Source organism: Streptomyces filipinensis, from assembly GCF_014649495.1.
GTDB classification, from domain to species: Bacteria; Actinomycetota; Actinomycetes; order Streptomycetales; family Streptomycetaceae; genus Streptomyces; species Streptomyces filipinensis.
The window spans coordinates 568,622-679,785 of record NZ_BMTD01000002.1; the positions used below are offsets into that span (position 1 = coordinate 568,622).

114 protein-coding genes, 1 pseudogene and 1 riboswitch (2 of these 116 running past the window's edge) are annotated in these 111,164 nt (G+C 71.1%); of the genes and pseudogenes, 28 read left to right on the plus strand and 87 right to left on the minus strand.

The window, feature by feature from the left end:
- Together IE244_RS07585 and IE244_RS07590 are read right to left on the minus strand one after the other, a co-directional pair.
- A protein-coding gene (locus tag IE244_RS07585; RefSeq protein WP_229853994.1) for a DUF5682 family protein crosses the window boundary here: on the minus strand, positions 1-813 show its beginning. Its footprint begins 1,953 nt before the window's first position; only the first 813 of its 2,766 coding nucleotides appear in the window; the start codon lies at positions 811-813; its stop codon lies off the left edge, out of view.
- Positions 810-1,961: an ATP-binding protein gene (locus IE244_RS07590; protein ID WP_373305718.1), complete on the minus strand. Its 1,152-nt coding sequence runs from the start codon at positions 1,959-1,961 to the stop codon at positions 810-812. The genes IE244_RS07585 and IE244_RS07590 overlap by 4 nt, the downstream gene beginning before the upstream one ends.
- Before the next feature lie 141 nt (positions 1,962-2,102).
- Here IE244_RS07590 and IE244_RS07595 point away from each other — a divergent pair, with 141 nt between their 5' ends.
- Both IE244_RS07595 and IE244_RS07600 read left to right on the plus strand, forming a co-directional pair.
- Positions 2,103-3,458, plus strand: a complete 1,356-nt coding sequence (locus IE244_RS07595; RefSeq protein ID WP_191871837.1) for an SWIM zinc finger family protein — start codon at positions 2,103-2,105, stop codon at positions 3,456-3,458.
- A gap of 118 nt (positions 3,459-3,576) precedes the next feature.
- Entirely contained in the window at positions 3,577-5,352 is a 1,776-nt protein-coding gene (locus IE244_RS07600; protein WP_229853995.1) for a DUF5691 domain-containing protein, read from the plus strand.
- On the opposite strand, the gene icmB is transcribed toward IE244_RS07600, so the two are convergent.
- Entirely contained in the window at positions 5,328-5,750 is a 423-nt protein-coding gene (gene icmB, locus IE244_RS07605; RefSeq protein ID WP_191871838.1) for a coenzyme B12-dependent isobutyryl CoA mutase small subunit, read from the minus strand. The two genes, IE244_RS07600 and icmB, sit on opposite strands and share 25 nt — an antisense overlap.
- A gap of 224 nt (positions 5,751-5,974) precedes the next feature.
- On the opposite strand from icmB, the gene IE244_RS07610 reads away from it, so the two are divergent.
- Together IE244_RS07610 and IE244_RS07615 are read left to right on the plus strand one after the other, a co-directional pair.
- The gene (locus tag IE244_RS07610; protein WP_191871839.1) at positions 5,975-6,826 is read left to right on the plus strand and encodes an esterase/lipase family protein; all 852 of its coding nucleotides are present in this window, start codon (positions 5,975-5,977) and stop codon (positions 6,824-6,826) included.
- Positions 6,827-7,028: 202 nt separating this feature from the next.
- Entirely contained in the window at positions 7,029-8,528 is a 1,500-nt protein-coding gene (locus tag IE244_RS07615; protein ID WP_191871840.1) for a M23 family metallopeptidase, read from the plus strand.
- 72 nt (positions 8,529-8,600) lie between these two features.
- Here IE244_RS07615 and pcrA read toward each other — a convergent pair whose 3' ends face one another.
- Positions 8,601-11,087, minus strand: a complete 2,487-nt coding sequence (pcrA, locus tag IE244_RS07620; protein WP_191871841.1) for a DNA helicase PcrA — start codon at positions 11,085-11,087, stop codon at positions 8,601-8,603.
- A 237-nt stretch (positions 11,088-11,324) separates the two neighbouring features.
- Positions 11,325-11,480: riboswitch (cyclic di-AMP (ydaO/yuaA leader) on the plus strand.
- 7 nt (positions 11,481-11,487) lie between these two features.
- On the opposite strand from pcrA, the gene IE244_RS07625 reads away from it, so the two are divergent.
- Positions 11,488-12,687: a C40 family peptidase gene (locus tag IE244_RS07625; protein WP_191871842.1), complete on the plus strand. Its 1,200-nt coding sequence runs from the start codon at positions 11,488-11,490 to the stop codon at positions 12,685-12,687.
- A gap of 103 nt (positions 12,688-12,790) precedes the next feature.
- Positions 12,791-13,756, plus strand: a complete 966-nt coding sequence (locus IE244_RS07630; protein ID WP_191871843.1) for a tellurite resistance/C4-dicarboxylate transporter family protein — start codon at positions 12,791-12,793, stop codon at positions 13,754-13,756.
- 3 nt (positions 13,757-13,759) lie between these two features.
- Here IE244_RS07630 and IE244_RS07635 read toward each other — a convergent pair whose 3' ends face one another.
- Positions 13,760-14,113 carry a hypothetical protein gene (locus IE244_RS07635; protein WP_191871844.1) on the minus strand — a complete coding sequence of 118 codons (354 nt, stop codon included), beginning with the start codon at positions 14,111-14,113 and terminating at the stop codon, positions 13,760-13,762.
- Positions 14,114-14,377: 264 nt separating this feature from the next.
- On the opposite strand from IE244_RS07635, the pseudogene IE244_RS07640 reads away from it, so the two are divergent.
- Positions 14,378-14,713 (plus strand): annotated as a pseudogene (locus tag IE244_RS07640) (IS110 family transposase); the annotation flags it as partial.
- Between the two features lie 9 nt (positions 14,714-14,722).
- On the opposite strand, the gene IE244_RS07645 reads toward IE244_RS07640, so the two are convergent.
- A complete protein-coding gene (locus tag IE244_RS07645) occupies positions 14,723-14,950 on the minus strand; it encodes a hypothetical protein (RefSeq protein ID WP_229853996.1) in 228 nt (75 codons plus the stop codon).
- A gap of 536 nt (positions 14,951-15,486) precedes the next feature.
- On the opposite strand from IE244_RS07645, the gene IE244_RS07650 reads away from it, so the two are divergent.
- Positions 15,487-16,548, plus strand: coding sequence for a C40 family peptidase (locus tag IE244_RS07650; RefSeq protein ID WP_191871845.1), 1,062 nt, complete (start codon positions 15,487-15,489; stop codon positions 16,546-16,548).
- Positions 16,549-16,565: 17 nt separating this feature from the next.
- Here IE244_RS07650 and IE244_RS07655 read toward each other — a convergent pair whose 3' ends face one another.
- Together IE244_RS07655 and IE244_RS07660 are read right to left on the minus strand one after the other, a co-directional pair.
- Positions 16,566-17,306: a LuxR C-terminal-related transcriptional regulator gene (locus IE244_RS07655; RefSeq protein WP_031171737.1), complete on the minus strand. Its 741-nt coding sequence runs from the start codon at positions 17,304-17,306 to the stop codon at positions 16,566-16,568.
- Positions 17,303-18,628, minus strand: coding sequence for an ATP-binding protein (locus IE244_RS07660; RefSeq protein ID WP_191871846.1), 1,326 nt, complete (start codon positions 18,626-18,628; stop codon positions 17,303-17,305). Before IE244_RS07660 ends, IE244_RS07655 begins: the two co-directional genes overlap by 4 nt.
- Positions 18,629-18,803: 175 nt before the next feature.
- Here IE244_RS07660 and IE244_RS07665 point away from each other — a divergent pair, with 175 nt between their 5' ends.
- Together IE244_RS07665 and IE244_RS07670 are read left to right on the plus strand one after the other, a co-directional pair.
- On the plus strand, positions 18,804-20,255 hold the full coding sequence (locus tag IE244_RS07665; protein WP_191871847.1) for a PspC domain-containing protein: 1,452 nt from the start codon (positions 18,804-18,806) through the stop codon (positions 20,253-20,255).
- Positions 20,242-20,451, plus strand: coding sequence for a hypothetical protein (locus tag IE244_RS07670; protein ID WP_191871848.1), 210 nt, complete (start codon positions 20,242-20,244; stop codon positions 20,449-20,451). Before IE244_RS07665 ends, IE244_RS07670 begins: the two co-directional genes overlap by 14 nt.
- 215 nt (positions 20,452-20,666) lie before the next feature.
- On the opposite strand, the gene IE244_RS07675 is transcribed toward IE244_RS07670, so the two are convergent.
- Together IE244_RS07675 and IE244_RS07680 are read right to left on the minus strand one after the other, a co-directional pair.
- Positions 20,667-21,197 carry a DoxX family protein gene (locus IE244_RS07675; protein WP_191871849.1) on the minus strand — a complete coding sequence of 177 codons (531 nt, stop codon included), beginning with the start codon at positions 21,195-21,197 and terminating at the stop codon, positions 20,667-20,669.
- Between the two features lie 138 nt (positions 21,198-21,335).
- Positions 21,336-22,616, minus strand: coding sequence for a hypothetical protein (locus IE244_RS07680; protein ID WP_191871850.1), 1,281 nt, complete (start codon positions 22,614-22,616; stop codon positions 21,336-21,338).
- A 189-nt stretch (positions 22,617-22,805) separates the two neighbouring features.
- Between IE244_RS07680 and IE244_RS07685 the strand changes: the two genes are divergently transcribed.
- Positions 22,806-23,702, plus strand: a complete 897-nt coding sequence (locus IE244_RS07685) for a DUF4429 domain-containing protein (protein WP_191871851.1) — start codon at positions 22,806-22,808, stop codon at positions 23,700-23,702.
- A 63-nt stretch (positions 23,703-23,765) separates the two neighbouring features.
- Here the strand turns inward: IE244_RS07685 and IE244_RS07690 are convergent, their stop codons facing one another.
- A complete protein-coding gene (locus tag IE244_RS07690) occupies positions 23,766-24,560 on the minus strand; it encodes a class II aldolase/adducin family protein (protein ID WP_191871852.1) in 795 nt (264 codons plus the stop codon).
- Between the two features lie 140 nt (positions 24,561-24,700).
- Between IE244_RS07690 and IE244_RS07695 the strand changes: the two genes are divergently transcribed.
- Positions 24,701-25,168 (plus strand): pyridoxamine 5'-phosphate oxidase family protein, encoded by a 468-nt coding sequence (locus IE244_RS07695; RefSeq protein ID WP_191871853.1) that lies wholly within the window; start codon positions 24,701-24,703, stop codon positions 25,166-25,168.
- 15 nt (positions 25,169-25,183) lie between these two features.
- Here IE244_RS07695 and guaA read toward each other — a convergent pair whose 3' ends face one another.
- Positions 25,184-26,764, minus strand: a complete 1,581-nt coding sequence (gene guaA / locus IE244_RS07700; RefSeq protein ID WP_191871854.1) for a glutamine-hydrolyzing GMP synthase — start codon at positions 26,762-26,764, stop codon at positions 25,184-25,186.
- A 284-nt stretch (positions 26,765-27,048) separates the two neighbouring features.
- Here guaA and IE244_RS07705 point away from each other — a divergent pair, with 284 nt between their 5' ends.
- On the plus strand, positions 27,049-27,324 hold the full coding sequence (locus IE244_RS07705) for a chorismate mutase (RefSeq protein WP_191871855.1): 276 nt from the start codon (positions 27,049-27,051) through the stop codon (positions 27,322-27,324).
- A gap of 595 nt (positions 27,325-27,919) precedes the next feature.
- On the opposite strand, the gene IE244_RS07710 is transcribed toward IE244_RS07705, so the two are convergent.
- From IE244_RS07710 to IE244_RS07725, 4 genes are all read right to left on the minus strand, one after another.
- On the minus strand, positions 27,920-29,725 hold the full coding sequence (locus tag IE244_RS07710; protein WP_191871856.1) for a GMC family oxidoreductase N-terminal domain-containing protein: 1,806 nt from the start codon (positions 29,723-29,725) through the stop codon (positions 27,920-27,922).
- Between the two features lie 28 nt (positions 29,726-29,753).
- On the minus strand, positions 29,754-31,367 hold the full coding sequence (locus tag IE244_RS07715) for a succinic semialdehyde dehydrogenase (RefSeq protein WP_191871857.1): 1,614 nt from the start codon (positions 31,365-31,367) through the stop codon (positions 29,754-29,756).
- 136 nt (positions 31,368-31,503) lie between these two features.
- Positions 31,504-32,367, minus strand: a complete 864-nt coding sequence (locus IE244_RS07720) for a serine/threonine-protein kinase (protein WP_191871858.1) — start codon at positions 32,365-32,367, stop codon at positions 31,504-31,506.
- Between the two features lie 44 nt (positions 32,368-32,411).
- A complete protein-coding gene (locus IE244_RS07725) occupies positions 32,412-33,314 on the minus strand; it encodes an MBL fold metallo-hydrolase (RefSeq protein ID WP_191871859.1) in 903 nt (300 codons plus the stop codon).
- A gap of 71 nt (positions 33,315-33,385) precedes the next feature.
- Between IE244_RS07725 and IE244_RS07730 the strand changes: the two genes are divergently transcribed.
- Positions 33,386-34,312 carry an AraC family transcriptional regulator gene (locus IE244_RS07730; RefSeq protein WP_191871860.1) on the plus strand — a complete coding sequence of 309 codons (927 nt, stop codon included), beginning with the start codon at positions 33,386-33,388 and terminating at the stop codon, positions 34,310-34,312.
- Here IE244_RS07730 and IE244_RS07735 read toward each other — a convergent pair.
- The 6 genes from IE244_RS07735 to IE244_RS07760 form a co-directional block, all read right to left on the minus strand.
- A complete protein-coding gene (locus tag IE244_RS07735) occupies positions 34,299-35,924 on the minus strand; it encodes a serine/threonine-protein kinase (protein ID WP_191871861.1) in 1,626 nt (541 codons plus the stop codon). The genes IE244_RS07730 and IE244_RS07735 overlap by 14 nt on opposite strands.
- A 79-nt stretch (positions 35,925-36,003) precedes the next feature.
- On the minus strand, positions 36,004-37,737 hold the full coding sequence (locus IE244_RS07740) for a serine/threonine-protein kinase (protein ID WP_191871863.1): 1,734 nt from the start codon (positions 37,735-37,737) through the stop codon (positions 36,004-36,006).
- Between the two features lie 96 nt (positions 37,738-37,833).
- Entirely contained in the window at positions 37,834-39,576 is a 1,743-nt protein-coding gene (locus tag IE244_RS07745) for a serine/threonine-protein kinase (protein ID WP_191871865.1), read from the minus strand.
- A gap of 127 nt (positions 39,577-39,703) precedes the next feature.
- Complete coding sequence (locus IE244_RS07750) at positions 39,704-42,757, minus strand: serine/threonine kinase C-terminal domain-containing protein (RefSeq protein WP_191871867.1); 3,054 nt, start codon at positions 42,755-42,757, stop codon at positions 39,704-39,706.
- Positions 42,758-42,920: 163 nt separating this feature from the next.
- Positions 42,921-44,972, minus strand: coding sequence for a serine/threonine-protein kinase (locus IE244_RS07755; protein WP_191871869.1), 2,052 nt, complete (start codon positions 44,970-44,972; stop codon positions 42,921-42,923).
- Between the two features lie 263 nt (positions 44,973-45,235).
- The gene (locus IE244_RS07760; RefSeq protein WP_191871871.1) at positions 45,236-46,945 is read right to left on the minus strand and encodes a glycerol-3-phosphate dehydrogenase/oxidase; all 1,710 of its coding nucleotides are present in this window, start codon (positions 46,943-46,945) and stop codon (positions 45,236-45,238) included.
- 279 nt (positions 46,946-47,224) lie between these two features.
- Between IE244_RS07760 and IE244_RS07765 the strand changes: the two genes are divergently transcribed.
- Together IE244_RS07765 and IE244_RS07770 are read left to right on the plus strand one after the other, a co-directional pair.
- Positions 47,225-48,433, plus strand: a complete 1,209-nt coding sequence (locus IE244_RS07765) for a nucleotide sugar dehydrogenase (RefSeq protein ID WP_191871881.1) — start codon at positions 47,225-47,227, stop codon at positions 48,431-48,433.
- A gap of 138 nt (positions 48,434-48,571) precedes the next feature.
- Positions 48,572-49,126, plus strand: a complete 555-nt coding sequence (locus IE244_RS07770) for a hypothetical protein (protein WP_191871883.1) — start codon at positions 48,572-48,574, stop codon at positions 49,124-49,126.
- A gap of 67 nt (positions 49,127-49,193) precedes the next feature.
- Here the strand turns inward: IE244_RS07770 and IE244_RS07775 are convergent, their stop codons facing one another.
- From IE244_RS07775 to IE244_RS07790, 4 genes are all read right to left on the minus strand, one after another.
- The gene (locus IE244_RS07775) at positions 49,194-50,318 is read right to left on the minus strand and encodes a GuaB3 family IMP dehydrogenase-related protein (RefSeq protein ID WP_191871885.1); all 1,125 of its coding nucleotides are present in this window, start codon (positions 50,316-50,318) and stop codon (positions 49,194-49,196) included.
- Positions 50,319-50,455: 137 nt separating this feature from the next.
- Positions 50,456-51,964, minus strand: coding sequence for an IMP dehydrogenase (gene guaB, locus IE244_RS07780; RefSeq protein ID WP_191871887.1), 1,509 nt, complete (start codon positions 51,962-51,964; stop codon positions 50,456-50,458).
- Between the two features lie 173 nt (positions 51,965-52,137).
- A complete protein-coding gene (locus IE244_RS07785; protein WP_030641278.1) occupies positions 52,138-52,725 on the minus strand; it encodes a sigma-70 family RNA polymerase sigma factor in 588 nt (195 codons plus the stop codon).
- Positions 52,726-54,150: 1,425 nt separating this feature from the next.
- Positions 54,151-54,762: a response regulator transcription factor gene (locus tag IE244_RS07790; RefSeq protein WP_003948568.1), complete on the minus strand. Its 612-nt coding sequence runs from the start codon at positions 54,760-54,762 to the stop codon at positions 54,151-54,153.
- Positions 54,763-55,142: 380 nt separating this feature from the next.
- Here IE244_RS07790 and IE244_RS07795 point away from each other — a divergent pair, with 380 nt between their 5' ends.
- The gene (locus IE244_RS07795) at positions 55,143-55,472 is read left to right on the plus strand and encodes a WhiB family transcriptional regulator (RefSeq protein WP_191871889.1); all 330 of its coding nucleotides are present in this window, start codon (positions 55,143-55,145) and stop codon (positions 55,470-55,472) included.
- A gap of 104 nt (positions 55,473-55,576) precedes the next feature.
- Here IE244_RS07795 and IE244_RS07800 read toward each other — a convergent pair whose 3' ends face one another.
- Positions 55,577-56,476, minus strand: a complete 900-nt coding sequence (locus tag IE244_RS07800) for a LysR family transcriptional regulator (protein WP_191871892.1) — start codon at positions 56,474-56,476, stop codon at positions 55,577-55,579.
- 80 nt (positions 56,477-56,556) lie between these two features.
- Here IE244_RS07800 and IE244_RS07805 point away from each other — a divergent pair, with 80 nt between their 5' ends.
- The 3 genes from IE244_RS07805 to IE244_RS07815 all read left to right on the plus strand — a co-directional run bounded on the left by IE244_RS07805 (position 56,557) and on the right by IE244_RS07815 (position 58,859).
- The gene (locus IE244_RS07805) at positions 56,557-57,225 is read left to right on the plus strand and encodes an MOSC domain-containing protein (protein ID WP_191871894.1); all 669 of its coding nucleotides are present in this window, start codon (positions 56,557-56,559) and stop codon (positions 57,223-57,225) included.
- A 75-nt stretch (positions 57,226-57,300) separates the two neighbouring features.
- Entirely contained in the window at positions 57,301-58,074 is a 774-nt protein-coding gene (locus IE244_RS07810; RefSeq protein ID WP_191871896.1) for an SDR family NAD(P)-dependent oxidoreductase, read from the plus strand.
- A gap of 77 nt (positions 58,075-58,151) precedes the next feature.
- Positions 58,152-58,859, plus strand: a complete 708-nt coding sequence (locus IE244_RS07815; RefSeq protein WP_191871898.1) for an ester cyclase — start codon at positions 58,152-58,154, stop codon at positions 58,857-58,859.
- 57 nt (positions 58,860-58,916) lie between these two features.
- Here IE244_RS07815 and groL read toward each other — a convergent pair whose 3' ends face one another.
- From groL to IE244_RS07835, 4 genes are all read right to left on the minus strand, one after another.
- Positions 58,917-60,542 carry a chaperonin GroEL gene (groL, locus tag IE244_RS07820; protein WP_191871900.1) on the minus strand — a complete coding sequence of 542 codons (1,626 nt, stop codon included), beginning with the start codon at positions 60,540-60,542 and terminating at the stop codon, positions 58,917-58,919.
- Positions 60,543-60,664: 122 nt separating this feature from the next.
- Positions 60,665-60,973, minus strand: a complete 309-nt coding sequence (gene groES / locus IE244_RS07825; protein WP_020132158.1) for a co-chaperone GroES — start codon at positions 60,971-60,973, stop codon at positions 60,665-60,667.
- 241 nt (positions 60,974-61,214) lie between these two features.
- Positions 61,215-62,036, minus strand: a complete 822-nt coding sequence (locus tag IE244_RS07830) for a polysaccharide deacetylase family protein (protein ID WP_191871903.1) — start codon at positions 62,034-62,036, stop codon at positions 61,215-61,217.
- A gap of 197 nt (positions 62,037-62,233) precedes the next feature.
- Positions 62,234-63,145 (minus strand): polysaccharide deacetylase family protein, encoded by a 912-nt coding sequence (locus tag IE244_RS07835; protein ID WP_191871905.1) that lies wholly within the window; start codon positions 63,143-63,145, stop codon positions 62,234-62,236.
- A 90-nt stretch (positions 63,146-63,235) separates the two neighbouring features.
- Between IE244_RS07835 and IE244_RS07840 the strand changes: the two genes are divergently transcribed.
- The gene (locus IE244_RS07840; protein WP_191871907.1) at positions 63,236-64,399 is read left to right on the plus strand and encodes a class I SAM-dependent methyltransferase; all 1,164 of its coding nucleotides are present in this window, start codon (positions 63,236-63,238) and stop codon (positions 64,397-64,399) included.
- A gap of 16 nt (positions 64,400-64,415) precedes the next feature.
- On the opposite strand, the gene IE244_RS07845 is transcribed toward IE244_RS07840, so the two are convergent.
- The 3 genes from IE244_RS07845 to IE244_RS07855 form a co-directional block, all read right to left on the minus strand.
- Complete coding sequence (locus IE244_RS07845) at positions 64,416-65,756, minus strand: RNA polymerase sigma factor (RefSeq protein ID WP_191871909.1); 1,341 nt, start codon at positions 65,754-65,756, stop codon at positions 64,416-64,418.
- A complete protein-coding gene (locus IE244_RS07850; RefSeq protein WP_191871911.1) occupies positions 65,756-66,112 on the minus strand; it encodes a YciI family protein in 357 nt (118 codons plus the stop codon). Before IE244_RS07850 ends, IE244_RS07845 begins: the two co-directional genes overlap by 1 nt.
- Before the next feature lie 178 nt (positions 66,113-66,290).
- Positions 66,291-67,346: an LCP family protein gene (locus tag IE244_RS07855; RefSeq protein ID WP_191872162.1), complete on the minus strand. Its 1,056-nt coding sequence runs from the start codon at positions 67,344-67,346 to the stop codon at positions 66,291-66,293.
- Positions 67,347-67,627: 281 nt separating this feature from the next.
- On the opposite strand from IE244_RS07855, the gene IE244_RS07860 reads away from it, so the two are divergent.
- Complete coding sequence (locus tag IE244_RS07860) at positions 67,628-68,512, plus strand: COG4705 family protein (RefSeq protein WP_229853999.1); 885 nt, start codon at positions 67,628-67,630, stop codon at positions 68,510-68,512.
- A gap of 217 nt (positions 68,513-68,729) precedes the next feature.
- On the opposite strand, the gene IE244_RS07865 is transcribed toward IE244_RS07860, so the two are convergent.
- From IE244_RS07865 to tsaB, 4 genes are read right to left on the minus strand one after another with little or no spacing between them, the layout of a single operon-like run.
- Positions 68,730-68,987 (minus strand): hypothetical protein, encoded by a 258-nt coding sequence (locus tag IE244_RS07865; protein WP_191871913.1) that lies wholly within the window; start codon positions 68,985-68,987, stop codon positions 68,730-68,732.
- Complete coding sequence (gene tsaD / locus IE244_RS07870) at positions 68,984-70,075, minus strand: tRNA (adenosine(37)-N6)-threonylcarbamoyltransferase complex transferase subunit TsaD (protein ID WP_031171652.1); 1,092 nt, start codon at positions 70,073-70,075, stop codon at positions 68,984-68,986. The genes IE244_RS07865 and tsaD overlap by 4 nt, the downstream gene beginning before the upstream one ends.
- Complete coding sequence (gene rimI / locus IE244_RS07875; protein WP_191872163.1) at positions 70,068-70,574, minus strand: ribosomal protein S18-alanine N-acetyltransferase; 507 nt, start codon at positions 70,572-70,574, stop codon at positions 70,068-70,070. Before rimI ends, tsaD begins: the two co-directional genes overlap by 8 nt.
- A gap of 17 nt (positions 70,575-70,591) precedes the next feature.
- On the minus strand, positions 70,592-71,248 hold the full coding sequence (gene tsaB / locus IE244_RS07880; protein WP_031171648.1) for a tRNA (adenosine(37)-N6)-threonylcarbamoyltransferase complex dimerization subunit type 1 TsaB: 657 nt from the start codon (positions 71,246-71,248) through the stop codon (positions 70,592-70,594).
- A 114-nt stretch (positions 71,249-71,362) separates the two neighbouring features.
- On the opposite strand from tsaB, the gene IE244_RS07885 reads away from it, so the two are divergent.
- Positions 71,363-71,926 (plus strand): hypothetical protein, encoded by a 564-nt coding sequence (locus tag IE244_RS07885; protein ID WP_191871914.1) that lies wholly within the window; start codon positions 71,363-71,365, stop codon positions 71,924-71,926.
- Here IE244_RS07885 and IE244_RS07890 read toward each other — a convergent pair.
- The 6 genes from IE244_RS07890 to IE244_RS07915 all read right to left on the minus strand — a co-directional run bounded on the left by IE244_RS07890 (position 71,923) and on the right by IE244_RS07915 (position 77,648).
- Positions 71,923-72,144 (minus strand): hypothetical protein, encoded by a 222-nt coding sequence (locus tag IE244_RS07890; RefSeq protein WP_191872171.1) that lies wholly within the window; start codon positions 72,142-72,144, stop codon positions 71,923-71,925. The genes IE244_RS07885 and IE244_RS07890 overlap by 4 nt on opposite strands.
- Positions 72,145-72,270: 126 nt before the next feature.
- Positions 72,271-72,783 carry a tRNA (adenosine(37)-N6)-threonylcarbamoyltransferase complex ATPase subunit type 1 TsaE gene (gene tsaE / locus IE244_RS07895; RefSeq protein WP_191871916.1) on the minus strand — a complete coding sequence of 171 codons (513 nt, stop codon included), beginning with the start codon at positions 72,781-72,783 and terminating at the stop codon, positions 72,271-72,273.
- Positions 72,749-74,008, minus strand: coding sequence for an alpha/beta fold hydrolase (locus IE244_RS07900; RefSeq protein ID WP_191871918.1), 1,260 nt, complete (start codon positions 74,006-74,008; stop codon positions 72,749-72,751). The genes tsaE and IE244_RS07900 overlap by 35 nt, the downstream gene beginning before the upstream one ends.
- 120 nt (positions 74,009-74,128) lie before the next feature.
- Positions 74,129-75,295 (minus strand): alanine racemase, encoded by a 1,167-nt coding sequence (alr, locus tag IE244_RS07905; RefSeq protein WP_191871920.1) that lies wholly within the window; start codon positions 75,293-75,295, stop codon positions 74,129-74,131.
- 505 nt (positions 75,296-75,800) lie between these two features.
- Entirely contained in the window at positions 75,801-77,231 is a 1,431-nt protein-coding gene (locus tag IE244_RS07910; protein WP_191871922.1) for an NAD(P)H-hydrate dehydratase, read from the minus strand.
- A 45-nt stretch (positions 77,232-77,276) separates the two neighbouring features.
- Positions 77,277-77,648 carry a holo-ACP synthase gene (locus IE244_RS07915; RefSeq protein WP_191871924.1) on the minus strand — a complete coding sequence of 124 codons (372 nt, stop codon included), beginning with the start codon at positions 77,646-77,648 and terminating at the stop codon, positions 77,277-77,279.
- Positions 77,649-77,739: 91 nt separating this feature from the next.
- Here IE244_RS07915 and IE244_RS07920 point away from each other — a divergent pair, with 91 nt between their 5' ends.
- On the plus strand, positions 77,740-78,519 hold the full coding sequence (locus IE244_RS07920) for an SDR family NAD(P)-dependent oxidoreductase (RefSeq protein WP_191871926.1): 780 nt from the start codon (positions 77,740-77,742) through the stop codon (positions 78,517-78,519).
- Between the two features lie 58 nt (positions 78,520-78,577).
- Here IE244_RS07920 and glmS read toward each other — a convergent pair whose 3' ends face one another.
- Positions 78,578-80,425 (minus strand): glutamine--fructose-6-phosphate transaminase (isomerizing), encoded by a 1,848-nt coding sequence (gene glmS / locus IE244_RS07925; RefSeq protein WP_191871928.1) that lies wholly within the window; start codon positions 80,423-80,425, stop codon positions 78,578-78,580.
- A 163-nt stretch (positions 80,426-80,588) separates the two neighbouring features.
- On the opposite strand from glmS, the gene coaA reads away from it, so the two are divergent.
- On the plus strand, positions 80,589-81,557 hold the full coding sequence (gene coaA, locus IE244_RS07930) for a type I pantothenate kinase (protein WP_191872165.1): 969 nt from the start codon (positions 80,589-80,591) through the stop codon (positions 81,555-81,557).
- Positions 81,558-81,647: 90 nt separating this feature from the next.
- On the opposite strand, the gene IE244_RS07935 is transcribed toward coaA, so the two are convergent.
- The 4 genes from IE244_RS07935 to rplM all read right to left on the minus strand — a co-directional run bounded on the left by IE244_RS07935 (position 81,648) and on the right by rplM (position 84,825).
- On the minus strand, positions 81,648-82,178 hold the full coding sequence (locus IE244_RS07935; RefSeq protein WP_191871930.1) for a hypothetical protein: 531 nt from the start codon (positions 82,176-82,178) through the stop codon (positions 81,648-81,650).
- Between the two features lie 110 nt (positions 82,179-82,288).
- The gene (gene glmM / locus IE244_RS07940) at positions 82,289-83,647 is read right to left on the minus strand and encodes a phosphoglucosamine mutase (protein ID WP_191871931.1); all 1,359 of its coding nucleotides are present in this window, start codon (positions 83,645-83,647) and stop codon (positions 82,289-82,291) included.
- A 179-nt stretch (positions 83,648-83,826) separates the two neighbouring features.
- Entirely contained in the window at positions 83,827-84,339 is a 513-nt protein-coding gene (gene rpsI, locus IE244_RS07945) for a 30S ribosomal protein S9 (RefSeq protein WP_004927169.1), read from the minus strand.
- 42 nt (positions 84,340-84,381) lie between these two features.
- On the minus strand, positions 84,382-84,825 hold the full coding sequence (gene rplM, locus IE244_RS07950; protein WP_030345455.1) for a 50S ribosomal protein L13: 444 nt from the start codon (positions 84,823-84,825) through the stop codon (positions 84,382-84,384).
- A 298-nt stretch (positions 84,826-85,123) separates the two neighbouring features.
- Here rplM and IE244_RS07955 point away from each other — a divergent pair, with 298 nt between their 5' ends.
- Positions 85,124-85,999, plus strand: coding sequence for a hypothetical protein (locus tag IE244_RS07955; RefSeq protein WP_191871933.1), 876 nt, complete (start codon positions 85,124-85,126; stop codon positions 85,997-85,999).
- Between the two features lies 1 nt (position 86,000).
- On the opposite strand, the gene truA is transcribed toward IE244_RS07955, so the two are convergent.
- The 34 genes from truA to IE244_RS08125 all read right to left on the minus strand — a co-directional run bounded on the left by truA (position 86,001) and on the right by IE244_RS08125 (position 105,206).
- Positions 86,001-86,855 carry a tRNA pseudouridine(38-40) synthase TruA gene (gene truA, locus IE244_RS07960; RefSeq protein WP_191871935.1) on the minus strand — a complete coding sequence of 285 codons (855 nt, stop codon included), beginning with the start codon at positions 86,853-86,855 and terminating at the stop codon, positions 86,001-86,003.
- A 74-nt stretch (positions 86,856-86,929) separates the two neighbouring features.
- Positions 86,930-87,424, minus strand: a complete 495-nt coding sequence (gene rplQ / locus IE244_RS07965) for a 50S ribosomal protein L17 (RefSeq protein ID WP_031171613.1) — start codon at positions 87,422-87,424, stop codon at positions 86,930-86,932.
- A gap of 132 nt (positions 87,425-87,556) precedes the next feature.
- Complete coding sequence (locus IE244_RS07970) at positions 87,557-88,579, minus strand: DNA-directed RNA polymerase subunit alpha (RefSeq protein WP_003966937.1); 1,023 nt, start codon at positions 88,577-88,579, stop codon at positions 87,557-87,559.
- Positions 88,580-88,729: 150 nt separating this feature from the next.
- Positions 88,730-89,134, minus strand: coding sequence for a 30S ribosomal protein S11 (gene rpsK / locus IE244_RS07975; protein ID WP_003956432.1), 405 nt, complete (start codon positions 89,132-89,134; stop codon positions 88,730-88,732).
- Positions 89,135-89,200: 66 nt separating this feature from the next.
- A complete protein-coding gene (gene rpsM / locus IE244_RS07980; protein WP_031167100.1) occupies positions 89,201-89,581 on the minus strand; it encodes a 30S ribosomal protein S13 in 381 nt (126 codons plus the stop codon).
- A gap of 196 nt (positions 89,582-89,777) precedes the next feature.
- A complete protein-coding gene (gene rpmJ / locus IE244_RS07985; RefSeq protein WP_003998809.1) occupies positions 89,778-89,891 on the minus strand; it encodes a 50S ribosomal protein L36 in 114 nt (37 codons plus the stop codon).
- Between the two features lie 60 nt (positions 89,892-89,951).
- Entirely contained in the window at positions 89,952-90,173 is a 222-nt protein-coding gene (infA, locus tag IE244_RS07990; protein ID WP_003948620.1) for a translation initiation factor IF-1, read from the minus strand.
- Between the two features lie 153 nt (positions 90,174-90,326).
- Positions 90,327-91,163, minus strand: a complete 837-nt coding sequence (gene map, locus IE244_RS07995; protein WP_031167099.1) for a type I methionyl aminopeptidase — start codon at positions 91,161-91,163, stop codon at positions 90,327-90,329.
- A gap of 124 nt (positions 91,164-91,287) precedes the next feature.
- A complete protein-coding gene (locus tag IE244_RS08000) occupies positions 91,288-91,953 on the minus strand; it encodes an adenylate kinase (RefSeq protein ID WP_191871937.1) in 666 nt (221 codons plus the stop codon).
- Positions 91,953-93,266, minus strand: coding sequence for a preprotein translocase subunit SecY (gene secY / locus IE244_RS08005; protein ID WP_191871940.1), 1,314 nt, complete (start codon positions 93,264-93,266; stop codon positions 91,953-91,955). The genes IE244_RS08000 and secY overlap by 1 nt, the downstream gene beginning before the upstream one ends.
- A gap of 244 nt (positions 93,267-93,510) precedes the next feature.
- Positions 93,511-93,966: a 50S ribosomal protein L15 gene (gene rplO, locus IE244_RS08010; RefSeq protein ID WP_023547373.1), complete on the minus strand. Its 456-nt coding sequence runs from the start codon at positions 93,964-93,966 to the stop codon at positions 93,511-93,513.
- A 2-nt stretch (positions 93,967-93,968) separates the two neighbouring features.
- Positions 93,969-94,151, minus strand: coding sequence for a 50S ribosomal protein L30 (rpmD, locus tag IE244_RS08015; RefSeq protein WP_003974250.1), 183 nt, complete (start codon positions 94,149-94,151; stop codon positions 93,969-93,971).
- Between the two features lie 2 nt (positions 94,152-94,153).
- On the minus strand, positions 94,154-94,759 hold the full coding sequence (rpsE, locus tag IE244_RS08020; protein ID WP_009190144.1) for a 30S ribosomal protein S5: 606 nt from the start codon (positions 94,757-94,759) through the stop codon (positions 94,154-94,156).
- Positions 94,760-94,796: 37 nt separating this feature from the next.
- A complete protein-coding gene (rplR, locus tag IE244_RS08025; RefSeq protein WP_191871942.1) occupies positions 94,797-95,180 on the minus strand; it encodes a 50S ribosomal protein L18 in 384 nt (127 codons plus the stop codon).
- 3 nt (positions 95,181-95,183) lie between these two features.
- Positions 95,184-95,723, minus strand: coding sequence for a 50S ribosomal protein L6 (gene rplF, locus IE244_RS08030; protein ID WP_191871944.1), 540 nt, complete (start codon positions 95,721-95,723; stop codon positions 95,184-95,186).
- A 24-nt stretch (positions 95,724-95,747) separates the two neighbouring features.
- On the minus strand, positions 95,748-96,146 hold the full coding sequence (gene rpsH, locus IE244_RS08035; RefSeq protein ID WP_030046382.1) for a 30S ribosomal protein S8: 399 nt from the start codon (positions 96,144-96,146) through the stop codon (positions 95,748-95,750).
- Positions 96,147-96,361: 215 nt separating this feature from the next.
- Positions 96,362-96,547, minus strand: a complete 186-nt coding sequence (locus tag IE244_RS08040; RefSeq protein ID WP_003948630.1) for a type Z 30S ribosomal protein S14 — start codon at positions 96,545-96,547, stop codon at positions 96,362-96,364.
- Positions 96,548-96,552: 5 nt separating this feature from the next.
- On the minus strand, positions 96,553-97,110 hold the full coding sequence (rplE, locus tag IE244_RS08045; protein ID WP_015658460.1) for a 50S ribosomal protein L5: 558 nt from the start codon (positions 97,108-97,110) through the stop codon (positions 96,553-96,555).
- Entirely contained in the window at positions 97,110-97,433 is a 324-nt protein-coding gene (gene rplX / locus IE244_RS08050; protein ID WP_003998822.1) for a 50S ribosomal protein L24, read from the minus strand. Before rplX ends, rplE begins: the two co-directional genes overlap by 1 nt.
- Before the next feature lie 2 nt (positions 97,434-97,435).
- The gene (rplN, locus tag IE244_RS08055; protein WP_003998823.1) at positions 97,436-97,804 is read right to left on the minus strand and encodes a 50S ribosomal protein L14; all 369 of its coding nucleotides are present in this window, start codon (positions 97,802-97,804) and stop codon (positions 97,436-97,438) included.
- Between the two features lie 103 nt (positions 97,805-97,907).
- A complete protein-coding gene (rpsQ, locus tag IE244_RS08060) occupies positions 97,908-98,192 on the minus strand; it encodes a 30S ribosomal protein S17 (RefSeq protein ID WP_153539280.1) in 285 nt (94 codons plus the stop codon).
- The gene (gene rpmC / locus IE244_RS08065; protein ID WP_007494763.1) at positions 98,192-98,416 is read right to left on the minus strand and encodes a 50S ribosomal protein L29; all 225 of its coding nucleotides are present in this window, start codon (positions 98,414-98,416) and stop codon (positions 98,192-98,194) included. The genes rpsQ and rpmC overlap by 1 nt, the downstream gene beginning before the upstream one ends.
- Positions 98,416-98,835 (minus strand): 50S ribosomal protein L16, encoded by a 420-nt coding sequence (rplP, locus tag IE244_RS08070; protein WP_009190136.1) that lies wholly within the window; start codon positions 98,833-98,835, stop codon positions 98,416-98,418. The genes rpmC and rplP overlap by 1 nt, the downstream gene beginning before the upstream one ends.
- 5 nt (positions 98,836-98,840) lie before the next feature.
- Entirely contained in the window at positions 98,841-99,662 is an 822-nt protein-coding gene (gene rpsC / locus IE244_RS08075; protein ID WP_003998826.1) for a 30S ribosomal protein S3, read from the minus strand.
- Positions 99,662-100,009, minus strand: coding sequence for a 50S ribosomal protein L22 (rplV, locus tag IE244_RS08080; protein WP_019329637.1), 348 nt, complete (start codon positions 100,007-100,009; stop codon positions 99,662-99,664). Before rplV ends, rpsC begins: the two co-directional genes overlap by 1 nt.
- A gap of 43 nt (positions 100,010-100,052) precedes the next feature.
- Positions 100,053-100,334, minus strand: coding sequence for a 30S ribosomal protein S19 (gene rpsS / locus IE244_RS08085; protein WP_073753479.1), 282 nt, complete (start codon positions 100,332-100,334; stop codon positions 100,053-100,055).
- Positions 100,335-100,346: 12 nt separating this feature from the next.
- Positions 100,347-101,183: a 50S ribosomal protein L2 gene (gene rplB / locus IE244_RS08090; RefSeq protein ID WP_031167077.1), complete on the minus strand. Its 837-nt coding sequence runs from the start codon at positions 101,181-101,183 to the stop codon at positions 100,347-100,349.
- 40 nt (positions 101,184-101,223) lie between these two features.
- Complete coding sequence (rplW, locus tag IE244_RS08095) at positions 101,224-101,643, minus strand: 50S ribosomal protein L23 (RefSeq protein ID WP_031167074.1); 420 nt, start codon at positions 101,641-101,643, stop codon at positions 101,224-101,226.
- Entirely contained in the window at positions 101,643-102,299 is a 657-nt protein-coding gene (rplD, locus tag IE244_RS08100; protein ID WP_031167072.1) for a 50S ribosomal protein L4, read from the minus strand. The genes rplW and rplD overlap by 1 nt, the downstream gene beginning before the upstream one ends.
- Before the next feature lie 8 nt (positions 102,300-102,307).
- A complete protein-coding gene (gene rplC / locus IE244_RS08105; protein ID WP_020135811.1) occupies positions 102,308-102,952 on the minus strand; it encodes a 50S ribosomal protein L3 in 645 nt (214 codons plus the stop codon).
- Positions 102,953-102,969: 17 nt separating this feature from the next.
- Complete coding sequence (gene rpsJ, locus IE244_RS08110) at positions 102,970-103,278, minus strand: 30S ribosomal protein S10 (RefSeq protein ID WP_003948644.1); 309 nt, start codon at positions 103,276-103,278, stop codon at positions 102,970-102,972.
- Positions 103,279-103,810: 532 nt separating this feature from the next.
- A complete protein-coding gene (locus IE244_RS08115) occupies positions 103,811-104,080 on the minus strand; it encodes an SH3 domain-containing protein (RefSeq protein ID WP_191871946.1) in 270 nt (89 codons plus the stop codon).
- 80 nt (positions 104,081-104,160) lie between these two features.
- Entirely contained in the window at positions 104,161-104,364 is a 204-nt protein-coding gene (locus IE244_RS08120; protein ID WP_191871948.1) for a DUF397 domain-containing protein, read from the minus strand.
- Complete coding sequence (locus IE244_RS08125) at positions 104,361-105,206, minus strand: helix-turn-helix domain-containing protein (RefSeq protein WP_191871950.1); 846 nt, start codon at positions 105,204-105,206, stop codon at positions 104,361-104,363. The genes IE244_RS08120 and IE244_RS08125 overlap by 4 nt, the downstream gene beginning before the upstream one ends.
- 149 nt (positions 105,207-105,355) lie before the next feature.
- On the opposite strand from IE244_RS08125, the gene IE244_RS08130 reads away from it, so the two are divergent.
- Together IE244_RS08130 and IE244_RS08135 are read left to right on the plus strand one after the other, a co-directional pair.
- Entirely contained in the window at positions 105,356-105,802 is a 447-nt protein-coding gene (locus IE244_RS08130) for an ATP-binding protein (protein ID WP_229854000.1), read from the plus strand.
- Positions 105,799-106,812 (plus strand): hypothetical protein, encoded by a 1,014-nt coding sequence (locus IE244_RS08135; RefSeq protein ID WP_191871953.1) that lies wholly within the window; start codon positions 105,799-105,801, stop codon positions 106,810-106,812. Before IE244_RS08130 ends, IE244_RS08135 begins: the two co-directional genes overlap by 4 nt.
- A gap of 102 nt (positions 106,813-106,914) precedes the next feature.
- Here IE244_RS08135 and tuf read toward each other — a convergent pair whose 3' ends face one another.
- The 4 genes from tuf to rpsL all read right to left on the minus strand — a co-directional run.
- Positions 106,915-108,108, minus strand: coding sequence for an elongation factor Tu (gene tuf, locus IE244_RS08140; RefSeq protein ID WP_031167057.1), 1,194 nt, complete (start codon positions 108,106-108,108; stop codon positions 106,915-106,917).
- 156 nt (positions 108,109-108,264) lie between these two features.
- A complete protein-coding gene (fusA, locus tag IE244_RS08145) occupies positions 108,265-110,391 on the minus strand; it encodes an elongation factor G (RefSeq protein WP_191871955.1) in 2,127 nt (708 codons plus the stop codon).
- A gap of 39 nt (positions 110,392-110,430) precedes the next feature.
- Entirely contained in the window at positions 110,431-110,901 is a 471-nt protein-coding gene (gene rpsG, locus IE244_RS08150) for a 30S ribosomal protein S7 (RefSeq protein WP_003992340.1), read from the minus strand.
- Positions 110,902-110,903: 2 nt separating this feature from the next.
- Positions 110,904-111,164: the 3' portion of a 30S ribosomal protein S12 gene (gene rpsL / locus IE244_RS08155; RefSeq protein ID WP_003948652.1), read on the minus strand. It continues 111 nt past the right edge of the window; 261 of the gene's 372 nt are visible here — the last part of the coding sequence; its start codon lies beyond the right edge, outside the window; the stop codon is at positions 110,904-110,906.

The following is a 111,164-nucleotide window of genomic DNA, read 5'->3' on the forward strand; positions in this document are numbered from 1 at the left end:
GGCCCCGCACACCACGGCCGTCCCGTCCCCGAACTCCTTGCGCGCCGCGCGCAGCCGGAGCCGCATGTGTGCCTCGCGGACGAGGTCCCGGGAGTGCCCGCCGGCGCCGTACCGCTCGCGGAGTGCACCCATGGCGTCCTCCAGCGCGCGGAACGGGGCGAAGGGGTCCCGCTCCCCCGGGCCCCGGTGCTCGACGACGTCCTCCCACCAGCGTTCGGGATCGTCGTATCCGGCGGCCTCGGCGAGCACGGCGAGCGGATCGACACGGACCTGCTCGTCGTCGGCACGGGAGCCCTGCCCCTCCCCCGCCTCTGCCTTCTCTCCCCCTTCTCCCCGCTGCTGCTCGCTCTCCCCCCGCTTCTGCTCCCTTCTCTCCCCCCGAGGCTCCCTGTCCTCCCCCTGAGACTCCCCGTTCTCCTCCCGCGGCTCCCCCTTCTCCTCCCCCGGCTCCTCCTTCTCCTCCCACGCGAGCGTGTGTGTGGCCGGGAGGTCGATGAAGTGGGCGGGGACGTCGTGTTCGACGGCCCAGCGGATCGCCACCCATTCGGGACTGAACTCGGCGAACGGCCAGAACGCCGAGCGGCCTGGCTCGTCCACGGCATGGGCGAGCAGGGCGACCGGAGGCCGCAGGTCCGGGTCGGCGGCCAGCTGGATCAGCGCGTCGGCCTCGGGCGGCCCCTCGATCAGAACGGCGGTGGGCCGGGCGGCGTCCAGGGCGGTGCGCACCGCGCGGGCGGAGCCGGGGCCGTGGTGCCGCACACCCAGCAGGAGCGGCCCGGAGGTGTGGGCCTTGGGCCAGCGCGTGTCGTTCACGCGCTCACCTCCCGGCACGCGCGGTAGAAGTCCGTCCAGCCCGCGCGCTCGCGGACGACGGTCTCCAGGTACTCCTGCCAGATGACCTTGTCTGCCGCGGGGTCGCGCACCACGGCTCCGAGGATGCCGGCGGCGACATCGCCCGGGCGCAGCACACCGTCGCCGAAGTGGGTGGACAGGGCCAGGCCGTTGGTGACGACGGAGATCGCCTCGGCCGTGGACAGCGTGCCGCTGGGCGACTTCACCTTGGTGCGGCCGTCGGCGGTGATGCCGTCGCGCAGCTCCCGGAAGACGGTCACCACCCGGCGGATCTCCTCGATGCCGTCGGGCGCGGCCGGCAGGTCGAGGGAGCGGCCGATCTGCTCGACCCGGCGGGTGACGATGTCGACCTCGGCGTCGGCGCTCTCCGGCAGCGGCAGGACCACGGTGTTGAAGCGGCGGCGCAGCGCGCTGGAGAGGTCGTTGACGCCTCTGTCCCGGTCGTTGGCGGTGGCGATGAGGTTGAACCCGCGGACCGCCTGGACCTCCTGGCCCAACTCCGGGACGGGCAGCGTCTTCTCGGACAGGATCGTGATCAGCGTGTCCTGCACATCGGCCGGGATGCGGGTCAGTTCCTCCACGCGGGCCGTCATGCCCTCGGCCATGGCACGCATCACGGGGCTGGGAACGAGGGCGTCGCGGCTGGGGCCGTGCGCGAGCAGCTGCGCGTAGTTCCAGCCGTAGCGGATCGCCTCCTCCGGCGTGCCGGCCGTGCCCTGCACCAGCAGGGTGGAGTCGCCGCTGACCGCCGCCGCCAGGTGCTCCGACACCCAGGTCTTCGCGGTGCCGGGCACACCGAGCAGCAGCAGGGCGCGATCGGTGGCGAGCGTGGTGACGGCGACCTCGATGATCCGGCGCGGGCCGACGTACTTGGGGGTGATCACCGTGCCGTCCGGCAGGGTGCCGCCGAGCAGATACGTCGCCACCGCCCACGGCGACAGCTTCCAGCGGGCCGGGCGGGGGCGGTCGTCCTGCGCGGCGAGCGCGGAGAGTTCGGCGGCGAAGGCGTTCTCGGCGTGCGGGCGCAGCACCTCGGCGCTCGTGTCGTGGCTCGGTGGTGCGGTGGTCGGTCGCACGGACGTAGGCGCAGACGTGGCAGAAGCAGACATGGCGGACATGGCTGAGGCCCCCTCCAGCTCGGCCGGTTCGGTTCTGGCATCCACCGTGCACCACGCCACTGACAATCGCTCTGACCTGCACAGACTCCAGCGACGGAGCGATTGTCAGTGGCGGGACCTACCGTCGGTGGCATGACTGAGCAGGGGGTGCGCTGGACCGCGGAGCAGGTGCTGGCACTGGCGCCTGACGCCGCGTCACGCACAGCGGGCGGAAAGCTCGGCACGGCCGGTCCGTGGTCCGAGGCGGGAAGCGGAGAGGGGACGGTGTGGGGGCTGTGCAAGGGCAGCGGCAGCAGGCCCTATCAGACGGTGGTCGATCTCGCCGACGCGGCTGGTCCGGCATACAAGTGCAGTTGTCCGAGCCGTAAGTTCCCGTGCAAGCACGCGCTCGGGCTGCTCCTGCTGTGGTCCGGCGACGACGGCTCGGTGGCGCCGTCCGCCGAGCCGCCGGACTGGGCCGATCAGTGGCTCGCGGGCAGACGCAGGCGGGCCGAGAGCAAGCAGGACCGGAGTGAAGGGGGGTCCGCGAGCGGATCCGCCGATCCCGAGGCGGCGCGGCGGCGGGCCGAGCGCCGGGCCGAGCGGGTCACCGCGGGCGCGACGGAGCTGGAGCAGCGGCTCGCGGATCTGCTGCGCGGCGGCCTGGCCGCGGCCGAGCAGGCGGGGTACGGCCTGTGGGACGAGACGGCGGCCCGCATGGTCGACGCGCAGGCGCCGGGACTGGCGGCGCGCGTACGGGAGTTGGGGGCGATCCCGGCGTCCGGGGCGGGCTGGCCGGCCCGGCTGCTGGAGGAGTGCGCGCTGCTGCACCTGCTCGATCAGGGCTGGTTGGGCCGCGACCGGCTGCCGGACGCCCTCGCGGCCACGATCCGCGCCCGGCTGGGCCTGCCCGCCACGGCGGAGGGTGCGCCGGTCCGCGACCGCTGGCTGGTCCTCGCCCAGTACGACACGGTGGACCCCAAACTGACGACCCGCCGGATATGGCTGCACGGCGCCGCTTCGGGCCACACCCGGCTGCTGTTGTCCTACGGCGCGGCCGGCCGGGCTCCGGAGCTGTCGCTGCCGGTCGGCCTGGCCCTGGACGCGGAGCTGTCCGCCTATCCCGGCGCCGGCCAGCCGCGGTCGGCCCTGGGCGAGCGGCACACCCCGCCCGCACCGGCCGCGTTCCGCCCGCCGGGCACGACCACGGCCGAGGCGGCGGCCAGTTACGGCGAGGCGCTGCGGGACGACCCCTGGCTGGAGTCGGTCCCGGTGACGCTGACCCGGGTGATACCGGTCCCGGACGGTGACCTGTGGCAGCTGGCCGACGCCGACGCGGACTCCGCTCTGCCGCTGACCCGGGCCGCCCGCTCCCGTCCCGGACTGTGGCGGCTGGTCGCCCTGTCCGGCGGCGGTCCGGTCACGGTCTTCGGCGAGTGCGGCCATCGCGGTTTCACGCCGCTCACGGCCTGGCCGGAGGGCACGGACGAGGCGGTGCCCCTGTGCTGACCGTCCGCCGGGAAGACGCCCGCGCCGGTGGGACGCGGACGGCGGGGACACCTCTCGGGCACACCCGGACCTGCACCCCGCACCAGCAGCCCACAGCCACACGCAGGGAAGGGACGCGATGAACGGGACGACTTCGACCGACGGCGCCACCGCGGCCGCCGCGAGCTCCTGGGAAGACCTGGTCACCACCGCTCTCCTCGGCACCGACCGGCGCCCGCCGGCGGACCGCGGGTCCGGCCGCCAGGCCCCCTTGGCGCTGCTGGACGAGGCCGCCATGGCGACCGTACGGCGGCGGGCCGGGCTGCGGCCCGCCCGGGTGACCCGCCGGCCGGAACGGGCGCCCGAGGATCCCCGCCCGGTGCTGCCCGCCGCGGCGGCCCGCCGGCTCGCCACGCTGCTGGCCGACCGTTCCGGCGGCGGGACCGGTGGCCGCCGGGGCAGTTCCCCGGACCTCATGGAACTGCTCCCCCAGTGGCTCGCGGCGGCCAACGCACACGGGTACGCGGCACCTCCGCAGGCGCTTCCCGCCCTGCTCGACGCGGCCCGGGGCCGTACGGACCTGCGCCCGGCGGCGCTGGAGTTCGCGGGCCCGCGGGCGCTGTGGCTGGCCCGGCTGAACGCGGACTGGCGCTTCGCCCTGCGCGCCACCCCCGGCCGCGGTGCCGCGCTGCCCGACCCCAAGGACGCCGAGGCGGTGCTACGGCTGTGGCAGGAAGGGCTGTTCGCCGAGCGGGTGGCCCTGCTGGGCGTGCTGCGCGCCGGTACGCCCGAGCTCGCGCGCGAGCTGCTGGCCTCGACCTGGGCCACGGAGCGGGCGGAGGACCGGCTGATGTTCCTCGACTCGCTGCGCACGGGCCTGTCCGCCGCGGACGAGGCGTTCCTGGAGCAGGCGTTGGCCGACCGCAGCCGTAATGTGCGGACGACGGCCGCGGAGCTTCTGTCGGCGCTGCCCGCTTCGGCGCTCGCCGCGCGCATGGCCGTACGGGCCGCGGCCTGCGTGGCCCTCGACCGCACGGGCAACGCCCCGGCGATCGCGGTGGAGGCGCCGTTCGAGTGCGACTCCGGTATGGAGCGTGACGGTGTGGCCGCCACACCTCCCGCAGGCAGAGGGGAACGCTCATGGTGGTTGGGGCAGTTGGTGGAGGCGGCTCCGCTCGGCGTCTGGCGGGAGCGGCTCGGCGGGCGGACGGCACGGGAGATCGTGGCGCTGCCGGTGACGGACGGCTGGCAGGGCGAACTGCACGCGGCCTGGTGCCGGGCCGCGGTGCGGCAGCGGGACGCCGAGTGGTCGAGGGCGCTGCTCGGCTCGCCGTCGGCGCCGGAGGCCGGAGGTCCGGGCGCGGTGTCCCTGGCCGAGCGTGCGAAGCTGCTGGCCGCCCTGGAGCCGGCGGAACGGGCCGGATGGGTGGCGGGGTTCATCGCGACACACGGTCTGTCGGAGGCGTTCCAGCTGCTCGGGGTGTGCGCCGTGCCCTGGGCGGCGCCGCTGGGCCGGGCGGTCGTGGACGCGCTGAACATCGCGCGGGACGCGGGCAGTTACCCGTGGAGCTTCAGTGGCGTGATGGGCCTGACGGAACGCTGCCTGGAACCCGCGGAGGCCGGCCGTCTGGAGGCGCTGCTGGCGATACCCGACGAACGGGAGGACGCCGCGCCCGGGGCCGGGGGGTACTGGGCGGAGGCGTTCCAGCGGCTGGTGACCACGCTGCGGCTGCGGGCGGAGATGGCCCGCGAGTTGGCCCCCGTGAGCCCCGTCAGCCCGTCCGGCGGTGCCGCCTGTGGTGGTGTTCGGGAGCACGGCGGCCAGGCCTGCCGGGCGTCTGGGGGCGGTGTCCCCGAGGACACCGGACCCCGCTCACCGCAACCGCCGGCTCAGCCCCCCGAAGCGGCCGGCTGACCGGCATTCTCCCGCACCCACTCCACGATGGACACGGTCGTCGCCCCCGGCGTGAAGATCTCCGCGACGCCCTTCTCCTTCAGCGGCGGGATGTCCTCTTCGGGGATGATGCCGCCGCCGAAGACGAGGATGTCCTCGGCGTCGCGCTCCCTGAGCAGGTCGATGACCGCGGCGAACAGCGTGTTGTGCGCGCCGGAGAGGATGGACAGGCCGATCGCGTCGGCGTCCTCCTGGATGGCGGTGTCCACGATCTGTTCCGGCGTCTGGTGGAGCCCGGTGTAGATGACCTCCATACCGGCGTCGCGCAGGGCACGCGCGATGACCTTGGCCCCGCGATCGTGGCCGTCGAGCCCCGGCTTGGCCACCACCACGCGGATCGGACCGGCTGCCACACCCATCACTGCCTCCATCAAACGACCCCGGAAGCGATCGCTTCCGTCCGTAACGACAAGTACCGCACTTTTGGCGCGTTCCGCCACCCGTCGCGAAGTGAACGAACGTTATCTCCAGCATCCCGCAACCGGCAGTTTTACGGTGCGCAGCGAGGGGGAAATCACATGGTGGGACATGAGGGCACACGGGGGATCGAGCCGTCCTCCGGCGTGCCGACAGGAGGTCGGCCATGAAGGTCACCGGGGTACTGCCGCTCTTCCTCCCGTTCTGCCGCCGCCTGTGGCCCGGCAGACTGGCCGGACTCTCGGTGGCGCTGCTGAAGGCGACCGCCCTGGAGGCCGCGATCCTGACCGGCCATCTCCTGCTGTACCCCACCGGCCTCACCCAGGAACGCCACTGGCCCGCTCCGCCCACCCAGGACGGCACCGCCCAGCTCCCGGTCCGGTCCGGCCCACCGGTGGTGCTGCTGCACGGCTTCATCGACAACCGTTCGGTGTTCGTGCTGCTGCGCCGCAACCTCGCCCAGCACGGCAGCCAGCGCGTCCTCTCCCTCAACTACTCCCCGCTGACCTGTGACATCCGTGCGGCCGCCGAGCTGCTCGGCCGGCACGTCGAGGAGATCTGCGAGCGCACCGGCAGCGACCGGGTCGACATCGTGGGGCACAGCCTCGGCGGGCTCATCGCCCGCTACTACGTGCAGTGCCTCGGCGGCGACCTGCGGGTGCGCACGCTCGTCACGCTGGGTACGCCGCATGCGGGGACCAGCGCGGCGCCGCTGGCCGACGCCCATCCGATCGTGCGGCAGATGCGGCCCGGTTCGGGGGTCATCGAGGAGCTGGCCCGGCCGGCGCCCGGATGCCGCACCCGGTTCGTCAGCTTCTGGAGCGACCTGGACTCCGTGATGGTCCCGCTGGAGACGGCCTGCATCGAGCACCCCGACCTCGACGCGGAGAACATCCGCGTGACCGGCATCGGGCATCTCGCCCTGCCCGTACACCCCGCCGTCGCGGCCGGGATACGCGCGGCGCTCGACACCCCGCACCAGGGGGACCGGGTCGACGACGGTCTGACGGTGGCGTGACGTACAGGTGACGAACAGTCACCTCACATCGAACACCAATCGAACTCTCGGCCAAACTCGTATCCGGCACCCCCCGAAACACCGCCGAATGCCCGTTTCCCCTGCACGCGAACCCAGCTGAAGATTGTCGCGCCCAGGTACCGGCGGGTACAGTCGCCGCACTGCTCTGGCAGCCCCTGTTGTCGAGGCGAAAGAGAAGTTGGTGAACGACCGTCACCCGTCGGGGACCATGACCACCCCGGCCCCGGCTTCCGACGCCTCCGCCGCGCACTACGCGCCGTACGGCACACACGAAGCCCCCTACGGCGACCTCACCACGTACGGCGACTACGGCGCCACCGGTTTTCCGGACGGCACCGGCTCCTTCTCCACCGACCCGCTCTTCGGCAGCCTGCCCGGCCAGCAGACCAGCAGCGCGTACGAGACCACGCAGTGGCAGACCGGGCAGCACCTGAACCACGACCCGTACGCGGCCCAGCACCACACCGCCTACGACTCCGGTGCCTACGACACCACCGCCTGGACGGTCCCCGCGCAGGCGACCGGCAACGACATCAGCGGCCAGTGGGACGCGAGCGCCTGGCTGCAGCCCGACCAGTCCGACGGCGCCGGCCCGACGCAGCAGTGGGAGTGGGGCACCCAGACCTTCGAGACGGGCACGTACGACGCCACCCAGTGGAACTCCGGCGGCCACGTACCGGCGGAGCCGGGGGCCGGAGAACCGTTCGGCCAGCAGACCACCGCCCTCTTCGAGCAGGTCGGCGACCCGCAGGCGACCGAGGCCTTCGCGCAGACGCCGTACCAGCACGAGGCGCCGTACGCGGACACCGGCTTCGCCGAACAGGTTCCCGGGGCCGACGAGCCGGGCGGCACGGGCGAACTGCCCGCCGTGACCGGGCTGCTGGACGACCAGGAAGAGGTCACTCCGGCACCGGCGACCCGCGCCGGCGCGCGCAGCGCCGCGCGCTCCCGCCGCCGTACCCCCGCCAAGCGCTCCGCACTGCTGACCGTCGCCGTGCCCTCGGCGTGTGTGATGGGGGTCGCCGGGATCGCCGCCGCCTCGGTCGGCGCCCTGGCCCACGGTGGCGGCAAGGACACCACGGCCTCCGCCTCGGACGCGCACGCGGTCAAGCCGTCGATCGCCAACAGCAAGCTGGACTCCCAGCTGAAGACCCTGTCCGCCGGCGCCGACGACTTCGCCGACCGGGCGAGCCGGACGCAGGAGCGGATCGACCTCAAGAACCAGCAGGAGCAGGAGAAGAAGAAGGCCGCCGCGGAGGCCGCCCTCAAGGAGCGGCTGCGCCCGAAGTTCGTGCTGCCGGTCACGCAGAGGGGGCTCAGCGCCTACTTCGGCCAGGCGGGCGTGAACTGGATGTCCGTGCACACGGGCATCGACTTCCCCGTCTCCTATGGCACCACGGTGATGGCCGCCACCGACGGCACCGTCACGACCAAGTGGAACAGCGCCTACGGCAACATGCTGATCTTGACGGCGAAGGACGGCACGGAGACCTGGTACTGCCACCTGTCCAGCTACCGCGTCCCCTCCGGGACGGTCGTCAAGGCCGGCGAGCCGATCGCCTTTTCCGGCAATTCCGGCAACTCAACCGGTCCGCACCTGCACTTCGAGGTACGTCCCGCGGGCGGGGCGGCCATAGACCCGCTGCCGTGGCTGCGGAGCCACGGGCTCGACCCCACATAGGGACCAGGGGCTTGCACCCATGGTGCACCCGTAGGAACGGAGGGAACGGGAGGCTTACGCCCCCCGGACCTCCTACAGCTTCTCCACCGGCGCGTACCGCAGCAGCAGCCGCTTCGGCTTGGCGTCGCCGAAGTCGATCGTCGCCTCCGCGTTCCCGCCCGTGCCCTTCACGGCCACGACCGTGCCGAGCCCGAACTGGTCGTGGGTGACCCGGTCTCCGACGGCCAGCGCGACCACCGGCTTCTCCGCCGTACGCCGTGTGGCGAAGCCGGACGCGCCCGACGCCGAGGAACGCGAGCGGGACGAGGACAGCGAGGCCGCGATCCCGGAGGCCGGGCCGGAGGACACCGGTGCCGTCGCTCCCGTTCGCTTCCAGTCCACATGGGTGGGCGGGATCTCCTCCAGGAAACGGGAGGGCGGGTTGTACGACGGCTGGCCCCAGGCGCTGCGCATCGCCGACCGCGTGAGGTAGAGCCGCTCCCGCGCGCGTGTGATGCCGACGTACGCCAGGCGCCGCTCCTCCTCCAGTTCCTTGGTCTGGCCGAGGGCGCGCATGTGCGGGAAAACGCCGTCCTCCATGCCGGTCAGGAAGACGACCGGGAACTCCAGGCCCTTGGCGGTGTGCAGGGTCATCAGCGTGATGACGCCGTCACCGTCCTCCTCGTCGGGGATCTGGTCGGAGTCGGCGACCAGGGCGACCTGCTCCAGGAAGTCGGCAAGCCCCACCGACTCGCCCTCACCGCGTTCCTGCTCGAACTCCAGGGCCACGGCCGCGAGTTCCTGGAGGTTCTCGATACGGGTCTCGTCCTGCGGATCGGTGGAGGCCTGCAGCTCGGCGAGGTAGCCGGTGCGTTCGAGCACCGCCTCCAGGACGGTCGCCGGTCCGGCTCCGGACTCGACGATCGTGCGCAGGTCCTCCATCAGCGCGTTGAACCGCTTGACCGCGTTGGTGGAGCGCGCGGCCATGCCGTACGCCTCGTCCACACGCTTCAGCGCCTGCGGGAAGCTGATCTTCTCGCGCTGGCCGAGAGCGTCGATCATCGCCTCCGCCCGCTCGCCGATGCCCCGCTTGGGCACGTTGAGGATGCGGCGCAGCGGCACCGAGTCCTCGGGGTTGGCGAGAACGCGCAGGTAGGCCAGGACGTCCCGGACCTCCTTGCGTTCGTAGAAGCGGACCCCGCCGACGACCTTGTAGGGCAGGCCGACGCGAATGAAGATCTCTTCGAAGACACGGGACTGGGCGTTGGTCCGGTAGAACACGGCGACGTCGCCGGCCTTGGCATCGCCCGCGTCGACCAGGCGGTCTATCTCGTCGGCGACGAACTGCGCCTCGTCGTGCTCGGTGTCGGCGACGTAACCGGTGATCCGCGCGCCCTGGCCGGCGTTGGTCCACAGGTTCTTCGGGCGGCGGGACTCGTTGCGCTCGATGACCGCGTTGGCGGCGGACAGGATCGTCTGCGTGGAGCGGTAGTTCTGCTCCAGCAGGATCGTCGTCGCGTTCGGGTAGTCCTCTTCGAACTGCAGGATGTTGCGGATCGTCGCGCCCCGGAAGGCGTAGATCGACTGGTCCGCGTCACCCACGACGCACAGCTCGGCGGGCGCGAGGTCGTACTCGCCGGGCGGGGTGTCGGCCTCGTCGGCGCGCTCACCCGTGCCGACCAGCTCGCGGACCAGGGCGTACTGGGCGTGGTTGGTGTCCTGGTACTCGTCGACCAGGACGTGCCGGAAGCGGCGGCGGTAGTGCTCGGCGACGTCCGGGAAGGCGCGCAGCAGGTTGACCGTCGTCATGATCAGGTCGTCGAAGTCGAGGGCGTTCGCCTCGCGCAGCCGCGACTGATAGAGCGCGTACGCCTGGGCGAGGGTCTTCTCGAAGCCGTCGGTGGCCTGGGCGGCGAAGTCCTCCTCGTCGATCAGTTCGTTCTTCAGATTGCTGATCTTGGCGCTGAACGACTTCGGCGGGAAGCGCTTGGGGTCGAGTTCCAGATCGCGGCAGACCAGGGCCATCAGACGTTTGGAGTCCGCGGCGTCGTAGATCGAGAACGACGACGTGAAACCGAGCTTCTTGCTCTCCCGGCGCAGGATGCGCACGCACGCGCTGTGGAAGGTCATCACCCACATCGCGTTCGCGCGCGGGCCGACGAGCTGCTCGACGCGCTCCTTCATCTCGCCCGCGGCCTTGTTGGTGAAGGTGATCGCGAGGATCTGGCCCGGATGCACGCTCCGCTCGGCGAGGAGGTGGGCGATGCGGTGGGTGAGCACACGGGTCTTGCCGGAGCCGGCACCGGCGACGATGAGCAGCGGGGAGCCGGCGTGCACGACCGCGGCGCGCTGGTTGTCGTTCAGCCCCTCCAGGAGGGCTGCCGCGTCGAGCGCGGGGCGGGGGGCGCCGTCGCGGTAGTAGGCGTCCCGGTCCGGCGGCACGTCGAACCTGCCGCCGAACAGGTCGTCCGGAAGCGGCTCCGGAGCGTGATCGTCCTCGGGTGGCGGCGGGGGCTCCTCCTCGCGCCCGCGAGGGGGCTGGAGGTCCGCCAGGAAGCTGTCGTCAAAGAGGCTGCTCATCGCTCTACGAGTCTAGGGCGCCCCACCGACAACCGGTCGCCGTCCCGCGAAGACGGCCCCACGGGCGAAAGCGGCGAACACCTTCCGCACGGCCCTCACGCTGGGGAATCGTCCGATGACGAGAACGTGATCCTGAGCCCAGATCACGAAAATGTATCGGACATATCACGCACCAACCTTCACACTAGTCACACCAGTTGGCTAGGTTGCCGTCAGGCCGCGTGCGCGGCCTCCGCCGAGTCCGGCGCGCCCACTTGGCGCCCGGAGCCGGGGACCCACCGATCCTGGGGTGAATCGGCCGACTCCCGCCCGGGACGACGCCGTAGGGCAACCCTTCCGAACCACCGCCCGAACCCGACAGCTAACCCGGTAGGCGGAGCATTGGAAGGAGTCGCCTCCCTTGGCGTCGCACCGCAAGCCGCGCCCCGGCGGGACCACCGGAGCGGGCATCCGCACCCCCGCCCTCGCCACCGCCGCCCTCACCTCCATGGCCATGCTCTCGCAGACCGCCGAGGCCGCCCCGAGAACCGATCACGCCAAGCCGAGCCTGGAGGAGGTCGAGAAGAAGGTCGACGACCTGTACCGCCAGGCGGAGTCGGCGACCGAGAAGTACAACGCGAACAAGGAGCGGACCGGGAAGCAGCGGAGTCGCGTCGACGCCCTGCGCGAGGAGGTGGCCCGGCGCACCGACCGCCTCAACAAGGCCCGCGAGGAACTGGGCACCTTCGCCGCCGCCCAGTACCGCACCGGCGCCGCCGCTCCCGACACGGCCACCTTCCTGCTCGCGGACAGCCCGCAGGACTACTTCGACCAGAGCCAGCTGATGAACCGGCTGACCTCCCGGGAGAAGCGCGCGGTCGACGACTACATCGGCGAGCAGGCCGCGACCATGAAGAAGCGGCGGGAGGCCGCGGAGAGCCTGCGGACGCTGACCGACTCACAGCACGACCTGCAGACCGCCAAGACGACCGTCCAGCAGAAGCTCGCCTCCGCGCGCGAGCTGCTGTCGCGGCTGACGGCCCAGGAGAAGGCGCGGCTGGCCGCCATCGAGCGGGAGAAGCAGCAGGAGGCGGCGCGCAAGGCCGCCGAGCTGGCGAAGCGGCAGGCCCAGCAGCAGTCCGACTCGTCGTCCTCGTCGTCGTCCTCGTCGTCGTCCTCGTCGTCCTCGTCGTCCTCATCCTCGTCATCCTCGTCGTCGTCCGGGTCCGGGTCGGCCGGTTCCACGGCGTCCGGCGCGTACGACACCAAGGCCGAGAAGGCGATCGCCTTCGCCCGCGCGCAGATCGGCAAGCCGTATGTGTGGGGCGCCACCGGGCCGGACTCCTACGACTGCTCGGGCCTCACCCAGGCCGCCTGGAAGGCCGCCGGCGTCTCCCTCCCGCGCACCACGTACGACCAGGTCGACGCGGGCACCACGGTGTCACTGGCGAACGCGCGGCCGGGCGATCTGATCTTCTTCTACGACGACATCAGCCACGTCGGCGTCTACATAGGCAACGGCATGATGATCCACGCCCCCAAGCCGGGCGCGTACGTCCGTGAGGAGTCGGTGTACTACGGCGGAGAGTCGATCATCCACAGCGTGGTCCGGCCGGGCTGACCGAGCCGGTTCCCTCCGCTCCACGCACGCGTACCGGGGTTTTCGCCCTCCACCCACGCGTGCCCTTCCGGGCCGGGACCGCGCGGCTCCCTAGCATCGGCGCATGTCCGGCATCTCGGGTCTGCGTACGTGGTGGGCGGAGCGGCCTCCCGCGGCCGGGGCCGCCGTGATGGCGACCGGCATCCTGTCGGTGGGCCTGCAGCTGACCGGCGCGGAGACGGTCTCCCGGCCGGCGCTGGCGCTGACCGCCGTCGCCTGGGTGGCGCTGGCCGCCGACTTCGCCCTGCGGCTGCTCGGTCAGCGGCAGCGCTGGGTGGCCGAGGCGCAGAGCCCCGGCGCGCTCAACGCCGTCGCCGCGACCACCGTGCTCGGCACCGGGATCTCGGCGCTGGGCCGGCAGACCCTCGCCGAGGCGCTGCTGGCGCTCGCGGCGCTGCTGTGGCCGGTGCTGCTGGTCACGGTCGTACGGCACTGGAGGCGGCGCATGCCGGGCTCGGTGTTCCTGTGTTGTGTGGCCACACAGGGGCTCGCCGTACTGGCCGCGACACTGGCTGCCGCAGAGCGCCGGGCGTGGCTCGCGCACACCGCGCTGGTGCTGTTCTGGCTGGGTCTGGTGCTCTACGGTCTCGCGCTGGCCCACTTCGACGCACGGCAGGTATGGGAGGGGGCCGGCGACCACTGGGTCGCGGGCGGGGCGCTCGCGATCTCGGCGCTGGCGGGAGCGAAACTGCTCATCGCCGCGGATGCGGGCCCGTACCTGTGGGACGACGACGACCGCGCCGTGCTGCGCACCACGACGGTCGCACTGCTCGTGCTGGATCTGGCGTGCTACCTCGCCCTGCTGGCCGCCGAGGCGGCGCGGCCGCGGCGCGGCTACCACGTGCTGCGGTGGGCGACGGTGTTCCCCATGGGGATGACGGCGGCGGCGACGCTGTCCGTCGCGACCGCCGTCGGCCTCCCGTGGCTCCGATGGCCGGGACGGGTGCTGCTGTGGGTGGCGGTGGCGGTGTGGCTCACGGTCGCCGCCGGTGCGGTGCTCGCGGCCCGCGCCGGCGGCAGGGACGGCTGACCGTCAGGTCCACAGCACGGCGATGAAGACGTTCGCCATGGTCAGCAGGCCGACCAGCCCGAACGCGCCCTTGTCGATCTTCTCCTCGTCGCGCTTCACATAGACCAGCCCGAGGATCACGATCAGCAGCGCCAGCTTGACGCCGATCTTGATGGTGTTGACGTGGTGGTCGTCGGCCTGGTTGAGACCGACCAGGGCCACACCGGTGACCAGCATGGTCAGCGCGCCGTGCAGCATCCCGGGCACGAAGCGGGCCGTGCCCTGGCCCATCGCCTTCATCTGGGTGAGGAAGCCGCCGAGCAGCGCGGCGATACCGATGATGTGCAGGCCGACGAAGAGATGGATGAGTACGTCCATGGAGCCGGAGCCTAATTCGTTGGTAACAGCCCCAGGGACGGCAGGGTGCCGTTCTGGGGGTGTTCGAGTGGTGAGGGCCGTCACGCCTTGTCGGAGCTGGGCTCACGAGGCCTCTGGTTAGACCGCGCGGCCGGCTCTCACGCTCGTGGTGCTGGCGATCGCGTGGACGCCGGGTGGATACCTATTGCGGCGCCGGCCTCGAGGCCTCCGGTTAGACCGGTGGCGCCCGGCGTCTTTGCGGCCGCCAGCACCACGAGCGGTGTTGACGCCCGTGGCCTCAAGGCGTGTGCGGGCTCATCACCGATCACCCGGGCTTCTGGCAAGAAGTCCAGCGTCACCCGCCGAGGCGTGAAGAACGACCGGCTCAACCACGCCGGCCACCTCTGGGCCTTCGCCGCCCTGACCGCCTCGCCCGGAGCCAAGACCCACTACCGCCGACGACGTGACAAGCACGGCGACTGGCACGCCTCCGCATTGCGCAACTTGTTCAATCGCATGGTCGGCCAGCTCTACCACTGCCTGCAACACGGCGAGCACTACGACGAAGCGCAGGCCTTCCCGTCCCCGCTGGAAGGGCTCGAAGCCCCTGCGGCCGCCTGAGCCCAGCTCCTACTCCGGGATAACCAGGCCGAACTCGCGCAGTCGAGGCAAACAGGCATCCAGGCAGGCCTCCACAGACACGGCATCCGTGCGCACCAGAAGATCTTCGCGGAACGGGCTCCCGCTCGCCACGAACGTCCACGGCTTCACACGGTCGCGCATGCGCTCCGCATCGGCCTTGAACAACACCGTGACCCCCTGCTCGGCCAACGCTTCCATCACCCGCACCACGTCCACCGAAGCCCCCTTGCGTCCGTAATCGAACAGGCGGCAAAGCTACACCGCATCTCAGCAACCGACTTGACGGCTTGGGAGCGTGAGGCGTCTAACCAGCGGTGTGCGGGCCCTCTGTCACCGGGCCCGCCCCCAGCGGTCGATGATCTTGTGCAGGGAAACCCGCATATATGCGCCCCATAGCACTCTGCCCCTCCCGCCCGCCCCGGTTTCCGCGCATCGGTCACTACGCTGCGTGAAGGCGACGACTCCAGACCGGCGGCATAGTCACATACGGTCACTTCCCGGTCTGTCCAGACCAGTTCCGTACACCGCGTTACCTGGTTGTCACAGTCCGTTCTAGCGTCCTCCTCCAGGTGACCGGCTCCCCACCGCCGCCCGGGCCAGGGACGGCCGTCGGCCACCACCACCGAGAGGTCCGGCGGTGGCCCGCTCCCCCTGTGCGGGCCGCCGCCGGACGCGACGTACGGGCCACTCGGTCGGGCCGCCCGGCCGGACCTTCGGCCGTACGCGTCGTACGGAAGGACGTGACGGCCCAGGTGGCAGCACACCGCAAGCCCCGGCAACGCTCGCTCGGTGGCCCTACGGCCCGGACGGCCGCCACGCTCGCCCTGGCGGGCGCGGCCACCGCGACGGGGTTCGACGGGACGGGCCACGCCGAGACACAGCTGACGCCGGCCCAGGTCAGGGCCGAGGTGGACGAGCTGTACCAGGAGGCCGAGACCGCGACCGAGAAGTACGACGGCGCGAAGGACGAGGCGGACACGGCGCAGCAGCGGCTGAACGCGCTGCGGGACGAGACCGCCCGCAAGCAGGAGAAGCTCAACTCCACCCGGGAGGCACTCGGTTCTTTCGCCGCGGCGCAGTACCGCGACGGCGGGTTCGCCCCGGCCTGGCAGCTGGCCCTGTCCGGCGACCCCGACCAGTACCTGGACAACGCCGCGCTCGCGGAGCGGGCCGGCGACCGGCAGGCCTCCACCGTGTCCCGGGTGCGCGAACAGTTGCGGGAGATCGAGCGGTTGCGCGGCGCCGCGCGCGTCGAGCTGACGTCGCTGCGGGCCCGGCAGGCGCAGCTCAGACGGCAGAAGGAAGCCGTGACCGGCAAGCTGGCCAAGGCCCGTCGGCTGCTGGCGCGGCTCACCCCGCAGCAGCGCGGCCCGGTCACCGGTGACGGCGTCGCGCCGGAACGTACCTCCCGCTCGGCCTCGGACGCCCGTGAGACGCTGCGGCAGGCCGGGCCGGCCGCCCCGAACGCGCGCGCCGCCGCGGCCGTCTCCTACGCCTACGCCAAGCTCGGCAGCCCCTACGTGTGGGGCGCGTCCGGCCCGAACGCCTTCGACTGCTCGGGGCTGGCCCAGGCCGCCTACCGCGCCGCCGGCATCACCCTGCCCCGCACCACCTACACCCAGATCAACGCGGGCCGGCGCGTCTCCCGCTCCGAACTCCAGCCCGGGGACCTGGTGTTCTTCTACTCCGGGATCAGCCACGTCGGCATCTACGTGGGCAACGGGCAGATGATCCACGCGCCGAACCCCTCCGCCCCGGTGCGGCTGGCCCCGGTCGACCTGATGCCGTTCGCGGGGGCGACGCGGGTGGTGTAGGGGCGGCGCCGTAAGGGTCAGACCAGCCGGCGGGCCGTCGCCCAGCGGGTCAGTTCGTGGCGGTTGGAGAGCTGGAGCTTGCGCAGCACCGCCGAGACGTGGGACTCGACCGTCTTCACCGAGATGAACAGCTGCTTGGCGATCTCCTTGTAGGCGTAGCCACGGGCGATCAGCCGCAGCACCTCGCGCTCGCGCTGGGTGAGCCGGTCCAGGTCCTCGTCCACGGGCGGGGCGTCGGTGGAGGCGAAGGCGTCGAGGACGAACCCGGCCAGCCGCGGGGAGAAGACGGCGTCGCCCTCCTGGACGCGGAAGATGGAGTCGACCAGGTCGGTGCCGGTGATGGTCTTGGTGACATAGCCGCGGGCGCCGCCGCGGATCACACCGATCACGTCCTCCGCCGCATCGGACACGGACAGCGCGAGGAAACGGACGGGCCGCTCGGCGTCCGCCGTCAACGCCGCGCACCGGCGCAGCACTTCGACGCCGCCGCCGCCCGGCAGGTGCACGTCGAGAAGGACCACCTCGGGCCGGGTCGCGGTGATGACCGTGACCGCCTGGTCGACGTCCGCGGCCTCGCCAACCACCTCCACGCCGGTCTCGGCGGTCTGCCCGATCTCGGCCTGGACGCCGGTGCGGAACATACGGTGGTCGTCCACGAGCACCACCCGCACGTGCCGTCCGCCCGCGCCGCCGCCGGCCCCGGACCCGGCCGCCTCGGGGACTCCCGCCGTGCCGTTCGCCTCGGTCGCGTCGCTCATGACGTCTTCTCCGCCCTCTCCATCTCCAGCTCGATCTCCGTGCCGCCGCCCGGCACCGACCGCAGCCGGGCCGTGCCGCCGTGGCGCTCCATGCGGCCGATGATCGATTCTCTAACGCCCATGCGGTCGGCGGGTATCGAGTCGAGGTCGAAGCCCGGGCCGCGGTCGCGCACGGACACGAAGACCGTCTTACCCTCGACCTCGGCATAGACCTGTACGGCACCGCCCTCGCCACCGTACTTGGCGGCGTTCACCATCGCCTCGCGCGCGGCCTGCATCTGTGCGCCGGTCCTCTCGTCCAGCGGGCAGTCGCCGACGATGACGACCTCTATGGGCACCCCGTGCTTGTCCTCCACCTCGGCGGCGTTGCGCCGCACCGCCTCGGCGACCGTGTCCGGCTCGTCGGCCTCGTCCTTGCCGGTGCCCTCCGGCTTGTACAGCCAGGTGCGCAGGTCGCGTTCCTGTGCACGGGCGAGGCGGCGCACCTCGTTCGCGTTGTCGGCGTTGCGCTGGATCAGGGTGAGGGTGTGCAGCACGGAGTCGTGGACGTGGGCGGCGACCTCCGCGCGCTCCTGGGCCCGGATGCGCATCAGGCGCTCCTCCGACAGGTCCTGCGTCATCCGGACCAGATAGGGGCCGGCGAGGAGTGTGATGCCGACGAGGACGGCGAGGGCCGCCTGCAGGACCGCGCCGAGGTGGGCGGCCGAACCTTGCAGCACGAAGATGGCGGAGACACCGGCCGTGACGAGCAGGACGCCGCCGGCCGCGCGCAGCAGGGTGAGGGTGTGTCGCCGGCGGCCGACCTCCACCCAGCGGGCCCGGCGGGCGTTGTCCGCCTGACGCCAGACGAGGGCGACACCGGCCGCGACGAGGACGGCGGGCACCAGATACATCTTGGCGCCGCTGCCCAGATTGACGCTGCTGACGAAGACCACGGACACGATGACCATGAGCAGCAGCGCGACGATCTGGCCCTTGTCCGGCTTGCGGGCCACGAGTCTGCGGCGGCCGTCCGGCGCGCTCTCGCCGCCGACGAGCGACTGCCTCTGCTCGACGACTCCGCCCACGCCGAGCGGGACCCAGAACCAGAAGGCCGCGTACAGCAGCGCTCCGAATCCGTGAGCCATGAACAGGCCGACGAAGGCGAGCCGCACCCAGATGACGGGCAGCCCGAGATGCCCGGCGAGGCCCCGCGCCACTCCGCCGAGCCAGCGTCCGTCGCTGCTGCGGTAGAGCTTGCGCGGCGGCCGCGGGTCGTCGACTGGCAGGGTTGCGGCTTCCGGCATGCCAACGATGGTCACACGGCCGGCGGGGCCAGGCATCAGGGTCGGCCCCCGAGACGCCCCTGATCTTCGGCCGGGCCGGGTCGGGGAGCACCGCACGGCGGCGTCGCCGCGCTGGTCGAACGGTTCCCCGCCCCGCCTCAGGGCCGATTTCAGGGTTCGGCCAGGGTCGTCCCGACTGCCGCGGCGGCGGACGGGCCGTCACCATGGACACATGACGGATCACGAGCACGCCGCGACGGGTCCGGGACCCGGCCCCGGCCCGCGCCCGGTCCCGGGCACCGGGCCGACGGATGCCGCGCCCGCCGCGACTCAGAAGACGGGAGCGGCCACCGCCGGCACCGACACGCACGTCGACGCACAGCAGCAGCACCGGGAGCATTCCGCCGTCGCGGCCCCCGAGCTGTTCCGGCGCGACCGCCGGCACAAGATGATCGCGGGCGTGTGCGCGGGCCTCGGCCGGCAGACGGACATGGACCCGGTGATCTTCCGGATCACGCTGGCCGTGCTGTCGGCGACCGGCGGGATCGGTCTGATCTTCTACGGCTTCGCCTGGCTCCTCGTGCCGTACGAGGACGAGGAGGAGAACGAGGTCCGCAAGCTGCTGACGGGCCGGATCGACGGCCAGGCGCTCGCCGCCGTGCTGTTCGCCCTGGTCGGCTGCGGGATCTTCCTGACCATGCTGAGAAACGGCGGTGTGCTGGCCTTCGCCGTCGTGCTCTCCCTGCTGCTGGCGGGCGCCGGGTACTGGTCGCGGCGCCGCGGTGCTCCCGACACCGACCCGCTCGCCGCGCAGGCCGCCGCCGACGCCCCGCCGGAGGCCCAGGCCCCGCCGGTCGTCACCACCTATCCGTCCTGGTGGCGGGACCCGATCGTCAAGGACGGAACGCATGTCGGCGGCACCGGCTATCTGTGGGGTCCCGGCGACGCCCGCGACCCGGACCTCACCTCGGTGATCGACGTGGGTATCGCCACCCCCTGGACGCACCCCGGCTCCCCGCAGCCGCGGCCCGCCGCGCACCCGAGACCACGCGGTCCGCGCTGGATCGGCGGCTGGGTGTTCCTGCTGGCCCTGGTGGTGGGCGGCCTGGGCACCGGTCTGACGTGGGACACGCATCCGCTGGGCGCCAGTCTGCAGGCCGGTCTGGCGTGCGCGCTGGGGGTCTTCGGCCTGGGTGTCGCGGTCAGTTCGTTCCTGGGCCGCACCGGGGCCGGGACGGTGTTCCTGGCGATCATCACCGCGGCCCTGCTGGCCGGGGCGGCGGCCCTGCCCAAGGACATCACCACCCACTGGAGGGACACCTCCTGGAGGCCCGCCGCGTCGGCGCAGGTGCGGTCGGCCTACGACCTCGGCAGCGGGCGCGGCACCCTGGACCTGAGCCGGGTGCATCCGGGCACGGGGCGGACGGTCACGACCGACGCCCATGTGGGGGCGGGGCAGCTGAAAGTGATCCTGCCGGCGGACGCGACCGTGCGGATGAAGATCGACGTGGGCGTGGGCGACATCCGGTTGCCCGGGGACAGCAGAAAGGACGTGGACGTGCAGCCCGACCGGTACAAGGTCGTGACGCTGGCTCCGGCCAAGGACGGCAAGGACGCCGGCACGCTGGATCTGACGCTCGGGGTCGGTCTGGGACAGGTGGAGGTCAGTCGTGCTGCGTCATGAGTTCCAGCCCGGGAAGCTGGTCGCCGGACTGTTCCTCGCCGCCACGGGCGCGGTGTTCGCGGGGGACGCGGGGGGCCTGTGGGAGACGCCGTGGTTCGCGGCCGTCCCGCTGGTCGTGGGCGGTCTCTGCCTCGCCGGTGTCGTGGCGGCCGTGGGTCGGGCCGTGCGCAGACGGGGTGGCGCCGAGAGCGGCTGAGCGCTCCGCCGGGAGGCCACGATGTGCCGCCGTGCGGCCGCCGGCTCGTCGGCTCGTCGGAGACCGTACGACCGCCGTCCGGTCATGCGGCCGCCCGGCCCGGCCCAGGGCCCACCGAGCCACCCCGTGCCCGCCCAGCCGTCCGGCCCACGCAGGGCCCGCCCAGCCGCCCAGAGCCCGCCCAGTAGTCCGGACCCGCCCAGGCGTCCGGTCGGCTAGCGGTAGCCGTCCAGCGGCGGCCGGCGCCGGGCTCGCCAGGCCGCGTCGAGGGAGAGATAGGGGGCGCCGGCGAGGACCAGGGGGAGCCAGGCCATCAGATAGGCGAGGTCGTTGCCGTAGTAGTAGGGGCTCGTCGCCCAGCTCACCGTGAGCCACAGGCTGAGCGAGATCAGCGCACCGCCGAGCGCGGCCAGCCGGCCGAGCAGCCCGATCAGGGTGGCGATGCCGACGGCCAGCTCACCGAGGGCGATGGCGTAGCCGAAGCCGACCGGGGCCTTCAGGGCCAGGTCGACCAGGGCGGGGACGGCGGCGGAGTCGCGGGCGGCGCGCATGGTCTCGCCGATGGACCCGGCACCGCCGGACTTCATGAAGGCGCTGTCGGTGAGTTTGTCCAGGCCGGCGTAGATGAAGGTGACGCCGAGGAAGACGCGCAGGGGAAGGAGCGCGTAGTGGTTGGCGGTCTCCCGCCAGCCGCGGGGGCCGTTCAGCCTGGTGGTGTGCGTGTCCGTCCGGATGCCGTGCGTCATCGTCGCCAGCCGCCTCTCGCCCGCCGTGCCACTACTCCCTCATGTGACGATACGTATGACAAGGGGAGGCGGTTCAACCCCGTCCCGGGTGTTTTTCCGGATTTCGGCGCCTCGGGGCCGTCCGGTCGTGTGTGCCGTTCACTCGGTCACCTGGACGATGCACCGGTTGGTCGCGACCCCGGCGGCGGTGACCACCTGCACCTCCACCGCCCCGGGTTCCACGTCGGCCGGTACGGGCACGGTCAGGAGGTTGTCCGTGGGATTGCGGAAGCCGCCGGTGACCGGGACCAGCGGGACGTGGACGTCGACCGCGCCGATGCGGACGACCATGCGGGAGAGCCGCTCGGCGGTCTGCGCACCCGGCGGGACGAAGCCGGCTCCGCGGATCTCGATGTCGTCGCCGGTGCGGATCGGACCGTCCAGGTCGCCGGGTTCACGGGCGCGGACCACGGACAGGACGACTGGGCGGCCGCCCTCGGCGTACTTGCCGGCCAGGTAGGTCGCGGCCGAGACCAGCACCACCAGGCCCAGCCCCCAGGGCAGGTCGGGCAGCTGGTCGGGGCGGCGGGCGAGCCGTACGGCGGCGAACAGCACGGCGACGGCGCTGATGGCGACGTACTGGATGTCGGCGAAGGCGCCCCGGCCGGAGTCGTCGGTGAGCAGATCGGCGGCGCGCGGCCGGTACGCCGGTACCTTCTGCAGCCGTTGCGTGAGGATGCGCAGGCCCACCACCCGGCGGACCAGGACGGCGATGCCGCACACCACGGCGAGGACGGTCACCACGCCGGCGCCGCGCGCGAGGTCGAGGCCCGAGATCAGCGCGTCGCGTTCGGCGTGTTCGGAGGCGGCGGCCAGCCGGGCGGCCAGCAGCAGGACGGCGTAGCCGACGAACAGCACCCAGCCGGCGGCCACGGTGCGGGAGGTGGACATCCGGTTGTCCTCGCCGATCACCGGGGCCAGCGCCCCGCCGCGCGCCCGGTGCAGCCAGGAGGCGGCGCTGAGCGTGGTGGCGACCACGAGCGCGGCGGCCAGGGCCGCGGTGCGGGGGCCGGTCCAGCCCGTGCCGACCGCGGTGAGCGCCTCGCCGAGCAGCAGCGCGAGGACCGCGCCCCACACCGTGCACACCGTCCGCAGCCACAGCCGGGCGAGCCGGGCCTCGCCCTCGGCGCGCCCGCGTTCGGCGACGGCCTCCGCCCGTTGGGTCAGTTCCTCGGAGACCCACTGGCGCGACGCCGAGGCGGAGTGCGCCACGCCCACCGGCAGGCCCTGCCCGGCCGCGTACCCGTCACGCAGGCGCAGGAACGCGGCGACGGCCCTCCGGTGCCCCTCGCGGGCGCCGTGCGGGCAGTCCCCGCAGGTGCAGCCGCCCCCGTGGATCCCCTCGGCACCCGTGTCCTGCCCCGCCTCCTGCACCGCCACGCCCGGCGCCCGCCTTCCCCACGACCTTCCGGCACGGCCGGCGGTGCCCCGTTGGAGGCCTCGCCGCCGTGCAACTCCCCTGCATCGAAAGCGAATTGTTCCCTATGCCGGGCCGTCAGGAGCCCTCGGAGCGGGTCACGGCGGGTGAAGTACGAGCCGTTGTGTTGACCCGGCTGCGAGAATTTCCGTATGGCCGAGATCATCCAGCGGGACGGGACCTGGGCCTTCGACGGCAGCACGATCCGGATCACCCCCGGGCTGCACCGCCGCGTACCGCTGTTCCGGCAGACGTACGGGGAGGTCTCCGTGCCCCTGGAGGCGGTCTCGGACGTCGTCTGGGAACCCGAGCGGGGGCGTGGCCGGCTGCGGATGCGGCTGCGCGAGGGCGCGGACCCGCTGCTCCAGGCGACGGGAGGGCGGCTGCCGGACCCGGCCGACCCCTACCGGCTGACGGTGGACGCGAACCGCGGCGGGGTCGCGGAGTACGTCGCCGAGGAGATCCGGCAGGCCCTGCTCCTGGACCGGGTCCCCAAGGAAGCCACGCACGCCTATCTGCTGCCGGGGCCGCCGGTGCCGGTGTCGGTGCGGTCCTCCGACGGCACGGTCTCCTTCGACGGCGCGCAGGTGCGCATCGACTGGGCCGACACCTCCGGCCGGGTCAAGCGCGCGACCGGCCCGCGGATCATCGCGCTCCGCGACCTGGTGCAGGTGGAGTGGCTGCCCAACCGCGGGTACGAGGACGGCTTTCTGCGGTTCGTGACGCCGGAGACGGTGTGCTCCAAGCTGCCGCCCGAGCGGGACCCCTACACCCTGGACCTGTGGGGCAGTGTGCGGCGCGATCTGCTGACGGCGCTGGTCGCGACGGCCGTCACCGCCCGGCTGCCGCATCCGTCCCTGCGCACGGGCACCGCCTTCGACGGCCGGGACGGGCGGGACGGGCGGCGGCCGGCCGTGCCGGGGCAGGCCGATCACCATGACGTCCTGTTGCGCCGGCTGCGGGAGTTGGGCGAGCTGCACCGGGACGGGGTGCTCACGGACGCGGAGTTCGCGACGACCAAGGCCGCCGTGCTCAGAGGCTTCGGCTGAGGGGACGCGCCGGCCAGGTGTGCCCGGCCGGCCGCCCCGCTTCCGGTGAGGAGTGGGGCCCGGTCAGCTGAGCAGGTCCGGTTCGGTGCGGCTGATGTCCTGCCACAGCGGCTGGTAGTTGATCCAGGCCACCAGGTCGCCGCCGAGCTGCTCCCGGGTGGCGACGGCCAGTTTGTGGTCGATGAGGACCGGACGGCCGGCCGCCTTCGCCATCAGCTGCACCTGGCAGGACCGCTCCATGGACATGAACCACCAGGCCGCCGCGTCCACCGAGTCGCCCACGGTGAGCATCCCGTGGTTGCGCAGCACGAGCGCCTTGCGGGAGCCGAGGGCGCCGGCGATGCGGCGGCCTTCCTCGATGTCGACGGTGACACCGGTGTAGGCGTCGTAGAGCGCGACGTCCTCGTAGAAGGCGCAGCTCTCCTGGGTGATGGGGTCGATCAGATCGCCGAGCGCGGCGACGGCGCGGCCGTGCACGGAGTGGCAGTGGGCGACGGCGACGACGTCCGGGCGGGCGGCGTGCACCTGGGCGTGCACGGTGAACGCGGCCTGGTTGACGTGGTAGCGGCCCTCGACGACCTGCCCCTCCTGGTTGGCGAGGACGAGATCGCTGACGGTGACGTGCTTGAACGGCATCCCGAACGGGTTGACCCAGAAGCAGTCGCTGAACTCCGGGTCGCGGGCGGTGATGTGCCCGGAGACCCCGTCCTCGAACCCGGCCCGGCCGAAGATCCGCAGGGCTCCGGCGAGCCGCTCCTTGCGGTGCCGGCGTTCGGCCTCCACCGACTCGTGCATCGGCGGCATGGCGAACCGCAGCTGGTCGGTGGGCAGCGGCAGGGGCGGGGTGGGCCCGTGCATAGGTCCTCCAGCGGGCGAATTGCTGTACGCGCCGGAAGTTACCGCCGGTCAGCCCAAAAGGGCAGAGCTGTTTTGTAAAGATGGCGTACGCGGCGAATACCCGACAGAGGTTGTCCGGTTTTCCCGTGAGACTGGCGTGTATGAACTGGGCAGCCTTCAAAACCGCCGCACCCGAACTGGCAGCGACCGCCGAGGCACGCTTCGGCGCGTACCGGCACCACGTCCTCGCGACCCTGCGCAGGGACGGCTCCCCGCGCACCTCCGGCCTGGAGGTCCGCTTCCTGGGCTCAGAGCTGTGGCTCGGGATGATGCCGGGATCGGTGAAGGCGCTCGACCTGCTCCGCGACCCCCGCTTCGCGCTCCAGACCCACCCCGGCGCCGACGACATGAGCGACGGCGGGGACGTCCGGGTCGGCGGGCGGGCGTTCGAGGTCGTCGACGCGGCCGTGAAGGGGGCGTACGTGAAAGAGGTGGAACCGCCGCAGCCGTTCCACCTCTTCCGTACCGAACTGACCGAGGTCGTACGGACCTACGTCGAGGACGAGAAGTACCTCGTCACGCAGGTCTGGAAGCCCGGTGAGCCCCTGCGCACGCTCAAGCGCGCCTAATAGGGCCCCTGGGGACTACTCCCACTCGATGGTGCCCGGGGGCTTCGAGGTCACGTCGAGGACGACGCGGTTGACGTCCCGGACCTCGTTGGTGATCCGGGTCGAGATACGGGCGAGGACGTCGTACGGCAGGCGCGACCAGTCGGCCGTCATGGCGTCCTCGGAGGACACCGGGCGCAGCACGATCGGGTGGCCGTAGGTGCGGCCGTCGCCCTGGACACCGACGCTGCGGACGTCCGCGAGCAGGACCACCGGGCACTGCCAGATGTCGCGGTCCAGGCCGGCGGCGGTCAGCTCCTCGCGGGCGATCGCGTCGGCGTCCCGGAGCAGGTCCAGGCGCTCCTTGGTGACCTCGCCGACGATGCGGATGCCGAGGCCGGGCCCCGGGAACGGCTGGCGCTGGACGATCTCCTCCGGCAGGCCCAGCTCCTGGCCGACCATGCGGACCTCGTCCTTGAACAGCTTGCGCAGCGGCTCGATGAGCTTGAACTCAAGGTCCTCGGGCAGGCCGCCGACGTTGTGGTGCGACTTGATGTTGGCGGTGCCGGTGCCGCCGCCGGACTCGACCACGTCCGGGTACAGGGTGCCCTGGACCAGGAACTCCACGGCCGGGCCCTCGTCGGCGATGATGTCCGCCTGCGCCTGCTCGAAGACGCGGATGAACTCCCGGCCGATGATCTTGCGCTTCTCCTCGGGGTCGGAGACGCCCTTGAGCGCGGTCAGGAAGCGCTCCTCGGCGTCCACGACGACCAGCTTGACGCCGGTCGCGGCCACGAAGTCCTTCTCGACCTGCTCGGTCTCACCCTTGCGCATCAGGCCGTGGTCGACGTACACGCAGGTCAGCTGGTCGCCGATGGCGCGCGCCACGAGGGCGGCGGCGACGGCGGAGTCCACGCCGCCGGACAGACCGCAGATCGCGCGCTTGTCGCCGACCTGCTCGCGGATCGCGGCGACCTGCTCCTCGATCACGTTGCCGGTCGTCCAGTCCGGCTTCAGGCCCGCGCCGCGGTACAGGAAGTGCTCCAGCACCTGCTGGCCGTGCGTGGAGTGCATGACCTCGGGGTGGTACTGGACGCCGTAGAGCTTCTTCTCGTCGTTCTCGAACGCGGCGACCGGGACGACGTCCGTGGACGCGGTGACCGCGAAGCCCTCGGGGGCGGCGGAGCAGGCGTCCCCGTGCGACATCCACACGTGCTGCTCGTCCGGCGTGCCCTCGAACAGGGTGGAGGAGTTCTTCGAGACGTGCAGGTCGGTACGGCCGTACTCGCGGGCGCCGGTGTTGTCGACGGTGCCGCCGAGGGCCTGCGCCATCAGCTGGAAGCCGTAGCACATGCCGAAGACGGGGACACCGGCCTCGAAGAGCCCGCGGTCGAGGGTCGGGGCACCCGTCTCGTACACCGAGGAGGGGCCGCCGGAGAGGATGATCGCCGCGGGGTTCTTGGCGAGCATCTCCTCGACCGGCATGGTGCTCGGCACGATCTCGCTGTAGACCCGCGCCTCGCGGACGCGACGGGCGATGAGCTGGGCGTACTGCGCGCCGAAGTCGACGACCAGGACGGTGTCGGGGGTGGCGGCAGTGGAAGTCGCTGATGACACGGGGTGCCTTCTGGTGGTCGGGCGGGGGTCTGTGCTACCGAGTCTAACGGTGTGGGCGTGAAGGCCTCCCCTGGACTTCGCCGTGGCATACTGACCCCATGCTTCAGCACACGACCTTCGTCTTTACCTATGGCACCCGGCCCGCCGGCTGCCATGGTCGTGCTGCTTGAGCGAAACGCCAAGCACTTCCCAGGCGCCCCGGGCCGACAAGGCCCGGGGCGCCTGTCGTTTTCCGGGTCCTGTCGTTCGGGGGCATCCACCCTTCCCGACCGAGGAGCCCCGACATGACCACCACGACCCCGGAAGCGACCGGCACCCCGGAAGCGGCCATCGCCGACGCCCGGGAGCGCATCGACGCGCTCGACGACCGGATCATCGGCCTCATCCAGGAGCGGATGGCCGTCTCCGCCGTCGTCCAGCAGACCCGCATCGCCTCCGGCGGACGCCGGGTGCACCTCTCCCGCGAGATGGAGATCCTCGGCCGCTACCGCGACGCCCTCGGCAAGCCCGGCACCGGCCTCGCCATGACCCTGCTCGAACTGTGCCGTGGTCGCATCTGAGTTCGGCCCCGTTCTCACCCGTACGGCGCGTGACCGGCCCCCGCACCGCTTCGTTGAGCGGGGTGTCCGTGCCAGCCAGGGGCGGGCCCGACAGAACCACGCGTGGCTCGCTGGAGCGATGAGGCGTACGGGTCGTGCCGTGCGCCGTGGGACCTCGCTCCAGGGAAGTGACCGGACGGCAGGGGACAGCAGCCCGGTCACCCAAGAGAACGGTCGGCTCCGGGGACGCCCGGGGCCGACCGGCGGAAGCACTGCACCCCCACACCAGGACCAGCGGCGCAACCCCCCGGCGCCGCACCCAGGCACCGGCGCTGCCCTGACGTCGGTGCTGACCGAAGAAGGGCCCCGCGGTCTCTCCGTCCCGCGGGGCCCTTCGTCATGCTCGGCCCTTCGTCACGCTCGGCCATGCTCGGCCCTTCGCCATGCGGGGCCCTTCGCCATGCGGGTGACCCACGCCACACGAATATTCCGGGCGCAGGAGCAACCCTTCACGGCTTTCGCAGATCAAACCTGCCGAGTCGAAAAAGAGGGACCTGCTTTCGGAGGGGGATGCAGGTCCCTCTTCGTCGGCCCGGGCCGTGCCCGCCCGGCCGGGCTACTGCTTCGGCGGCACCGCCGGCATCCCCAGGAACGGCAGGCGCAGCGCGCCGAACGCCTCCGCCGGGACCACCGGGGCCTGCGGCTCCACCGGCTTCAGCCGCTCGTACGCCGCTCCCGGCGCCGGCCGCGGGTCCTCCTCGCCCTTGTTCGGCCAGAAGGACATCGCCCGCTCGGCCTGCGCGGTGATCGTCAGCGACGGGTTCACCCCCAGGTTCGCCGAGACGGCGGCGCCGTCCACGACCGAGATGCCGGAGTGGCCGTAGAGGCGGTGGTACGGGTCGATCACGCCGGTCTCCGGGGAGTCGCCGATGGGGCAGCCGCCGAGGAAGTGCGCGGTGAGCGGGGTGCCCATCAGCTCGCCGACGTTGCTGCCCGCGAAGCCGTTGATCTCGGCGGCGAGCACGGAGGCGGCCTGGGTGGCGGCCTTGATCTGCTTGGGGTTCGGCGAGCCGTGGCCCTGCCGCGCGGTGAGCAGGCCCCTGCCGACGCCGCCGGGCTTCAGATACGTCGTCAGGGAGTTGTCCAGCGACTGCATGACCAGGCCGATGATGGTCCGCTCGGACCAGCGCCGGTTGGACAGGGAACGCAGGACCAGCAGCGGGTGCCGGGCCGCGTTCGTCAGCCAGGCCAGCGCCCGGGACGAACCCTCGGCGTACGGCACCTGGAGGATCGACAGGCCGCCCATGGAGTTGGAGCCCTTGCCGTAGCGGACCGGCTCGATGTGGGTGTTCTCGTCCGGGTGGATCGAGGAGGTGATCGCGACGCCCCGGGTGAAGTCGGCCCTCGGCTCGCCGGTCGCCCTGCGGTAGCGGCGGTCGTCGGTCTGCGCGCCGACCAGCGCCTCGGAGTTGGTCCGGGTCAGCTCGCCGAGCCGCTTCGACAGGTACGGCAGCTGGCCGCCCGCCTTCATGCGGTGCAGCAGGGTCTGGGTGCCGTACGTGCCCGCGGCGAGCACGACCCGGCGCGCGGTGAGGATCCGGCCCCTGCCCTTCTTCTTCTGGTCCGTGGGCAGGGTGGCCACGGCGTATCCGCCCCGCGAGTCGTCGGTGACGGACACGACCGTCGTCATCGGGTGCACCACCGCGCCCGCCTTCTCGGCGAGGTGGAGGTAGTTCTCGTTGAGGGTGTTCTTCGCGCCGTGCCGGCAGCCGGTCATGCACTCGCCGCACTCGGTGCAGGCCTTGCGGGAGGGGCCCGCGCCGCCGAAGTACGGGTCGTTCACCTGCTCGCCGGCCCTGGCCTTCGCCGTGCCGTCGGCGTCCTTGCCGTCGCCGAAGAACACGCCGACCGGTGCGAGGTGGAAGGTGTCGCCGACGCCCATCCGCTGGGCCGCCGCCTTGAGGTGCACGTCGGAGGGGGTCATCGTCGGGTTGAGCCGCACGCCGAGCATGCGCTGGGCCTGGTCGTAGTACGGCTTCAGCTCCTCCTGCCAGTCGGTGATGTCCCGCCACTGGGGGTCGTCGAAGAAGGGTTTCGGCGGGACGTAGAGGGTGTTGGCGTAGTTCAGCGAGCCGCCGCCCACGCCCGCGCCGGCCAGCACCATCACATTGCCCAGCAGATGGATGCGCTGGATGCCGAACATGCCGAGCTTCGGCGCCCAGAGGTAGTTCTTCAGGTCCCAGGAGTTCTTCGGCAGGGACTCGCGGGTGAAACGGCGGCCGGCTTCGAGCACACCGACCCGGTATCCCTTCTCGGTCAGGCGGAGGGCGGACACCGAACCGCCGAACCCCGAGCCGACCACGATGACGTCGTAGTCGTACCCGTCCTCGTCCCGGGTCTGGACAGACTTCTCCTGCGACACGTGCTCTCCTCGTCGAGAACGGGTGTTTCTAGCGGAACCGGAATGCCTTCATGAGCCGCAGACTCGTGCTCATGAACCGGGCGTAGCCCTCGTCGTCCATACCCAGCGACGGCGCCATCGGCAGCAGCCGCTGCTGGGCGACCGTCTGGGCCTCCGTGTACTTGAGGATGCCCTCGGAGCCGTGACGGCGGCCGAGGCCGGAGTCCTTCATGCCGCCCATCGGGGACTGGACGCTGCCGTAGGCGGGCGCGTAGCCCTCGTTGACGTTGACCGTGCCGGTGCGCAGGCGGGCGGCGACGTCCCGGCCGCGCGCGGCGCTCTTCGTCCAGACGGAGGAGTTCAGGCCGTACGGCGTGGCGTTGGCGCGCTCGACGGCCTCGTCGTCGGTCGTGAAGCGGTAGACCGAGACGACCGGACCGAAGGTCTCCTCCTCGCAGACGGCCATGGAGTCCTCGACGCCGTCGAGGATGGTCGGCTCGAAGAAGTAGGGGCCGATGTCGGGACGGGCCTTGCCCCCCGCGACGACCTTCGCGCCCTTGGCGACGGCCTCCTCGACATGCCGTTCGACGGTCTTGAGCTGCCGCTCCCCCACCAGCGAGCCCATGTCGGCGCCGTAGGCGAGGGAGTTGCCGAGCCGCATCGCCTTCGTGCGGGCGGCGAAGCGCTCCAGGAAGGCGTCGGCGACCGACTCGTGGACGTACAGCCGCTCGATGGAGATGCAGAGCTGTCCGGCGGAGGAGAAGCAGGCGCGTACGGCGCCGGCGGCGGCCTTTTCGAGGTCGGCGTCGTCCAGGACCAGCATGGCGTTCTTGCCGCCGAGTTCGAGCGAGACGCCGACCAGGCGGGCGGCGGCGCCCTGGGCGACCTCGCGGCCGGTGCGGGTGGAGCCGGTGAAGGAGACGTAGTCGGCGTGCTTGACGACCTCGGGGCCGACGACCGGGCCCTCGCCGAGCACGACCTGGAAGACACCCTCGGGCAGGCCGGCCTCGATGAGCAGGTCACGGGCCCACAGGGCGGTGAGGCAGGTCTCGGTGTCCGGCTTCATCACGACCGCGTTGCCGGCGACGAACGCGGGCAGCGCGTCGCCGACGGACAGCTCCAGGGGGTAGTTCCAGGGGGCGATCTGGCCCACGACCCCGCGCGGGTGGCGGAGTTCGGTGACCTTGGTGAGCGTGGGGACGGCGCCGGTGTGCCGCTTCGGCTTCAGATAGGCGGCGGCCCGGCGGCCGTAGTGGCGGGCCGCGACCGCGACGGCCTGCACCTCCTCGTGCGCGTGCAGGCGGGCCTTGCCGGTCTCCAGCTGGATGAGGTCGAGCACCTCGGCCTGCCGCTGCAGCACCAGGTCGTGGAAGCGGAGCAGGACGGCGGCCCGCTGCCGCACCGGGGTCCGCTCCCACACGGCCTGCGCGGCGCGGGCCGCCTCGAAGGCCTTCTGTACGTCCTCGGGGGTGGACTCGGGCAGGTCGGCCAGCTTGTCGCCGGTGAACGGGGTGTGGTTGGCGGTGCGGCCGGAGCCGGTGACGCCCTTGGTGAGCTGGGCCACCAGTTCCGGGGTGACCACGTCGGCGGCGGTGCGGACGCCCTCGGGGGCGGGCGCGAGGGGGTTGGTGCCGGTGCTGTCCGGGGCCTGCGTGTCCGTCATGACGCGCAGGGTATGCCGGGGCGGAGTCTTTGTGTACCCGTCGGTAACGCGGATTCACCGAGTGCTCACATGCCGCCAGTGATCACTGGCAGAGAATGTGCTGATCAGGGCGTTGACACGGTCGCGAGCAGAACGATCATTCGAGTCCGGCTTTTTTCGCCAGGAGCAGCCCGAGCGCGGTGCGCGGGGTCCGCCGCCGGGGTTCCGGAGGCGGCGGGGCGGGCGCGGACGACGGCTCCGGCGGGTCCGGTACCGGCGTGAGCCCGAGGTACGCGCGCAGCGTCTCCGTGACGGCCTCGGCGGCCGGGCGCTCCTCGGGCCGCTCGGCACGCAGCCGGTCCAGCAGTGGACCCAGCGAGCCCGGGTCGGCGTCCCCCAGGGCGGCCCGGAGCAGGGCACCCAGCGACCACAGGTCGCAGGCCGGGCCCGCGCCGGGGCCCGCGGCCCGCTCGGGCGCGACGAACCCGGCGGGCGCCTCTGCCGGATGCCCGTCGCCGGTGCCGAAGTCGGTGACGACCACCCGCCCGGTCCCGGACTCCAGCAGGACGTTGGCCGGTTTGACGTCCCGGTGCACGATGCCGACGGCGTGCGCGGCCCGCAGGGCGCCGAGGACGGCGAGCCCGACGCGGGCGGCCTCGGCGGGCGGGAGGGGCCCGCGGCGCAGGACCTCCCGCAGGGACTCGCCCGCCACCAGTTCCATGACGATCCAGGGGACATGGCCCTCGGTGACGACGTCGTACACCGTGACGGCGGCGGGATGGCGCACCCGGGCGGCGGCGCGTGCCTCCCGGTAGAGCCGGTGGGCGATACGGCGGCTGTCCTCGTCGTCGGCCGGATCGCCGGGCAGCGACGGCTCCTTGAGGGCGACCCGGCGGCCCTGCCGCTGTTCGTCCCGGGCCCGCCAGACGGTTCCGGTGGGCCCCGAGCCGAGGCGTCCGGCCAGCCGGTAGCGGCCGCCGATCAGACGTGCGTCGGGCGGGTGTTCGCCGTCTCCACTCATGTCACATGAGTACCGTGTGCACCACGCCGTTGTCGAAGCGGGGGTCAGACCGCCCAGCGGTGCAGGGTGAAGCCGTGTTCGGCCTTCCTCACCTCCACCGCACCGGCACCGCCGAAGTGCGCCGGGACGACCAACTCCCGTTCGGCCGCCGCGCGTTCCAGCACCCGCAGCCGGGTCGCGGCCGCCTGCCGCGGATCGAGGCAGAAGCAGCTGCTGCACTCGGGGTGCAGGATCTGCACCGGGCTGTGCAGCAGATCCCCGACGAACACGGCCCGCTCACCCCGGGACTCGACGCGCAGGACGGACGAGCCGGGGGTGTGACCGGGCGCCGCCTCCAGGACGAGGTGTTCGTCGATCCGGTACTCGTCCTCCCACAGCACGGCCTGCCCGGCCCGGTGTACGGGCGCCACGCTGTCCTCGTAGACGAGCCGGTCGATCGGGCGCGCCCCGCCCGCGTAACCGCCCGCCGGGCCGAAGTGGCGGTCGTCGGCGGCCGGCAGGAGGTAGCGGGCGTGCGGGAAGGTCGGCACCCATTCCCCGCCCGCGTCCACGGTGTTCCAGCCGACGTGGTCGCCGTGCAGGTGCGTGTTGACCACGACATCGACCTCCCGCGGGTCCACGCCGGCCCGGGCCAGCCGGTCCGGGAAGTCCCCCTGCCGCCGGTGGAAGAGCGGGTTGCCGGGCCGTTCCCGGCCGTTGCCGACGCCGGTGTCGACCACCACCGTGCGGCCGCCGCCGCGCACCACCCAGGTCTGCAGCGCCACCACCGCCCGGTCACCGCCGGCCTCCCGGTGGTCGGGGACCAGCTGCTCCTCGTGACTGCTCCACACCTCCGGAGGGCAGTCCGGGACGAGGGTGCCGCCGGGCACGTGCGGCCCCCGCCACTCGATGATGCGGAGCACCTCGACGTCACCGATCACAAAACTCTGCACTTGGTCATCAGCCATGGTGATCACCCTAGGAGCAGGACGTGAGCATCCCCATGCTCATTCGGCTCGTTCCAATACGCTGTCGTCTCATGGATGTGCTGAGCGACGCGATCTCCGCGGTCCGGGTGGGCGAGCCCTCGTCGAACCGGCTGCGGGTGAGAGGCTCCTGGTGCGTGCGGCTGTCCCCGTACGAGGGGGCGGGCTTCCATGTCGTGCTGAGCGGCGCGTGCCGGCTGCTGCCGGAGGGGGGCGGCGACCCGGTGCGCCTGGGCCCGGGGGACGTGGTGCTGCTGCCGCACGGGGCGGGCCATGTGCTGGCCGACACGGCGGCCGGGGCGGCCGAGGTGCGGCGGGCGGTGCCGTTCGAGGACGTACGGGACACGGACGCGGGGCCGGCCGGGCCCGGGCCCGAGGTGGAGCTGTTGTGCGGCAAGTACCGCCTCGACCGCAGCCGTACGCACCCGCTGTTCGCGGAGCTGCCCCAGGTGGTGCACCTGCCCCACCTGGGCGGCGAACATCCCGAACTGCGCACCGCCGTCGGCCTCCTGGCCGGCGAGCTGGACGCACGACGGCCGGGCGGCTGCCTGGCCCTGCCGAGCCTGCTGGACCTCCTGCTGGTCTACATGGTCCGCGCCTGGATGGACCGGGCGGAGACGGGCGCCTGGCCGGCGGTGCTGGGCGACCCGGTCACGACGGCCGCGCTGCGCGCCCTGCACTCGGATCCGGCGGCTCCCTGGACGGCCGGCCGCCTCGCCGCCGAGGCCGGTGTCTCCCGCGCCACTCTCGCCCGCCGCTTCACCTCCCTCGTCGGACGGCCGCCGATGGCCTACCTCACCTGGTGGCGGCTGACGCTGGCGGCGACCCGGCTGCGCACCTCCGACGCGCCGCTCGCGACGGTGGCGCGGGAGACCGGGTACGGCAGCCCGTACGCCCTCTCGCACGCCTTCAGCCGGGAGTTCGGGATCACCCCGGGCCGGTACCGGAACCTGAACGCCTCGCGCGTCAGGGCTTCGTGACGTCCAGGTTGGCGATCGCCGCCCTGGCCACCTCCCGGCCGCGTGCCGTGAAGTCGCTCCGGTCCGGATAGCCGACGGTGAGCGTGTACATGTCTCCGCCGCCGGTGCGGTAGTAGAAGATCTGCACCTCGCGCGGGCGCGGGTTCTCGCTGTCGTCGGTGCGGTAGCCGACGGTGTTCTTCGCGGCCTGCCGGCCGTGGTACGTGGCGGTGTCGTCCGGGTGGGTCCGCGCGCCCTTGGGCATGTCCAGGGTGTACTCGCCGTCGGTGCGGAACTTCTCGTCGTCGGCGTACATCTGGGACCGCGCGCTGTTCTTGATCTCGTGCAGGGCGTCGTCCGCCTTCCGGGCCAGGTGCAGCTCGACCCAGACACTGCCGCTGGAGTCCTCGTACGTCACCCAGTTCTTGTCGGTGGCGTCCTTGTCGGGTCTGACGGCCCGGTAACCGGAGGGCACGGCGACCGTGGCGCCCAGCTTCGCCTCCGGCTTCCTCGCCCAGCCGTCGGGCAGCGGGCCGGCGAAGGGGTCGGCGAGGACGAGGTACACCGCCACCGCCGCCGCGACCAGCGCCGCGCCCGCGCCCAGCCACACCGCGCGGGGAGGGCGCAGGGAGCGGCCGGGCGCGGGCGGCAGCAGGCTGGGCTGCGTCGGAGCCGGGGGCGCCGGCGGCCGTGCCGCCTCCTCCAGCAGCGCCCGGACCCGGTCGGCCGGCGGCCGCTGCGCGGGGTCCTTGCGCAGCAGTCCGTCGATGACCTCGGCCAGCGGGCCGGAGGCGGACGCGGGCGCGGCCGGGGTGGAGTTGAGGACCGACTGCAGCGTGGCCGGGGTGTTGCTGCGGCGGAACGGCGAGACGCCCTCGGTGGCCGCGTAGAGCAGCACCCCCAGCGACCACAGGTCGCTCGCCGGGCCGGGCCGCTGGCCCAGCACCCGCTCCGGGGCGACGTACTCGGGCGAGCCGACGAAGCCGCCGGTGTCCGTGAGCCGCGTGTCGCCCTCGATCCGGGCTATCCCGAAGTCGGTGAGGACCACCCGGTCGTGCCGGCCGAGCAGGACGTTGTCGGGCTTGACGTCGCGGTGCAGGACGCCCGCCGCGTGCGCCGCCTCCAGGGCGCCGAGCACCTGGAGGCCGATCCTGGCCGCCTCGCGCGCGCCCAGCGTGCCCTCCTGCAGGACGTCGCCGAGGGTGCGGCCGTGCACCAGCTCCATCACGATCCAGGGCCGGCCGTCGACGACCGCGACGTCGTGGACGTTCACCACCGCCGGGTGGTCCAGCCGGGCCGCCGCACGGGCCTCACGGCGCATGCGCTCGAAGGCGTTGGCGCGTTCCCGTTCGGGAAGGTGGTCCGGGACGTGGGGCTCCTTGACGGCGACCTCCCGGTCCACTGTCTCGTCCTTGGCCCGCCACACCGTGCCCATCCCGCCATGGCCCAGCTTGCCGAGCAGCCGGTACCGGCCGGCGACCAGCCGTCCGGCACCCGCCTCCTGCTGCGGGGACGGGGCCGGGACGGCGTCCGGCTGTGGATGCGACGGTACCCGCGGCTGCTGCCGTGGCGGTCGCAGGACAAAACTCGTCGTGTCGTCGGTGCCATGACCGACTCCCCCGTCACTGCTCATGGACCATCCATAGCGCGCCACCGGTGCCGACAGCCACCGGGAACGCGAACCGGTCACACACCCGTGACCGAGCGGCCGGTCAGGAGCCCGCCCGGAAGGTGTCGACCGCCACGTCGAAGTACTCCCGCGCCTCCCGCACCTTGCCAACCGGCGCCGACACCCACACGTCGTACATCCGCCCGGCCTCCTGCCAGCACAGGTCGTAGGTGTGGCGCGGGCCCTCCGCCGCGCTGAAGCCGTCCCAGGTGAACTCCCACAGCGCGGCCGGATGTCCGGCGTGCGTGGCGGAGGTGACCCGGCCGTCGCGGTAGCCGGGGTTGGTGGCGGACCCGCCCGCGGCCGACCGCTCCAGCGCGCCCCGCGGGCCGCCCGGCTGGGGACCGGTCACCTTCACGCCGAGGCGGTAGGTCTGGCCGGGCGAGAGGTAGAAGACGCGCTCGCCCTGCGGACTGCGGATGAAGTCCTGCGGCACGGCGAGGGAGAAGCCGGCCGGATCCCGGGCGGTGCGGTAGCCGGAGGGCGCGGTGCGCGAGCCGGTCGAGGCGGGACCGGTGACCGTCGGGCGTGTCGCGGTGGGCGCCGGCACGGCGGTGCCGGGTGCCGGGGGCGAGGCCGGCGGCGACGCCGGACGCGTCCCGCTCCCGGTCGCCGGGGACGTCGCCGTGCCGCCGGGGCTGCCGCCGCCCCCGTCCCGGTGCAGCAGCAGCGCCGCCGCTGACACACCGGCCCCGGCGAGCGCGGCGATCAGCAGGGCCGCGAGCAGCAGCCCGCGCGGGGACGTCCGGGCCGGGGGCTCGGCCGTCGGTCCGGACGCGGTGGGCGGCTGTGGTGTCTGGTGCGGAAGGGCCGGCTCGGTGGGGGTGTACGGCGTGGCGGCGTGCGGCGTACGACTCGCCGCCGTCCGGGGCCTCGGCGTCCGGCCCGTCCGGTGGGCGTGCCCCGCGGCCGGGTTGCCGGGCGGGCCCGGTGCCTGCGGTGTCCGGCCCGTCTCCAGGAACGTCCGCAGCATCTGCTCGGCCGGTGCCGCGCCGAGCCGCCGGTCGGGGTCGCGCTCCAGCAGCCCCCGGACGACCGGCAGCAGGGGCTCCGCCTCGGCGGGGGGCCGGATGTCGGCGGCGACCACGGCGTGCAGGATGCCGCCGAGCGAGTCGCGCCGGAAGGGCGACTCGCCGCTGAGCACCGTGCACAGCAGCGCGCCCACCGACCACAGGTCGGACTCCGGCCCGGTGCGCAGCCCCGACATCCGCTCCGGTGCGGTGTATTCGGGCGAGCCGACGAAGGAGCCGGTCTCGGTGAGCGTGGTGGCGCCCGCGACCTGCGCGATACCGAAGTCGGTCAGCACCACCCGGCCGGTTCCGGACTCGATCAGGACGTTCGCGGGCTTGATGTCCCGGTGCAGCACCCCCGCCTCATGCGCGGTGCGCACCGCGCTGAGCAGGGCGACGCCGATCCGCGCGGCCTCGGCGGCGTCGACCGGTCCCTGTCGCGCGATCCGGTCGGCGAGCGAGCCTCCGTCGACCAACTCCATGACCAGGTAAGGACGTTCGTCCTGCTCCACCACGTCGTGCACGACGATGATGTGCGGGTGGCGCAACTGGGCGACCGCCCGTGCCTCACGGAACGTACGGTCCCGGCGGCGCCGCGCGTCGTCCTCGGCGAGGGAGTCGTCCGGGAGGAGTTCCTTGACCGCGACACGCCGTCCCAGCACCTGGTCGAGGGCCCGCCACACGACTCCCATGCCGCCACGCCCGATGCGTGCCTCCAGACGGTAACGGCCCGCGATCACCCGGAAGTCGGCGCCCTCGGTCCCCATGGGCCCCATCATGCCGCACCGGACCCATGCGCTCCGGGGCGCCGATCGGCCAAGCCGGGCCGATCGACCAGCGTTTTTCGGCCGTATCAGCCGTCGTCAGCCGTCCTTCGGCTGCTGCCAGCCCTGCAGAACCGCCTTGAACTGCTTGCTGGTCGTCGCCCAGTCCGCCGCGGGCGACGAGAGGTAGATCGCGTACTCGTTGCCCTTCCAGGAGATGTACGTCTCCTCGACGGCGCGCCGCGGTCCCGGGAACGGCGTGTCCTTCGGCAGCGCGGTCCAGGTGTACTCCCAGACCGAGCCGCCGAGGTCGCGGTAGATGTTCTTCTGCAGCCGGACGCGGTGGTAGCCGACCAGCCGCCGGCTGACCTGCTCCTCCAGGTTGACCTGGTGCGAGTAGGCGTCCTTGAAGTCCGGTGCGGTGTCGAGGGCGATACGGACGAAGTGCTTGCCGCCGTCGGGCGTGTAGTCGACCTGCCGGAGGGAGGGGACGCTGGGTGTGCCCCCCACGACCTTCCGCGACCAGCCCTTGGGCAGGTAGATGCTGAAGCCCCACTTGTCGTCGTAGCGCTTCCACGAGGCGGGAACCGTTCCGGCGGGGCGCGGCGCGGCGCTGCCGCTCGCGGAGGCCGGCGCGGTGGCCGGGCCCGCACCCCCGCTCGTGCCCGTGTCCTGCTCCATGCCGCCCCACTCCTGGAAGGCCACGGCCGCGCCGCCGCCGAGCACCGCCGCCGCGGCGGTGACGAGCGCGAGGGTGCGCAGCCTGCGCCGGGGACGGGGCCGGGCCGTCGCCGGGCCGCCCGCCGCGCTCGGGGGCGTGGGCGCCACGGCCGTCGGCCCGGTCGCGGAACGACCCGGGCCCGCCGGCGCTCCGGGGCCGTAGCCCGGGGTGGTCGCGCCGGGGTCGTAGCCGGGGGAGCCGTAGCCCGCGGTGGTCCCCGTGGAGCCGTGGCCCGAGGCGGACGAACGGCTCGTCCCGGGGGTGTGCACGCCCGAGCCCTGGTTCGGGATGAACGGCTGGGCCGGGTGGCGGCCCTCGGCCGCCTCGGCGAGCATCTGTTCCGCCTGCTCCGCACCCGGCCGCCGGTCCGGTTCCTTGCGCAGCAGGGAGGCTATGACGGGGCCGAGCGCACCGGCGTGGCGCGTCTCGTCGGCGTCCTCCTCGACGACCGCCTGCATGGTGCCCAGCGGTGAGGTGCGGCGGAACGGCGAACGGCCCTCGACCGCCGTGTACAGCGTGGCGCCGAGCGCCCACAGGTCCGAGGCCGGGCCCGGGTCGTGGCCGCGCACCCGTTCCGGCGCGAGGTAGTCGACCGAGCCGACGACCTCTCCGGTGCGCGTGATGGTGGAGTCGCCCTCGATCTGGGCGATGCCGAAGTCGGTGAGCAGCACCCGGCCGTCGCGGCCGAGGAGGACGTTGCCGGGCTTGACGTCCCGGTGCAGTACGCCGGCGGAGTGCGCGGCGCGCAGCGCCCGCAGCACCCACAGGCCGATGCGCGCGGCCTCCCGCGGCTCGACGCGCCCCCGTTCCTTCACCGCGTCGGCCAGCGAATTGCCCTCGACCAGCTCCATGACGATCCACGGGCGGCCGTCGTGTTCGAGGACGTCGTGCACGGTGACGACCGCGGAGTGGTTGATGCGCGCGGCGGCGCGGGCCTCCGCCCGGGTCCGGGCGAGCAGGACGGCCCGGTCGCTGTCGGAGACGTAGAGTGCGGCGGTCAACTCCTTGACGGCGACCGTCCGGTTCAGCACCTCGTCGTGGGCGCGCCACACCCGGCCCATGCCGCCGCTGCCGATCGAATCGGCGAGCCGGTAGCGGCCCGCTATGAGCAGGCCCTGCATCTGATTCACGTTGCCCCGCAATGCTCTTGACAGGGTCAGGTTAAGGACCGGTCCACCAACAGGGAACCAGCGGGGTCCCAAGGTGACACCACTGTGACGGTTGTCGCCGCCCCTGTGTACAGGGCGCTCAACGCGTGTAGCGGTACGTCGCCGTGGCCTGCTCGTAGAGCTGCGTCACCTCGTCCCGGTCGGCCTCCGGGCCGCGGACCTGGACGATGTGGTAGCGGCCGTTCAGCAGGATCGCCATGTTGCGTACGAACAGGTCGTGGCCCTGCCCGTCGGTCCAGGTGAACTGGCCCTCGGCCATGGTCCGTCCACCCACCTCGATGGTGCGCAGGCCGGTGGCCGTGGCCCAGCTGGAGTCGCGGTACGGCTGGAGTTCGCGTTCCTTGTCCCGTTGGTAGCGCATCGGGTCGCTGCCGTACGTCGCGGCGCTGTCCCGTCCGGGGACGACGATCAGCTCGAAGTTCCCGTGTGCGTAGAGCACCTGGCCGCTGCCGTTCTTCGGCGTGCGGTCCCAGCCCTTGGCGACGGCCACCTGGAAGCCGTCCGGGTCCTTGCGCAGGGTGAAGCCGTCGGCGACGGACGGGTCGCCGCCGGTCTGGGTCTCGGTGGCGGGCGCGCTGCTCTCCGGCGCGCTCTGCCCCGGGGAGGGCTGCTGCCGGGTGTGTGAGGGCGCGGGACTCGCCTCCCCCGCGGTGCCGGTGCGGTCGCCGCCCGCGGCCCCGTTCTCCCCCTGTCTGGGCATGAACAGCATCGCGTAGGCGATCGCGCCGGCCAGCAGGAGCAGGATCAGCAGAAGCAGGGTCCGGCCGAGGCGGCGCGGGGAACGGCCCTCCTCCCGGGCCCGCTTGTGCCGGCCGTGCGCGGGGGCCGCGGGGAGTCCGGCGCGGCGACGGCGCACCAGTTCCCCGCGGCGCCGGACGATCGGCAGCCGACTGGGGTCGGCGGGCGGCACGGGTACGACATGGGTGCCGGCGTCGGGCTCGGGCGCGGAGCGCACCAGCGAGCGCAGCCAGCCGTTCAGCTCCTCGACGTCCAGGCGCTCGGTGGGGTCCTGGCGCAGCAGTGACTCCACGACCGGCCGCAGCGGACCGCACTCCTCGGCGAAGGCGGGCGGCTCGGCGCACACCAGCTGCACCAGCTCGGCCGTCGACTCCTCCGGGTACGGGGCGTGCCCCTGTACGGCGCGGAACAGCAGCGCCCCGAGCGCCCACAGGTCGGTCGCGGGCCCGATCGGCGCCGCCAGCTGCCAGTTCTCGTGCACGGGGACGGCTTGCTCCGGCGCCCACCGCTCGGTCACCGGCCCGACGACGGTCATCCGCACCTGCCGCGCCCGCTCGGCCGCCAACGCGGTGCCGGGCCCACGCCGGGCACCTGTCACGGCCGCCCCGGCGCCGTCCCAATCGGGGCGGCCCTGGACGTGGGCGGGACCGGGACCAGGACCTGTGACCGGGGAGAGCGGGTCACCGGCCTGCCGCCCGCGTCCGGTGCCGGTCCCCTGCCCGGACGCCTGCCCGGGCACGGACGTGTGACCCGGTACGGACGCCTGCCCTGGTACGGACGCCTGCCCGGGCACGCACGTGTGACCCGGTACGGACGCCTGCCCGGGAACGGACGGGTACGCGGAGCGTCGGCCCGGCGGGGGCGGCACGGGCCGCCGCACACCGCCGCCCGGCTCCGGGCTCCCGGAGCCCGGGAAGGCACCGCTCGGATCCCGGAAACCGCCACCGTCCCGCGGCCCCGCACAGGCACCGTTCAGCCCGGAAGAGCCACCCGCCGCGCCGGGACGCGCAGAGGCGCCGTTCAGCTCCGAAGAGCCACCGTCCCCACCGGGGCGCTGCCAACCCCCGCCCATGTCCGGGAAGTCGCCCGGGGCACCCGGGCCCGGGGAGGCACCGTTCAGCTCCGCGGGGTCTCCAGCCCCACCATGGCGCTGCCGGCCCTCATCCAGCTCCGGGAAGCCACCGCGGACACCCGGCCCCAGGGAAGCACCGTTCGGCTCCGAGGGGTGGACCCCGTAGGGGTCGGCGACGCGGCCGGGCGGGGTCGGCCCGGCGGGGTGGGGCGGTGCCGTGCCGTCGGTCTCTTCGGTACCGGCGCCGTCCTCGGCGGGGGGCCGGGCCCCTGGCAGGGCGGCGCGGCCGCCCTGACGGGCCTCCTGGACCCGGGCGGCGGCACGGGCACCCGCGCGGTACGCGGCGATGGCCCCGGCGCGGGCGGCACGGATGTCCGCGCCGCTCTCCAGGGGCGGTTGCCCCGCCGGGCGGGGCACAGCGGTGCCTCCGGAGGCCCCGTTCGCCCCCGGCAGCGCTCCGGCCGCCCGCGCCTGGATCGCGGCCCGGCGCGCGGCCTCGGGATCGACGTCGGCGGCGGGAACCGGTCCCGCTCCGGCCACCGCGCCACTCGGCCGGCCGCCCGAACCGGAAGAAGCGCCCCGCCCCCCGGCGAACGGAGTCGGCGCCGGTCGCGCGGCGCTGCCGGCGCCGGGCTCGGCCGGCGCTGTCCCGGCTCCGCCCACGGCGTGCGCGGCACCCGGGGCGCCCTCTCCCGTGCCGTCCTCGGGCGGCACCGGGTCGTACCCGCACAACGCCTCCTCCGCGGCGCCGACGGCGAGGCCGGTCAGCATCACCCGGCCGTCGTCGCACACCAGCACCGTGCGCGCGGTGACGTTGCGGTGCACCCAGCCATGGGCGTGCAGCACCCGCAGCGCCATGAGCACGTCGGAGGCGACCTCGGCCGCCCGGTACGGCGACAGCGGCTGCTCGGCGAGCAGCGCGGACAGCGGGCGCGCGGCCACCAACTCGCTGACGATCCACAGCGAGCCGCCCTCGGCGAAGACGTCGAAGACCTGGTCGAGGCGCGGATGGTCGGGGATGCGGGCCGCCGCCTGCACGGCCTCCACGGCGCGCCGCACGGCCGGATCGGCGGGCCGCCGGGTGGCGCTCCGGGCGTCCGGCGCCCGCCGGGTGCCGCGCTCGCGCGCGGTGAACCCCTCGGGCAGGCCCTCCGCGTCGAGCACCTCCGCCTCGACGACCTCCGGCAACGGCACCTGCCGGACGAGCACGTCCTGGCCGCTGTAGGTGTCGAAGGCGCGGGTCTCGGTGAGTTCGTACTCCTCGGCGGGCGGCAACGGCAGGCGGTAGCGGTCGGCGAGCACCCGACCCGCGTAGTCCTCCACTTTGCCTCCCCCGGCCGCCCGGTCGGTCACATCCGTTCGCCTCGCGACCCGTTCCGCACACACATCCGGCTGCGTACGGTCCGCAACCATTCACGATACGTGCCGGAGGCAACCCGCATTGAGTGGATGACGGATTCTCACGCCCCAAACCGGCGTCCGCCGTCTACGACTTGGGCGTGAAGGTCGTCGTCAGCGTCTTCCAGGTGTCCTTGCGCAGCGCGCTGTCCCACTTCGCGGACTTCGCGGTGTACATCAGTCCGTAACCGAGGTGGCCGTCGACCACGAACCCGCGGTCGATGGTGCGGTAGCCGGTGCCGCCGTCGACGTAGGTGAACTCCCAGTCGGCCGTGTTCCAGCCGCGGTAGTCCACCTTCTCGATGCGGATCCGGTGGTACTGGGAACGCTCCATGTAGCCTTCCTGGTTCTCCCAGTCCGCCACCGGGTCGTCCTTGGGGCTGCCGGTCCAGCCGATGAGCAGCTTCTGCCCGTCGGGACCGGTGTAACGGTCGCCCGCACCACCGGTGGACTGGTACGACCACCCCTTGGGCAGCCCGATCGAGTACCCCTGGCCGCCCTTGCGGGTCGACACCGCCGGCGCGCTCCCGCCGCCCCTGGAGCCGGACGTGCCGGAGGTGTCGCCGGTGGACGCGCTCGCGCCGACCGTGCGGGACGCGGCACCGGTGCCGGCCGCGGACGGGGCCGCCCCGTCCGTCCGTGTCCCGCCGGCCGTCGTCCTGCCGCCCTTGTCCTGCTTGGTGGACGCGCTGGCGCTGGCGGCCGCCTTGGCCGCGCCGCTCTTGCCGTCCTTGCCGTCGCCGCTGTTCAGCACGATGGTCAGGATGGTGCCGAGCACGGCGAGGACGATCACCACGGCGATGATCAGCAGTGTGCGCCTGGGCACCACGTCGGTCAGCGGCGCTCTCGGCACCGGTCGCGGCGGCAGGTCCAGGTCCGGCGGGGGCATCACGGGCCAGCCCGAACTCGGCTTGTTCGCGCTGGAGTTCGGCACACGGGCGGCACCCGAGGCCGGTCCGCCCGGCCGTCCGGCGGATCCGGCGCCGGACCGCGTGGAGGAGCCGGGCCGCGCCCCGCCGGAGGGCACCGGGCGCGCCCCACCGGCCGTGGCACCGCCCGCGCCCGCCGCTCCGCCGGCACCCGGCTCGCTCGTGTCGCCGCCGTTCTTCGTCCGCGCCGACGCCGCGGCGGTGGCCGCCGCCCCGGCCGCCTTGCGGACCGATCGCAGCGCGCCGCGCAGCTTGTCCGCCGCCTCCTCGCCGCGCCGGCCCTCGGACAGCCCGGGCTGTGCGGGCAGCGGAACCACCCGCGTGGCGTCCAGGGACTCCGGTTCGGGCGCGTGGAGCACCGTGTTGAGCAGGACCCGGGCGCCGGCGTCGTCGAGCCGCTGGGCCGGGTCCTTGGTGAGCAGGCCGTAGATGACGTCCTTGAGGGGGCCCGCGTTCTTGGGCTCCTCCACGGGCTCGGTCATCACCGCGGTGAGGGTGGCGATCGCCGACCCCTTGTCGTACGGGGGGACGCCCTCGACCGCGGCGTACAGCAGGCCGCCGAGCGACCACAGGTCGGCCGCCGGGCCCGGCTTGTGACCGCGGGCGCGCTCCGGGGAGATGTAGGACGGGGCGCCGACGAGCATGCCGGTGGAGGTGATGGACGGGTCACCCTCGACCTGCGCGATGCCGAAGTCGGTGAGCACGACCCGGCCGTCCTCGGCGATGAGCACGTTGGACGGCTTCACGTCGCGGTGCAGGATGCCCTCGCGGTGCGCGGCGCGCAGCACGTCGAGGACGGCGAGGCCCACTTCGGCGGCGCGCCTCGGCTCCAGCAGGCCGTCCTCGCGGATGACCTCGGCGAGGGACTTGCCCTCCACCAACTCCATGACGATCCAGGGCCGGTCGTCCTCGTCGACCACGTCGAAGACCGTCACCGCGCTGTTGTTGCGGATCCGGGCGATCGCCTTGGCCTCGCGCAGGGTGCGCGTGATCAGGCGCCGCTTCTCCTCCTCGTCGATGTTCGACGGGAACCGCAGCTCCTTGACGGCGACCGTCCGGCTCAGGGTCTCGTCCTCGGCACGCCAGACGGTGCCCATTCCGCCCCGGCCCAGTACGTCTCCCAGCCGGTACCGCCCGGCGAGTAGACGACGCCCGCTCTTGTCCTGACGAGTCTCCTGACGAGATGTTCCCGCCCGCTCCGCCTCCGACATGCGTCCCCTCATACAACCCGCCCTGACAGAGCCTCCATTGTCTCTCACTCGACAAGTGCTCAACGCCCAGGGCCCCTCGCCGCGGCGGGGCCAACGTGCCGGAAGCCGGGCGAAGTGCACGTTTCTCACGCGGGGATGACGACTGTTCGGCTGTCGGCGGCCCCGGCTGCCCGACGCGAGCGGAAGGTACGGCTCCGCTGTGCGCTCCCGTCATGACGGAGCGCCATGACGCCGGCCGGGGAACCGGGCGGGCGCGCGCCCGCTCAGCTGAGCGGCACGATGTCCGGTGCGCCGAGCCGCGCCGCGTCGGCCGTCTGGTCGTCGGGCTGGAGCTGGGACTCCCGCTCGGCCTCCACGCGCTTCTCGTAGTGCTCGACCTCGCGCTCGATCTGGTCCTTGTCCCAGCCGAGGACAGGCGCCATCAGCTCGGCCGCCTCGCGAGCGCTGCGGGTGCCCCGGTCGAAGGTCTCGATGGAGATGCGGGTGCGGCGGGTGAGGACGTCGTCCAGGTGCCGGGCGCCCTCGTGCGAGGCCGCGTACACCACCTCGGCGCGCAGATAGTCGTCGGCGGCGGACAGGGGCTCGCCCAGGGCGGCGTCGGCGGCGATGAGGTCCAGGACCTCCTCGGACATGGAGCCGTACCGGTTCAGCAGGTGCTCCACGCGGGCCACGTGCAGTCCGGTGCGGGCGGCGGTCCGTGCGCGCGCGTTCCACAGCGCATGGTAGCCCTCCGCGCCGAGCAGCGGGGTCTCCTCCGTCACACAGTCGGCGACCCGCATGTCCAGGCCGTGCACGGCCTCGTCGACGGCGTCCTTCGCCATCACCCGGTAGGTGGTGTACTTGCCGCCCGCCACGACCACGAGCCCGGGCGCCGGGTGAGCGACGGTGTGCTCGCGGGACAGCTTGCTGGTGGCGTCGGACTCCCCGGCGAGCAGCGGGCGCAGCCCGGCGTACACGCCCTGGACGTCGTCGCGCCCGAGCGGCACCGCGAGCACCGAGTTGACGTGTTCCAGCAGGTAGTCGATGTCGGCGCTGGACGCGGCCGGGTGGGCCTTGTCGAGGTCCCAGTCGGTGTCGGTGGTTCCGATGATCCAGTGCCGGCCCCAGGGGATGACGAACAGGACGGACTTCTCGGTGCGCAGGATCAGACCGCTGCTGGAGTGGATGCGGTCCTTGGGCACGACCAGGTGGATGCCCTTGGAGGCGCGGACGTGGAACTGGCCGCGCTCGCCCACCATGGCCTGCGTGTCGTCGGTCCACACGCCGGTCGCGTTGACGATCTGCTTGGCGCGGATCTCGTACTCCCCGCCGCCCTCCACGTCCTGCACCCGGGCGCCGACGACCCGCTCGCCCTCGCGCAGGAACCCGGTCACGCGCGCGCGGTTGGCCACCTTGGCGCCGTAGGACGCCGCCGTGCGCACCAGGGTGGCCACGAAGCGGGCGTCGTCCACCTGGGCGTCGTAGTACTGCAGGGCTCCGACCAGGGCGTCCTTCTTCAGGCAGGGGGCGACGCGCAGGGCGTGACGGTGGGACAGATGGCGGTGCATGGGCAGGCCCCGGCCGTGTCCGCGGGCCATGGACATCGCGTCGTACAGGGCCACGCCCGAGCCCGCGTACAGCCGCTCCCAGCCCTTGTGCTGCAGCGGATAGAGGAACGCCACCGGTTTGACCAGGTGCGGGGCGAGCCGCTCCAGGAGCAGTCCGCGCTCCTTCAGGGCCTCGCGGACGAGGGCGAAGTCGAGCATCTCCAGATAGCGCAGACCGCCGTGGATGAGTTTGCTGGACCGGCTGGAGGTCCCGGACGCCCAGTCGCGGGCCTCGACCAGACCGGTGGACAGACCGCGGGTCACGGCGTCCAGGGCGGTGCCCGCGCCGACGACCCCGGCGCCCGTCACCAGGACGTCCAGCTCGCGCTCCGCCATCGCCGCCAGTGCCTCTGCGCGCTGCGCCGGCCCCAGAGTCGCTGTCCTCACCGCTGCCTCCCGCTGTCGCACACTCGCTCGCGTCGGCCGCACCCGGCGGGCGAAGCCCGGTTCACCCCCTCCTCATGCCCAAATTCTGACCGCGTTGCCCGACTTCAGCCACCACGGACTCCCAACCTGTGGACAACTTGCACACAACCCTGAAAGACACACGGACACAATCAGACATAACGGTCATATATGTACCTAGTCTGACAGAGCACTCGCTCATCCTGTCGGCAGCGGTTGCGTACCTGTTCCGCTTCGGCTACTGGGAAGGACGGCCCACGCATGCCCTCAGACCTCGCCGTCATCGGACTCGGCCCCTACGGTTTGCCGCTCGCCCAGGCCGCCGTCGCCGCAGGCGTCGCCACCATCGGCTACGCGACCGGCCCCGAGGCGGGCTCGCTCAGCGCGGCCGAACTGCGCCGGATGCACGCGGCGGGCTTCCGGCCGGGCACCGACCCGGCCCAGCTCGGCCGGGTGCGCACGGCGGTGATCTGCGCGTCGACCCCGCGCGGCGCCGACGGCGGGCTCGACCTCGGCCAGGTCGAGGCGTCCGCCCGCACCCTCGCCGAACGGCTCCGCCCGCACACCACGGTCATCCTGGAGTCACCCGTGCTGCCCGGCACGACGGAGGAGTTCCTGCGGCCCCTGCTGGAGAAGGGCTCCGGGCTGCGCGCCGGCCGCGACTTCCACCTCGCCTACTCCCCCAGCCGGATCGACCCCGGCAACCGCGACCACACCCCCGCCAACATCCCCAAGGTCATCGGCGGCCTCACCCCCGCCTGCACCGAGTCGGCCGCCGCCTTCTACGGCCGGCTCACCGACAAGGTGGTACGCGCGCGTGGTCTGCGCGAGGCCGAGACGGTGCAGCTGCTGGAGACCAATTTCCGGCACGTCAACATCGCGCTGGTCAACGAGATGGCCGTGCTCTGCCACGAGCTGGGCGTCGACCTGTGGGACGTGATCCGCTGCGCGGAGACCAAGCCGTTCGGCTTCCATGCCTTCCGGCCCGGACCCGGCGTCGGCGGACACGGCGTCCCGCAGGACCTCACCGGCCACGCCACCCGCACCCTGCGCATGGTGGAACTGGCCCAGCAGGTCAACAGCCGGATGCCGCGGTACGTCGTCCAGCGCGCGGCGGCCCTTCTCAACGAGCACGGCAAGTCCGCCCGGGGCGCGCGCGTACTGCTGCTCGGCGTGACCTACAAGCCCGACCTCGCCGACCTGCAGGGCACACCCACCCAGGAGATCGCGGCCCGGCTGATGGAGCTGGGCGCCTCCGTGAGCTTCCACGACCCGCACGTGGCCTCCTGGAACGTCCTGGACCGCCCGGTCCCGCGCGCGGACGCGCTCTACGAGGCCGCCGCCGACGCCGACCTGACCATCCTGCTCCAGCACCACCGGACCTACGACCTGCAGGGGCTGTCCGTGAAGGCCCAGCTGCTGCTGGACACGCGCGGCGCCACGCCCACCGGGGCGGCGCACCGGCTCTGAGCCCGGTCACGAACGGAAAACGGCCGGGGGCCCTGTCGTCCCCGGCTGTTAGTCTCCCCCGGACCCGCCGCACACGGATGCGCGGGCCTCTTCCGTTTCCGTGATCCAGTCGTGCTCCACCTCGGGGGGATTTCTGTCATGAGCCAGTCAGCGCCGCCGCCTCAGCCGCCGCAGTCCGGTCCGCTGGGCGCCAACCCGTACGCCCAGCAGGCCCCGGCCCCCGTCCCGGGAGCGCCGTACCCGCCGCAGCCGGGCGCCTTCGCCGCGCCGCCGGCGCCGCCCGCCCCGGTCCGGAGCAACCTGGTCCTGGGCCTGGTCGCCGCCCTCGTCGCCGCCGTGGTCGCCGGTGCGCTCTACGGCGTCATCGCCGGCGCCACCAAGCACGAGATCGGCTACGCGGCCGTCGGCGTCGGCTTCGTCATCGGCCTCGCGGCCGGCAAGGCGGGCGGCCGCAACCCGGCCCTGCCCGTCCTGAGCGCCGTCCTCGCGCTCGGCGCGGTCTACCTCGGCCAGCTGGTCGGCGACGCGATCATCATCGCCAACCACTTCGACGTCAGCTTCAACGAGATCTTCTTCAAGCACTTCAGCGGCGTCCAGGAGGTCTGGAAGAAGGACTCCGACCCGCTGACCTTCCTGTTCCTGGCCATCGGCGCGGCAGCCGCGTTCTCGGGCTCCAGGAAGGCCGCCCAGTAGACCCGCGCCCGCACAAGAAAGGGCCCGCCCACCGCTGACGGTGGCCGGGCCCTTCGCGTCGCACGGGTCAGCGGCGGTGCTGGCTGTCCGCGACCGTCACCTCGACCCGCTGGAACTCCTTCAGCTCGCTGTAGCCGGTGGTGGCCATGGCGCGGCGCAGGGCGCCGAAGAAGTTCATCGAACCGTCGGGGGTGTGGGACGGGCCGGTGAGGATCTCCTCGATGGTGCCGACCGTGCCGAGGTCGACCTTCTTGCCGCGGGGCAGCTCCTCGTTGACCGCCTCCATGCCCCAGTGGTGGCCCTTGCCCGGCGCGTCCGTGGCGCGCGCCAGCGGGGAGCCCATCATCACCGCGTCCGCGCCGCAGGCGATCGCCTTGGGCAGGTCGCCGGACCAGCCCACGCCACCGTCCGCGATCACGTGCACATACCGCCCGCCGGACTCGTCCATGTAGTCACGGCGAGCCGCGGCCACGTCGGCGACGGCCGTCGCCATCGGCACCTGGATGCCCAGCACGTTGCGCGTGGTGTGGGCGGCGCCGCCGCCGAAGCCGACCAGGACACCGGCCGCGCCGGTCCGCATCAGGTGCAGGGCCGCGGTGTAGGTGGCGCAGCCGCCGACGATCACCGGGACGTCCAGCTCGTAGATGAACTGCTTCAGGTTCAGCGGCTCGTGCGCGGACGAGACGTGCTCCGCCGAGACCGTCGTACCGCGGATGACGAAGATGTCCACACCCGCGTCCACGACCGCCTTGGAGAACTGCGCGGTGCGCTGCGGGGAGAGCGCGGCGGCCGTGACCACGCCGGAGTCGCGCACCTCCTTGATGCGCGCGCCGATCAGCTCCTCCTTGATGGGGGCGGAGTAGATCTCCTGGAGGCGCCGGGTCGCCTGCTCGGCCGGCAGCCCGGCGATCTCGTCCAGCAGCGGCTGCGGGTCCTCGTGCCGGGTCCACAGGCCTTCGAGGTTGAGCACGCCGAGGCCGCCCAGCTCGCCGATGCGGATCGCGGTGGCCGGGGAGACGACCGAGTCCATGGGGGCGGCGAGGAAGGGCAGCTCGAAGCGGTAGGCGTCGATCTGCCAGGCGATCGAGACCTCCTTCGGGTCCCGCGTACGGCGGCTGGGGACGACGGCGATGTCGTCGAAGGCGTACGCCCGGCGGCCGCGCTTGCCGCGCCCGATCTCGATCTCAGTCACGTCTGTGGCCTTTCCCTATGCGTTGCAGCGCCTTCCAGTATCGCCGACGCCCGCGGCAGAAGCCCTCCGCAGGTACGGCAACGGCGGCCCCGGATGCTCCGGGACCGCCGTTGCGGAAGCTCACGCGCGCGTGGGCGTCACTTCTTGCTGCTGTAGTTGGGCGCCTCGACCGTCATCTGGATGTCGTGCGGGTGGCTCTCCTTCAGACCCGCCGAGGTGATCCGCACGAAGCGGCCGTTGGCCTGAAGGTCCGGGACCGTCCTGCCGCCGACGTAGAACATCGACTGGCGCAGGCCGCCGACCAGCTGGTGGACCACGGAGGACAGCGGGCCGCGGTAGGGCACCTGGCCCTCGATGCCCTCGGGGATCAGCTGCTCGTCGGAGGCGACACCCTCCTGGAAGTAGCGGTCCTTGGAGAACGACCTGCGGTCGCCGCGGGTCTGCATGGCGCCCAGCGAGCCCATGCCGCGGTACGACTTGAACTGCTTGCCGTTGATGAACAGCAGCTCGCCCGGGGACTCCTCGCAGCCCGCGAGCAGCGAGCCGAGCATCACCGTGTCGGCGCCCGCGACCAGGGCCTTGGCGATGTCGCCGGAGTACTGCAGACCGCCGTCGCCGATCACCGGGACACCGGCGTCCTTGGCGGCGAGCGCGGCCTCGTAGATCGCGGTGACCTGCGGGACGCCGACGCCGGCTACCACACGGGTGGTGCAGATGGAGCCCGGTCCGACCCCGACCTTGATGCCGTCGGCACCCGCGTCGACCAGGGCCTGGGCGCCGTCGCGCGTGGCGACGTTGCCGCCGATGACGTCGACGCCGGCGGAGTTCGACTTGATCTTGGCGATCATGTCCCCGACCAGGCGGGAGTGGCCGTGCGCGGTGTCCACGACGATGAAGTCGACACCGGCCTCGATCAGGGCCTGGGCGCGCTCGAAGGCGTCACCGGCCACGCCGACCGCCGCGCCGACCAGGAGACGGCCGTCCGCGTCCTTGGCGGCGTTCGGGTACTTCTCGGCCTTGACGAAGTCCTTGACGGTGATCAGGCCCTTGAGGACACCCTCGCCGTCGACCAGCGGCAGCTTCTCGATCTTGTGCTTGCGCAGCAGCTCCATGGCCTCCGGGCCGGAGATGCCGACCTTGCCGGTGACCAGCGGCATCGGGGTCATGACCTCGTGCACGCGGCGGCTGCGGTCGCTCTCGAAGGCCATGTCACGGTTGGTGACGATGCCCAGGAGCTTCTTGTCGCCGTCGGTCACCGGGACGCCGCTGATGCGGAACTTGGCGCACAGCGCGTCGGCCTCGGCGAGCGTGGCCTCCGGGTGGATGGTGATGGGGTCGGTCACCATGCCGGACTCGGAGCGCTTCACCAGGTCGACCTGGTTGGCCTGGTCCTCGATGGACAGGTTGCGGTGCAGCACGCCGACGCCGCCCTGGCGGGCCATCGCGATCGCCATGCGCGACTCGGTGACCTTGTCCATCGCGGCGGACAGCAGCGGGATGTTGACCCGCACGTTCTTGGAGACGTACGAGGCGGTGTCGATGTCGTCGGGCGCCATGTCCGACGAGCCCGGCAGCAGCAGCACGTCGTCGTAGGTCAGCCCGAGTGTCGCGAATTTACCGGGCACTCCGTCGACGTTGGCAGTCATGACACCTTCCCCAAATGGCCTTGATCGGTGCGGATGTCCATGCTAACGGGAAGCATCGCTAGCAAATTCCACGGTAAGGGCTCACTTCAGGCTTCGTATGTTCGTACGGAAACGGAAGCGAGCGTGTTCAACAGGATCCGCGAGCGGACGACAGGGGCCGCGCCCCAAGGGTGTTACTGCTCGGCGAGCGCCCGGAGCCGGCTCAGTGCCCTGTGCTGGGCGACCCGGACCGCGCCGGGTGACATTCCCAACATCTGCCCCGTCTCCTCCGCGGTCAAGCCCACGGCGATGCGCAGCAGCAGCAGTTCGCGCTGGTTCTCCGGGAGGTTGGCCAGCAGCTTCTTGGCCCACTCGGCGTCGCTGCTGAGCAGGGCGCGCTCCTCGGGGCCGAGGGAGTCGTCGGGGCGTTCCGGCATCTCGTCGGAGGGCACCGCCGTGGAGCCCGGGTGGCGCATGGCGGCGCGCTGGAGGTCGGCGACCTTGTGGGAGGCGATGGCGAAGACGAACGCCTCGAAGGGGCGGCCGGTGTCCCGGTAGCGGGGCAGCGCGAGCAGGACCGCGACACAGACCTCCTGGGCCAGGTCCTCGACGAAGTGACGCGCGTCGCCGGGCAGCCGGGACAGCCGGGTACGGCAGTAGCGCAGCGCCAGCGGGTGGACATGAGCGAGCAGATCGTGCGTGGCCTGCTCGTCCCCGTCGACGGCGCGATGCACGAGCGCACCGATCGCCCCGTGGGCCGTGCCCGCCTCGTCGTCGCGCATCGGTCCATGGTGCCTTGCGGCCGTCCGGTCCGTCGCATCGTGCTCGTGGTTGTGCACCGAAGCGTTATGAGCAAGTGCGCCGGCACTCATCCCCTGCGCCCTCCCCTTCACCTCGACCGACTCGTCCCCGAGAGACTCCACATCTCAAGGATGCGGCATCCGCGCCGAAACGAGCAGCGCGCGTTCGGTGGGCCGCCTTGCGCCGCGCCCTCCGAAGCGTCCGACGGAGTCGCACGCCGGGGCCGCGGACAGCCCGGCCCGGTGCGCCGCGTTCCTCGTCCAGCGGTGCCGACCACGGGTGTTCCCACAGTGGATCTCCGTGCCCGGGTACGGCCGGCCACCCGTCCGGCGACCTGCCCCCCACCTCCCCGGGTGTGACCGGGTCCACCCGCCGAAGGCCCCTCACGGCCGCCTCCACGGGCAACCGGGGCGGCCCTGAGGGCACGGCGGTACGACGCCGGAGCCGAGGACGCCACGGCCGGACACCCGGCATGCGCGCCCGCTCCGGAGCCGGCGCCCCGCACGGCCACGCACGCGCGCGTGCCCGCCGGTGCGGCTTTCGACACCGGAAGCACCCCGCTCCCGCGCACGGCCGAGGCACGCCCCGCCGGAGCGCGACCCCGGCGGCACCCGCGGCGGCGCCGGGAGCCCGGAATGCATCGGCGCGTGCGCCATGGCCCGGTTCGAGTCGTCACACGACCCGAACAGCCCAACGAGACCCACTGCCCCGCCCACCCCCAGACCCCGCCGCCCCGCGACCACCCAAGCCACCACCGGACCCGCGGCCCTGGAAGCCACCACGGGACACGGAACCCACGAGGTCGCCCCGAGACGCGGCACCCCCGAGGCCCCCGCGAGACGCGGACCCGAGGCCACCACACGACCCGCGACCACCCGGGCCCCCACGAGACGGGGGACCACCGCAGGCACCACACGGCCCAGGACCACCGAAGCCTCCCCAAGACGGGAGGCCACCCGGGGCGCCACAAGGCCCAGGACCACCCAAGCCCCCGCAGGACACGGAACCACCGAAGCCGCCCCAGAACACGGGAGCCCCGAGGCCACCACACGGCCCGGGACCACCCAAGCTCCCGCAAGACGGGAGACCGCCGCGGGCGCCACACGGCCCGGGCCGGCCGAAGCCGCCATGAGCTGCGGGGCCACCGAAGCCACCCCAGGCCGCAGGACCGTCGAAGCCGCCCCAAGTCGCGGAGCCGGCGGTGTCGGCGGTGTCAGCGTCCGGGCCGGGTGCGCGGAGCGCGGCAGTTCACCCGGGTGCCGTGAGGCTCCTGTCAGGTGCGCTTCCCGAGGTTCCCGCGCCGATGGGGCGCCCCACTGCTGCCAGGGGAGGCGGATACGCGTCCGGCTCCGGGAGTGACGCCCGGGGGCGGCCGGCCCCGCCTGCCCCGCAGGGCTGGGCACTGCCTACCGGACCAGTCCCCAGCGGAAGCCGAGCGCCACGGCGTGGGCCCGGTCCGAGGCGCCGAGCTTCTTGAACAGGCGCCGCGCGTGCGTCTTGACGGTGTCCTCGGAGAGGAACAGCTCGCGGCCGATCTCGGCGTTGGAGCGGCCGTGGCTCATGCCCTCCAGGACCTGGATCTCACGCGCGGTGAGCGTCGGCGCGGCACCCATCTCGGCCGACCGCAGGCGGCGCGGGGCGAGCCGCCAGGTGGGGTCGGCCAGTGCCTGCGTGACCGTGGCCCGCAGCTCCGCGCGCGAGGCGTCCTTGTGCAGGTAGCCCCGGGCGCCGGCGGCGACCGCGAGGGCCACGCCGTCGAGGTCCTCGGCGACGGTGAGCATGATGATGCGCGCGCCGGGGTCGGCGGACAACAGCCGGCGCACCGTTTCCACGCCGCCCAGGCCGGGCATGCGCACGTCCATCAGAATGAGGTCGGAGCGGTCGGCGCCCCAGCGGCGGAGGACTTCCTCGCCGTTGGCCGCCGTCGTCACGCGCTCGACGCCGGGCACGGTCGCGACCGCGCGGCGGAGCGCTTCTCGGGCAAGCGGGGAGTCGTCGCAGACGAGGACGGATGTCATGACCGCCCTCCGCAGCTGATGCGCGTCACCTTGAGCCTCCAGGCTGGTACGGAATCGTCACCTGTGCGGTCGACCGTCTCGGACGCCTGCCCGAGCTCTTGTGTTTTCAACCGCCTCCGCACTCTCAACGACGGTCACTCGAAAGAGTTACGGGGCTGCGTGCCGTCTTCGGCACTCTACGTGAGGGCCTCGACACGGCGCAGACACGGACGACAGACCCTCAACTTTTCATCACAACTATGCCCCATTTGGCCGCTTTTCTTCCCGTTTCGGGATGTCCGAGGCTAGATTCGCAATGAGTCATATTTTCATCTCCTTAGACCGGAGATGTACGGTCGTTGGCACCGTATCCGCTCAGAACGGCTACAAGGGGTCACGTAATGGCAGATTTCTCCCGCCTTCCCGGACCGAACGCGGACCTGTGGGACTGGCAGCTGCTGGCTGCCTGCCGCGGCGTGGACAGCTCGCTCTTCTTCCACCCGGAGGGCGAGCGCGGGGCGGCTCGGAGCGCTCGCGAGAACTCGGCCAAGGAAGTCTGCATGAGGTGCCCTGTCCGCGCGGAGTGCGCGGCGCACGCGCTGGCGGTACGCGAGCCGTACGGCGTGTGGGGCGGCCTGACCGAGGATGAGCGTGAGGAGTTGATGGGGCGCGCGCGCAACCGCCTGGTGACGGCCTCGGCCGTCGGCGCGGACACAGCCCCGAACCACTGAAGGAACGTTTCTGCACCCACAGCCCCCCGGGTGCGCTCTTTCCCCTCCCCCCAGGGCACGCCGCGTGCGTGCCCTTGATCCGCCGCACCCCTCCCCCGCGACGGCTAGCCGCGCCCGGCCGCCCGGGCCAGCTGTTCCAGCGTCGCCGCCACGGCCGGCACCTGTGCCAGGTCGGGCAGGGTGAGGGCGACGATCTCGCGCCGTACCGCCGGTTCCAGCCGCACCATGCGCACACCCCGCGGCCGTACCGACTCCACCGCCAGCTGGGGCAGTACGGCCACCCCCAGGCCGGCGCCGACCAGGCCGACCACCGCGGGGTAGTCGTCCGTGGCGAAGTCGATGCGCGGAACGAAACCGGCTCCCTCGCAGACCTCGACCAGCTGGCCGCGGCAGCGCGGGCAGCCCGCGATCCAGGGCTCCTCGGCCAGCTCGCCGATGGCAAGGGACTCCGCGCGCGCCAGGCGGTGCCGCTCCGGGACCAGGGCGACCAGGCGGTCGGTCAGCAGGGGCCGTACGACCAGGTCGTCCCAGTCCTCGGCGACCGCCGCCCCCTCGTAGCGGAAGGCCAGGGTGAGGTCGCATTCGCCCTCGCGCAGCAGCTCGGCGGACTTCGGGGGCTCGGCCTCCTCCAGGGAGACGCGGGTACCGGGGTGGGCGGCGCGCAGGGCGGCCAGGGCGGCGGGCACGAGGGTGGACGTACCGCTCGGGAAGGAGACCAGCCGGACCCGGCCGGCCCGCAGGCCCGCGATGGCGGCGACCTCCTCCTCGGCCGCGGTGAGCCCGGCGAGAATGCCGGAGGCGTGCCTGACCAGGGCTTCTCCGGCCTGGGTCAGCCGCATCTCGCGGCCGTTGCGCACCAGCAGCGGGGTGCCGACCGAAGCCTCCAGGGCTTTCATCTGCTGGCTGACGGCGGGCTGGGTGCAGCCCAGTTCGCGCCCCGCCGCGGAGAAGGAACCAGTGGTGGCGACGGCGCGCAGGACGCGGAGATGACGGGCCTCGATCACCCTTCGAGCATAAGGCTTTCTTGGGGATGGTGCGAGATATCGATTCGACGCTTTGAGATGTGGTCCCGTACCGTCGGGGCATGAGGGTTCTCACGGTCAATCTGGGCCGCCCACGGCCGGTGCCGTACACCGACCAGCCGCAGGGTGTGACGGGCATCGACAAGAAGCCGGTCGACGGGCCGGTGCGGGTGACGGCGCCGGGCCCCAAGGGCGTCGGCGGAAGCGGCCTGGCCGGGGACGCGGTGTGCGAGCTGCGCCATCACGGCGGGGACGACCAGGCGGTGTACGCCTACGCCCGCGAGGACCTCGACGACTGGGAGCACGCGCTCGACCGGTCGCTGCCCAACGGCTGCTTCGGGGAGAACCTGACGACGCACGGGCTGGACGTCTCCGGGGCGCTGATCGGCGAGCGCTGGCGGATCGGCGCCGCACTGGTCCTGGAGGTGACCTCCGGCCGGATCCCGTGCCGCACGTTCCAGGGCCATCTGGGCGAGCGCGGCTGGGTCAAGAGGTTCACACAGAAGGGCGCAACGGGTGCCTACCTCCGGGTGATCGAACCGGGCGAGATACAGGCCGGCGACCCCGTGGAGATCGTGCACCGGCCGGACCACGGGGTGACGGCGGCGCTGCAGTTCCGCGCGGTCACCACCGAGCGGGAACTGCTGCCGCGGCTGCTCGCGGCGGGCGAGGCGCTGCACGCGGAGACGCTGGCCGCGGTGCGCAAGTACACGGCGCAGCGGCAGGGCTGAGGGACCGTCGGCCGGGGCGCCACCCGGGCCCGACGGCCGGCGGACGCGCTCGCTCCGGGTCACTACCCTTGGGCCATGACAACGGCTCTGATTACGGGATCGACCGCGGGGATCGGCGCCGCGTTCACGCGGCGCCTGGCGGCTGACGGACACGACCTCGTGCTGGTGGCACGGGACACCAAACGGCTGCGCGAACAGGCGACCGAACTGCACGACCGGCACGGCATCGAGGTGGAGGTGCTGACCGCCGACCTGTCCGAGGACAAGGGCATCGAGGCGGTCGCCGACCGTCTCGGCGACCGGAAGAACCCGGTCGACCTGCTGGTCAACAACGCGGGCTTCGGCAACAAGGGCCGCTATCTGGAGGTGTCCATGGCCGACGAGCTGCGGATGCTGAAGGTGCACTGCGAGGCGGTGCTCCGGCTGACGTCGGCGGCGGCCGAGGCGATGCGCGAGCGCGGGCGGGGCGGGATCGTCAACGTCGCCTCCGTGGCCGCCTTCGTGCCGCGCGGCACCTACGGCGCCTCCAAGGCGTGGGTCGTGCAGTTCACGCAGGGCGCGGCCAAGGACCTGGCCGGCAGCGGCGTACGCCTGATGGCCCTGTGCCCCGGCTTCGTGCGCACCGAGTTCCACGAGCGGGCCGGAATGGGCACGGACAACATCCCGGGCTGGATGTGGCTGGACGCCGACAAACTGGTCGCGGCGGCCCTGGCCGACCTGGCGCGCGGCAAGTCGCTGTCGATCCCCGACCCGCGCTACAAGGCGCTGATGGGGCTGGTGAAGGTGACCCCGCGCGGGCTGATGGGCGGGATCTCCTCCCGGACGGGACGCAAGTACGGGCCCCGTTAGCGGACGGGTGGCGTTGCCGTACCGGTGCGAAAATGAGCATGACGGAAACCGGGCCAGGGGGGCCGGGAGGCGGCGTCATGACCTTCGTACAGCTCATCGAGTGCAGGACGAGCCGGCTGGACGAGATGAACCGGCTGATGGACGACTGGGTCACGCAGACCAGGGGCAGACGGACGGCGACGCACGCGCTGGTCGGCAGGGACCGCTCGGACGCGTCGCACATCGTCGAAGTGGTGGAGTTCCCGTCGTACGCGGAGGCGATGCGGAACTCGAAGCTCCCGGAGACCGGCCAGATCTTCCAGGAGATGGTCGCGTTGTGCGACGAGACGCCGACGTTCATGGACCTGGACGTCGTGCGGGACGAGCGGCTTTCCGAGGACACCGTGCGGCGGTTCTACGGGGCGCTCGCGACCGCGGGCGAGCTGCCCCCGCTCAACGACCTGCTGGACGAGGACGTCCACAGCCACGATCCGGTGAACCCGCAGGACACCATCGGCCTGGACAACGCCCGCGCCGAGTACCGGATGTGGCGCGCCGCCTTCGACTTCACCTTCACCGTCGAGGACGTGCTCGCGCAGGGCGACCGGGCCTGCGCGCGGTGGACGTGGAACGCCACCCACAAAGGGGACTTCCTGGGGATCGCGGCCACGGGCAGGAACGTCACCATGACCGGGATGACGCTCTTCCGCTTCACGGACCACGGCAAGATCGCCGAGACCTGGTGGCAGCACGATCAGCTGGGGCTGATGCAACAGCTCGGCGCGCTGGACGAGTTGGAGCAGTAGACAGGGCGAAGGCCCGGCACCGTGACGGTGCCGGGCCTTCGCTCGGGAGCGCTTGGCTCAGTGGGCGTGGCCGTGGCCGTGGCCCGCGGCGGCCGGCTCTTCCTCTTCCTTCTTCTCGACGACCAGGGTCTCGGTCGTGAGCAGCAGGGAGGCGATGGAGGCGGCGTTCTCCAGGGCGGAGCGGGTGACCTTCACCGGGTCGATGACGCCGGCCTTGACCAGGTCGCCGTACTCGCCGGTGGCGGCGTTGTAGCCCTGCCCCTTCTCCAGGTCCTTGACCTTGGAGACGATGACGTAGCCCTCCTGGCCGGCGTTCTCGCCGATCCAGCGCAGCGGCTCGACCACGGCGTTGCGGACGACCGCGACACCGGTGGCCTCGTCGCCGGTCTTGCCGAGGTTGCCCTCCAGGACCTTGGAGGAGTGGACCAGGGCGGAGCCACCACCGGAGACGATGCCCTCCTCGACCGCGGCGCGGGTCGCGGAGATGGCGTCCTCCAGACGGTGCTTCTTCTCCTTCAGCTCCACCTCGGTGGCGGCGCCGACCTTGATCACGCACACGCCGCCGGCCAGCTTGGCGAGGCGCTCCTGGAGCTTCTCGCGGTCCCAGTCGGAGTCGGTGTTCTCGATCTCGGCCTTGATCTGCGCGACGCGGCCGGTGAGGTCCTCCTGCTTGCCGGCACCCTCGACGATCGTGGTGTCGTCCTTGGTGACGGTGACGCGGCGGGCGGAGCCGAGCACGTCCAGGCCGACCTGGTCGAGCTTGAGGCCGACCTCCTCGGAGATGACCGTGGCGCCGGTGAGGATGGCCATGTCCTGCAGCATCGCCTTGCGGCGGTCGCCGAAGCCGGGGGCCTTGACCGCGACCGCGTTGAAGGTGCCGCGGATCTTGTTGACCACCAGGGTGGAGAGGGCCTCGCCCTCGACGTCCTCGGCGATGATCAGCAGCGGCTTGGAGGCGCCGGCCTGGATGACCTTCTCCAGCAGCGGCAGCAGGTCCTGGATGGAGCTGATCTTGCCCTGGTTGATGAGGATGTACGGGTCGTCGAGGACGGCCTCCATACGCTCCTGGTCCGTCACGAAGTACGGCGACAGGTAGCCCTTGTCGAAGGCCATGCCCTCGGTGAAGTCCAGCTCCAGACCGAAGGTGTTGGACTCCTCGACGGTGATGACACCGTCCTTGCCGACCTTGTCCATCGCCTCGGCGATCAGCTCGCCGACCTGCTGGTCCTGGGCGGACAGCGCGGCGACGGCGGCGATGTCGGACTTCTCGTCGATCGGACGGGCCGTGGCGAGCAGGTCGTCGGAGACGGCCTTGACGGCGGCGTCGATGCCCTTCTTCAGGGCGGCCGGGGAGGCGCCGGCGGCGACGTTCTTCAGGCCCTCGCGCACCAGCGCCTGGGCGAGCACGGTGGCGGTGGTGGTGCCGTCACCAGCGATGTCGTTGGTCTTGGTGGCCACCTCCTTCACCAGCTGGGCGCCGAGGTTCTCGTACGGGTCCTCGATCTCGACCTCGCGGGCGATCGTGACACCGTCGTTGGTGATGGTGGGGGCACCGAACTTCTTGTCGATGACGACGTTGCGGCCGCGGGGGCCGATCGTCACCTTCACCGTGTCGGCCAGCTTGTTGACGCCGCGCTCAAGGGCGCGACGGGCGTCCTCGTCGAACTTCAGAATCTTCGCCATGACAGCGGAAGCCCTCTCGGAAATCTGTGGGTGTAAAGACAACTGCGCCCCGGACGCCCGGCTTCGTTATCGGTCGCGGGGGCCAGGGGCGCAGCTCAAGAGCAAAATGTGCTCGAAGGTGACTACTTCTCGATGATCGCGAGCACGTCGCGAGCCGAGAGGACGAGGTACTCCTCGCCGTTGTACTTCACCTCGGTGCCGCCGTACTTGCTGTAGAGGACGACATCGCCGACCTTGACGTCGAGCGGAAGGCGCTCGCCGTTCTCGAAGCGGCCCGGGCCCACGGCGAGGACGGCGCCCTCCTGGGGCTTCTCCTTCGCGGTGTCCGGGATGACCAGGCCAGAGGCGGTGGTCTGCTCGGCGTCGAGCGGCTGGACCACGATGCGGTCCTCAAGCGGCTTGATGGCAACCTTGGAGCTGGTGGTCGTCACGATCCGACCTCCCCCTTCGGAGATCTCACGGGGTTAACTGTCTGAGGTGGCGACCAGGTGGATCCGTCGTCGCGGGTGCCGGACCTGCCCGTCGCGTGTTGGCACTCTCCAGTGGGGAGTGCCAGAGCCGAGACTATGACTGCGATTAGCACTCGGTCAAGCGGAGTGCCAATGCCGTGCGGCGCGTCGGCCGAATCCGGTCCCCGCCCCGGCCGCGCCGGGCGCCTTTGCGGCCCGGTGGTCAGTTCAGGTAGTCCTCAAGGTGCCCCACCGTCAGTCCCCTCTGCTGGACCTTGCGCAGCACCCGCGCGGTGCGCTCGCGCAGGCTCGGTCCCGTGGTCTCGTCCGGTCCGATCAGGATGATGTCGCCGGGGCGGAGATGGTGTTCGCCGTGGGTGTAGACGAGGTCGGTCGGGGTCATCGCGGCGCGCCACAGGACGACCATGGAGATGCCGCAGTCCGAGGCCGCGTGCAGGGTGGTGGTGTCGTACGAGCCGTACGGCGGGCGGAAGAGGCGGGGGCGCAGGCCGAGGCGGGAGCTGATCCTGTCCTGCTGGCCGCAGATCTCGGCGCGCTGGGCGGCGTAGGGCAGTCCGGACAGGGCACGGTGGTCGAGGGTGTGGTTCTCGATGCCGGCGCCCAGCCGGTGCAGGCGGGCGAAGTGGGCGTAGCCGGGGCCGGCGACGCTGTCGGTGAGGAACATGCTGAGGGGCAGCCGGAGTTCGCGGACCATGTCGACGAAGCGGGGGTCCTTGTCGGCGCCGTCGTCGTAGGTGAGGAAGACGACCCGGTCGCGGGTGGGGACGTGGTCCACCACCCGGGGCAGGACGCGGCCGGAAGTGTGCGGGGTGAGGGCGAGCGCGCGGGCGGCGGGGCTCGGCGGGCGGTCGAGGGGCTCGTTCAGGCCCCAGCGGCGGTAGCCCCGGTCGGTGGCGGGACCGGGCGGGTGCACGCCCTCGGCGGCCCTCTTGCCGAGGCGCTCGATGGGATCGACGGACTGCGCACAGCCGCCGAGCAGCAGAGCCGAGGCAAGCGCCCCGGCCAGCACCCGCCCGGCACCCACCCGGGAACCCTCGAAGGCGGCCCCCGCCCGAGGCACCCGCGAGCCACCGGAGCCGACCGCCTGTGAGTCACCGGAGGCGGCCTTCCCGGGAGGCACCCGTGAGCCCCCGGAGCCCGCCCGGGCGCGGGGCGCCCGCGGGGCGCCGGGGGTGGCCCGGGGCCGGGGTGGCTGGGGGGCCTCCGGGGGCCCCGCGTAGCTCACAGGTAGTCCTCCAGGCGGGCCACGGCGTAGCCCTCGCGGGTGACCTTGTTCAGGAAGCGGCGCATGTCGTCGATCATCGTGCCGTTCCAGTCGGAGCGGCCCCGGAAGTGGGTGAGGACGATGTCGCCGCGGCGCATCTTCTGGTCGTCCTCGCGGTACTCCCAGTGGTCGACGAAGACCTCCTCGTTCCAGATCGGCGCGTAGCGGATGCCGCAGGCCTTGGCGGCGCGCAGGGTGTCCTGGTTGTAGTCGCCGTAGGGCGGGCGGAAGACCGTCGGGCGTCTGCCGAACTGCTTCTCCATGATGTCCTGCATGCCGCAGATCTCGTCCCGCTGTTCCTCGTAGGACAGGCCCGGCAGGTACGGGTGGTGCAGGGTGTGGTTGTTGAGGGTGTGGCCGTAGGACTGCATCCGGCGGAAGTACCCGTAGTCGTCGTTGACCAGGTAGTCACTGAGGAAGGCGGTGTACGGGATCTTCAGCTCCCGCATCATCCGCAGGAAGTCCGGGTCCTTCTCCGAACCGTCGTCGATCGTGAGGAAGACGATCTTCTGCTTGGTGGGGATCGTGGTGAAGACCGGTGGCAGCCACCAGTCCTCCTGGTGGTCCACCTCGAAGCCGGCCCGGGCGGTGATGTGCGGCTTCTTCGCGGGCGGGGGCGGCGGCGTCAGCGGGACCTGGTCCAGCCCCCAGCGTCTGGCGGCGGCGACCAGGCGGGCGTGTTCGGCGGCCTGGCGGGCCTGGGGGCTCAGCGCCTGCGCGGGGCCGCCCCGGCCGGGCGCGGAGCGGGTCGCCTCGGGGCCGGCACAGCCGGCGAGGAGAGCGGTGCAGAGCAACGCGACGGCTCCCCGGCGGAGGACCGGACGTCCGATGCGAGTCTGATTTTTATCGTTTTGTACGATTACCTGCATGGTGCCGGATCCTCCCAGGCCAGGGCCCCGGTGCCGGGCCGACACCGCCGCCGGAGGCGCACGATCCACCGACTGGCCCACAATGACCCGGTGAACGACCTCGCTCTGCTCCTCAGCCCCGAAGGCCGTGCCCTCCTCGACGAGGTCCGCGACACCGCCCCGGCGGACGAACTCGCCGTCGCCACCCGGCTGCGCCGCGACCACCCCGCCGCACTGGTGTCGGCCGCGCTCGGCCAGGCCCGGCTGCGGCAGCGGGCGGCGGCGAAGTTCGGGACGGCGGACGCGGGGCGGATGTTCTTCACGCCGAACGGGGTCGAGCAGTCGACGCGCACCAGCGTGGCGACGTACCGCGCGGAGCGGATGCGGGGCCTCGGCGTGACCTCCGTGGCCGACCTGTGCTGCGGGATCGGCGGGGACGCGATCGCGCTCGCGCGGGCGGGGATCCGGGTACTCGCCGTGGACCGGGATCCGATGACGGCCGCGGTGGCGCGGGCGAACGCCGAGGAGCTCGGGCTGGGCGAGCTGATCGAGGTGCGCGAGGCGGACGTCACGGAGGTCGACACCGCCGGGTACGACGCGGTCTTCGTGGATCCGGCGCGCCGCGGGGGCCGCGGCCGGATCTTCGACCCGGAGGCGTACTCACCGCCGCTGTCCTGGGCGGTGCAAGCCGCCTCGGCCGCCGGCACGGCCGCGCTGAAGATCGCTCCGGGCGTCCCCCACGAGGCGGTCCCCGCCGAGGCCGAGGCGGAGTGGATCTCCGACGGCGGCGATGTGAAGGAAGCGGTGCTGTGGTTCGGCACGGGAGCGCCGGGAACGGTGCGCGCCACGCTGCTGCCCGGCCCGCGCACGCTGCTCGGCCGGGGCCTGCCCGATCCCGGGGTGCGCCCGGTGGGGCGGTACCTGTACGAGCCGGACGGCGCCGTGATCCGCGCCCATCTGGTCGCGGAGGTGGCCGAACACCTGGACGGCGGGCTGATCGACCCCACGATCGCCTACGTCACCGCCGACGGGCTGCGGCCCACGCCGTACGCCTCCGCCTACGAGATCACCGACCAACTCCCCTTCAACGTCAAGAAGTTGAAGGCTCTGCTGCGCGAGCGCGAGGTCGGCACGCTGACCGTGAAGAAGCGCGGGTCGGCGGTCGAGCCGGAGGAGCTGCGCAGGAAGGTCAAGCCGCAGGGACCCAACGCGGCGACGGTGTTCCTCACCCGGGTCGCCGGGGCGCCCACGATGCTCGTGGGCGGGCCCGCCTAGTGGCCCTGCCGGGGCACTAGGACGGAAGCGCACCGGCCCGGCGCAGCAGCAGCGCGCGTTCCCTCTCGTTGCGGGCGAGGCCGGCCGCCCGCTCGAACTCCGCGCGCGCCTGAGCCGTACGCCCGAGCCGGGCCAGCAGATCGCCGCGGACGCTGGGCAGCAGGTGGTAGTCGCGCAGGGCGGGTTCGGCGGCCAGGGCGTCCACCAGCCGCAGGCCCTCGGCCGGGCCGTCGGCCATCGACACGGCGACCGCGCGGTTCAGCTCGACCACCGGGGACGGGGCGCGGGCGGCCAGCAGGCCGTAGAGGGTGGCGATGGCGCGCCAGTCGGTCTCCTCGTAGCGGTGGGCGTGCGCGTGGCACGCGGCGATGGCCGCCTGCAGGGCGTAGGGGCCCGGGGCGCCGGTCGCCGTGGCGTCGGCGCGGTCGAGGGCACGGATGCCGCGCGCGATGAGCAGGCGGCTCCAGCGGCGCCGGTTCTGGTCCTTGAGCAGGACCGGCTCGCCGTCCGGACCCGTGCGGGCGGCCGTGCGGGAGGCCTGGAACTCCAGCAGCGCGGTCAGGCCGTGCACCTCCGGCTCCTTGGGCATCAGCGCGGACAGGACGCGGGCCAGGCGCAGCGCGTCCTCGCACAGCCCGGGGCGCAGCAGGTCGTCGCCGGCGGTCGCCGCGTAGCCCTCGTTGAAGATCAGGTAGATGACGTCCAGGACGGAGCCGAGGCGGGCCTCGCGGTCGGGTCCGCAGGGCACCTCGAAGGCGATGTTCTTCTTCGCCAGGGTGCGTTTGGCGCGGACGATGCGCTGGGCGATCGTCGCCTCCGGCACGAGGTGGGCGCGGGCGATCTCAGCGGTGGTCAGGCCGCCGAGCAGCCTCAGGGTGAGCGCGGTGCGGGCGTCCGGGGACAGCACCGGGTGGCAGGTGGTGAAGACGAGCCGGAGCAGGTCGTCGTCGATGCCGTCGGGGTCGGCGGGCTCGTCGTACGGGGGCGGGGACGACTGCACGCGGTCCCGGCCGATCTCCTGCAGCTTGCGGGCGTAGGTCTCGCGGCGCCGGACCAGGTCGACGGCGCGGTGCCGGGCGGTGGCCATGAGCCAGGCGCCCGGGTTGTCGGGCACGCCGTCGCGGGGCCACTGCTCCAGGGCGGCGACCAGCGCGTCCTGGGCCAGTTCCTCGGCGATGCCGACGTCCCGCACGATCCGGGCCACCCCGGCGATGACGCGGGGTGACTCCAGGCGGAAGACGGTCTCGATGGCGTGGGCGGCTGCGGGCCCGGGTGCTGCGGGGGCGTGCGCCGCGGTGGGCTGTGGTTCCACAGCCCACCATGCAACACCCCCGTACGGCACCGGCGCCAGGCGCATCAGCCCTCGGCGATCTCACGCACCTCACAGGTCACGGTCCAGAAGTCCTCGTGGACCTGCAGGAACCGCTTGGTCCACTCCAGAGCCTCGGCCTTGTCCTTGCACTGCATGAGGGCGTAGCCGCCGATGGCCTCCTTGGTCTCGGTGAACGGCCCGTCGGTGACGGAGATCTTGCCGCCCTCCCAGCGCACCCGGGTGCCCTGGGCGGACGGGGTGAGCCCGGCGGTGTCGAGCATCACGCCGGCCTTGGTGATCTCCTCGATCAGCTCGCCCATCCGCTGCATCAGCTCCGCGCTGGGGCCCTCGGCGGGGGCGGAGGACTCGTCGATGCGCACGAGCGACAGATAGCGGGGCATGGTGACTCCTTCGGTCGGGGCGGCGGGGTCCGTCCCCGCCGCTCACCCATGTGTCGAACGGGAGACACCCGGATCGACACGTTCACCGAAGATTTTTTCCGCGGGCGTCCGCGCAGGCACCGGACCGCGCCGTCGTCGCCGTCCTCGCCGGTCGCGGAGGACGGCGGGGGTCCACCGGTCAGCGCAGGGACGCCCACAGCTCGCTCGCCGCGGGCTCCTTCGCGATCACCCGGTTGGGGTCGGAGGGGGCCGTGACGACCGGCATCATCACCGTCTTCACACGGTCTGCGGTCAGGCCCTTCAGGCTCTGCCCGAGCCGCGTCAGCTCGGGCAGTGAGTCCAGGCCGGTGTCGGTGGTGAGGCCGGCGGTGACCGCGTCGGCCGCCCGGTACAGCCTGGCCGGGTCGGTGAGCAGGTTCGTGGCCGCCAGCCGCGCCGACAGGGCCTTCACCAGCTGCTGCTGCAGCCCTATCCGGCCGAGGTCGCTGCCGTCGCCTATGCCGTGCCGGGTGCGGGCGAGCGCCAGGGCCCGCTTGCCGTCCAGATGGTGGGCGCCGGCCTTGAGGTGCAGATGGCTCATGTCGTCGTCGATGTCCTGCGCGGTGGTGACGTCGACCCCGCCGAGCGCGTCCACCAGCCGCGCGAAGCCGGAGAAGTCGATCTCGATGCAGTGGTCCATGCGGACGTTCGTGATCGACTCGACCGTCTTGACGGCACAGACCGGGCCGCCCACCTCGTACGCGGTGTTGAACATCGCGCTGTGGGCCACCGCCGTCGAACCGCCGGAGGCGAGCGGGCAGGACGGGCGGGTGACGAGGGTGTCGCGCGGGATGCTGACGACGGTGGCCCGGGTACGACCCGCGTCGATGTGGACGACCATCGCCGTGTCGGAGCGGGCGCCGGAGCTGTCGCCGCCGCCGAGTTCCCCGTTGGCCTTGCCGCTGCGCGAGTCCGAGCCCAGGACCAGGATGTTCAGTGAACCGGTGGGCAGCGGCGCAGCGGCGGCCGAGGCACTCGGGGACGGGTTGACCACCGCCCGGGCGGGCCGGTCGTCGCCGAGCGCGCTGTTGATGTCGACGCTCGTGATGTTGTGGTTCAGATGCCAGTACGCCCAGCCCACCGCGGTCGCGCCCAGCACCAGGGTGCCCGTCAGGGTGAGGCCGACGATCTTCAGCGCTCTCGACCGCCGGCCCACCGGTCCGCCCGCGTCCCCTTGCTCCCCGTGCTGCCCCATGCGTCGCGTCACGGCAGGAACGTAAGTCCGAATTATTAGGGGACTGTTAGCGGAAGCCGTGAGAATCGCCTTTCTTCGGAAATTCTCATGGTGGCCTCGGTGGCGAGGCGGAGGTGTCCGGGGGAACTGATTGAACCCCGAGGGGCGGGTGGAACGTATTGAGCCATGGCGGAAGCACAGCTACCTCCCTTCCGCAAGACCCCTGACATGGGCGTTCAGGATGGGTTCAGGTTGCCCCTGGCAGGGTCGTCGATCACCTGCCCCCCCTCACAGGAGCCTCCTTGACGACCACATCCGTGATGAAGAAGCTGCCCGAGGTCACCCTCGCGTTCTGGGTCATGAAGATCGCGGCGACGACGCTGGGCGAGACCGCGGGCGATCTGTTCGCCCAGACGCTGAGGCTCGGCTACTTCCTCACCACCCTCGCCCTGTTCCTGGTCTTCGTGGTGACGCTGGTGGTGCAGCTGCGCTCGTCCCGCTACAACCCGTTCTTCTACTGGACCGTGATCCTGTCGACCTCCATGGCCGGCACCACGATGTCCGACTTCATGAACCGGGACGCCAGCGCCAAGTACCTCTCGGGCGGCGCGACGAAGCTGGGCTGGGGGCCGCAGGGTCTGGGCCTCGGCTATCCGGAGGGCGCCGCGATCCTGATCTCGATCCTGCTGCTGATCTTCCTCGGCTGGAAGCTGAGCGGGATGACCTTCCAGATCACCGAGATCGTCACCTTCCGGGGCGAGGCCCTGTTCTGGTCGGCGATCCTGGTCTCCAACACCCTCGGCACCTCGATGGGCGACTTCCTCTCCGACAGCTCCGGCCTCGGCTACCTGGGCGGAGCGGCGCTGGTGACCGGCGTCCTGCTGGTCCTGGTGGCGCTGATGAAGGTCCCGGCCGTGCCGAACGTCCTGCTGTTCTGGATCGCGTTCGTCCTGACCCGCCCGCTGGGCGCCACGGCCGGCGACTTCCTGACCAAGCCGGTCGCCAAGGGCGGCCTGGACCTGGGTACGGCCGGTTCCTCGGCGGTGCTGCTCGCGGTGCTGTTCGGGCTGATGGCGTACGCGCAGGTCAAGGAGCGGCGGGCGGCGACGGCCCCGGAGCCGGCGCTCCCGGAGCCGGCGCTCCCGGGGACGGAGCCGGCCCGCGCGGAGGAGGCCGGCCGCCGGTGAGACGCGAAACCCCGCCCCGGGAAGCCGGGGCGGGGTTTCGGATGGAGCGCCGGGCAGGCCTTGCACCTACATCTCCCCGCAGGAAGCGGGACGTCTTTCCTTGGACCACCAACGCACTGCGTCCGGGGCGGAGTTCCGATGCCGATGTCTCGACTTCGGTGTTCCGGCCGTTCGCGGTGTGATGATCATAGGACAGTCCGGCCGGGGCTGCCAAACCTCAGCCGTCCGCCACCGACTCGAACCGCCAGCGGTGCACGGCCCGGGTCACCAACCCCGGCGCCGGCTCGGGAAGTTCGGGCAGCTCGGCGTCGTACGACGCGTCCCACCAGGTGATGACCAGCACCCGGTCCTGCGGCGCCCGGAAGGTCTCGCGCCTGAGCGGCTCCTCCGCCAGGCGCTGTTCCCGCGCCCAGGCGAGGAGTTCCGCCCCCCGCCCGTCGGCCGCCCGCGCTTCCCACATCAAGGCGACGGTCACGAGTACAGGTTCTCCTTGCTGACCTCGTGCACATGGTCGTGGTCGTGGCCCGGCACATGCGGGTCCGTGACCGGCAGGGAGGAGTCGGCCGACAGGTCCCAGCTGGAGGCGGCCCGGTTGCGGGCCACCATCTCGGCGCCGAGCGCGGCCACCATCGCACCGTTGTCCGTGCACAGCTTGGGGCGCGGCACGCGCAGCCGGATGCCGGCCGCCTCGCAGCGCTCCTGGGCCAGCGCACGCAGCCGGGAGTTGGCCGCGACACCGCCGCCGATCATCAGGTGGTCGACGCCCTCGTCCTTGCAGGCACGCACGGCCTTGCGGGTCAGCACGTCGACGACGGCCTCCTGGAAGGAGGCGGCCACGTCACGGACCGGGACCTCCTCACCGGCCGCGCGCCTGGCCTCGATCCAGCGGGCCACGGCCGTCTTCAGACCGGAGAAGGAGAAGTCGTACGCCGGATCACGCGGGCCGGTCAGGCCGCGCGGGAAGGCGATCGCCTCCGGGTCGCCCTCGCGCGCGTACCGGTCGATGACCGGTCCGCCGGGGAAGCCCAGGTTCAGCACGCGGGCGATCTTGTCGAAGGCCTCGCCCGCCGCGTCGTCGATGGTCGAGCCCATGGGCCGCACGTCGGAGGTGATGTCCTCGGACAGCAGCAGCGAGGAGTGGCCGCCGCTCACCAGCAGGGCCATCGTCGGCTCGGGCAGCGGGCCGTGCTCCAGCTGGTCGACGCAGATGTGCGAGGCGAGGTGGTTGACGCCGTACAGGGGCTTGCCGAGGGCGTAGGCGTACGCCTTGGCCGCCGACACGCCGACGAGCAGGGCGCCCGCGAGGCCGGGACCGGCGGTCACCGCGATGCCGTCCAGGTCCCTGGCGCTGACCCCGGCCTCCTTCAGGGCGCGGTCGATGGTGGGGACCATGGCCTCCAGGTGCGCGCGGGAGGCCACCTCCGGTACGACACCGCCGAAGCGGGCGTGCTCGTCCACGCTGGAGGCGACGGCGTCCGCCAGCAGGGTGGTGCCGCGGACGATGCCGACGCCGGTCTCGTCACAGGAGGTCTCGATGCCGAGGACGAGCGGTTCGTCAGCCATTGATCTCGGTTCCTTGTTCTGAATCTGAGGAAGCGCCCGCGGCGGAGCCGCCGTCGGACGCTGTGGTCAGCCGCATGACCAGGGCGTCCACATTGCCCGGCTGGTAGTAGCCGCGCCGGAAGCCGATGGGTTCGAAGCCGAAGCGCTCGTAGAGCTTCTGGGCGCGGACGTTGTCGACCCGGCACTCCAGCAGCACCTCGTGGCACTCGAACGAGGTCGCCGCGCGCAGCAGTTCGGCCAGCAGCCGGCCGCCGAGGCCGGTGCCCTGGAGGCCACGGGCGACGGCGATGGTCTGCACGTCGCCCTGGTCGCCGGAGGCGGCGAGCCCGGCGTAGCCGGCGATCCGGCCGTTCTCGTCCTCGGCCACGAGATAGCACCGGGTCGCCCCGGCGCCCCGGGAGTGTGCCAGCTCGGACCAGAACATGCCCCGCGACCAGGTGTCCTCGGGGAACAGGTCCTTCTCCAGCTCCAGGACCGGGTCGATGTCCCACCAGCGCATCTCGCGCAGTCGCACGGTCACTTCGGTGTGACCACCTTGTAGTTCTTGGGGACCTGGGCGTCCGGGCGGCGCAGGTACAGCGGACGGGGGGCCGGCAGCTCCTCGCCGGCGGCCAGCTTCCCGGCCGCGAGCGAGGCGAGGGCGGCCGCCGAGACATGCTCGGGTTCGTGGACTCTCGGGAACGTGTCCGGGTAGAGCAGCGCGCCCGCGCCGACCGCCGGAAGGCCGGCGACCTGCTCGGCGATGTCGGCGGGCCGGTCCACGGCCGGGTCGGTCAGCCGGGTCCGGGAGTCGGCGTACGTCGCCCAGTAGACCTCCTTGCGCCGGGCGTCGGTCGCCACGACGAAGGGGCCCTTCTCGATGTCGGCTGCGTAGGCGAGGCCGTCCAGCGTGCACACGCCATGCACCGGGACGCCGAGGGCGAGACCGAAGGTGTCGGCGGTCATCAGACCGACGCGCAGTCCGGTGTAGGGGCCGGGTCCGATGCCGACGACGACGCCGGTGACGGCGTCCAGTCTGAGCCCGGCCTCGGCGAGCACGCGGTCGACGGCCGGCAGCAGCAGCTCCCCGTGCCGACGCGCGTCCACCTGGCTCGACGAGGCGACGACGTCCGCGCCGTCGTGCAGCGCGACGGTGACGGCGGGTGTTGCGGTATCCAGAGCGAGCAAGAGCACGCAAACAGCCTACGGCGCCCACGGCTCACGCATGGCCGCCCGGGTCGAACGGTCACCGGCTGCTACGGTCTGTACGAAGTACGACATATGCACACGAAGCGGAGGTGAGTGCACGTGGCAGGGACCAGCTCGGGCATCGTGGCCGCCCTCACCGCGGCGGCTCTCGGAGCCGTCGGCTTCCTCGCCTACCAGGCCCACGCGACCGCCCCGGCGAGTCTGGGCGTCCGGCCCGCGGCGGGCGCGCCGCCCCTGGCGACCGCCGGCAAGGCGCCGCGCGACCGCCGCCACCCGACCGCCCTGCCGCGCGGCTCCGGGTGGGGGGAACGCGTCGTGTACTCGCTGGACGACGACCGGGTCTGGCTGGTCGGTGCGACGAACCGGGTGCAGCGCACCTTCCGGGTGAACCCGGGCAACATCGACCCGCCGATCGGCACGTACTGGGTCACGTCCCGCTCCAGCGCGGTCACCGGCAGCGACGGTGTCCCCGTCGAGCACGTCGTGCGGTTCACCAGCATGGACGGGCTGGCGATCGGCTTCAGCGCGGCGGTCGGCAACGGGGAGCCGCAGACCGGAGCCGAGCGCAGCGCGAGGACGGGCGGGATCCGGGAGACACGGGTGAACGGCGACGCGATGTGGGCCTTCGCGACGATCGGCGTGCGGGTCGTGGTGATTCGCTAGGCGCAGCGCCGCGCGGCGACGTCGGGCGCCTGCTGCCTGGAGGCCTGCTGCTTGGGCGTCTGCTGCTTCGCGGTGACCCCTGGCGCCGTCCCCCGCACCCCCTCGGGGCGCTCCTCAGCGGCCTTGGGCGGGATGGAGACCTCTTGCGCCGCGGCGCACGAGGCCAGGAGGTCGCGCATGGACACCCCTGCGACCACTGCGGGACGGGGCTCGGGCATGGACGCCTCCTGATGCGCGGGGGCGGGCGTGGTTAGGCACGCCTAACCACGGGCTGGATACCATGTGACCACGCCCGGGACGTCCTGCGCAATATGTTGCCGACGGCCTGTCGGAATCCTCGTGCCTCAGGCCGTGAGCGTCTCCAGGCCGGCCTCGGCCCAGCGCTCCCCCAGCCCGCTCAGCGTCACGTGCCGCACCTCGTCGGTGGTGTCTCCGACGGCGCGGTGGATGACGACCTGCAGGCGGTCCTCGGTCAGCTCCTCGACCTTGCCCTCGCCCCATTCCACGACGATCACCGACTCGGGCAGCGAGACGTCGAGGTCCAGGTCCTCCATCTCGTCCAGGCCGCCGCCGAGCCGGTAGGCGTCGACGTGGACGAGGGGCGGACCGTCGCCGAGGGAGGGATGGACCCGGGCGATCACGAAGGTCGGCGAGGTGACCGCGCCGCGCACGCCGAGGCCCTCGCCGAGCCCGCGGGTCAGCGTGGTCTTGCCCGCGCCCAGCTCGCCGCTGAGCATCACCAGGTCACCCGCGCGCAGCAGCTTGGCCAGGAGGCGGCCCAGCTCCCGCATCTGCTCGGGTGAGGTGATCGTCAGCCGGGTCTCAGCGGGGTCGTGCGCTACTGCTGGTGCTTCCATAGCCAGTAACGGTAGCTCCTGCGGGCACCGCACCCGCACGGGTGAGCAGGTCGGCGAGGCGGTCGGTGACCACTTCCGGGTGCTCCAGCATCACCAGGTGCCCGGCGTCCGGGACGAGGACCAGCTCGGCTTCGGGCAGCAGGTCGGCGATGGCCTCGCTGTGCTCGCTGGGCGTGACCAGGTCCCGGACGCCGGCCAGCACGAGCACCGGCATGGTGCGGAAGCAGGCGAGCGCCTCGGTCTTGTCGTGGTCGGTGAACGCCGGGTAGAACTCGGCGACCACGTCGATCGGCGTGGACTCGATCATCCGCTCCGCGAACCGCTCCACGGCCGGGTCGACGTCCCGCCCGGCGAACGAGTACCGCTTGATGATCCCGGCGAACAGGTCGGCGGTGGCCCGGCGCCCCTTCTCCACCAGCTCCGCCTGCTGTCCGAGCGCCTTCAGCACCCCGGGCAGGATCCGGCGCACCGCGTTGACGCCGGCGACGGGCAGCCCGAAGTTGACCTCGCCGAGCCGCCCGGACGACGTGCCCACCAAGGCGGTGGCGACGACCCGCTCCTCGATCAGCTCGGGGAACTGGGCGGCGAGGGCCATCATGGTCATGCCGCCCATCGAGTGGCCGACCAGCACGATCGGCCCCTCCGGTACGGCGGCGTCGAGGACGGCCTTCAGATCGCGGCCGAGCTGGTCGATGGTGACCGGCACCCGGTCCCGGGTCTGGGCCACACCCCGCCCGGACCGGCCGTGGCTGCGCTGGTCCCAGTGCACGGTCCGCACCACCCCGCGCAGGGCCGCCCGCTGGAAGTGCCAGGAGTCCTGGCTGAGGCAGTAGCCGTGGCAGAAGACCACGGTGACCGGCGCGGGCGCCTTGCGGCCGAACAGCCGGCGGCGGCGCGGGGAGACGTTCGGCCCCGGATCGGGCTCGGCCTCGTCGACCTCGTAGTACAGCTCGGTGCCGTCGTCGGCGTACGCCTTGCCGGGGGTGCCGCGCAGGGTGCCGTAGGGGCCCGCGGAGTCCAGCGCCAGCCGCGCCTTCCTGCGCATGCCCCGGCCCACCGTCATCCGCTCGACGGCCACGCCGGCCGCCGCGCCCGCGGCGAGCACGCCTATCGCGGCACCGGCGATGCCGGTCGCCCTGCGCCAGCTCCCGGCCGCCCCCGCAGCGGAGGCGGCGGCCGCCGAGGCGACGACGTCCGCCACGGCCTCCGCACTGCTCTCGCTCACGTACCGCTCCTCTTCGCCGTACTGCAGTTCGCCTGGGTGGGTGAAACGGATGAAACCTGTGGTGCTGGTGTGATGCGGGACTGCTGTTGTTGCCGAGGTGACCGTGCCGCTCGCGGACGGTTACCCCAGTTCTTCCCCGTTCACATAGACGCGGGGAACCCGGGTTCCGATGCGGGTGACGATTTCGTACGCGATCGTGCCGCAGGCCTGCGCCCAGTCCTCGGCGGTGGGCTCACCCCGGTCGCCGGGCCCGAACAGCACCGCCTCCGCTCCCACCGGGGGCTCGTCGCCGCCCAGGTCGACCACGAACTGGTCCATGGCGACCCGCCCGGCGACGGTCCGCCACTTGCCGTCGACCAGCACCGGACCGGTACCGGAGGCGTGCCGGGGGATGCCGTCCGCGTAGCCGACCGGCACGAGGCCGAGCGTGGTCTCGCCGGGCGTGACGTAGTGGTGGCCGTAGCTGACCCCGTGCCCGCCCGGGACGTGCTTGACCAGCGCCAAGGAGGCGCTGAGCGTCATGGCGGGCCGCAGGCCGAAGTCGGCGGGGGTGCCCAGCTCCGGGCTCGGCGAGATGCCGTACATGGCGATGCCCGTGCGGACGAGATCGAAGTGGGTCTCGGGCAGCGTGAGCGTGGCGGGCGAGTTGGCGATGTGCCGCACCTCGGGCCGCACGCCCTGCTCCTCGGCGTACGCCAGCATCTGCCGGAAACGGTCCAGTTGGGCGGCGATGGACGGATGCCCGGGCTCGTCGGCGCACGCGAAGTGCGACCACAGCCCGGTCACCCTCACCAGCCCCTCGGCCTCGGCGCGCAGCGCCTCGGCGACGAGTTCGGGCCAGTCGGCCGGCTGGCAGCCGTTGCGGCCGAGGCCGGTGTCGGCCTTCAGCTGCACGCGCGCGGTGCGCCCGGTCTCGCGGGCGGCCGCCACGACCTCCCGCAGGGCCCACAGACCGCTCAGGGACACGTCGAGGTCGGCCTCCAGCGCCTGCCGCCAGGGGCCGCCCGGCACCCACAGCCAGCACAGGATCGGGCCCGGCAGCCCGGCCGCGCGCAGCGCGAGGGCCTCCTCGGGTGTGGCCGTGCCGAGCCAGGTCGCGCCCGCCGCCAGGGCCGCGCGGGCACACGGCAGCGCCCCGTGGCCGTAGCCGTCGGACTTGACCACGGCCATCAGGGCCGCGTCCTTCGCCCGGGCACGCAGGGCACGCACATTGGCCCGCAGGGCGCCCAGGTCGATCTCGGCGCGGGCGCGCAGGGGGGCGGTCGGCACAGTCGCAGTCTCACTCATCGCGCCCCCAGTCTCTCAGAGGGCCGTACGGGCCCCGGCGTGCACTGTCGGGTACCCGGTCAGGTGCCCGGCCTCCGCCCCCCTACATGGACGTAGTCGTACCTGGACGCACAAGGACTGACACACCGTCTACGGCAGCGTCTGCGGCACCGCGGCACCCCGGGACGCGCTTCGTCCGCTGATCAGGCGATCGGCCGCACGTGCGACCCCGCGCGCTCGGCGGTGCCGCGCAGGCCGGGTCGTCCGGGAGGACCTGGACCCACCCCGTTCGGCACCCGAGCGCGGTTCGCCCGGCGGGGCGGGGACGCGAGGGGACTCCCGGCGCCCCCGGCGCAGGAGCTCCACGCCCTGCCCGGCCCCGTGACGCTGCTGTCCGGTCCGCCGTACACGGTGCCGACGGCGGTCACCCCCGGGCGCCAACCGGCCGGTCCGGCGGGGCTTTCCGCAGCCGGCGCCGGCGGCCGTCTCCGCGAAGACCCGGTCACCCGCGGCCCACCGCTCACGCTCAGTCCCGGACGTCCCTCCAGGCCCGTGGAATCCACGCGGCCACGTCATGCGCCCCCACCGGCGCCCCCTGCGCCGCGAACCGCCCGGCGAGCCCGTGCAGATACGCCGCCACGCTCCCCGCGTCCCGGGCCGGCAGCCCCGCCGCCAGCAGCGACCCGGCGAGCCCGGACAACACGTCACCGCTGCCCGCCGTGGCCAGCCACGGCGTCCCCGTCGCGTTCACCCGCACCGCCCCGCCCCCCGAGTCGGCCACCAGCGTGGTCGACCCCTTCAGCAGCACGGTCGCCCGGTACACCGCCGCCAGCTCCCGCACCGCGGCCAGCCGGGCCTCCTCGACCTCCTCCCGCCGCACCCCGAGCAGCGCGGCGGCCTCTCCCGCGTGCGGGGTCATCAGCGTCGGCGCCGTACGCCCGCGCACCGCGTCCCGCTCGGCCAGCCGCAGCCCGTCCGCGTCGACCAGCACCGGCACGTCCGCGTCCAGCACCTCGGCCACGGTCGCCGCGTCGTCACCCGCCCCCGGCCCGACCACCCAGGCCTGCACCCGCCCGGCCCGGGCGGGCCCGGCGTCGGACACGAGGGTCTCCGGGAAGCGGGCGATGACCGCCTCCCCCGCCGGACCGACGTACCGTACGGCGCCCGCCCCGCCGCGCAGCGCCCCGGACACGGCCAGCACGGCGGCCCCGGGGTAGCGCGCGGACCCGGCGGCGATCCCCACGACCCCCCGCCGGTACTTGTCGCTCTCCGCCACCGGCACGGGCAGCAGCCGCGCGACCTCGGCATGCTGCAGGGCCTCCAGTGCGGCCTCGCGGGGCAGTTCCAGCCCGATGTCGACGAGCCGTACGACCCCGGCGTACTCCCGAGCCGGATCGATCAGCAGTCCGGGCTTCCAGGTGCCGAAGGTGACGGTGAGGTCGGCCCGGACCGCGGCCCCCCGCACCTGCCCGGTGTCGGCCTCGACCCCGCTGGGCAGGTCCACGGCCACCACGGCGGCCCGGGAGCGCTCCACCGCCCCCGCGAGCTTCTCGGCTTCGGGCCGCAACCCGCCCTTGCCGCCGATCCCCACGATCCCGTCGACGACGAGGTCGGCCCGCTCGATCAGCGCGTCGACGGCGTCGGACGCGGCGACGGACCCCCCGGCCCGGCGCAGAGCGGTGAGCCCCGCGGCGTGCGCCCGCTCGGGCGCCAGGAGTACGGCCGTGACACCGGCTCCCCGCCGGGCCAGCCGCGCCCCGGCGTACAGCGCGTCCCCGCCGTTGTCCCCGCTGCCGACGAGCAGCACCACCCGGCTGCCGTACACCCGTCCGAGCAACTCGGCGCAGGCGGCGGCCAGGCCCGCGGCGGCCCGCTGCATCAGGGCACCCTCCGGCAGCCGCGCCATCAGTGCGCGTTCGGCCGCCCTTACCGTCTCCACGCTGTACGCAGTACGCATGGCACCGAGTCTGCCCCGCGACCGCGGTCGTCCACACCCGGGCGCTCAGCCCTCCGCGACCACCACGGCCGAGGCGACCCCGGCGTCATGGCTGAGCGACACATGCCAGGACCGCACGCCCAGTTCCGCGGCCCGGGCCGCCACGGTCCCCGTCACCCGCAGCCGCGGCTGCCCGCTGTCCTCGACGTACACCTCGGCGTCGGTCCAGTGCAGTCCGGGCGGCGCCCCGAGCGCCTTCGCCAGCGCCTCCTTGGCGGCGAACCGCACCGCGAGCGAGGCGATCCCGCGCCGCTCGCCGCTGGGCAGCAGCAGCTCCCGTTCCACGAACAGCCGGTCGGCCAGGCCCGGCGTCCGGTCCAGCGAGGCACGGAACCGGTCGATCTCGGCGACGTCGATCCCCACTCCGATGATGCTCATGCCGGGCAGCCTACGAGCGCCGGCCCGGTGACACCCGCCCACCTGCCGAAATCCCCCCGCGTGCCGCGCACGCGCCGTCTACGCTGCGCCCATGACGTCCCAGTCCTATCTCTCCGACCTGTTCTCCCTGGACGGCCGTGTCGCCGTGGTGACCGGAGGCAGTTCCGGCATCGGCCGGGCCGTCGCCCGGGCGCTGGCGCGGGCCGGGGCGAGCGTGGTGGTCGTGGCGCGCGGCAAGGAACAGCTGGCCGACACGGTCGGCGAGTTGACCGCCGCGGGTGGCCGGGCCGGCTGGGTCGCGGCCGATCTGAGCACCCGTCACGGTGTGCGTGCGGCGGCCGAGGAGGCGGCCGGTGTCTTCGGCGAGCCCGACATCCTCGTCAACTCCGCCGGGATCAATCTGCGGCCGCCGATGGGCGAGCTGGGCGAGGACGTGTGGGACGCCACCATGGCCGTCAACCTGGAGGCGCCGTTCCTGCTGGGGCAGCGGTTCGGTCCGGGCATGGCGGAGCGGGGCTTCGGCAGGATCATCCACATCACCTCCCAGCAGGCCCATCGCGCCTTCGTGCAGAGCGGGGCGTACGGCGTCTCGAAGGGCGCGCTGGAGTCGCTGGCCCGCTCACAGGCGGAGGCCTGGTCGCGGTACGGCGTCACCGCCAACACCCTGGTGCCGGGCTTCGTGATGACACAGCTGAACCAGCGGCTGTCGTCCGACCCCGAGAAGGTGGCGGCGCTGGCCGAGCGCACCCTGACCGGCCGCAACGGCCTCGCCGAGGACTTCGAAGGCGCGGCCGTCTTCCTCGCGAGCCGCGCCTCCGCCTATGTCACCGGCCAGTCGTTCTTCGTGGACGGCGGCTTCTCGGTCCACTGACCCGCGCCCGCAAGGGGCGCGGGACCGTGTCGACGTGCGGCTTCGCCGCGTGGGCGGCCTACTCCACCGTCACCGACTTCGCCAGGTTCCGCGGCTGGTCCACCTCGTTGCCCCGGGCGGTGGCCAGCTCACAGGCGAAGACCTGCAGCGGCACGGTCGCCACCAGCGGCTGCAGCAGGGTCGGGGTGGCCGGGACGCGGATCAGGTGGTCGGCGTAGGGGACCACCGCCTCGTCGCCCTCCTCCGCGATCACGATCGTGCGCGCCCCGCGGGCCCGGATCTCCTGGATGTTGGAGACGATCTTGTCGTGCAGGACCGAGCGGGCACGCGGGGACGGCACCACGACCACCACCGGCACGTCCTCCTCGATCAGCGCGATCGGGCCGTGCTTCAGCTCGCCCGCCGCGAAGCCCTCGGCGTGCATGTAGGCGAGTTCCTTGAGCTTCAGGGCGCCTTCCAGGGCGACCGGGTAGCCCACGTGCCGGCCCAGGAAAAGGACCGTGTTCTTGGACGCCAGCGTCCGCGCGAGCGCCCGTACCGGCTCCATGGTCTCCAGGACCCGCTCGACGTCCTCCGAGATCCGGGACAGGTCCTTGATCACCGCCTGGATCTCGTCGCCCCACTTGGTGCCGCGCACCTGGCCCAGGTACAGGGCGACCAGGTAGCAGGCCACCAGCTGGGTCAGGAACGCCTTCGTGGAGGCGACGGCGACCTCCGGACCGGCGTGCGTGTACAGCACCGCGTCCGACTCACGCGGGATCGTCGAGCCGTTGGTGTTGCAGATCGCCAGCACCTTGGAGCCCTGCTCGCGGGCGTGGCGCAGCGCCATCAGGGTGTCCATGGTCTCGCCGGACTGGGAGATGGCGATGACCAGGGAACGGCCGTCCAGGATCGGGTCCCGGTAGCGGAACTCGCTGGCCAGCTCCACCTCACAGGGGATCCGCGTCCAGTGCTCGATGGCGTACTTGGCGATCAGGCCGGCGTGGAAGGCCGTACCGCAGGCGACGATGACGACCTTGTCGACCTCGCGCAGCTCGGAGGGGGCGATCCGGACCTCGTCCAGCGTCAGCGAACCGGACGGGTCGATCCGGCCGAGCAGCGTGTCGGCGACCGCCTTGGGCTGCTCGGCGATCTCCTTGAGCATGAAGTAGTCGTAGCCGCCCTTCTCGGCGGCGGAGGCGTCCCAGTCCACGTGGTACGACCGGACCTCGGCCGGGCGGCCGTCGAAGCCCGTCACCGTGACACCGTCGCGGCGCAGCTCCACGACCTGGTCCTGGCCGAGTTCGACCGCGGAGCGCGTGTGGGCGATGAACGCGGCGACGTCGGAGGCCAGGAACGCCTCGCCCTCGCCGACGCCCACCACCAGCGGGGAGTTGCGCCGCGCGCCCACGACCACGTCCGGCTCGTCGGCGTGCACCGCGACCAGCGTGAACGCGCCCTCCAGACGCCGGCACACCAACCGCATGGCCTCCGCGAGGTCGGCGGTCACCGAGAACTCCTCGGCGATGAGGTGCGCGACGACCTCGGTGTCCGTCTCGGAGGCCAGTTCATGGCCCCGCTCGGCGAGTTCGGCCCGCAGCACCGCGAAGTTCTCGATGATCCCGTTGTGGACGACGGCGACCCGGCCCGCGTTGTCGAGGTGCGGGTGGGCGTTGGCGTCCGTGGGCCCGCCGTGTGTGGCCCAGCGGGTGTGGCCGATGCCCGTCGGGCCCGTCGGCAGCGGCCGTTCGACCAGCTCCTTCTCCAGGTTGACCAGCTTCCCGGCCTTCTTCGCGGCGGCCAGCCCGCCGTCCGCCAGCACGGCGACGCCCGCCGAGTCGTACCCCCGGTACTCCAGCCGCTTCAGTCCGGCCATCACGACATCGAGCGCCGACTGCGCCCCTACGTATCCCACGATTCCGCACATGAGCCGCAGCCTACGACCCGCGGCGCGGCCAAAAGTGCCTCCGCCTGCCCGAAATCGGAAATTCCCACCGTCGTACGAAGGCCTCAGCGGGGCGTGACGGACCCCACCCGCCGTGCTGTTCAAACTCCGTTAACAATGGACTGTGATCTCACCGGTCTCCCCGATGCCCCGGAGCGCCCACCGGCACAGGCCGGAGGCGACTCCCTACGTCGACCTCACCCGTGCCGAGTGGAGCGCCCTGCGCGACAAGACGCCGCTGCCGCTGACCGCCGAGGAGGTGGAGAAGCTGCGCGGCCTGGGCGATGTGATCGACCTGGACGAGGTGCGGGACATCTACCTCCCGCTCTCCCGGCTCCTCAATCTGTACGTGGGTGCCACCGACGGGCTCAGAGGCGCGCTGAACACCTTCCTCGGCGAGCAGGGCTCCCAGGCCGGCACCCCGTTCGTCATAGGCGTCGCCGGCTCGGTCGCCGTCGGGAAGTCGACCGTCGCCCGCCTCCTGCAGGCCCTGCTCTCCCGCTGGCCCGAACACCCGCGCGTCGAGCTGGTCACCACCGACGGCTTCCTGCTGCCCACCAAGGAGCTGGAGGCCCGCGGCATGATGTCGCGGAAGGGCTTCCCCGAGTCCTACGACCGGCGGGCCCTCACCCGGTTCGTCGCCGACATCAAGGCCGGCAAGGCCGAGGTCACCGCCCCCGTCTACTCGCACCTCATCTACGACATCGTCCCGGACCAGCGGCTCACGGTCCGCCGGCCCGACATCCTGATCGTCGAGGGCCTGAACGTCCTGCAGCCCGCCCTGCCCGGCAAGGACGGCCGCACGCGGGTCGGTCTCGCCGACTACTTCGACTTCAGCGTGTACGTCGACGCGAGCGGCGAGGACATCGAGCGCTGGTACCTCAACCGTTTCAAGAAGCTGCGCCAGACCGCCTTCCAGAACCCGAACTCGTACTTCCGCAAGTACACCCAGGTCTCCGAGGAGGAGGCCCTCGACTACGCCCGCACCCTGTGGCGCACGATCAACAAGCCCAACCTGGTGGAGAACATCGCTCCCACCCGCGGCCGGGCCGCCCTCATCCTGCGCAAGGGTCCCGACCACAAGGTGCAGCGCCTGAGGCTGCGCAAGCTGTAGGCCCGCCTCGTCGGGCCGGGACGTGACGCTGCTGGCCCGGAAGCGGCTGCGGGCCAGTCAGCGCGAGCGTACGGCGAAGGCCGGCGGCTTCTAGAAGCGTCTCTCGCAGTTGGTGATGATGTCGCCGGGGTCGGCGAACACCGTGTCGGCGCCGCCGGGCGGCTGCGCACCGCAGTTCACCTTGTCCCCACCGGCGTTGTCCGAGACGCTGACCAGGTCGTTGCCGCCGTTGGTGGTCACGGCGTCGGTGCCCGTACCGGCGTCGACGGTGGTGTTGACCGGGACCGTCGAACCGTCGAACGTGTCGTCCTCGTCACCCAGCGCGATGGCGAGCCGGGTACCGGAGGTGACGGGCCCGCAGTCGGCACTGGTGAGGGACACCCGGGTGCAGCCCGGGCCGATCGCCACGCCTGTGCTGTCGGTGAGGATCAGATGGGTGCCGGAGAGGGTGGCCGTGACGTGGTTCGCCACGCCGGCGCGTGCCTGGAGCCCGACGAGACCGCCGAAGATGCGGAACACCGTGGAGCCCGGTGTCTGGGCGGCGGCCGGGGTGGCGGCCGCGGTGACGAGAAGACCTGCCACCACGGCCGGGCCGACCGCTCGCTTGAGGGTACTGCTCACGATCTTCATGATGTGTTTCTCTTTCGTCGCGGGGGACGCCGCTCTCGGCGGCCTCGACGTCAGAGAAACAGTCGGTGACAGATCGTGCACTTTTTGCTAGGCCTTGGGGATCAACCCAGGGCGGACTTCACCGCGTCGGCGAGCCGCCCGGCCACCGACCGCGCCTGCTCGATGTCCGCCGCCTCGACCATCACCCGCACCAACGGCTCGGTGCCCGAGGGGCGCAGCAACACCCGCCCGGTCTCGCCGAGTTCACGCTCGGCCTCGGCCACGGCGGCGGCGAGGTCCGCGGACGTCCGCACCCGCGACTTGTCCACGTCCGGCACATTGATCAGCACCTGCGGCAGCCGCTCCATCACGGCGGCCAGCTGCCGCAGGCTCCGCCCGGTCTCGGCGACCCGCGCCGCCAGCAGCAGGCCCGTCAGCGTGCCGTCCCCGGTCGTCGCGTGATCGAGGATGATCACGTGCCCGGACTGCTCGCCCCCGAGGGCGTACCCGTGCTGCTTCATCTCCTCCAGCACGTACCGGTCCCCGACGCCGGTCTGCACGAGCCGGATCCCGGCCTTCTCCATCGCGAGCTTGAAGCCCAGGTTGGACATGACCGTGGCGACCACCGTGTCGGCCCGCAGCGCGGAGTGCTCCCGCATCGCCAGCGCCAGCACGGAGAGGATCTGGTCGCCGTCGACCTCCTCGCCGGTGTGGTCCACGGCCAGGCACCGGTCGGCGTCACCGTCGTGCGCGATGCCGAAGTCCGCGCGGTGCTCGATGACCGCGGCCTTCAGCTGGTCCAGATGGGTCGAGCCGCAGCCGTCGTTGATGTTGAGCCCGTCCGGCTCGGCGCCGATCGTGACGATCTCGGCGCCCGCCCGGGAGAACGCCTCCGGCGAGACCCCCGAGGCCGCGCCGTGCGCTTCGTCCAGGACGATCTTCAGACCGTCGAGCCGGTTGGGCAGCACCGACAGCAGATGGCCGACGTACTGCTCGAAACCCTCGCCGTACGAACGCACGCGGCCCACGCCCGCGCCGGTCGGCCGCTCCCACGGCTCGCCGTGCCGGTGGGACTCGTACACCGCCTCGATCCGGTCCTCCAGCTCGTCGGCGAGTTTGTGGCCGCCGCGGGCGAAGAACTTGATGCCGTTGTCCGGCATGGCGTTGTGGCTGGCGGAGAGCATCACACCGAGGTCGGCGCCGAGCGCGCCGGTCAGATGCGCCACCGCGGGCGTCGGCAGGACACCGACGCGCAGGACGTCCACGCCGGCGCTGGCCAGGCCCGCGACCACGGCCGCCTCCAGGAACTCCCCGGACGCCCGCGGGTCCCGGCCGACCACCGCCGTCGGGCGGTGGCCCGCGAAGGTGCCCGCCTCGGCCAGCACGTGCGCCGCCGCTACGGACAGGCCGAGCGCCATCTCGGCGGTCAGGTCCGCGTTGGCGACACCGCGCACGCCGTCCGTGCCGAAGAGTCGTCCCACTTGTCCTCCTGAGGAAGCGTCCTTGCTGCCACGAATGGTGGCAGACGCCGGGTCATCCGATCACACCAGCCTTAGAACGTCTTGTGTCGTTATACGCCCTTGGCCGGGATAAACGAACGCCCCGACGGCACATGTGGCGTGCCGCCGGGGCGTTCGGAGTACGAGCAGGCAGCTGCTGTTTAGCGCTTGCTGTACTGCGGAGCCTTGCGGGCCTTCTTGAGACCGGCCTTCTTGCGCTCGACCGCACGGTCGTCGCGCTTGAGGAAGCCGGCCTTCTTCAGCGGGCCGCGGTTGTTGTCGACGTCGGCCTCGTTCAGCGCACGGGCGACACCGAGACGGAGCGCACCGGCCTGACCGGAGACACCGCCACCCGCGATGCGGGCGATGACGTCGTAACGGCCTTCGAGCTCGAGCACCTTGAAGGGCTCGTTGACTTCCTGCTGGTGCACCTTGTTCGGGAAGTAGTCCTCAAGGGTGCGACCGTTGATCTTCCACTTGCCGGTGCCCGGGACGATCCGGACGCGGGCGATGGCGTTCTTGCGACGGCCCAGGCCGGCGGCCGGCTGCGGCTCGCCGAAGCGGGAGGCCATGGACTCCGAGGTGTACTCACCCTCGACGGGGACCTCGGACTCGGTGGTGTAGCTGTCGATGTCAAGCTCTTCGAGCGGCTGCTCGGCAGTGGTCTCGGCCACGATTCTCCTCAGATTCTCTTCAGTCTTAGGGGGTGGCCGGACTTACTGCGCGACCTGGGTGATCTCGAACGGCACCGGCTGCTGAGCAGCGTGCGGGTGCTGGTCACCCTTGTAGACCTTCAGCTTCGAGAGCATCTGACGGCCCAGCGTGTTCTTGGGGAGCATGCCCTTGACGGCCTTCTCGATGGCCTTCTCGGGGTTCTTGTCGAGCAGCTCGTCGTAGCGGACGGAGCGCAGACCACCCGGGTAGCCGGAGTGGCGGTACGCCATCTTCTGGGTCCGCTTGTTGCCCGACAGGTGCACCTTGTCGGCGTTGATGATGATGACGAAGTCACCAGCGTCGACGTGCGGCGCGTAGATCGGCTTGTGCTTGCCCCGGAGAAGGGTCGCTGCGGTGGTGGCGAGACGGCCCAGGACAACGTCCTGAGCGTCGATGACGTGCCACTGGCGCGTCACATCGCCGGGCTTGGGGCTGTACGTACGCACGGTTCGTAGCCTTCGCTTCGAGTGAATGGTCCTGAACAGGTCACCGAAACGATCACGACAGCCTCGACCGCACCACGGTGACGCAAACCGCGTGCTGGTCGCTGGTCATCGGCCCGGTGGACCGGTGTAAGGGCCCGTCCCGTGAGAATGAGCAAGCCAATACACAACGAAGAAGCAGGTTACCTGCAGGGCCCCGGACGGGTCAAAACGAGGCCCTTCCCCCTCATGTCGGCGGACAAACGAGGCATGCCGCCGCACCCGCCCCGGCACCTTGCGCACCCCGTCTAAGATGCGCCCCATGAGTTACGGGCAGGGGGGACCCCAGTCTCAGTGGGATCCCTGGAAACCTAATTCCCAGCAGCCTTGGAGCAGCGGGGGTGACGACGGGACCCCGGACTGGGCGGCACTCGCCCAGGCCTCGGAGACCCGCAACAAGCGCCGCAAGCTGCTGTTCATAGGCGGCGGGGCGCTCGCCACGGTCGCGATAGGCACCGCGGTCGCCATGGCCGTCGTCTCCGCGAACAGCGACAACGACGCCCACGGCACCCCCACCAATCTGCCCGCCAGCGCCTCCGTGCCGAGCGGCTCGGCCACGCCGTCCTTCGCACCCACCAGCGCACCGCCGCCGCTGGACCCGAAGGACTTCATCGCCAGCGCCAAGAAGGACACCGCCCCGCTCAGCGCCGACACCCTCTTCCCCGGCACCCAGCTGACCATGGGCGACACGGTGTACAAGAAGGGCGCCACGGCGGACACCACCAAGTGCGCCTCCGGCGCCGGCGGCAACCTGCCGAAGATCCTCACCGCCAACGGCTGCACCCGCCTGATCCGCGTGACCTACAGCAAGGGCGGCGTCGCGGGCACCGTCGGTGTCGCCGTCTTCGACGACCAGGCACAGGCCGCGAAGGTCAAGGCCCAGGCCGCCAAGAAGGCCATGGTGCGCTCGCTGCCCGGCAAGGGCGTGAAGAACTTCTGCGACGCGGCGGTCTGCCTCACGACGACGAACGCCGTCGGCCGCTACGCCTACTTCACGACCGTCGGCTTCCTCGACGGCAAGAACGTCACCAACAAGGACACGAAGGTCTTCTCGGCGGGCAACGACCTGCAGCAGTTCATCTTCAACCAGATCTACCGCCGCGGGCAGGCGCAGGCCTCCGCGGCGGCGAACCGGTAGGTCAGCAGCACCCCGCCGACGGCAGCGAGCGCTTGTTCCGCGCCTCCTTGCTGCGCGCGGCCAGCAGCTCGTCGGCGGGGTAGCCGACCTCCTCCAGGGTCAGCCCGTGCGGTCGTACGACATGCACGGCGGAGTCCCGCACCCCGGCGGCCAGCACCTTCCCGGGCCACTCCGGCCCGCGGTGCCCGTCCCCGACGAACAGCAGCGCGCCGATCAGCGAGCGCACCATGTTGTGGCAGAACGCGTCCGCACGGACGGTGGCCGTGATGATCCCGTCCGACCCGCGCACCAGGCTCAGCTCCTGGAGGGTGCGGATCGTGGTCGCCCCCTCCCTCTTCTTGCAGTACGCGGCGAAGTCGTGCTCGCCGAGCAGGGCCCGCGCGGCCTCGTTCATGGCGTCCACGTCCAGGGGCCAGTCGTGCCACAGGACGTGGTTGCGCAGGAGGGGGTCCACACCGCCGGGGTTGTCGGTGACCCGGTAGGCGTACCGACGCCAGACGGCGGAGAAACGGGCGTTGAAGCCGCTCGGCGCCGGCCTCAGCGCCCACACCCGCACGTCCTTCGGCAACCGCCCGGCGAGGCGCTTGAGCAGCTTCTGGTTGTGCTCCCGCCAGACCCCTTCGGGCAGGTCCACGTGCGCGACCTGGCCACGCGCGTGCACTCCGGCGTCGGTCCGCCCGGCGACGGTCAGCTCGTACGTCTCCCGGGACCGCGTCACCGTGCGCAGGGCGTCCTCGATCTCGCCCTGCACGGTCCGCCGGCCGCCCGCCTGCTTGGCCCAGCCGTGGAATTCGGTGCCGTCGTAGGAGACGTCGAGGCGGACACGGACGTACCCGGGCTGTACTTCATCGCTCACACGGAGATCCTCTCAGGTACGGAAAAGCGGGCCCGCCCCGAAGGGCGGACCCGCTTCCAGCGTCAGGCAGAGCCTCAGGCGTCCTTCGACTCCTCGGCAGCGGCCTCCTCGGCCGGAGCCTCGGTGGTCTCGGCAGCCTTGGCCTCGTCGGCTTCCTTGACCGCACGCTTGGTGGCGGCCTCGGCCTCACCGGTGGCCTGCTGCGCGACCGTCAGCGCCTCGACCAGCTCGATGACAGCCATGGGCGCGTTGTCGCCACGGCGGTTACCGATCTTGGTGATGCGGGTGTAGCCACCCGGACGGTTCTCGTACCGCGGGCCGATCTCGGTGAAGAGCGTGTGGACGACGCCCTTGTCCGTGATGACCTGGAGCACCTGGCGGCGGTTGTGAAGGTCACCCTTCTTCGCCTTGGTGATCAGACGCTCGGCGTACGGGCGCAGGCGACGGGCCTTCGCCTCGGTGGTGGTGATACGGCCGTGCTCGAAGAGGCTCTTCGCGAGGTTCGCGAGGAGCAGCTTCTCGTGCGCGGCGCTGCCGCCCAGACGGGCACCCTTGGTGGGCTTCGGCATGGTTCTTCTCCTGTGTGTCTGCCCTGGCCGTGTCAGGTACCAGGGTCAGTATCCGAGCAGACGGTTGTCTGTCGGAGATCCGGGCGCCTTTTCAGACGCCCGGAAGGTCCGTGCCCCGAAGGGGCGCGGCGCTCAGTACTGCTCGGTCTCCACGAAACCGGCGTCCGCGTCGTCGTCGGCACCAAACGCGTCGGCGGCGGCCGTGGGGTCGAATCCGGGCGGGCTGTCCTTCAGGGCCAGGCCCATGCCGGCCAGCTTCGCCTTGACCTCGTCGATGGACTTCGCACCGAAGTTGCGGATGTCCAGGAGGTCGGCCTCGGAGCGGGCGACGAGCTCACCCACGGAGTGGATGCCCTCACGCTTGAGGCAGTTGTACGACCGAACGGTGAGCTCCAGCTCCTCGATCGGCAGCGCCAGGTCGGCGGCCAGGGCGGCGTCCGTGGGGGACGGGCCCATGTCGATGCCCTCGGCGTCGATGTTCAGCTCGCGCGCGAGACCGAACAGCTCGACCAGGGTCTTACCGGCGGAGGCCATGGCGTCACGCGGACGCATCGCCTGCTTGGTCTCGACGTCGACGATCAGCTTGTCGAAGTCGGTGCGCTGCTCGACACGGGTCGCCTCGACCTTGTAGGTGACCTTGAGAACCGGCGAGTAGATGGAGTCGACCGGGATACGGCCGATCTCCTGGCCCACCTGCTTGTTCTGCACGGCGGAGACGTAACCGCGGCCGCGCTCGACCGTCAGCTCCATCTCCAGCTTGCCCTTGCCGTTGAGCGTGGCGAGGACGAGGTCGGGGTTGTGCACCTCGACACCGGCCGGGGGCGCGATGTCGGCGGCGGTGACCAGACCCGGGCCCTGCTTGCGCAGGTACATCACGACCGGCTCGTCGTGCTCCGAGGAGACGACCAGCTGCTTGATGTTGAGGATCAGGTCGGTGACGTCCTCCTTGACGCCCGGCACGGTGGTGAACTCGTGCAGGACACCGTCGATCCGGATGCTGGTGACAGCAGCGCCGGGGATCGAGGAGAGGAGGGTACGGCGGAGGGAGTTGCCGAGGGTGTAGCCGAAGCCCGGCTCCAGCGGCTCGATCACGAACCGGGAGCGGAACTCGTCGACGACCTCTTCGGTCAACGAGGGACGCTGAGCGATCAGCATGTGTGGATCAGATCCTTCATTCGTGGACGCCCGCTATTTGACGCCCGACGGAATCCGCACCCGTGAAAAGTGCGGGTACTGCAAGGGTACGGGCGGTACGCCCTTACGGAGCCGTACCGCCCGAACCCTGAGCCAGACGAAGGCCGTGCGTCAGACGCGGCGGCGCTTCGGCGGACGGCAGCCGTTGTGCGGGGTCGGGGTGACGTCCTGGATGGAGCCGACCTCAAGACCCGTGGCCTGCAGGGAGCGGATCGCGGTCTCACGACCGGAGCCCGGGCCCTTGACGAACACGTCGACCTTGCGCATGCCGTGCTCCTGAGCGCGGCGGGCAGCCGACTCGGCGGCCATCTGCGCGGCGAACGGCGTGGACTTCCGGGAGCCCTTGAAGCCGACGTGGCCGGCGGAGGCCCAGGAGATCACGTTGCCCGACGGGTCCGTGATGGAGACGATCGTGTTGTTGAACGTGCTCTTGATGTGCGCGTGGCCGTGAGCGACGTTCTTCTTTTCCTTGCGGCGCACCTTCTTGGCAGCGCCCTGACGACCCTTGGGGGGCATCTATAACTCCTACGGGAGGTGGTCGGTCCTACAGCGAAGACCGCTGGACGGCGAGTCCGCTGCGGACTACTTCTTGCCCGGCTTCTTCTTACCGGCGATGGCGCGACGCGGGCCCTTGCGGGTGCGGGCGTTGGTGCTGGTGCGCTGACCGCGGACGGGCAGACCGCGACGGTGACGGAGACCCTGGTAGCAACCGATCTCGACCTTGCGGCGGATGTCGGCCTGGATCTCGCGACGGAGGTCACCCTCGGTCTTGATGTTGTTGTCGACGTACTCGCGGATCGCGACCAGCTGCTCTTCGGTCAGGTCACGAACACGGGTGTTCGGGTCGATGCCGGTCTCAGCCAGCGTCTGCTGCGAGAGCGTCCGGCCGATGCCGAACACGTAGGTGAGGGCGACCTCCACGCGCTTTTCGCGCGGGATGTCAACACCGGAAACGCGTGCCATTCAATGGCTCCTGGTGATCTTCGGAGGTCTTCCGCAGAACCGGCTCCCGGCCGCCGTACCAGGTACGAACCGGGTCCCCGGCCTCCGAACCGGGGGTGTCGAGCCGTTCACGACGGCTCGGGTTCTGCGTATGAACAAATTCAGCTCGCGTCGCGCGAATCTCTGCGATGGAGGTGCAGAGGGTGATGGTCGTGCGTCAGCCCTGGCGCTGCTTGTGGCGCGGGTTCTCGCAAATGACCATGACCCGACCGTGACGGCGGATCACCCTGCACTTGTCGCAGATCTTCTTGACGCTCGGCTTGACCTTCATGGGATTGAGGTTCTCCGGGTCAGTGCCACCACCCCGCCAAGGACGGGATGCGGGCAAGATCTACTTGTAGCGGTAGACGATCCGGCCACGCGTCAGGTCGTACGGAGACAGCTCCACCACGACCCGGTCGTCAGGGAGGATGCGGATGTAGTGCATACGCATCTTGCCGCTGATGTGTGCCAGGACCTGGTGGCCGTTCTGGAGCTCGACCTTGAACATGGCGTTCGGCAGAGACTCGACGACAGTGCCCTCGATCTCGATGGCACCTTGCTTCTTGGCCACGCTTCGCCCTTCGAATCGACTACCTTGATCGACTCCCCCGCTTTTCCCTTACGGGTGCATGCGGACATGCGGGTGCACGAGAGCCGACGAGTCAGTCTACGTCGGCGCACCCCGAAACGCGAATCGAGAAAGTCTGCCCCACGGGGGTGATCCCTATGCCAGGGGGTCGGGGGCGGCGGTGATGCCGTACTCGGCGAGCTTCGCCTTGCCCCCGTCGGGAGCGGTGAGGACCAGGGGTCCCTCGGTCGTCAGGGCCACCGAGTGTTCCCAGTGGGAGGACCAGGTGCCGTCGGTCGTGATGACCGTCCAGTCGTCGGACAGGACCTCGGTGCGCGGGGTGCCCAGGGAGACCATCGGCTCGATGGCGAGGCAGAAGCCGGGCACCAGCTTGGGGCCCTTGCCGCGGCGGCGGTCGACGTAGTTCAGCAGATGCGGGTCCATGTGCATCTCGGTGCCGATGCCGTGGCCGCCGTAGTCCTCGATGATCCCGTACTTGCCGCCGCCGGGCTTGGGCTGGCGGCGGATGTACGTCTCGACGGCCCGGGAGATGTCGACCAGGCGGTTGCCCTGCTTCATGGCCGCGATGCCGGCCCACATCGACTCCTCGGTCACCCGGGAGAGCTCGACCAGCTCCGGGGCGTGACCGGAGCCCACGAACGCCGTGTAGGCGGCGTCACCGTGCCAGCCGTCGATGATCGCGCCGCAGTCGATGGAGATGATGTCGCCGTCCTTGAGGACGACGTCGTCGGAGGGGATGCCGTGGACGACGACGTCGTTCACGGAGGTGCAGATGGTCGCGGGGAAGCCGCCGTAACCCAGGAAGTTCGACTTGGCGCCGTGCTCGGCGAGGACCTTGCGGGCGACCTCGTCCAGGTCCTTGGTGGAGGCACCGGGCACCGCGGCCTCACGGGTCGCCGCGTGGATGGCGGCTACGACCAGGCCCGCCGCACGCATCTTGGCGATCTGCTCGGGCGTCTTGATCTGCACCATGGGGGCCTGCGCTCTCCGTCACTCACGTCGACTGGGTTACCTGTACAACAGTACGGCCGCGGCGCCCCGGGAATACCCCGGACCAGGTCTGGGGGGAGGGCACCGCGGCCGGAAGGACCGCGATCTACTTGTTCTCGGCCTTCTCGCGCTTCAGGGCTTCCAGCGCCCGCTGCGTGATCTCGTCCACCGGGCCCAGGGCGGAGATCGTCACGACCAGGCCCTGCGCCTTGTAGTAGTCGATGATCGGCTCGGTCTGCGTGTGGTAGACCTCAAGCCGCTTGCGGACGGTGTCCTCGGAGTCGTCGTCGCGCTGGTACAGCTCACCGCCGCAGACGTCGCAGACGCCCTCCTTCTTCGGCGGGCTGTACGTCACGTGGAAGACGTGCGACGACTCGTTGCGGCAGACGCGCCGGCCGGCGATCCGCTTGACGACCTCGTCCTCGGGGACCTCCAGGTCCAGGACCGCGTCCAGCGCGATGCCCTCGCTGCGCAGCAGGTCGTCCAGCGCCTCGGCCTGGGAGACGTTCCGCGGAAAACCGTCCAGCAGGAAGCCGCCCTGGGCGTCCGGCTGCTCCATGCGGTCCTTGGCCATCGCGATGGTCACCTCGTCCGGGACGAGGTTTCCGGCGTCCATGTAGGACTTCGCGAGCTTGCCCAGCTCGGTCTGCCGGCTGATGTTGGCCCGGAACAGGTCACCCGTGGAGATGTGCGGAATCGCCAGCTTCTCTGCGAGGCGGACGGCTTGCGTTCCCTTACCGGCACCCGGCGGCCCGACGAGGACGATACGCATCAGCGGAGGAACCCTTCGTAATTGCGCTGCTGGAGCTGGCTCTCGATCTGCTTCACCGTCTCGAGACCGACACCCACGATGATCAGGATGCTGGTACCGCCGAACGGGAAGTTCTGGCTTGCCCCGAAGCCCACCAACGCCATTGTCGGTACGAGAGCGATCAGACCCAGATACAGCGAACCCGGCCAGGTGATCCGGTTGAGCACATAGCTGAGGTACTCAGCGGTCGGTCGGCCAGCCCGGATGCCCGGGATGAAGCCACCATACTTCTTCATGTTGTCGGCGACTTCCTCGGGGTTGAAGGAGATCGCCACGTAGAAGAACGCGAAGAAAACGATGAGCAAGAAGTACAGAGTGATGTAAATCGGGTGGTCGCCCTTGGTCAGGTTGTTCTGGATCCACTGCTTCCAGCTCGAATTACCCCCCGCGAACTGCGCCACGAGTGCCGGGATGTAGAGCAGCGAGGAGGCGAAGATGACGGGAATCACACCCGCCTGGTTCACCTTGAGCGGGATGTACGTGGACGTACCACCGTAGGAACGGCGACCGATCATGCGCTTGGCGTACTGCACCGGGATGCGGCGCTGGGCCTGCTCGACGAAGACGACCAGACCGACCATGACCAGGCCGACCAGGATCACGGTGCCGAACTCGATCCAGCCGCCGGCCAGGGTGCCCTGCTTCTTGATGGCCCACAGCGCGGACGGGAAGGTAGCGGCGATCGAGATGAACATCAGGATCGACATGCCGTTGCCGATGCCGCGGTCGGTGATCAGCTCACCGAGCCACATCACGACGCAGGTACCCGCGGTCATGCAGATGACCATCGTGATCGTCGCGAAGATCGCCTGGTCGGGGACGATGCTGGACGCGACCGAGCAGCCGTTGAAGAGCGCGCCGCTGCGGGCGGTGGCGACCAGGCCGGTGCCCTGCAGGATGGCGAGGGCCACGGTGAGGTAGCGCGTGTACTGCGTGATCTTCGCCGTACCGGCCTGGCCCTCCTTCTTCAGGGCCTCCAGGCGCGGGATGACCACGGTCAGCAGCTGAAGGATGATGCTGGCCGTGATGTAGGGCATGATGCCGAGCGCGAAGACCGTGATCTGCAGCAGCGCACCGCCGCTGAACATGTTCACGAGACCGAACAGGCCCTGGTTGCCCTGTGCCTCGGTCACACACTGCTGGACGGCCTTGTAGTTGACGCCGGGGATCGGAATGTGGGTACCGACCCGGTAGACCACGATGATGCCCAGCGTGAAGAGCAGCTTCTTGCGCAGGTCGGGCGTCCTGAACGCCCGGGCGAACGCGGTGAGCACGGTGCCTCCTGCGACCCCCGCGCAACTGCGTCAAGGGTGACGGTCTTGAGGTTCGACGGATACAGACAAATAGCTAACGGTCAACTGCCGCTCAGGGTGCCCCATGGGAAGCACCCGTTGAAAGTAGGCAGTGCTGGCCACCTTACCGGCGAGAGCACCCCCCTAGGAACGACCGACCGGGGATACCCCTTTTGTGGGGTATCCCCGGTCGGGATCGTTCACGTCATCGAGGGACCTGAGGAACTCAGACCAGCTCGGTGACCGTACCGCCGGCGGCGGTGATCTTCTCCTTGGCGGAGCCGGAGACGGCGTCGACCGTCACCTGCAGCGCCACGGAGATCTCGCCCTGGCCGAGGACCTTGACGAGGCTGTTCTTGCGAACGGCACCCTTGGCCACCAGACCCTCGACCGTGACCTCGCCACCCTCGGGGTAGAGCGCGGCCAGCTTGTCGAGGTTCACGACCTGGAACTCGGTCTTGAACGGGTTCTTGAAGCCCTTCAGCTTCGGGAGGCGCATGTGCAGCGGCATCTGGCCACCCTCGAAGCGCTCCGGAACCTGGTAGCGGGCCTTGGTGCCCTTGGTACCACGACCGGCCGTCTTACCCTTCGACGCCTCACCACGACCGACACGGGTCTTGGCGGTCTTGGCGCCCGGGGCGGGACGGAGGTTGTGGATCTTCAGCGGGTTCTGCTCCGCCATGATCAGTCGACCTCCTCGACCGTCACGAGGTGGCGGACGGTGTGCACCATGCCGCGGAACTCGGGGCGGTCCTCCTTGACGACCTGCGTGTTGATGCCCTTGAGACCAAGGGAACGCAGGGTGTCGCGGTGGTTCTGCTTGCTGCCGATGTAGGACTTGACCTGCGTGATCTTGAGCTGCGCCATGATTACGCACCCGCCCCGGCACGCGCACGCAGCAGAGCCGCGGGAGCGACGTCCTCGAGCGGCAGACCACGGCGGGCCGCGATCTCCTCGGGACGCTGCAGACCCTTCAGGGCCTCCACGGTCGCGTGCACGATGTTGATCGCGTTGTCGGAGCCGAGCGACTTCGACAGCACGTCGTGGATACCGGCGCACTCGAGCACGGCACGCACCGGACCACCGGCGATAACACCGGTACCCGGGGACGCGGGCTTGAGCAGCACGACGCCGGCAGCCTTCTCACCCTGAATGGGGTGCGGGATGGTGCCCTGGATACGGGGGACCTTGAAGAAGTGCTTCTTGGCCTCCTCAACGCCCTTGGCGATGGCGGCCGGCACCTCCTTGGCCTTGCCGTAACCGACACCCACGGTGCCGTCACCGTCGCCCACCACGACCAGCGCGGTGAAGCTGAAGCGACGACCACCCTTCACAACCTTGGCGACGCGGTTGATCGCGACGACGCGCTCAACGTACGCGGTCTTCTCGGCGGCAGCAGCGCCGCCGTCACGGCCCTTCCGGTCCCGCCGCTCGCCGCCACCGGCACCGCCACCGCGGCGCTGGGGTCCAGCCATTGGATTTACCTCTCTCTTTTCCGCTAGCTACGGCGGCTCAGAACCTGAGCCCGGCCTCGCGGGCGGCGTCCGCCAGGGCGGCGATGCGCCCGGCGTACTGGTTGCCACCACGGTCGAACACGACGGCCTCGACACCGGCGGCCTTGGCACGCTCGGCGACCAGGGCGCCGACCTGCTTGGCCTGCGCGGACTTGTCGGACTCGGCACCACGGATCGACGCGTCCAGAGTGGACGCCGACGCCAGGGTGTGGCCCTTCAGGTCGTCGATCACCTGCGCCACGATGTGGCGGTTGGAGCGGGTCACGACCAGACGGGGACGCTCCGCCGTACCGGCGATCCGCTTGCGGATCCGGATGTGACGGCGCTTGATCGCGGCGCGCTTGTAGGCGTCGCCCTTGAGGATCTTCTGCCCGTATGCCATGGCTTACTTACCCGCCTTTCCGACCTTGCGGCGGATGACTTCGCCCTCGTACTTGACGCCCTTGGCCTTGTACGGGTCGGGCTTGCGCAGCTTGCGGATGTTGGCCGCAACCTCGCCGACCTTCTGCTTGTCGATGCCCTCGACCGAGAAACGGGTCGGGGTCTCCACCTTGAAGGTGATGCCCTCGGGGGCCTCGACGAGGATCGGGTGGCTGTAACCGAGAGCGAACTCCAGGTTCGAACCCTTGGCGGTCACTCGGTAACCGACACCGCTGATCTCGAGCTTCTTCACGTAACCCTGGGTCACGCCGGTGATCATGTTCGCCACCAGCGTGCGGGAGAGGCCGTGCAGGGCCTTGCTCTGACGCTCGTCGTTCGGGCGGGTCACCTGCAGGGTGCCGTCGTCGCCCTTAGCGATGTCGATCGGAGCCGCGACGGTGTGGGTCAGCGAACCCTTGGGGCCCTTGACCGCGACCGTACGGCCGTCGATGGTGACGTCCACGCCGGCGGGAACCGCGATGGGGAGCTTGCCGATACGCGACATAGCTGTTTCCTCCGTTCCCTTCTGCTACCAGACGTAGGCGAGGACTTCCCCACCCACGCCCTTCTTGCCGGCCTGCTTGTCGGTGAGGAGCCCGTGCGACGTGGAGATGATCGCCACGCCCAGGCCGCCGAGCACCTTCGGCAGGTTGGTGGACTTCGCGTACACCCGGAGACCGGGCTTGGAGATCCGCTTGATGCCCGCGATGGAGCGCTCACGGTTCGGGCCGAACTTCAGCTCGAGGACGAGGTTCTTGCCAACCTCGGCGTCCTCGACACGCCAGCCCGTGATGAAGCCCTCCTGCTGGAGGATCTCCGCGATGTGAGACTTGATCTTGGACGCCGGCATCGTCACGGAGTCGTGGTACGCCGAGTTCGCGTTCCGCAGACGCGTCAGCATGTCTGCGATCGGATCAGTCATGGTCATGAATTGGCCTGTGGCCTTTCTCGCCGGGGTTTCCTATATGCGCCATCCCTCTCCCCGTACTTCATGAGACGGGACGGGTGCGGTGCGGGGACCTACGGCGTAGTAAGTCGTTCAGGGCGGCAGAGGCCCAACCCTCCTAGCCTAAGCCATGAGGGGTGGCGCCCCTGCCGTCCCGGTTGCTTACCGAGAGGTCCAGGAATCCCTGAAAGTGGGGATTACCAGGAGCTCTTGGTCACGCCCGGCAGCTCGCCACGGTGAGCCATCTCACGAAGGCACACGCGGCAGAGGCCGAACTTGCGGTACACGGAGTGCGGACGGCCGCAGCGCTGGCAGCGGGTGTAGCCACGCACACCGAACTTGGGCTTGCGAGCAGCCTTGGCAATCAGAGCCTTCTTCGCCATCTCGCTCACGCCTCCTTGAACGGGAAGCCGAGGTGACGAAGGAGCGCGCGGCCCTCAGCGTCGTTGGTCGCCGTGGTGACCACGGTGATGTCCATGCCCCGGGTACGGTCGATCTTGTCCTGGTCGATCTCGTGGAACATGACCTGCTCCGTGAGACCGAAGGTGTAGTTGCCACGGCCGTCGAACTGCTTGGGGGACAGACCACGGAAGTCGCGGATGCGCGGCAGCGCGAGCGACAGGGTGCGGTCCAGGAACTCCCACATGCGGTCGCCACGGAGCGTGACGTGGGCACCGATCGGCTGGCCCTCACGCAGCTTGAACTGCGCGATGGACTTGCGGGCCTTGGTGACGGCCGGCTTCTGACCGGTGATGGTGGTCAGGTCGCGGATCGCGCCCTCGATCAGCTTCGAGTCACGGGCGGCGTCGCCGACACCCATGTTGACCACGATCTTGACGAGGCCGGGAACCTGCATGACGTTCTCGTACTTGAACTCGTCACGCAGCTTGCCCGCGATCTCCTCGCGGTACTTCGTCTTCAGACGCGGAGTGGTGGTGGTAGCCATCAGATGTCCTCACCCGTCCGCTTGGCAACGCGGATCTTGTTGCCCTCTTCGTCGAAGCGGTAGCCGACACGCGTGACGACCTTGTTGCCGTCCTTCTCCACGACCAGCTGAACGTTGGACACGTGGATCGGGGCCTCGGTGGTCACGATGCCGCCGGCCTGGGAACCGCGAGCGGTCGGACCGGCCTTGGTGTGCTTCTTGACCCGGTTGACACCCTCGACCAGGACACGCTCCTCGCGCGGGTAAGCGGCAATGACCTTGCCCTGCTTGCCCTTGTCCTTACCGGTGATGACCTGGACCAGGTCGCCCTTCTTGATCTTCATGCTTACAGCACCTCCGGCGCGAGCGAGATGATCTTCATGAACTTCTTCTCGCGCAGCTCACGGCCGACCGGGCCGAAGATGCGGGTGCCGCGAGGGTCGCCGTCGTTCTTCAGAATGACGGCGGCGTTCTCGTCGAAGCGGATGTACGAGCCGTCCGGACGGCGGCGCTCCTTGACGGTGCGAACGATGACCGCCTTGACGACGTCACCCTTCTTCACGTTGCCACCGGGGATCGCGTCCTTGACGGTGGCGACGATGACGTCACCGATGCCCGCGTAGCGGCGACCGGAGCCACCGAGCACACGGATGCAAAGGATCTCCTTCGCACCAGTGTTGTCGGCGACGCGCAGTCGCGACTCCTGCTGGATCACGTCTATCTCCTGGTTGTCTGCCGGTTCCCGGGGCGGGCTGCGAAAGTTGCACACCCGCCCCGAGCCTGGCGGAACGATGCCTAGGGGGTCCCCCTAGGAGGGATTACTTGGCCTTCTCGAGGATCTCGACGACGCGCCAGCGCTTCGTCGCGGACAGCGGCCGGGTCTCCATGAGGAGGACGCGGTCGCCGACACCCGCGGCGTTCTGCTCGTCGTGCGCCTTGAGCTTGTTCGTACGGCGGATGACCTTGCCGTACAGCGCGTGCTTGACGCGGTCCTCGACGGCGACGACGACGGTCTTGTCCATCTTGTCGCTGACGACGAGGCCCTCACGGGTCTTGCGGAAACCGCGCGCCTCAGTGTTCTCAGTCACGTTCTTCTCGCTCATCAGGCGTTCTCCACCGTCTCGATGCCGAGCTCACGCTCACGCATGAGGGTGTAGATCCGGGCGATGTCCTTGCGGACCGCCTTGAGACGGCCGTGGTTCTCGAGCTGCCCGGTCGCCGCCTGGAAGCGGAGGTTGAACAGCTCTTCCTTGGCCTCGCGGAGCTTCGCCAGAAGCTCCTCGTTGCCCAGCTCGCGCAGCTCGGACGCCTTGGTACCGGCCGACATCACGCTTCACCTGCCTCGCGCTTGACGATCCGGCACTTCATCGGCAGCTTGTGAGCCGCACGAGTGAGGGCCTCACGCGCAATCTTCTCGTTGGGGTACGACAGCTCGAACATCACACGTCCGGGCTTGACGTTCGCGATCCACCACTCCGGAGAACCCTTACCGGAACCCATGCGGGTCTCGGCCGGCTTCTTGGTGAGGGGACGGTCCGGGTAGATGTTGATCCAGACCTTGCCGCCACGCTTGATGTGACGGGTCATCGCGATACGGGCCGCCTCGATCTGGCGGTTCGTCACGTAGGCCGGGGTCAGCGCCTGGATGCCGTACTCGCCGAACGCAACCTGCGTTCCACCCTTGGACATACCGTTGCGCTTCGGGTGGTGCTGCTTGCGGTGCTTGACCCTACGGGGGATCAGCATTTCGGTCAGGCCTCCGTTCCGGTGCTCTCAGCCGGAGCGGACGCGGGAGCCTCGGCCTTGGGGGCCTCGGCGCCAGCAGCCTGCTGCGGCTTGCGACCGCGCCGCTCGCCACCACGGCCACCACGGGCCGGGCGGTCGGCACCACCACGGGCCGGGCGGTTACCCGCACGGGCCGCAGCGTTCTCGGCGCGGACCTCGGCGATGTTCTTGACGTCGCCCTTGTAGATCCAGACCTTCACACCGATGCGGCCGAAGGTCGTCTTGGCCTCGAAGAAGCCGTAGTCCACGTTCGCGCGGAGCGTGTGCAGGGGCACGCGGCCCTCGCGGTAGAACTCCGAGCGGGACATCTCGGCGCCACCGAGGCGGCCGCCGCACTGGATCTTGATGCCCTTGGCGCCGGCCTTCATCGCCGACTGCATGCTCTTACGCATGGCGCGGCGGAAGGAGACGCGGGAGGAGAGCTGCTCGGCAACGGCCTGGGCAACCAGCTGAGCGTCGGTCTCGGGGTTCTTGACCTCGAGGATGTTCAGCTGGACCTGCTTGCCCGTGAGCTTCTCGAGGTCGCCGCGGATGCGGTCGGCCTCGGCGCCACGGCGGCCGATGACGATGCCCGGACGAGCGGTGTGGATGTCCACCCGCACGCGGTCACGGGTGCGCTCGATCTCAACCTTCGAGATGCCGGCGCGCTCCATGCCGGACGTCATCATCCGACGGATGGCGACGTCTTCCTTGACGTAGTCCTTGTACAGCTTGTCGGCGTACCAACGCGACTTGAAGTCGGTCGTGACACCGAGCCGGAACCCATGCGGGTTAACCTTCTGGCCCATTACCGGGTTCCTTCCTTGCTGCTGACGACCACGGTGATGTGGCTGGTCCGCTTGCGGATCCGGTAGGCACGGCCCTGGGCGCGCGGACGGAACCGCTTCAGGGTCGGGCCCTCGTCGACGTAGGCCTCGGAGATGTAGAGGCTGTCGGCGTCGGTGTGGTCGTAGTTGTGCGCGGCGTTGGCGATGGCGCTGTCGAGCACCTTGCCGACCGGCACGGAGGCTGCCTGCGGAGCGAATCGCAGAACAGCCTGGGCCTCCGTGGCGTCCATGCCACGGATGAGGTCCACCACGCGGCGGGCCTTCATGGGCGTGACGCGGATGTACCGCGCCTGGGCCCTGGCTTCCATGGTTGTCCCTTCAGTTACTTACGTGTCTGAATGCGATCCGCTACTAGCGGCGCTTCGACTTCCGGTCTTCCTTGACGTGACCCCGGAAGGTGCGCGTCGGCGAGAACTCGCCGAGCTTGTGACCGACCATCGACTCGGTGACGAACACCGGGATGTGGGTCTTGCCGTTGTGCACCGCGATCGTGTGGCCGAGCATGGCCGGGACGATCATCGAGCGACGGGACCAGGTCTTGATGACGTTCTTGGTGCCGGCTTCGTTCTGCGTGTCCACCTTCTTGATCAGGTGGTCGTCGACGAAGGGCCCCTTCTTCAAGCTACGAGGCATCTCAACCCGTCCTTAGCGCTTCTTGTTCGTCTTGCGGCGGCGGACGATGTACTTGTTCGACGCCTTCTTGGGCGAACGAGTACGGCCTTCCTTCTTGCCCCACGGGGACACAGGGTGGCGACCACCGGAGGTCCGGCCCTCACCACCACCGTGCGGGTGGTCAACCGGGTTCATGACCACACCACGGACGGTCGGGCGAACGCCCAGCCACCGCTTACGGCCGGCCTTACCCCAGTTGATGTTGCTCTGCTCGGCGTTGCCGACCTCACCGATGGTGGCGCGGCAGCGGACGTCGACCAGGCGGATCTCACCGGACGGCATGCGGAGGTGGGCCATCGAGCCCTCCTTCGCGAGCAGCTGCACGGAGGCACCGGCGGAGCGGGCGAACTTGGCACCGCCACCGGGACGGAGCTCGATCGCGTGGATCGTGGTACCGACCGGGATGTTGCGGAGGGCCAGGTTGTTGCCCGGCTTGATGTCGGCCCCGGGACCGTTCTCGACGCGGTCACCCTGCTGCAGGTTGCGCGGGGCGAGGATGTAGCGCTTCTCGCCGTCGGCGTAGTGCAGCAGCGCGATGCGCGCGGTGCGGTTGGGGTCGTACTCGATGTGCGCGACCTTCGCCGGCACGCCGTCCTTGTCGTGACGACGGAAGTCGATCACACGGTAGGCGCGCTTGTGTCCGCCACCCTGGTGGCGAACGGTCACACGACCGGCGTTGTTACGGCCGCCCTTGCTGTGCAGGGGGCGGACCAGCGACTTCTCCGGCGTGGACCGCGTGACCTCGACGAAGTCGGCGACGCTGGCGCCACGACGGCCCGGCGTAGTCGGCTTGTACTTGCGGATTCCCATTTCTCAGTCCTCGTCCGATATCGGACGATCCGGACCGCCCTTAGGCGGTCGGACCGCCGAAGATGTCGATACGGTCGCCCTCGGCGAGGGTCACGATCGCGCGCTTGCTGCCGGCACGCTGACCGAAACCGGTCTTCGTGCGCTTGCGCTTGCCCTGGCGGTTGATCGTGTTGACCCCGGTGACCTTGACCGAGAAGACCGCCTGGACGGCCTGCTTGATCTGGGTCTTGTTGGCGCCCGGGGCGACGACGAACGTGTACTTGTTCTCGTCGAGGAGCGCGTAGCTCTTCTCGGAGACGACCGGCTTGAGCAGCACGTCACGGGGGTCCGTGAAGGACTTGCTCAGCGGCGTCTCGACGGTGTTCTTGCCCTCGGCGGCGTGGCGACGCGCCTTGGCGACGCGCGCGGCCTTGGCGGCCTTGGCGGCCTTCGAGGCAATGCTCGGGTGACGCGTAGCCATCAGGCCTCGCTCCCTTCGGTGTCAGCGGCCTTGGGGCCAGACACGAAGGACTCGAAAGCGGCCTGGGTGAAGACCACGTCGTCCGAGACGAGAACGTCGTACGTGTTCAGCTGGCCCGGCTCCAGGATGTGGACCTGGGGCAGGTTGCGGGCGGACAGCCACGCGGCCTCGTCGGCACGGTCGACGACCAGGAGCAGGTTCTTGCGCTCGCTGATCTTGCCGAACAGGCTCTTGGCGGCCTTGGTGCTGGGGTTCGCGCCCTCGACCACGCCGGAGACGACGTGGATGCGGTTGTGACGCGCCCGGTCGGTGAGGGCGTGGCGCAGGGCCGCGGCCTTCATCTTCTTCGGGGTGCGCTGCGAGTAGTCACGCGGCACGGGACCGTGCACGACGCCACCACCGGCGAACTGCGGCGCGCGGGTCGAGCCCTGACGGGCGCGGCCGGTGCCCTTCTGGCGGTACGGCTTCTTGCCACCACCACGGACTTCGCCACGGGTCTTGGTCTTGTGCGTGCCCTGACGGGCAGCGGCCAGCTGCGCGACGACGACCTGGTGGATCAGCGGGATGCTGATCTTCTCCACGTCGAAGATCTCCGCGGGGAGCTCGACGGAACCGGCCTTCTCGCCCGCCGGCGAAAGGATGTCAACAGTGCTCATCGGTTACCTCAGGCCCCCTTGGCCGCGGTGCGGACCAGGACGAGGCCGCCGTTCGGACCGGGAACCGCGCCCTTGATGAGCAGCAGACCCTTCTCCGCGTCAACGGCGTGGACGGTCAGGTTCTGGGTGGTGACCCGCTCGTTGCCCATACGACCCGCCATGCGGAGGCCCTTGAACACGCGGCCCGGGGTGGCGCAGCCACCGATGGAACCGGGCGAGCGGTGCTTGCGCTGGGTGCCGTGTCCGGCGCCGAGGCCCTTGAAGTTGTGACGCTTCATGACACCGGCGAAGCCCTTGCCCTTGCTCTTGCCGGTCACGTCGACCTTGATGCCGGCCTCGAACACCTCAGCGGTGATCTCCTGGCCGAGGGTGTACTCGCTGGCGTCAGCGGTACGGATCTCGACGAGGTGGCGGCGGGGAGTGACGTCGGCCTTGGCGAAGTGGCCCTTGAGGGGCTTGTTCACCTTGCGCGGGTCGATCTCGCCGAACGCGATCTGGACGGACTCGTAGCCGTCGACGTCGTTCGTGCGGACCTGGGTGACGACGTTGGGGCCGGCCTTGACGACGGTGACCGGAACAACACGGTTGTTCTCGTCCCACACCTGCGTCATGCCGAGCTTCTCGCCCAGGATGCCCTTGATCTGCTTAGCCATTCTCAGATCACCAGCCCTCAGAGCTTGATCTCGATGTCGACACCGGCCGGGAGGTCGAGTCGCATCAGAGAGTCAACGGTCTTGGGCGTCGGGTCGAGGATGTCGATCAGGCGCTTGTGCGTGCGCATCTCGAAGTGCTCGCGCGAGTCCTTGTACTTGTGCGGCGACTTGATGACGCAGTACACGTTCTTCTCAGTGGGCAGCGGCACCGGGCCCGCGACCGACGCACCAGTGCGGGTCACCGTCTCGACGATCTTCTTCGCCGAGGAGTCGATGACCTCGTGGTCGTAGGCCTTGAGCCGGATGCGGATCTTCTGTCCCGCCATGGCTACTCAGTAGTCCTGTCTCTCTTACGCTCTGGAACCCGGCGGATTCCTTCTGCTGCCGTCGTTTCTCCGACCCACGCGGTCGGGTGTGTCGCGATCCCGCTGACACAGATGCCCCTTGTTCGAACATCCCTGCGGGGAATGCGACGGCCCTTCCGGAACCGCGGACCGGGGACCTCGGGCCCACCGGGCGCCTGGCCGGTGTCGCGCTCACACTTCCCGGAAGATTCCCGTACGTCCGCCCCAGTGCTGCCCTCAGGCAGTTAGGACGACGAGTACTGTGGGACTCGCTTCCGGTCCTCCCGGCGGGAGGCGCGCAGCATCAACACTCGACCGAGCAACTCGGACAGTCTGCCATACGGGCCGGGGGCTCCGCCAATCGAGCCGAAGAGATTACCCCGAAGGTGACGTAGGTCAAACCGGGTGGGCGACCCCACGCGCTCCCGAGCCCGCCACAACGAGAAAAGGCCGCCCTGGCGCACGGCCGGGCGGCCCTCTCCCTAGATCCTCACCGGTACCTCAGTGGGGTACGTCACCAGCTGTAGTAGCCGTGGGACATCCAGCCGCTGACACCGCTGTCGACGTCGTAGACGCGGTCCCACTGGCCGTCACCGGACACGTCCCGGTGCGCCAGGCGGTCGCCGCGGTAGCAGAGGCCGAGCACGGCGCCCGAGGTGCTGGGGGTGGACCGGATGCGGACACCGTCACCGGTGCAGTGGCCGTAGACGTCGTCGGCGTAGGCCGGCGTGGCCAGCGTCGCGCCACCGATCGCGGCGGCGACCGCGAGACCGGTCACCGCCATGGCGCGCTTCCCCCGTACTGCGGAAAACACAGTTCCTCCTGAATAAGCTATCTGAGACCACATCAGATGATCTTGGTCGGCTACGAAGATAGCATGTTCATGATCTTGAAGGACGTGACGAAGTCGGACCAGGTGGCGGGGGTGACGGCGAGCCGGGGACCCTCGGGGTTCTTGGAGTCGCGGATGTGGATGGTGGCGGGAGTGGGGGCGACTTCGAGGCAGTCGCCGGGTTCGTTGCTGCTGCTGTAGCTGCTCTTGAACCAATGGAGTTCGGCGGTGCTCATAGTCTCCCCAGCGCTTGCTCGATGAAGGCCTGCGACTCCCTCGGCGTGAGGGCCTGCGCCCGGATCATGCCATAGCACAGTTCCAGGATCCGGAGATCCTTGGGGCTGGAAACCGGGCGGCCGTTGAACGCACCCTCGGAACGTCCGATCGCCGTCCCGTCGGCGAACTTCAGCACCTCGATCGGGCCCGCCGCTCCGGCGTGCTCCTCGCGGTCGGTCGGCATGACCTGAAGCGTGACATTCCGCAACTGCGCTACCTCCAAGAGGTGTTCGAGTTGTCGGCGCAGCACCATTTTCCCACCGTAGGGGCGTTCGAGAGTCACCTGTTCCTGGACGAAACCGAGCGTCGGGGCGGGCTCCCGTTCGAAGACAGCCTTCCGGGCCATGCGAGCCGCGGTCTCCCGCTCTACCACGTCTTCGGCGAGCGCCGGCTGCCTCATCTCGAAGATCGTGCGTGTGTACTCCGGCGTCTGCAACAGGCCATGGATGTTGTGGCTGCCGTACAGCAACATCTCCACAGCCCGCCCCTCCAGCTCCGCCAGCTCCCGCACCTTCTTCGGGTACCGAGCCCTCTTCATGTCCTCCATGAAGGCCCTCAGGTGTCCCTGAGCCTTCAGGAGCTGGTCCGCCCTGTCCAGGAACTCCGGGCGAGGGATACGGGCACCCCGCTCGATCTTGCGGATCATGTCCTCGCCGTACCCCATCGCCTCGCTCAGCTCGGGCACGCTCACGCCGGCCGCCTCCCGGCACACCTTGAGCAGCCGCCCCACCGCCTGGACCACCGGCTCGATCTCGTCCCCGGGCTCGACGTCCCAACCGGCCTCGTCCACTCCCTCACCCATGGCTCCTCCTCCGCCGCGCACTCGTACCCGTACAACGCCCGAGACAGCCGAGACAGCCGAGACAAACCGGGGACAGTCACCGTACGCAGAGGCGTTGTCACTCACTCACGGAAGCAGGTTCGGCCACGCTGAGTGACGTGAATCAAGAAATGGCTGCCCCTGAAAACCAACTCGCCTCGCCCGTCCCCCACTTCAGTGTCCGGTTGTCCCCCACGCCACGTGGCGCCCGCCTCGCCCGGCTGCTCGCCGAGCAACAACTCCGTACCTGGGGAATGCCGTTGGAAAGGCCGACACAGATCGTCGCCGAGCTCGCCGCGAACGCCGCCACACATGGCCGCGTGCCCGGCCGCGACTTCCAGCTGCTGCTGTACCTCGTCGGGCACACGCTCCGTATCGAGGTCACCGACACGCGTGGGGACCGCCTCCCCCGGCCACAACTGGCGCCCGCGGAGGGGGAATCAGGCCGCGGGCTCCTCCTCGTCGAGGCCTTCGCCGACCGCTGGGGCGTCACCCATGGACGGCACCCGCGCAAGACCGTCTGGGCCGAGGTCTCCTTCCCCGCGGCTGACCCGGGGCCCAGTACCCTCCGGCCATGACCCGTACGACTCCGCCCCGCCCTCTCGACGTCACCGCGCACTTCCCGGAGCTGGCCCCGCTCGCCCGCACCGCCGTACGCCTGCACCCGCGCGCCGGCGCGCCCACGGCGGCGGAGAGTTCCGTCGGCGGGCCCCTGCTGTGGCCGGCCGACGAGGAGTGGCCGAGCTGTCCGGAGCACGCGGGGCCCTGGCACCGGGGTGTCGCGCCCGAGGACGTCCATGTCGGCCGGCGTGTGCTGCGCGCGGCCTGGGCCCGTACCCGCCCGGAGGACGCCGACCTGCTGAGCGAGGAGGAGCGCGCGCTGGTCGACCTGGGGACCAAGTCCCGCCGGATAGCACAGGACGGACCCGTGCCGATGGTGCCGGTCGCGCAGATACGCGCCGCCGACGTGCCGACGCTGCCCCGGCCCGAAGGCACGGATCTGCTGCAGGTGCTGTGGTGCCCCTTCGATCACCCCGAGGACGGCTACGTGCCCCGGGTCGAGCTGCGCTGGCGCAGGGCCGCCGATGTCGTCACCCAGCTCGGCGCTCCCCCACGGCCGGCCGTGATCGGCAGCGATCACTATCTGCCCGAACCGTGTGTGCTGCACCCCGAGACCGTCACCGAGTACCCGGCCCCGCACGAGCTGCCGGAGGAGCTGGCCGACCGGATCGAGGAGTGGGAGCAGGAGAGCGAGGACGAGGACGAGCCGGGGCTCTGCTACCAGTACGACCTCGCGGTCGCCCCGGGGTGGAAGCTCGGCGGCCACGCGCCCTGGAGCTTCTCCGACCCCTTCCCCATGGCCTGCGCCGAGTGCGGCGCCGGGATGCGGCCCCTGCTCACCGTCGACGGCACCGAGTGGGACGGCGGCAGCGGCAGCTGGCGGCCGGTGGAGGACGCCGGGTACACCGGCTACCACTTCCTCGGTCCGGCGCTCGACACCCAGATCAACATCGGCCGCAGCTACAGCCTCCAGGTGTACGTGTGCGAGCGGTCGTACGACCATCCGCTGCTGCAGAACATGCAGTGACCCCGCAGGGGGAACGCGAAGAGGCCCGTACGACCGAAGTCGTACGGGCCTCCCGTCAGGTCTGGAGACCTTCAGGTCAGACGACCCTCAAGCAAGCGGAACTTACTTGACGATCTTGGTGACCTGGCCGGCGCCCACGGTGCGGCCACCCTCACGGATGGCGAACTTCAGGCCCTCTTCCATGGCGACGGGCTGGATGAGCGACACCGTCATCTCGGTGTTGTCACCCGGCATGACCATCTCGGTGCCCTCGGGGAGGGTCACCACGCCGGTCACGTCCGTCGTACGGAAGTAGAACTGCGGGCGGTAGTTGTTGAAGAACGGCGTGTGGCGGCCACCCTCGTCCTTGGACAGGATGTAGGCCTGAGCCTCGAACTCCGTGTGCGGGGTGACCGAGCCCGGCTTGATGATGACCTGGCCGCGCTCGACGTCCTCGCGCTTGATGCCGCGGAGCAGCAGACCGACGTTCTCACCGGCCTGGCCCTCGTCGAGCAGCTTGCGGAACATCTCGATGCCGGTGACCGTGGTGGTGGTCTTCTCGGTCTTGATGCCGATGATGTCGACGGTCTCGTTGACCTTCAGGACACCACGCTCGATACGGCCGGTGACGACCGTACCGCGACCGGTGATCGTGAAGACGTCCTCGATCGGCATGAGGAACGGCTTGTCGACGTCGCGCTCCGGCTGCGGGATGGACTCGTCGACCGCGTTCATCAGGTTGAGGACGGAGTCCACCCACTCCTTCTCGCCCTCGAGGGCCTTGAGAGCGGAGACCTTGACGACCGGAACGTCGTCGCCGGGGAACTCGTACTCGGAGAGGAGCTCACGGACCTCGAGCTCGACGAGCTCCAGGATCTCCTCGTCGTCCACCATGTCGGCCTTGTTCAGGGCGACGACGATGTACGGAACGCCGACCTGGCGGGCCAGGAGCACGTGCTCCTTGGTCTGCGGCATCGGGCCGTCGGTCGCGGCGACCACCAGGATCGCGCCGTCCATCTGGGCGGCACCGGTGATCATGTTCTTGATGTAGTCCGCGTGACCCGGGCAGTCGACGTGGGCGTAGTGACGCGCCTCGGTCTGGTACTCGACGTGCGCGATGGAGATGGTGATACCGCGCTGGCGCTCCTCGGGCGCCTTGTCGATGTTGTCGAACGGGGTGGCCTCGTTCAGGTCCGGGTACGCGTCGTGCAGCACCTTGGTAATGGCGGCCGTGAGGGTCGTCTTACCGTGGTCGATGTGACCGATGGTGCCGATGTTGACGTGCGGCTTAGTCCGCTCGAACTTCGCCTTCGCCACTGGGGTCCTCCTGTGGAGTGGTTCTGTACGCCTTACTTCATCGGCGCCAGGTGATCTTTGCTGTAAAGGCCCGGAACCGGGGGCAAACATCCGGGTTTACGGTTGTTTGCCCCCTGAGGCTCCGGAGTCAAGCCTACGGCGTGGGAACGCGGTGCGTTACTCGCCCTTGGCCTTCGCGATGATCTCCTCGGCGACGTTCCGCGGAACCTCGGCGTAGGAGTCGAACTGCATCGAGTAGCTTGCGCGACCCGACGTCTTGCTGCGGAGGTCGCCGACGTAGCCGAACATCTCCGACAGGGGCACGAGGCCCTTCACGACGCGGGCACCAGCCCGCTCCTCCATGGCCTGGATCTGGCCACGGCGGGAGTTGATGTCGCCGATGACCTCGCCCATGTAGTCCTCGGGCGTGGTGACCTCGACGGCCATCATCGGCTCAAGCAGCACGGGCGAAGCCTTGCGCGCGGCCTCCTTGAAGGCCTGCGAGCCGGCGATCTTGAAGGCGAGCTCGGAGGAGTCGACCTCGTGGTAGCCACCGTCGATCAGCGTCACGCGGACACCGGTCATCTCGTAGCCCGCGAGGATGCCGAACTGCATGGCCTCCTGCGCACCGGCGTCCACCGAAGGGATGTACTCCTTCGGGATGCGGCCACCGGTGACCTTGTTCACGAACTCGTACGAGGCGTCGCCGCCCTCGATGGGCTCGATCGCGATCTGCACCTTGGCGAACTGACCGGTACCACCGGTCTGCTTCTTGTGGGTGTAGTCCACGCGCTCGACGGCCTTGCGGATCGTCTCGCGGTACGCGACCTGCGGCTTGCCGACGTTGGCCTCGACCTTGAACTCACGGCGCATACGGTCGACCAGCACCTCAAGGTGCAGCTCGCCCATACCACCGATGATGGTCTGGCCGGTCTCCTCGTCCGAGTGGACCTGGAAGGACGGGTCCTCCTCGGCCAGGCGCTGGATCGCGACGCCCAGCTTCTCCTGGTCACCCTTCGACTTGGGCTCGATGGCGACCTGGATGACCGGCGCCGGGAAGTCCATGGACTCCAGGATGACCGGGTTCTTGTCGTCGGACAGCGTCTCACCGGTGGTGGTCTGCTTCAGGCCCATGACGGCGACGATGTCACCGGCGCCCACCGACTCGATCTCCTCACGCTTGTTGGCGTGCATGCGGTAGATCTTGCCGATGCGCTCCTTCTTGCCCTTGACGGAGTTCAGCACGGCGGTGCCGGACTCCAGGCGGCCCGAGTAGACCCGGACGAAGGTGAGCTTGCCGAGGTGCGGGTCGCTCATGATCTTGAACGCCAGCGCCGACAGCGGCTCGTCGTCGGACGGCTTGCGCTTGATGATCTCGTCCGCGTCGCTGACCGCGTGGCCCTCGATGGCCTCGATGTCAACGGGGGACGGCAGGTAGCGCACGACCGCGTCGAGCAGGGGCTGGACGCCCTTGTTCTTGAACGCGGTACCGCAGAACACCGGCGTGATGGTGGTGCCGGTGCCCTTGCCGGACGCGATGGTGATACGACGGATCGCGGCGTACAGCTGCTCCTCGGTGGGCTCCTGGCCCTCCAGGAACAGCTCCATGATCTCTTCGTCGTTCTCGGCGACGGCCTCGACCAGCTTGCCGCGCCACTCCTCGGCGGCCTCGGCGTGCGTGTCCGGGATGTCGACGACGTCGTACATCTCGCCCTTGGTCGCCTCGGCGGACCACACGAGCGCCTTCATGCGGACCAGGTCCACGACGCCCTTGAAGTCGGCCTCGGCACCGATCGGGAGCTGCATGACGATCGGCTGCGCGCCCAGGCGGTCGACGATCATGTCGACACAGCGGTGGAACTCGGCACCGGTGCGGTCGAGCTTGTTGACGAAGCAGATACGCGGAACGCCGTAGCGGTCCGCCTGACGCCACACCGTCTCGGACTGGGGCTCAACGCCGGCGACGCCGTCGAACACCGTCACGGCACCGTCGAGCACGCGCAGGGAGCGCTCCACCTCGACGGTGAAGTCGACGTGGCCCGGCGTGTCGATGATGTTGATGGTGTGGTCGACGTCTTCCAGCGGCCAGTGGCAGGTGGTGGCAGCAGAGGTGATCGTGATGCCACGCTCCTGCTCCTGCTCCATCCAGTCCATGGTGGCAGCGCCGTCGTGGACCTCACCGATCTTGTACGAAACGCCGGTGTAGAACAGGATCCGCTCGGTGGTGGTCGTCTTGCCCGCGTCGATGTGGGCCATGATGCCGATGTTGCGCACCTTGGCCAGGTCAAGCGAAGTGGTAGCCATAAGGCTTCAGTCTTCTCTCGGTCTCGATGTGGACTGCGACTACCAGCGGTAGTGCGCGAAGGCCTTGTTGGACTCGGCCATCTTGTGCGTGTCCTCGCGCTTCTTCACAGCGGCACCGAGGCCGTTGGAGGCGTCGAGGAGCTCGTTGAGCAGACGCTCGGTCATGGTCTTCTCACGACGGGCGCGGGAGTAACCGACGAGCCAGCGCAGCGCGAGGGTGTTGGCGCGACCGGGCTTGACCTCGATCGGGACCTGGTAGGTCGCACCACCGACACGGCGGGACTTGACCTCGAGGGTCGGCTTGATGTTCTCCAGCGCGCGCTTCAGCGTGATGATCGGGTCGTTGCCCGTCTTCTCACGCAGACCCTCCATGGCGCCGTAGACGATGCGCTCGGCGGTGGAGCGCTTGCCGTTCAGCAGCACCTTGTTGATGAGCGACGTGACCAGAGGAGAACCGTAGACCGGGTCGATGATGACCGGGCGCTTCGGGGCGGGGCCCTTACGAGGCATTCTTACTTCTCCTTCTTGGCGCCGTAGCGGGAACGGGCCTGCTTGCGGTTCTTGACACCCTGGGTGTCGAGGGAGCCACGGATGATCTTGTAGCGAACACCCGGCAGGTCCTTCACACGGCCGCCGCGCACGAGCACGATGGAGTGCTCCTGCAGGTTGTGTCCCTCACCCGGAATGTAAGCGGTGACCTCGATCCCGCTGGTCAGACGCACACGCGCGACCTTACGCAGGGCCGAGTTCGGCTTCTTCGGGGTGGTCGTGAA

Coding starts and splice junctions, on each gene's coding strand:
- IE244_RS07660 (WP_191871846.1), bottom strand. CDS start 18,628: ATGCCTGGCCCCGCCGGCCGTGTGACCATCGTTGGCATGCCGGAAGCC.
- IE244_RS08125 (WP_191871950.1), bottom strand. CDS start 105,206: ATGGGTGAGGGAGTGGACGAGGCCGGTTGGGACGTCGAGCCCGGGGAC.
- rpmC (WP_007494763.1), bottom strand. CDS start 98,416: ATGTCGGCCGGTACCAAGGCGTCCGAGCTGCGCGAGCTGGGCAACGAG.
- IE244_RS08130 (WP_229854000.1), top strand. CDS start 105,356: ATGGCTGCCCCTGAAAACCAACTCGCCTCGCCCGTCCCCCACTTCAGT.
- alr (WP_191871920.1), bottom strand. CDS start 75,295: ATGAGTGAGACTGCGACTGTGCCGACCGCCCCCCTGCGCGCCCGCGCC.
- IE244_RS07705 (WP_191871855.1), top strand. CDS start 27,049: ATGACCACCACGACCCCGGAAGCGACCGGCACCCCGGAAGCGGCCATC.
- pcrA (WP_191871841.1), bottom strand. CDS start 11,087: ATGAGCAGCCTCTTTGACGACAGCTTCCTGGCGGACCTCCAGCCCCCT.
- IE244_RS07590 (WP_373305718.1), bottom strand. CDS start 1,961: ATGTCTGCTTCTGCCACGTCTGCGCCTACGTCCGTGCGACCGACCACC.
- rpsH (WP_030046382.1), bottom strand. CDS start 96,146: ATGACCATGACTGATCCGATCGCAGACATGCTGACGCGTCTGCGGAAC.
- rplB (WP_031167077.1), bottom strand. CDS start 101,183: ATGGGAATCCGCAAGTACAAGCCGACTACGCCGGGCCGTCGTGGCGCC.
- IE244_RS07890 (WP_191872171.1), bottom strand. CDS start 72,144: ATGCCCGAGCCCCGTCCCGCAGTGGTCGCAGGGGTGTCCATGCGCGAC.
- rimI (WP_191872163.1), bottom strand. CDS start 70,574: ATGCGCTGGTGGGACATCGACCCGGTCCTGGAGCTGGAGAAGGACCTG.
- rplX (WP_003998822.1), bottom strand. CDS start 97,433: ATGAAGATCAAGAAGGGCGACCTGGTCCAGGTCATCACCGGTAAGGAC.
- groL (WP_191871900.1), bottom strand. CDS start 60,542: ATGGCGAAGATTCTGAAGTTCGACGAGGACGCCCGTCGCGCCCTTGAG.
- coaA (WP_191872165.1), top strand. CDS start 80,589: ATGCCCCGGAGCGCCCACCGGCACAGGCCGGAGGCGACTCCCTACGTC.
- IE244_RS07730 (WP_191871860.1), top strand. CDS start 33,386: ATGGATGTGCTGAGCGACGCGATCTCCGCGGTCCGGGTGGGCGAGCCC.
- rpsM (WP_031167100.1), bottom strand. CDS start 89,581: ATGGCACGCGTTTCCGGTGTTGACATCCCGCGCGAAAAGCGCGTGGAG.
- IE244_RS07755 (WP_191871869.1), bottom strand. CDS start 44,972: ATGTCGGAGGCGGAGCGGGCGGGAACATCTCGTCAGGAGACTCGTCAG.
- rpsS (WP_073753479.1), bottom strand. CDS start 100,334: ATGCCTCGTAGCTTGAAGAAGGGGCCCTTCGTCGACGACCACCTGATC.
- IE244_RS07715 (WP_191871857.1), bottom strand. CDS start 31,367: ATGACGGACACGCAGGCCCCGGACAGCACCGGCACCAACCCCCTCGCG.
- IE244_RS07790 (WP_003948568.1), bottom strand. CDS start 54,762: ATGACATCCGTCCTCGTCTGCGACGACTCCCCGCTTGCCCGAGAAGCG.
- rplC (WP_020135811.1), bottom strand. CDS start 102,952: ATGGCTAAGCAGATCAAGGGCATCCTGGGCGAGAAGCTCGGCATGACG.
- IE244_RS07815 (WP_191871898.1), top strand. CDS start 58,152: ATGACCTTCGTACAGCTCATCGAGTGCAGGACGAGCCGGCTGGACGAG.
- map (WP_031167099.1), bottom strand. CDS start 91,163: ATGGTGCAGATCAAGACGCCCGAGCAGATCGCCAAGATGCGTGCGGCG.
- glmS (WP_191871928.1), bottom strand. CDS start 80,425: ATGTGCGGAATCGTGGGATACGTAGGGGCGCAGTCGGCGCTCGATGTC.
- rpsC (WP_003998826.1), bottom strand. CDS start 99,662: ATGGGCCAGAAGGTTAACCCGCATGGGTTCCGGCTCGGTGTCACGACC.
- IE244_RS07855 (WP_191872162.1), bottom strand. CDS start 67,346: ATGGGGCAGCACGGGGAGCAAGGGGACGCGGGCGGACCGGTGGGCCGG.
- IE244_RS07810 (WP_191871896.1), top strand. CDS start 57,301: ATGACAACGGCTCTGATTACGGGATCGACCGCGGGGATCGGCGCCGCG.
- IE244_RS07695 (WP_191871853.1), top strand. CDS start 24,701: ATGAACTGGGCAGCCTTCAAAACCGCCGCACCCGAACTGGCAGCGACC.
- IE244_RS07690 (WP_191871852.1), bottom strand. CDS start 24,560: ATGCACGGGCCCACCCCGCCCCTGCCGCTGCCCACCGACCAGCTGCGG.
- IE244_RS07910 (WP_191871922.1), bottom strand. CDS start 77,231: ATGCGTACTGCGTACAGCGTGGAGACGGTAAGGGCGGCCGAACGCGCA.
- IE244_RS07720 (WP_191871858.1), bottom strand. CDS start 32,367: ATGAGTGGAGACGGCGAACACCCGCCCGACGCACGTCTGATCGGCGGC.
- IE244_RS07600 (WP_229853995.1), top strand. CDS start 3,577: ATGAACGGGACGACTTCGACCGACGGCGCCACCGCGGCCGCCGCGAGC.
- rplW (WP_031167074.1), bottom strand. CDS start 101,643: ATGGCTACGCGTCACCCGAGCATTGCCTCGAAGGCCGCCAAGGCCGCC.
- IE244_RS08135 (WP_191871953.1), top strand. CDS start 105,799: ATGACCCGTACGACTCCGCCCCGCCCTCTCGACGTCACCGCGCACTTC.
- IE244_RS07915 (WP_191871924.1), bottom strand. CDS start 77,648: ATGAGCATCATCGGAGTGGGGATCGACGTCGCCGAGATCGACCGGTTC.
- rplF (WP_191871944.1), bottom strand. CDS start 95,723: ATGTCGCGTATCGGCAAGCTCCCCATCGCGGTTCCCGCCGGCGTGGAC.
- IE244_RS07845 (WP_191871909.1), bottom strand. CDS start 65,756: ATGCGCCTGGCGCCGGTGCCGTACGGGGGTGTTGCATGGTGGGCTGTG.
- IE244_RS08120 (WP_191871948.1), bottom strand. CDS start 104,364: ATGAGCACCGCCGAACTCCATTGGTTCAAGAGCAGCTACAGCAGCAGC.
- tsaD (WP_031171652.1), bottom strand. CDS start 70,075: ATGGCTGACGAACCGCTCGTCCTCGGCATCGAGACCTCCTGTGACGAG.
- fusA (WP_191871955.1), bottom strand. CDS start 110,391: ATGGCTACCACTTCGCTTGACCTGGCCAAGGTGCGCAACATCGGCATC.
- IE244_RS07595 (WP_191871837.1), top strand. CDS start 2,103: ATGACTGAGCAGGGGGTGCGCTGGACCGCGGAGCAGGTGCTGGCACTG.
- IE244_RS07770 (WP_191871883.1), top strand. CDS start 48,572: ATGAGCCAGTCAGCGCCGCCGCCTCAGCCGCCGCAGTCCGGTCCGCTG.
- rplQ (WP_031171613.1), bottom strand. CDS start 87,424: ATGCCGAAGCCCACCAAGGGTGCCCGTCTGGGCGGCAGCGCCGCGCAC.
- rplR (WP_191871942.1), bottom strand. CDS start 95,180: ATGGCATACGGGCAGAAGATCCTCAAGGGCGACGCCTACAAGCGCGCC.
- IE244_RS07635 (WP_191871844.1), bottom strand. CDS start 14,113: ATGGACGTACTCATCCATCTCTTCGTCGGCCTGCACATCATCGGTATC.
- guaB (WP_191871887.1), bottom strand. CDS start 51,964: ATGACTGCCAACGTCGACGGAGTGCCCGGTAAATTCGCGACACTCGGG.
- rpmJ (WP_003998809.1), bottom strand. CDS start 89,891: ATGAAGGTCAAGCCGAGCGTCAAGAAGATCTGCGACAAGTGCAGGGTG.
- IE244_RS07610 (WP_191871839.1), top strand. CDS start 5,975: ATGAAGGTCACCGGGGTACTGCCGCTCTTCCTCCCGTTCTGCCGCCGC.
- rpsE (WP_009190144.1), bottom strand. CDS start 94,759: ATGGCTGGACCCCAGCGCCGCGGTGGCGGTGCCGGTGGCGGCGAGCGG.
- IE244_RS07630 (WP_191871843.1), top strand. CDS start 12,791: ATGTCCGGCATCTCGGGTCTGCGTACGTGGTGGGCGGAGCGGCCTCCC.
- IE244_RS08115 (WP_191871946.1), bottom strand. CDS start 104,080: ATGGCGGTGACCGGTCTCGCGGTCGCCGCCGCGATCGGTGGCGCGACG.
- rplO (WP_023547373.1), bottom strand. CDS start 93,966: ATGGCGGAGCAGAACCCGCTGAAGATCCACAACCTCCGTCCCGCCCCG.
- tsaE (WP_191871916.1), bottom strand. CDS start 72,783: ATGGAAGCACCAGCAGTAGCGCACGACCCCGCTGAGACCCGGCTGACG.
- IE244_RS07955 (WP_191871933.1), top strand. CDS start 85,124: ATGAGTTACGGGCAGGGGGGACCCCAGTCTCAGTGGGATCCCTGGAAA.
- IE244_RS07805 (WP_191871894.1), top strand. CDS start 56,557: ATGAGGGTTCTCACGGTCAATCTGGGCCGCCCACGGCCGGTGCCGTAC.
- rplP (WP_009190136.1), bottom strand. CDS start 98,835: ATGCTGATCCCCCGTAGGGTCAAGCACCGCAAGCAGCACCACCCGAAG.
- IE244_RS07685 (WP_191871851.1), top strand. CDS start 22,806: ATGGCCGAGATCATCCAGCGGGACGGGACCTGGGCCTTCGACGGCAGC.
- rpsQ (WP_153539280.1), bottom strand. CDS start 98,192: ATGAGCGAGAAGAACGTGACTGAGAACACTGAGGCGCGCGGTTTCCGC.
- IE244_RS07665 (WP_191871847.1), top strand. CDS start 18,804: ATGACGGATCACGAGCACGCCGCGACGGGTCCGGGACCCGGCCCCGGC.
- IE244_RS07745 (WP_191871865.1), bottom strand. CDS start 39,576: ATGCAGGGCCTGCTCATAGCGGGCCGCTACCGGCTCGCCGATTCGATC.
- rpsG (WP_003992340.1), bottom strand. CDS start 110,901: ATGCCTCGTAAGGGCCCCGCCCCGAAGCGCCCGGTCATCATCGACCCG.
- icmB (WP_191871838.1), bottom strand. CDS start 5,750: ATGGGTGTGGCAGCCGGTCCGATCCGCGTGGTGGTGGCCAAGCCGGGG.
- IE244_RS07850 (WP_191871911.1), bottom strand. CDS start 66,112: ATGCCCCGCTATCTGTCGCTCGTGCGCATCGACGAGTCCTCCGCCCCC.
- IE244_RS08040 (WP_003948630.1), bottom strand. CDS start 96,547: ATGGCGAAGAAGGCTCTGATTGCCAAGGCTGCTCGCAAGCCCAAGTTC.
- rpsK (WP_003956432.1), bottom strand. CDS start 89,134: ATGCCCCCCAAGGGTCGTCAGGGCGCTGCCAAGAAGGTGCGCCGCAAG.
- rplD (WP_031167072.1), bottom strand. CDS start 102,299: ATGAGCACTGTTGACATCCTTTCGCCGGCGGGCGAGAAGGCCGGTTCC.
- IE244_RS07765 (WP_191871881.1), top strand. CDS start 47,225: ATGCCCTCAGACCTCGCCGTCATCGGACTCGGCCCCTACGGTTTGCCG.
- rpmD (WP_003974250.1), bottom strand. CDS start 94,151: ATGGCGCAGCTCAAGATCACGCAGGTCAAGTCCTACATCGGCAGCAAG.
- rplE (WP_015658460.1), bottom strand. CDS start 97,110: ATGGCTACCACCACCACTCCGCGTCTGAAGACGAAGTACCGCGAGGAG.
- IE244_RS07655 (WP_031171737.1), bottom strand. CDS start 17,306: ATGAGCGACGCGACCGAGGCGAACGGCACGGCGGGAGTCCCCGAGGCG.
- IE244_RS07725 (WP_191871859.1), bottom strand. CDS start 33,314: ATGGCTGATGACCAAGTGCAGAGTTTTGTGATCGGTGACGTCGAGGTG.
- IE244_RS07970 (WP_003966937.1), bottom strand. CDS start 88,579: ATGCTGATCGCTCAGCGTCCCTCGTTGACCGAAGAGGTCGTCGACGAG.
- rplV (WP_019329637.1), bottom strand. CDS start 100,009: ATGGAAGCCAGGGCCCAGGCGCGGTACATCCGCGTCACGCCCATGAAG.
- IE244_RS07795 (WP_191871889.1), top strand. CDS start 55,143: ATGGCAGATTTCTCCCGCCTTCCCGGACCGAACGCGGACCTGTGGGAC.
- IE244_RS07740 (WP_191871863.1), bottom strand. CDS start 37,737: ATGGGGACCGAGGGCGCCGACTTCCGGGTGATCGCGGGCCGTTACCGT.
- IE244_RS08000 (WP_191871937.1), bottom strand. CDS start 91,953: ATGCGTATCGTCCTCGTCGGGCCGCCGGGTGCCGGTAAGGGAACGCAA.
- IE244_RS07920 (WP_191871926.1), top strand. CDS start 77,740: ATGACGTCCCAGTCCTATCTCTCCGACCTGTTCTCCCTGGACGGCCGT.
- IE244_RS07675 (WP_191871849.1), bottom strand. CDS start 21,197: ATGACGCACGGCATCCGGACGGACACGCACACCACCAGGCTGAACGGC.
- IE244_RS07835 (WP_191871905.1), bottom strand. CDS start 63,145: ATGCAGGTAATCGTACAAAACGATAAAAATCAGACTCGCATCGGACGT.
- IE244_RS07735 (WP_191871861.1), bottom strand. CDS start 35,924: ATGAGCAGTGACGGGGGAGTCGGTCATGGCACCGACGACACGACGAGT.
- IE244_RS07785 (WP_030641278.1), bottom strand. CDS start 52,725: ATGCGCGACGACGAGGCGGGCACGGCCCACGGGGCGATCGGTGCGCTC.
- rpsJ (WP_003948644.1), bottom strand. CDS start 103,278: ATGGCGGGACAGAAGATCCGCATCCGGCTCAAGGCCTACGACCACGAG.